Here is a 115,343-nt window from a genome sequence, read left to right as displayed (position 1 = left end):
AAGCTGATGAAGAAAGACTGATCGGACATGACGACTGTCTTGTAATTGAGGTTGGAAGCATTGGAAAGTTAGAAAGTCCCCGCTGGTGTGAGAGCGCCGGCGGGGCTTTTTGCGCCTGCGCAGAGTGCAGCCCGGTGTAGGTGACCATACAGGATAGCGGAATGCGCCTGACACATTTAATTTCGGTTTAGATAAAGTTTATGAAATTTTAACAGATGTTTCCTAGGGAAAGTTTTGAGTGCGTGTTATACTAGGACTATATTTATAAAACTCTTCGATGAGTACTGATGACAGGCGGAACGGGTATTTGAGTGCCTGTTAGCTAAAATCGAAAATGTTTTATGCACAGGAGGCAGAAATTATGGAGATCCATGAATTTTATATACCATCCAGCAGCGGTCTTGCGAATCTCCACTGTATGGAATGGATTCCAAACGGCGAGGTGAAAGCCGTCGTCCAGATCGCCCACGGAATGATGGAACATGTGGGAAGATACCGGGAGTCTGCGGAATTCCTTGCGGGACACGGGATCTATGTTCTCGGGAATGACCACTTAGGCCACGGAAAGACCGCGGCAGCGGAGGAAGACAGGGGATATTTCGGTGACCATGCGGGCGCTGTCTCCGTGATCCGTGATATGCGCCGTGTGACGGTCCATGCACAGAGAAAATATCCGGGTGTGCCGATTTTTCTTTTGGGGCACAGTATGGGGTCGTTCTTCGCGAGACGATATCTGACCGTCTACAAGGACGGAATCGACGGTGTGATCCTGCTCGGAACCGGAGCACCGAAGGACGCTGAGGTGCGGTTCGGATATATGCTGGCGGACTCTGTCTGTAAGAGGAAAGGGACGAGATACAGGAGCAAAATGCTCTACAACCTGTCCCTTGGAAACTATAACCGGAAATTCAAGCCGACAAAGACGCCTTACGACTGGCTGTCCAGGGATGAAAAGAGAGACCGCGCCTTCGGGGATGATCCGCTGACGAACTTTATTTTCACTGCGGGCGCGTACCGGGATTTCTTCGAGGTGATCTTAAAGACCGCAAAGCTCGAAAAAGCAGGCAAAATGCGCACCGACCTCCCGGTCCTGATACTCTCCGGAAGCAAAGATCCGGTGGGAGAGGAGACAAAAGGCGTGCGGAGAGTTTACGACCGCTATGATAAAGCAGGGGTAGAAGATCTCTCCATCGGCTTTTATGAGGGCGCGAGGCATGAACTTTTAAATGAACTCAACCGCGAACAGGTATCCGGGGATATTCTGGAGTGGATCGAGGAGCATGAGAAGAACAAATAATTCAAGTCGAACGTCCGTGAGACTTGGCGCGTGATTCGGGTCAGCAAAGCTGACATATTCCATATAGAATCACTGCGCATCCTCGCGGAGCGTTTATCTCAGTCGGAGACCCAACGCCCACTGAGACAAATTTGCTATTACTCACCACCTAATGAGGTGGGAGTCTTCTCGACTGAGATAAAAGCGGCAGACTGGCTGCGCTGATCTTTGGGTCAGTCTGCTATAAATTCAATATTTGTAACTATTCAGTACCTTCATAGTTACACGCAAAAATCCATTCCTGATCAGCTTCACTGATGGGATTTTTGCCTTCCAGCCTATGTTTTCTTGCGGTCAGCGCAGCAAGTGTGCAGACTTGCTGAACAGTTACCAATATTTTTCTTAAACATTCTTAAATACATCTATATTATCAACAATGGTGAAAAATTCACCTGTCAAAAATAGTTCTGAAAAATTCAGCAAAGCAAAAACATCTTAAACATGTTTGGAAAGGAGTCTTTTTGTTCAGTAAAATCAATAGCATATACCTTCGCGGCATGGAGGGAAAGAATGTGACCGTGGAGGCGGACGTCAGCGATGGACTTCCGGGGCTGATCCTCGTAGGTTACCTTGCGTCCGAGGTACGGGAAGGCGGAGACAGGGTGCGGACGGCGATCAAAAATCTCGGACTTTCCCTGCCGCCCAAAAAGATCACGATCAACCTGTCCCCGGCAGATTTTAGAAAGGAAGGGACCGGATTCGACCTCGCGATCGCCGCTGCCATTTTATCCGCCTACGGTGGATTTCGGGCGAAAGATCTCGAAGACGCTGCCTTGTTCGGAGAACTAGGGCTGGACGGGACTGTTCGGGGAATTCCTGGGGTTATGGCACTTACAGACCAGGCACGGGAAAGTGGTTTTAAACGTGTATTTTTACCTGTGGAGAATGTGAATGAAGCATCCGTTATAGGGGGAATGGAACTTTATGGGATCCGGGATCTGAGCCAGCTCCTGGAGGTGCTTTCGGGAAAGCTTCCTATGCAGGCGGAGTCAACGATAAATATGGACGAATTGCAGAATTCCATGAACCGTTACGAGGTGGACTTTTCAGAACTTTCCGGTCAGCCGCTGCTCAGAAGAGCAGCCGAGGTGGCGGCAGCTGGAAAACACAATCTTTTGATCGTTGGTCCTGCGGGAGCTGGAAAGACCATGCTGGCAAAAAGAATGCCGACGATCATGCCGGGGCTTGATATCGCAGAGAGCATCGAGATCTCAAAAATCTATAGTGTGAGCCATCTCCTGACAGCCAAAGAGCCTTTGATCCGGACACGTCCGTTCCGGGCGCCCCATCACACCGTGTCGGTTCAGGCGCTGACCGGAGGTGGGAGAAGACCGAAGCCGGGGGAGATATCTCTTGCCACCGGCGGGATTTTGTTCATTGACGAGTTTCCGGAATTCTCCAGAGCAGCCCTGGAGACGTTGCGTCAGCCTTTGGAGGAACGGGAGGTGACTGTCTCGAGAGTGGAAGCTTCCGTGACATATCCTGCGAATTTCCAGCTCGTTGCGGCCATGAACCCCTGTCCTTGCGGTCATTTCCCCGACCGTTCCCGCTGTCGCTGCACCGATGGACAAATAACCCGGTATTTACAGAAAGTATCGGGACCGATGTTAGACCGGATCGATATCTGCGTGGAGGCATCACCGATCACTTACGGAGATATCAGAAGCAGCGGAAATAACGAATCATCCCGTGAAATCCGTGCCCGTGTGGAACAGGCAAGGAAGATCCAGGGAGAACGTTTTGCAGGTGAAAATATCCGCTGCAACGGCGAAATGTCAGGACGTCATATCCGGAAGTTCTGCTGGCTCGGACGCGAAGAAGAAAAGTTTATGGAAGAAATTTTTAAAAAGCTTGCCCTTTCAGCCAGGATGCATGACCGAATCCTGAAAGTAGCACGGACAACGGCAGATCTTGCAGAAGAAGAGAAAATCCGGCTTGCGGATCTCTGTGAAGCAGTGTCTTATGTGAAGAGCCGCGATAAATTCTGGGGAAATTAAAAGGAGAATATGAAATTATGACAAGTAATACACTCACCGACCGCGAAGCTCTCTACTGCCTCTGCCACGTTCCCGGTTTCGGCGGCGTAACAATCAGAGGCCTGAAAGACACATTTGGGACCTACCTGTCTGCCTGGAGGGTAAAGCCCCAGGAACTGCAGAAATCAGGAGTCCTCACGGAGCGGCGTGCGGAGGTCTTCCAGGAGTCGAGAAAACACGAATCCGCATGGCGGAAGGAGTTTGCCGACCTGGCACAGAAGAACATCCGCGTCATCGCGGAATGCGACCCGGACTATCCGACCCGGTTTCTTCCATATAAAGATCGCCCGGCAGCCCTCTTCGTAAAAGGCAGTCTCCCGGAAAACGAGGTCCCGTCGGTGGCCATCGTGGGTGCGAGGGCCTGCACGGAGTACGGGAAGGAAGCGGCAGGCTTCTACGCCGGGGAACTCGCCAACGCCGGAGTCAACATCATCAGCGGCATGGCAGCCGGCGTGGACGGCTATGCCCACAGAGGCGCCATCGAGCGTGGAAAGCCCACCTACGCAGTCTTGGGCTGCGGGGTAAACGTCTGCTACCCACGGGAAAATTACAAAATTTTCCATGCCATGGAGGAAAACGGCGGCATCCTCTCGGAGTTCGTCCCGGGAACCCGCCCCGTCGCCATGAATTTCCCCATGCGCAACCGGATCATCAGCGCCCTCGCCGATGCGGTTATTATAATAGAAGCGAGGGAGAAGAGCGGATCCCTTATCACGGCGGACTTTGCCCTGGAGCAGGGAAAAGAAGTTTTCGCCCTTCCGGGACGGGCAAATGACCCATTAAGCGGTGGCTGCAACCGCCTGATCCAGGGCGGTGCGAACATGCTTTTAAGCCCCTCGGATGTGCTGGAATTCCTTGGGATGAAATACGAAAGAAAATTAACGATTCATAAATTTTCACAAAATAGGCTTGCCAAGAACGAAAATTTGGTGTATGCTTCGGTTGATTCACGCCCCAGATATCTGGAAGAGATCGCCGCACTCTGCGGACTCTCCGTGACAGAATGTATGGAAGCCCTTTTAAAGCTGGAGCTTGCGGGACTTGTTTTTGGAACCGGGAATCAATATTATAAAAAAGCGGAATGATTGCAGAAGGATGTGAAGAATATGGCGAACAGTCTTGTGATTGTAGAGTCTCCTGCAAAGGTTAAAACAATTAAAAAATTCCTGGGAAGCACATATGAGGTCGACGCGTCCAACGGACACGTGAGAGATCTTCCGAAGAGCCAGCTCGGAATTGATGTGGAAAATGATTATGAACCGAAATATATTACGATCCGGGGCAAGGGAGATATCCTTGCGAAGCTTCGGAAGGAAGTAAAAAAAGCAGATAAAATTTATCTCGCAACTGACCCTGACCGTGAGGGAGAAGCGATTTCCTGGCATTTGATGAAAGCGTTAAAGCTTGACGAGGTAAAAGATAAAAAAGTATACAGGATCAGCTTCAATGAGATCACGAAAAATGCGGTAAAGGCGTCCTTAAAGGCACCCCGCGATATCGATATGAACCTGGTGGACGCCCAGCAGACGAGGCGTATCCTGGACCGTATTGTTGGCTATAAGATCAGCCCGATCCTCTGGGAGAAGGTTAAGAGAGGCCTTAGCGCCGGCCGTGTCCAGTCTGCGGCCCTCCGCATGATCTGCGACAGGGAAGAGGAGATTTCCGCGTTTATCCCGGAGGAATACTGGAGCCTCGAAGCGATGTTAAAAGCTCCGGGTTCAAAGAAACCGGCAGCAGCCCATTTTCATAATGACAAAGATGGAAAAACGGAGATCAAGAGCAAGGCGGAGCTTGACGCTTTACTTGAGTCCTTAAAGGGACAGAAATTTATCGTGACAGATATCAGAAACGGGGAGCGCACGAAGAAACCGCCGCTTCCGTTTACAACGAGTACCCTGCAGCAGGAGGCGTCCAAGGCGTTGAACTTTTCTACCCAGAAGACCATGCGCCTCGCCCAGCAGCTCTATGAGGGCGTTGATGTAAAGGGCCATGGCACTGTCGGTCTCATCACCTACCTGCGTACCGATTCCACCCGTGTGGCTGAGGAAGCAGAGAAGATGGCAAGTGATTTCATCGCTGAGAACTACGGCGAGAATTACCTGTCCCAGGGTGAAAATACAAAGAAGAACAGCGGAAAGATCCAGGATGCCCACGAGGCGATCCGTCCGACAAATCTTTCCTTAACACCTGTAAAGGTAAAAGAATCCCTAGCACGAGACCAGTTCCGCCTCTACCAGCTGATCTGGAAGCGCTTCACGGCGAGCCGCATGTCCGCGGCTGTCTATGAGACAACATCCGTAAAGATCGGAGCGGGCGGAAACGAGTTTACGATGACGGCATCCAGACTGAAGTTCGACGGCTTCATGTCCGTCTATATCGAGGCGGATGAGAAAGAGGAGAAAAACCAGATCCTTTCGAAACTGGAAAAAGGTGAGGAGCTTGAGCTTGCAGATCTCGTGAGCGCCCAGCACTTTACCCAGCCGCCGGCCCATTACACAGAGGCATCCCTGGTAAAAGCCATGGAGGAACAGGGCATCGGCCGTCCGAGCACCTACGCACCGACGATCACAACGATCTTAGCCCGCCGTTACGTGGTAAAAGAGAACAAGAACATCTATGTGACCGAGATCGGTGAGGTCGTTAACCGGATCATGAAGCAGTGCTTCCCGAGCATCGTGGACATTGCCTTCACCGCGAACCTGGAGTACCTGTTAGACAGCGTCGGCGAGGGCCTGACCCCGTGGAAGACCATCGTAAGAAACTTCTACCCTGATCTTATGGAAGCGGTGGAAGAGGCCCAAAGAACCTTAGAGACTGTCCATATCGCAGACGAGGAGTCCGACGAGATTTGCGAACTTTGCGGAAGAAGGATGGTCATCAAATACGGTCCCCATGGAAAATTCCTCGCATGTCCTGGATTCCCGGAGTGCCGCAACACAAAGCCGTATTTGGAGAAGACAGGAATCCCGTGCCCGAAGTGTGGAAAAGAAGTCATCATTAAGAAGACGAAAAAGGGAAGAAAGTATTACGGCTGTGAAGCCAACCCGGACTGCGACTTCATGTCCTGGCAGAAACCATCCACTGAAAAGTGCCCGGAGTGCGGCAGCTACATGGTGGAAAAAGGAAACAAACTCGTCTGCGCCAATGAGCAGTGCGGATTTGTGATGCCGATGAAGGAAAATAAGGAAGAAAAAGAAGATTAATATAGCGAGATCAAGATCCGGCAGGGTGCCCAGAAGAGGCTCTGCCGGATATTTGCCGTAAACAAATGGTACAATTTCAATGGTTCAAACTTCCAAAACGTGATAAGAACTTGACAATTTATTTCGATTTATCTCAATTATCCGAAAAAGTCTTGAAATTCTGGAAATATCGTGTTACAATTTAATCGATCAAATATTATTCGTACGATATCAGAAAGTAAAGGAGGTTTTCGGAAATGAGTGTTGAATTATTGGATAAGACCAGAAAAATAAACAAACTGCTCCACAACAACAATTCGCACAAGGTCGTATTCAACGACATCTGTAAAGTTTTAAGCGAAATTTTGCTGTCGAACATTCTCGTGATCAGCAAGAAAGGAAAAGTCCTGGGTGTCAGCATCTGTCCTGGTGTTGATGAGATCCATGAGTTGATTGAGGACAAGGTAGGCGGCTATGTCGATAAAATGTTTAACGAACGCCTCTTAAGTGTCCTTTCCACCAAGGAAAATGTAAACCTTGCGACTCTCGGATTCGCTGAGGAGAATGTAAAGAAGTATCAGGCAATCATCGCCCCGATCGATATCGCAGGTGAGCGCCTCGGAACCTTATTTATGTACAAATCCGACGAGCAGTACGATATCGATGATATTATCCTCTGCGAGTATGGCACGACCGTTGTCGGCCTGGAGATGATGCGTTCCGTAAACGAGGAGAACGCCGAGGAGACAAGAAAAGTCCAGATCGTAAAATCTGCGATCAGCACCTTATCCTTCTCCGAGTTAGAAGCGATCACCCATATCTTCGAGGAGCTTGACGGAAACGAGGGAATCCTTGTAGCCAGCAAGATCGCTGACAGAGTCGGGATCACCCGCTCCGTGATCGTAAACGCACTTCGCAAATTCGAGAGTGCCGGGGTTATCGAGTCCCGTTCTTCCGGTATGAAGGGAACCTATATTAAGGTCTTAAACGATGTGGTATTCGATGAATTAAAAGCCTTAAAGGCAGTAAATACAAAATAAGACAGGGAGACCTGTGGAAAAGAGGCGCGGCTGGGTGAAAAGCCGCGCCTCTTTTTTTAATATGAATTGTTGTATGACATCAGATAGATCAGGCTGTATCTGGTGCATGAGGGATTTAAGGAGAGAAAAGACTATTAAAAGGTCTATCATATATAGAAGAATCCCTGCCGCCGCATGCCCGAATGACCTTGTTTTTTATGAAATCAAATGTAATGGAAAAAAATCAAAAAAAATAGAAAAAAGTGCTTGCAGTGAAAAATGACTTATGATATAGTGAAAAAGCTGATATTATGCACGTCTGCGGATTCTGCGAGTGGTGCCTGAGAAGCTCAGGTGTTCGTGGAAGTGAGATGCAGGCGGAAGAAAACAACCAAATGGAGGAAAAAAACATGAGCGTAATTTCAATGAAACAGCTTCTGGAAGCCGGCGTACATTTCGGTCACCAGACAAGAAGATGGAACCCGAAAATGGCACCGTACATCTACACAGAGAGAAACGGTATCTACATCATCGACCTTCAGAAATCTGTAGGCAAAGTTGATGAGGCTTACAAGGCAGTTGCTGATATCGCAGCTGAGGGCGGCACAATCCTTTTCGTAGGTACAAAGAAGCAGGCTCAGGACGCTATCAAGACTGAGGCAGAGCGTTGCGGAATGTACTACGTAAACGAGAGATGGCTTGGCGGTATGCTTACAAACTTCAAGACCATCCAGTCCAGAATCGCTAGATTAAAAGCAATCGAGAAGATGTCTGAGGACGGAACATTCGACGTACTTCCGAAGAAGGAAGTTATCGAGTTAAAGAAAGAGTGGGAGAAGCTTGAGAAGAACCTTGGCGGTATCAAGGAAATGAAGAAGATCCCGGACGCTATCTTTATCGTAGATCCGAAGAAGGAAAGAATCTGTGTACAGGAAGCTCACACACTTGGAATCACTCTGATCGGTATCGCTGATACAAACTGCGATCCGGAAGAACTCGACTATGTAATTCCGGGTAACGACGACGCTATCAGAGCCGTTAAGCTTATCGTTTCCAAGATGGCAGACGCTGTCATCGAGGCTAAGCAGGGCGAGGCTGAGGAAGCAGAAGCAGCTGAGGAGAACGCAGAGGCTTAAGTTGTTATAAGGAATCCAAGGAGGTGCTGTCAGTGGCAGCACCTTCTTCCGAAAAGACACGTTTTGATTCTTTAATATGATTCGGAGGAAATGAAACATGGCAGCAGTTACAGCTAAAATGGTAAAAGATTTAAGAGAAATGACAGGCGCTGGAATGATGGACTGTAAGAAAGCCCTTTCTGCTACAGACGGCGACATGGACAAAGCAGTTGAGTTCTTAAGAGAAAAAGGACTTGCAGGCGCTGAGAAGAAAGCTGGACGTATCGCAGCTGAGGGTATCGTTGACACAGCTATGGCAGCAGATGAGAAGAAAGCTGTTATCGTTGAGGTTAACTCTGAGACAGACTTCGTTGCTAAGAACGCTAAGTTCCAGGCATACGTTGCTCAGGTAGCAGCTCAGGCTCTTACAACAACAGCGACAGATATGGACGCATTTATGGACGAGAAGTGGACAGCAGATGAGAGCCTTACTGTTAAGGAAGCTCTTTCTTCTGAAATCTCCATCATCGGTGAGAACATGAGCATCCGTCGTTTCAAACAGGTTACAGAGGAGAACGGTTTCGTTTCTTCCTATATTCATGCAGGCGGCAGAATCGGTGTTCTTCTTGACGTTCAGACAGATGTTGTAAACGACGCTGTAAAAGAGATGGCAAAGAACGTTTGTATGCAGGTTGCAGCTCTTAACCCGAAGTACACAAACCGCAACGAAGTAAGCGCAGATTACATCGAGCATGAGAAATCCATCCTTATGGCTCAGATCCAGAACGATCCGAAGGAAGCTTCCAAGCCGGAGAAGGTTATCCAGGGTATGATCCAGGGTCGTATCAACAAAGAGATGAAAGAGATCTGTCTCTTAGACCAGGTTTACGTAAAAGCAGAGGACGGCAAGCAGTCCGTAGCTCAGTATGTAGCACAGGTTGCTAAAGAGAACAGCGCTAACATCGAAGTTAAGAGCTTCGTTCGTTTCGAGACTGGTGAAGGTCTTGAGAAGAAAAACGAGGACTTCGCAGCTGAGGTTGCTGCTCAGATGGGTAAATAATTCATAAAGCGAAAATGCAGCTTATATCGAATCATTCATATAAGCTGTTAAAAACAGCCGGAATCCAGTATTTCTGTGGGTTCCGGCTGTTTTAATTTGTGTGAGCTCTTGCAATTTTCCTGAATATTCGATATAATAATACAGCACTTTAAAGTTTAATGCTTTAAATTGAAAAATGAGTTTCAGGGGAGAGGAAATTGTTATGAGTGAAGAAAAGAAACTGAATATGCCTCAGTCGCTTCTGCTCCTGCTTCTGATCATTGGATCAGTCGCAGTCTGCATCCGGCTGAAGACGGGAGGACCGATGATCGGACTGTTTTTCAGCTGGATCATCATCTATCTGTTTTGTAAATGGTTAAAGATCAAATATGACCATGTTGTGAGTGGTGCCTACGACGCGATCCGTGTGGTCGTTCCGACACTATGTCTGCTTATGGCGATCGGCGTCATGATCGGTACCTGGCTCCAGAGCGGTACGATCGCCACGATCATCGCAGGCGGTCTGAAACTGATCGATCCAACCTGGCTCCTGCCGTTGACACTTGTATTCTGCGCCGTTTTAAGTCTTGTGACCGGAACATCCTACGGCTCGGTCGGAAGTGCCGGTGTCGCGATGATGGCGATTGGAAATGCGATGGGAATCAATCCTGGAATGGTGGCAGGCGCAGTCATCTGCGGTGCCATGTTCGGGGATAAGTTAAGCCCGCTCTCCGATACGACGAATCTTGCCCCGGCTGTTGCGGGCGCGAAGCTCAACGATCATGTGCGGTCCATGTTATGGACAACGCTGCCGACCTTTGTGATCAGCCTGGTCCTGTTTGTCATTCTCGGGATCAGTCAGACCTCCGGTGGTTATGAAGAGGGAAACCTTATTGTCTACACGGAGGCACTTCAGGGAGAATTTAAACTTGGTCTTGTGACATTGATCCCGGCGGCGGTTATCATTGTCCTGCTCTTATGTAAAGTCAACGCGATCGTATCCCTGGGACTGTCCTCGGTGTGCGCCGGTGCGGTTGCGTTCTTCTGCCAGGGCGCGACGCTCCAGAGCATCATCCGTGTTGCTTACAACGGCTATACGACCCAGATTGAGGAGGCTGTTCTGAAAACGATCTTAAACCGTGGCGGTATGAGCAGCATGCTGCAGTATGTGGCGATCATCTGTTTCGCGGTCGGAATGGGCGGCATGCTGGACAGATTGGGTGTTCTTGACAACATCCTGCGCGCGATCACCGGACGGATTAACAGCGATGGCGGCCTGATCTTCGCGACGCTCCTCGTCGGTTATATCACAAGCCTGATCAGCTGTTCCCAGCCGATGTCCCATGTCCTGACCGGAAACATGATGAAACCGTTGTTTAAGGAGAGAAAGATTGCCCCGGAGATTTTATCGAGAAGCCTGGAGGATGCGGGAACGCTCTCCGGACCGATGATCCCGTGGCATGGGTACTGCGTATACATGGCGGGAACGCTCGGCGTCGCTTGGTCTGCGTTCTTCCCATATCTGTTCCTGTTATATCTGACTCCGTTTTTCAGCATCTTTTACGGCTTTACCGGAATCTCGATCCGGCATGTGGAGGATGAAAACGAACAGAAGCAGGGATGAAGCGCGGAAGGGAAAAAGGAGAGAAAATCATGATGGAGACAAAACTTGTACTTCTCGGTACCGGAACGCCGAACGCGTGCCCGGATGCCAGCGGTCCGTCCTCTGCGGTCGTTGTTGGCGACCGGGCGTACCTCGTTGATTTCGGTCCGGGGGTCGTCCGCCAGGCGGCGAAGGCATACCGGAACGGGATCGACGCGCTTCGCCCGGACAGGCTGGTGACCGCGTTCTGCACACACCTGCACACGGATCACACGGCAGGATACCCGGACCTGATCTTTACCCCATGGGTCCTGGAGCGGAAAGAACCACTCCGGCTATTTGGACCGAAAGGGATCCGGGATATGACAGAGCATTTGCTAAAGGCCTACAAGGTGGATATTGATTTCCGGATCAACGGTTTTGAAAAGGCAAATGAAGTGGGATACCGGGTGGAAACACAGGAAATAACTTCCGGAGTTATCTACCGGGATGACCGTGTGACGGTCGAAGCCTTCCCGGTGAGCCATGGGACGCTTGAGAGCTATGGCTTCAAATTTACGACGCCGGACCGGGTGATCGTGATCAGTGGGGATACCGCGCCGCTTGAGATCGTTGCGGAAAAGGCAAAGGGCTGTGATATTCTTCTCCATGAAGTAGAATACACGGCAGGTCTTGCCGCGAGGGAACCGAAGTGGCAGAAATACCATCGGGAGGTTCACACCCTGAGTGTGGATCTTGCAGAGATCGCGAAGAAGGCAAGACCAAAGCTTCTCGTCACATACCACCGGATCTATCACATGGAGATCCAGGACAACACGGTGGATGTGGGAGCCGAGATGGCGAGAAGAAACGAGGCGATCCTTGAGGAGATACGGAATGCCGGTTACGAAGGTCCTGTGGTGAATGGAATGGACCTGGATGTCTTTTAGAAAACAGGCACTGACGTGCCAAAGATGCGCACTCTTTTTCGTTACAGCCCAATGTCTTAAAAACACCTGACCGCAGCATTGCCAGAAACAGTAGTAAGCAGTATAATGATATTTAATAAAAAACGAAGAGGACAGGCAAAACCACAGTTCAGGCTGGACCGGGACGGGAAAGGGCGCGCAAACCTACCGGAGGGCTGGCTTGACGATTATATGCTTCCACAGTATAATTATACGTAACAGCGTTGTCGCCGGAAGGCGGCGTGCCCGTTTAGTATCTGAAAGAGAGGAACCTGATATGCCGGATCTCTATTTTTTTCTTTGACGGTTATCAATTGTTTTGTCCTTGGGTTCATGTGTATGCTCGTCAATTTTAGTGAAGCGTTGTTTCCGAGACAGAGAAGGACTTTTCTGCTGACCTTCATCCTGATCGGCGTGATCTCAGTCCTTGAGCTGGTTACCGTGATAGTGGATGGGACTCCGGTAAGACTCCGCCCGGTCAATATCATGGCAAAGTACCCTGATCTCAGTGCTCTATTACATCTACTGCAATGAAATGTGGAACCAGCTGGATGGATTGACGGGACTCTTAAGCCAGAAGAGCTATCTGAACCGGACACTGAACCTCCAGCCGGAGGATAAGATGCTGATCGTCCTCGACCTCGACAATTTTAAGTACATCAACGATACATACGGTCATCAGGCGGGGGACCAGTGCCTGAAGGTGATCGCGGAATGTCTGAAAAAGGCGTATTCCCGCTATGGAAACTGTTACCGGATTGGCGGAGATGAGTTCTGCGTCCTGTTCAGGAAACCGGAGAAGGAAAAATACTGCAGGGAGAAATTTTACTGGATCATAGAAAAACAGAAAAAATCGCTGCATATGCTCCCAGGTGCCTCATACGGCAGTGCCCTGATCGAGGAGCAGGAGAGCATTTCCGACACAAAAGCGCGCGCGGACGCGAATATGTATGCGAATAAAAAAGCACGGAAACAGGCAAGGTGGCCGGGGCGGATGAAAAGGATGGAATACATGCAGGACCTTGTTGCGTTGAATAGAAAGAAAAGGACAGGAGGGGGCAGGCGCTCTGTAATCTTTGGAGCCGTTATGCTCCTTCTCTGCACTCCGGGTCTGGCAGGCTGTCAGAATGGGGAAACGGCGGTTTCCGAAAAGGAGCGATCAAGGCGGGCATGAACGGTCATATCGCAAAACTGACCGATGAGGCGGTCATCCGGAAGCATCTGGAACAGATCTTTTAAAAGATAGGAGCAGGAAATGGACTTATACAGAATTATCCTTGTGGATGACGAGGAGGAAGTGCGTAAGAGCATTATCCGCAAGATCGACTGGCAGGCGGTTGGATTTACCGTTGTCGGGGACGCGGAGAATGGGGAGGACGCGTTGGAGAAGATCGAAGCCTTAGAGCCGGACGTGGTCCTCACGGATATCCGGATGCCATACATGGACGGGCTGACGCTTGCGGAGAAGATCCGCCAGAGGTATCCATCGATGAAGATCGTCATTTTTTCCGGATATGATGATTTCGATTATGCGAAGCGCGCGATCAAGCTGAATGTGACGGAGTATATTTTAAAGCCCGTGAATGTGGAGGAGCTGACGGCGATCCTGAGGAGGATCCAGGAGAGCCTCGACGAGGAGATCGAGCAGAAGCGCGATGTGAGCCTTCTGCGGGAAAACTACAGACGCAGCCTGCCGATCCTGCGCGAGCAGTTCCTAAAGGATCTTGTGAGCCACCAGATGGACGGGAAAACGGTCAATGACCGCCTGGAACAGTACGATATCCCACTTGCGGGAGCGAAAAAGTGGATCTCCATTGCGGTGAAAGCGGAAATTTCCGAAGTGTCAGGGGAGCTGATCCTTCCGCTCCACGAGGAGCGGGAGCTGATCCCGATCTCTGTGATGCAGATCCTTGAGGAGAACCTGAAACCGTACTGCAGATTCTCCCTGTTCTCGTTCTCCGGGGCGGCTGACGCGGAGATCGCCGGGATCGTGGCGATCGATGAGAACAACTCCCAGACCAGCATGATCGACATCTTAAGCGATATCTGCAAGGAGATCCGGAAGATCTTGATGATCCCGGTAACGATCGGGATCGGGCACAGCCGGACGGAGCTCGGTCTGATCTGTGAGTCCTTCCGGTCAGCGCTCGATGCCTTGGGCTACTGCGCAATTGTCGGGAGCGGCAGTACGATCTACATCAACGATGTGGAGCCGGTGAACACCGGAAAGCTCCAGTTTACCGCGGAGGACGAGTCTGCCCTCATCCAGGCGGTAAAATTCGGTCCGGAGGAGAAGATAAGGTCCGTGGTATCCGGGATCATCGGAAGGATGTCTGACGCGAAGGTCCATGCGCGGCAGTACCAGACCTACATGTTCAGCACCGCGAACTGTCTGGTCCAGCTCATCCAGCAGTACGACCTGGAGATGGGAGTGCTTTTTGGGGATACCGGGATGGGGACGGACCCGTTTATGATGATCCGGCAGGTGATGAACCGGGAGAAGTTCTCAAAATGGCTTCTTGAGGCGGCACTCAGGATCAACGGGGCGATGGACCAGGAGCGTGACAATACGACGCGCCAGAGCATGGAGCGCGCGAAGCGGTATATCATGGAGAATTACCAGGATCCGGACTTGTCTGTGGAGCAGGTCTGCCGGACGCTGCACATGAGTCCCGCCTATTTTTCGACGATGTTCAAAAAAGCGACGGGGCAGACCTATATCGGTTACCTGACGGATGTGCGTCTCAATAAGGCTGTGGAGCTGTTGAATAAGACGGATGACAAGACCTATGTGATCGCGGCAAAGGTCGGCTACCAGGAACAGAATTATTTCAGCTACGTATTTAAGAAAAAATTCGGCGTTTCACCGACGAAATTCAGAGGAAGCCGGTCGTAGGGCCGGCGGGGGAGAGAGGTATGAAACCGGAAAATGAGGGCAGCTTTTTCAAACGGACCAGCATCCGCTATATGATCTTCGTCTACTTTACGGTGACAGCCCTGGCGGCGAGCATCTTTATCGGACTGTCCCTGTACAGCCGGATGTCAAAGCAGATGTCGGATACGATGCAGGAGGAGAACCAGATCCTGATCGACCAGCTGAACCGGTCTGTGGATGTGTGGCTCCGCGGAATCATGAAGCTTTCGGACACCACATACTACGGGATCGTAAAAAACACGGATCTGAGGAATGAGAGTGTCAACAAAGAGATGACGCTTCTCTACGACAACAACAAGGATAATGTCGAGAATATCGCCCTGTTTTCCAGAGACGGAGAGCTTTTGGAGGCCGTTCCCGCCACGAGACTCAAGACGGGGGTAGATCCGGCAGCGGAACCGTGGTTTGAGGCGGCGCTGAAAAAGACGGAGAATCTTCACTTCTCAGTCCCGCATGTCCAGCGGGTGTTCGACGCGGGGGAGAACCAGTACCGTTGGGTGATCTCGGCGGCGCGCGCGGTGGAGATCACGGAGGGCTCGTCCACGGAGCAGGGCGTTCTCCTCATCGACATCCGCTATGACAGCCTGGAACAGCTGTTTGACGGGATCACCCTGGGAAACGGCGGCTATGTCTATCTTCTCGGCGCGGATGGGGAGCTGATCTACCATCCGCAGTCCCAGCTGATCTACTCCGGGCTCGAGGATGAGAACCTTGAGGCGGCAGCGGAATACAGGGACGGGATCCATCGGGAGGAATATAAAGGAAAGGGGCGTGCCGTGACGGTCAAGACGGTCGGCTATACCGGCTGGAAGATCGTCGGGGCGGCGGCACTCGGCGGCGCATCCTTAAACGCGTTGAAGACAAGGATCCTGATCGTGTTTATTGTTGCCTTTGTCGTATTCATCCTCGCGGTCATCAATGCTTACATTTCCACGAGGATTACGACACCGATCGAAAAACTGGAGCGTTCTGTGAACGGGATTGAGGCGGGCAATCTGGAAACGGAAGTCTATGTGGGCGGTTCCTATGAGATCCGTCACCTCGGCACCTCCATCCGGAACATGACGACCCAGATCCGGCATCTGATGGATGACATCGTGGCGGAGCATGAATCCAAGCGGAAAAATGAATTTGATGTCTTACAGTCGCAGATCAACCCGCATTTCCTTTACAACACCCTCGATATCATCGTCTGGATGATCGAGAATGAGAAACAGGCGGACGCGGTGAAGGTCGTGACGGCGCTCGCCAGATTCTTCCGGATCAGCTTAAGCCGTGGGAAGAGCATTATTCCCGTTCGGGATGAGCTGGAACATGTGAGAAACTATCTGATGATCCAGCACATGCGGTTTAAGAACCGTTTTACTTATGAGATCGAGGCGGATGAGGATGTCATGGAGCTCGCGAGCGTGAAGCTGATCCTCCAGCCGCTCGTGGAGAATGCGGTCTATCACGGAATGGAGTTTATGGACGGTGATGGGGAGATCCGGATCCGGGTGTACCGGGACGGGGAGGATCTTTATATGAAGGTTTCCGACAACGGACTCGGGATGACGAAGGAGCAGGTGAAAGGCATGTTCACGGATAAGCCGCATGTGAAGTCCGGAAGCGGCTCCGGGATCGGGGTGCGGAACGTCAATGAGAGGATCCGGCTGTATTTTGGACAGGAATACGGTCTGTCCATCGAATCCGAGCTCGATGAGGGGACGGTCGTGACGATCCACATGCGGGCGGTGCCTTACGCTGAGACGGCAGAGAGGGAAAAGATCCATGTCAAATAGAGAAAAAATCAGCTGGTGTGCCGGCGTCCTTCTCCTTGTGGCGCTCTATCTGCTGTCGTCCACGGATCTGATCATCAAGGAGAAAAAGAGGGAGATCTGCCGGATCTCTGTTATCATAGACAACGTGAATGACAACTATTATGGGAGCTTCCGCGCGGGCATGGATATGGCGGAGAAGAAGTATCAGGCGGATGTCAATTTCATCACGCTGTACGCGGAAAATGATGAGGAACAGCAGGAAGAACTGATCGTCCGTGAAATAAAGGACGGAGCGAATGCGATCATCCTTGCGCCGGTCCGCGAGGATCTCGCGGTCATGAAGCTCGACGAGATCTCACCGGGCTGTCCGGTGATCTTTCTTGGTTCCACGGCGATCAACAGCTCGGTGGCGTGCTCCATCTCTGTGGACCGCTACGAGATGGGACGGACGCTTGGGGAGAAGATTGCGGAGAGCGAGGATCCGGCTGTGCCGGTATGCCTGTTCTCCGAGGGAATGGCGTACACGGGGAACCTTGACGCGTATGACGGGATCCGCTCTGTGCTGGACCCAGCCGGTTTTACCGTACGTCTGATCGAGAAAAAGTCAGAGGACACATACCGCAAGGCTATCGAGGAAACGGTATATCCGGAGAGCGGTGATTTTATGGCGGTCGGCATGGATGTTGGTGCCTTATCCGAGCTTGCGGATATCCTGGAGGGCAGCAGTGTGTACCGGGAGCATGTGACGGCCCTTTACGGGATCGGGAGCACGACGGCGCTCTTAAACCAGCTCGACCGGGGGATCGTCAAGGGTCTGATGGCATGGAACCGGTTCGACGAGGGGTATTTAAGTGTTGAAAAGGCGGTTCAGGCAGCTGGGGGAGAGTGGAAGGAAAAACGGATCACATTGACACCGGAGTATATCGACGGGGAGATCTTAAGGAGTGGGATTTTCGAAAAGATGCTATATCCGATGGAATAGGGGGGAGGCAGGTATGAAAAAGGGAAATGTTCTGATCCTTGCCATTGCGGCGACGGCGCTTCTCGGGGGAAGCGCCTGGCTGTACGCGAAAAAGACCGGAGGACATGAGGAAAAAAAGACGTCCCTGCGGATCGGTGTCCTGCTATACCGTGGGGATGACACATTCATCGGCACCCTCCGGAATTCCATGGAGCAGGCGGCGAAGGAATATGAAAAGGAGACCGGAGTCCGCGTGACGCTGGATGTCCGGGATGCGAAGAGAAATCAGCTCACGCAGAACAGCCAGGCAGAACGCATGATCGGTCTTGGCTGCGACGTGCTCTGCGTCAATATGGTGGACCGTTCCGCCGCGTCCGGCGTGATCGATCAGGCCATGGAGTCGGATATTCCCATTGTCTTTTTCAACCGGGAGCCGGTCGCGGAGGACATGAACCGCTGGGAGAAACTATACTATGTAGGGGCGGACGCAAAGGAGTCCGCGGTGCTGGAGGGGCAGATCCTCGTAGACGCCTACCGGAAGAATCCGTCCACCCTTGACCGGAACGGGGACGGGGTTGTTTCGTATGTCCTCCTTGAGGGGGAGACGAACCACCAGGATTCCCTGATCCGTACAGAGTGGTCCATCGAGACCCTGAAGGACGGCGGTGTTCCGATCGAGAAGATCACAGGCGGGATCGCGAACTGGGAGAGAAACCAGGCCTCGGCCCTCATGGAACAGTGGCTTTCGGATTATGGGAACAAGATCGAGCTTGTGCTCTGCAACAATGATGACATGGCTCTCGGTGCGAGCGATGCCATCGAGCGGGCGGGGATCGTCGCCGGGACGATCAAGCTTGTCGGGATCGACGGGACACCGGCCGGTCAGGAGGCGTTCCGCGAGGGAAAACTCTTTGGGACGGTTGAATCCAGCAAGGATGTCTACGCGAAGAGGATCTTCGATACAGCGGAGGAGCTCGCAATGGGAAAAGAGGTGACCCAGGAAAAATATTTCTGGTGTCCCCAGCATGTCATCGCTAACTGACATCATTTTTTACAGGCATGTGCCGACTCGCACATGCCTGTACTGTTATATTTAAGCTGATTTCTGCCATGATATGACAAAAAATTGTGGTTTTTTTACAGGAATCAAAGAATTTTAATAATTTATCATAAAAAATAGTATGGAAAAATGCACAAAGGCAGGCTATAATGAATTCATCGTTAAGGAAAAATGCCTAAACGGTCAAAATTATTTTTTGAATGGGAGGATTCAAAACATGAGAATGACAAAGAAAGTAACAGCAATGGCACTGGCTTCCATGATGGCCCTGTCTTTAGCAGGATGCGGAGGAAGCTCTTCCACAACAGCAACAACAGCAGCAGCTACTGAGGCAGCAAAAGAGACAACAGCAGCAGCTACCGAGGCAGCAAAAGAAGCTGCAACAACAGCTGCAGCCGCAGCAGCAACCACAGATGTAGCAGACAAGAAAGTCGGCATCAGCATCTACAAGTTCGATGATAACTTCATGACTCTTTACAGAACAGAGTTAGTTCGCTACTTAACAGAGGACCTTGGATTCAAGGCTGAGAACGTAGTCGTTCAGGATGGTAAGGGCGATCAGGCAGAGCAGACAAACCAGATCCAGAACTTCATCACACAGAAATATGACGTTCTGATCTTAAACCTTGTACAGGCTTCTTCCGCACCGGAGATCACAGATATGTGTAAAGAAGCTGGTATCCCGGTTGTTTACATCAACCGTGAGCCGGACGCAGCAGAAGAAGAGAGATGGGAATCTGAAGGTCTTAACGCTACATACGTAGGATGTGACGCAAGACAGTCCGGTACATACCAGGGCGAAGAGATCCTTGAGACTGCAAACAAGGGCGATATCAACGGCGATGGCAAAGTTTCCTACATCATGATCCAGGGTGACCCGGAGAACGTAGATGCTCAGTACAGAACAGAGTTCTCTGTTAAGGCTCTTACAGACGCAGGAATGGAAGTTGAGGAGCTCTTAAAACAGCGTGGTGACTGGGATCAGGCTAGGGCTCAGCAGATCGCACAGGACGCTTTAAACCAGTACGGCGACAAGATCGAAGTAATCTTCTGCAACAACGATGCAATGGCACTTGGTGCATTACAGGCAATCGAAGCAGCAGGACGTAAAGTTAACGAGGATATCTACCTTGTAGGCGTTGACGCTCTGACAGAGGCTGTTCAGAACGTAATCGACGGCAAGCAGACAGGTACTGTATTCAACAACCACTTCGCACAGGCTCAGGCAGCAAGCGATATCGCTGTTAAGTTCTTAAGCGGTGAGAAAGTTGACGCAGTCAACATGGTTAACTACGAGAAGGTTACTCAGGATAACGCTCAGGAAATCCTTGATATGTTAAAGTAATTGATACTGTAACAAATGAGAACCGGGTGTGTCTGGCACACCCGGTTCTCTGAACTTAAAACTTAAAAAAATATGCCACCCGGAGATGCGGGGGAGTGTATCTGAAAGGAGTTTTGGGATGGCAGAACAGTACAGACTCGAAATGAGAGGAGTCAAAAAAACCTTCCCAGGTGTTAAGGCACTTGACGGAGTAAATTTACGGGTTCGCCCCGGAACGGTCCACGCACTGATGGGAGAGAACGGTGCCGGAAAATCGACACTGATGAAATGTCTTTTCGGAATCTATAAAATGGATGAAGGCGAGGTCTATATCGACGGCGTCAAGACGGAGATCGCAAACCCGGATGACGCGCTGAAAAAAGGACTTGCCATGGTTCATCAGGAGCTTCAGCCGATTCCGGAGCGCTCCATCGCTGAGAATATGTATCTTGGACGGTATCCGATGAAAAACTACGGACCGGTCAAGGTCGTTGATCATGCGACGATGAACAAAGAAGCTGAGAAATGGCTTCGGGATGTCAAGATGGATTTTGACCCGAAAGCAAAACTCGGCACATTATCAATCGGACAGATGCAGTCAGTAGAGATCGCAAAAGCGGTCAGCCAGAGTGCAAACCTTGTAATTCTGGATGAGCCGACCTCCTCACTGACTGATAACGAGGTAGAAGCATTATTCCGGATCATCAGAGACCTGAAATCCAGAGGTGTTTCTATGATATATATCAGCCACAAGATGGCTGAGATCCGCCAGATCTCCGACGATATCACGATCATGCGCGACGGTACATACGTTGGAACCTGGGCGATCGAGGATATCTCCGATGAGGAGATCGTAAAACAGATGGTTGGACGTGAATTAAATAACGTCTATCCGCCGAAGGATGATTACCGGACGGATGAGACGGTCTTAAAGGTCAGCCACCTGACAAGTATTCTGCCGAATTCCTTCAAGGACTGCTCTTTTGAATTAAAGAAAGGTGAGATCCTGGGCTTTGGCGGACTGGTAGGAGCGCAGAGAACCGAGCTTATGGAAGCGATCTTTGGAATGCGCCACATTGAGAGCGGTACCGTGGAGATCCTCGGAAAAGAGACTCACATCAAGAGACCGCAGGATGCGATCAACAGCTCCGTCGGAATGATCACAGAGGATCGACGCGGAAACGGTATCTTCGGATGCCTGAGCATCGATGACAATACTGCGATCGCTTCCTACAAGAATTACACCCATATGGGTAAGATCAACAAAAAAGAAGTCGATGCGGTCGTAAAGGACAGCATTGCGAAATTAAAGATCAAGACACCGAGCGGAAAGACGCTGATCCAGTCTCTCTCCGGTGGCAACCAGCAGAAAGTAATTATCGCAAGATGGCTTGCAAACAATCCTGATATCCTGATCATGGATGAGCCGACCCGTGGTATCGACGTCGGAGCCAAATACGAGATTTATCAGATCATGATCGATCTCGTAAAACAGGGCAAATCCATCATTATGATCTCGTCGGAAATGCCGGAGTTGATCGGTATGTCCAACCGAATCATCGTAATGTGCAACGGTCACATCACCGGTGAGGTGGAAGGAGAAGACGCAACTCAGGAGAAGATCATGTCCTTTGCCACAAAATTCACTTTAAGCGGCAAGGAAAACAAGTAGATTACAGGGAGGTTCAGTCATGACAGCGAAAAAAGTAAGTGCAAAAGATTTCCTTATCAATAATGGAATCATCGTCGTTCTTTTATTACTTGCAGTATTTACTGCGATCAAGCAGCCTACATTCTTTTCACGCGGCAACTTAATCAACATCGCATTAAACGTAGCTCCGCGATTCATCATCGCCTGCGGTGTATCCGGATGCTTAATTACAAAAGGTACAGACCTTTCCGCAGGACGTATGGTTGGTCTTTCTGCCTGCTTAGCAGGTACCTTACTTCAGAAGCCGGATTACAGCGGCAAGTTCTTCCAGAACCTTCCGGATTTCGGAAATGCCTGGGGCTTATGGGTTCTCGCGGTTCTTCTGATCTGTGTGGCAATTTGCTGTATCTTTGGTTTCATCAATGGCATCGTAATTTCTTACTTACAGGTTCCGGCCTTCATCGGAACACTTGGTATGCAGCTGATCGTTTACGGTGTCTGCCTTGTTTACACAAACGCGACTCCGATCGGTGGTTATCATAACGCATACACAGCAGTAGCAAAAGGAAAACTCTTTGGCGCGATCCCGTTCCTGTTCCTGATCGCCCTTGCGGTTGGTCTTGTTATGTGGTTCATCTATAACATGACTCCTCATGGAAAATATATGTATGCGATCGGCGGCAACGAGCAGTCCGCAGAGGTTTCCGGTGTAAACACTAAGAAGACAAAGATCATCATCTACATGACAGCGGCAGCTCTTTACGCACTGGGCGGCTTCCTTGTAGGAGCAAAATCCGGTGGTTCCTCCGTTAACATGGGCCAGGGCTGGGAGCTTGAGGCCATCGCAGCCTGCACCATCGGCGGTGTATCCGTAAACGGTGGTATCGGACGTATCTCCGGTGTTCTTATCGGTGTTCTTGTATTCGAGATCTTAAAGACCTGCTTACAGTACCTTGGTGTTGATACAAACTACCAGTACATCGCACAGGGTATCGTTATCGTAGTTGCGATTGCGCTTGATATCAGAAAGTACATTGCAAAGAAGTAATAGACTGACTGTTTCGGTACAGTTAAAAAACGGGCGGAGGACGAGTTCCAACGCCCGTTTTTGCACACTCGCGCGAAGATGCAGATTGTTGGAAACGGCCGTGCGAGACGCTCGGGTGTACCGCGGCACATTTTTGCGTACATCATGTATCAGAAAGAAAATACCGATGGCTGGTTTTAGCAGCCTGCCTCATGGAAAGAAAGCCGGAGCGGTTTGATAAAACCTGCACCGGGAGAGTGGAGGTGAAGGAATGGAAGAAGAGATTGAGAAGGTCAGCGGAATCGGAACAGTGACCGAAGCCGCAGAAAAGGCTGTGGAGGCCTTTGGTGAGAAGACTTTAGAAGAACTCACTGAAGAGAATAAACGGCTGCAGGAGGAAAATGAGCGCCTGAAGAACAGATCCATAAAAGAACGGATGTACGATAAGATCAATGTGTCGGTGCGGACCATTGATATCTTTATCGGGTGCATGTGCGTATTGTTTGTGGCTGTTGTGGTGATGGGGATGCTGAAGTAAGAGAGTGAAGCGCTGACAGAGATCATGCCCGCCGCAGCCTAAACATTCAACGACAGGAAAAGATCCTGATGCCAGAAACTGAAACTATCGAAGTGGATAACAAAAAAGCTCTGGAGAACGATATGAGAAAGGTTCTCCAGGGCTTTTCTTTGTCTTGTCTGCTGATTCCCTAAAGAGGAAAATTACAGCAGGAGTCTTATTTCTTATAAAGAATTCTGATGGAATTCAGCACGCAGAGGATCGCGACACCGGTGTCGGCGAATACCGCGAGCCACATGGAGGCGATTCCCATGAGACCTAAGATCATGACAAGAGCTTTTACCGCAAGGGCGAATACCACATTCTGGTTGGAGATCGCGCCTGTGCTTCTCGCGATCTTGATGGCTTCCGAAATGGCATCCATGCTTGATGTCATGAAGACGACATCGGCGGCCTCGATGGCTGCGTCAGCGCCGCTTCCCATAGCTGCGCCTACATCAGCGCCTGCAAGTACCGGTGCGTCGTTGATTCCGTCACCGACGAACATTGCGCTTCCGTTCTCCGCGCGGAGCTTCTGCAAGATCTCGAGCTTATCAGCCGGGAGAAGCTTTGCGTATACATTGTCGATTCCGACCTCGGCGGCTACCGCCTCAGCGGCTGCCTCGCCGTCGCCGGTGAGCATAGCGGAGCGGATCCCCATGGATTTTAAGGACCTGATGGCATCCTTTGCCTCCGGCTTGATCGTATCGGCGATCTGGATCGTTCCTGCAAGCTTTCCGTTTACCGATATATAGACGGTGGTGACAGCACCGTTCTCATCGTAAGCACCGCAGTCCACGTTAAACTCGGTGAGAAGCTTTCTGTTTCCGCAGAGCACTTCGCCCTGGGAGAGCCTTGCATGGATGCCTTTGCCGGAGATCTCCTCGATCTCGGCGGGCTTTTCGATCACAAGTTTCTGATCCTTTGCAGCAGAGACGATGCTGATTCCGATCGGATGAGTAGATGCGGTCTCGCATGCTGCCGCGATCTGAAGGATTTCCTGCTCGGAAGCTGTGCCTGCCGGAAGGATCGTCTGAACCACGAAGTTTCCTTTTGTGATGGTTCCTGTCTTATCCATGACAACCGTTTTTACAGCTTTCAGGTTTTCAAGTGCGATTCCACCTTTAAAGAGGATTCCTTTCTTGGAACCTGCGCCGATCCCGGAGAAGAATGCCAGCGGAACGCTTAAAACAAGGGCACACGGGCAGCTGATTACGAGGAAGGTAAGAGCTGTGTAGATCCAGTGGGACCAGTTTCCTGTAATTAAGGACGGAATGATCGCTGTCGCAGCCGCCAGGGCAACGACGAACGGGGTGTAAACTCGTGCAAATTTCGTGATGAAGCGCTCGGCCTGCGGCTTGCTGGCTGCGGCGTTCTCCACGGAATCGAGGATTCTTGTGACCATGGACTCGGAAAGTTCCTTCTCGACTCTCATCTTTAAGAGACCGGAAGTATTGACGCAGCCGGATGTCAGCTGGCTTCCGACCTTTACCGATACCGGGACAGGTTCACCTGTGATCGGTGACGTATCGATCCGGCTCTCGCCCTCTACGACAACGCCGTCAAGCGGAATGCGGTCGCCGGGACGGATCTCTACGATATTGCCGACAACGGCGGAACCGGCCGGAACCTCGCGGACAGTACCATTTTCGTCAAGAAGAACGGTCTCCGGCCGGAGATCAACGGCTTCCATGATCTGGCTGCGGCTCTTTTCAACCGCGCGGTGTTCGAATGCTTCACCGACCCGGTAGAAAAGCATAACTCCGACCGCCTCCCCAAACTGGCCGACACAGAAAGCACCGATGGTCGCGAGGCTCATCAAAAAGTTTTCGTCCATCACGTGGCCGGTCTTCATGTTTTTCAGGGCTGTTAAGAGAACTTCCCGTCCAAGGATCAGGTAGGCGATCACAAAGCATATGGCGGAGATCTGCGGCATGGAGTGGGAGAGAAGCTCTCCGACGATGAAGAGCAAGCCTCCGGCGATCAGCTCCGGAAGATCATGGGCATGCTTGTCGTTACTGTTTGCATCTGCCGGTTTTCCTTCCTCGCGGACCTCGATGATGGTGCCTGGTTCGATCTTGTCTGCAATCTCCTGCATCTTCGGGAGCAGCTTTGTTCCTTCAGAAGAGTAGACCCGGAGCTGTCTCGTCGCGAAAGTCAAAATACAGTCATCGACTTCCGGGAGCTCCTGGATTTTTTTCTCGATCTTTGCGGAGCAGTTTGCGCAGTCGATGTTTTTCATTACATAGACGGTGCAGATCGCTTTCGGATTCTTTGGGCGGACCTCAATGACGGTGCCGGGCTCGATCTGATCAGCAATCTCCTGCATCTTCGGGAGCAGCTTTGTTCCCACGGAAGAGTAGACCCGGAGCTGTCTCGTCGCGAAAGTCAAAATACAGTCATCGACTTCCGGGAGCTCCTGGATCTTTTTCTCGATCTTTGCGGAGCAGTTCGCGCAGTCGATGTTTTTCATCACGTAGACCACACAGGTGGATTTCGGTGCCGGACCGTGGTGGTGTTCGGCGTGCTCGTGATGATGATCGTGTTCGGAGCAGCAGCCATCGTCATCGTCGTGATGATGGTGATGTTCACAGCCGCAGTGCTCTTCATGTTCGTCATCATCATGACCTTCGTGATGATGGTGTCCGCAGTCGCAGTGCTCTTCATGCTCGTCACCATGTTCCTCGTGATGGTGATGGTGCCCACAGCCGCAGTGCTCTTCATGCTCGTCATCATGCTCATCGTGATGGTGATGGTGTCCACAGCCGCAATGCTCTTCGTGCTCGTCATCATCATGCTCATCGTGATGATGGTGTCCGCAGCAGCAAACCTCTTCGTCCTCGTGGTCTGCTGACTTCTGCTTGGATTTTTCTAATTCCTCCATAGAGTAGACCTCCTCAGAATTATAATTTTTAATTATCATATTAACATATGAACCATCGTTCATATGTTAAATATAGTACAGCTCTATGGGAAATGCAAGACTGTTTTTTGATATTAGGAAAAGAATTAAGAAAATAAGGTGGGAGAGCAGAAAAAGCTGCCTGGCGATATTCCGCAGGCAGCTTTGGCTATGTACGTATAAATATTAGATTTCCTTAAACATCCGCGCCTCGATCAGATGGATTCCGTGAAGGAAACACTCGCAGACCGGAGTCTCAACGCCAAGCTCTTTTCCGAGGCGGACAACCGTTCCGGCGAACATATCGACTTCCGTGCGTTTTCCGACCTCAAGATCCTGAAGCGTTGACGGCTTATTTTCATAAGGAAGACGTCCGAGCGTGTGCTCCTGACGGTCGATCTCATTCTGACCGATATCAATGCCCAACTTATTTGCAATGCGGATCACTTCCCACATGGCCTTGTGGCGGAAGAAATTGGCGTCATCGTTCTTCTGGAATGCTCCGAAGGGAACGCCGAACATGGCGCATGTCATATTCTCGGCAACGTTGCACATGAACTTGAACCAGATTCCTTTTAACATATCTGCATCGATCTTGTAGTCGATCCCACAGAGATCAAAAAGACTCTTCACAGCGAGAACATTCCCGGAATAGTGTTCCGGATCATTCTTAAGATCGCCGAAGTGGATCAGACCCTTATGCGGATCGAACTCCGTCTTTCCGTCCTTCATGACAATGCTGATCCGCATATAGGAGTACAGCAGATGTTCGCTGCCGTAGACGGCGGCGATCTGTTTTTCGCTCTCCACACCATTTAATACGGAGAGGATGATCGTATCTTTGCCAACCTGATTTTTAATATCCCTGATCGCCTGCTCCAGGTCATATCCCTTTACCGCAATGATAACGAGATCTGCCGGATCCCCCTCGACATCAGGTGTGATGATCGGAAAACGGTAATTGATCGTATTGACTGTTACCCCTTTTCGCTCCAGACGCTCTTTTCTTGCGCCGTCTGCAAGGATCCGGAAATCAGCCCCCAGCTTTTCTGAGATACGCGGTGCGAAAAATACCCCCATCGCACCGAGACCGATCAACGTCACCTTCTTTATGTCCTTCATAACTCCCTTTTCCTCCTTAAAAGTAAAACAAGCTGCGTTCCTTCTATTGTATAGTAAGACCGTTGGGGTGTCAACGAAAACAACCTTGTCTTTAGGGATAAAAGATGATATGATGGAAAAGTATGGAGAAAAATTAACAAATATGTGTGGGGGAGAGAATACTGGATGGAAATCACAAAAGAAGATAAACGGTCGGTGATCGACCACTGTTATCTGACCTATTTTATCAGCGGAATGGTCATCCTGATCTTCGGTGTCATTCTGCCAAACCTGATCGAGGAGAGAAATTTAAGCTTTACCGCGGCCGGCGGACTGCTTTCCTTTCTGGCGATCGGAAATTTATGTTCAAGCCTGGTATATCCGGTATTCTGTGGGATGATGTCCCAGAAGACGGCGGTAGTCGTACTGGCGGTCCCCTATCCGGTGTGCCTCTTCCTGTTTACAATGGGACTTCCGGTCCCGGTGCTTTATGTGATGATCTTCCTGATCGGAATCACGAAGGGCATGATCACGATCATCAACAATCATGCGATCCGTCAGGTGACGGGAAGTTCCAATCAATATCTGAATCTGCTTCATATGTGGTATGCGGTGGGGGCTTTCCTGTCCCCATTCGTTACGATGCTCCTCATGGGAGCGGGTATGAACTGGAAGACGATCCTTCGCCTCCTTGCAGTCCTCACGGTTCTCATCGTTCTTTCCTACGCCACAATGGATTACAGAAAGATCGAAAAAGAGGTGGAGAAGAAGGCGGGAGAGGAGAACGGCGGATCGTCGATGACAAAAGAAAAATTCTGGTTTTTAAAGAACACGGGATTCCTTCTGGCGGTTGGGGCATTGTTCTTCTATATGGGCCTTGAAAACTCCGTAAACGGATGGTTTGTTACTTATTTAAAAAGTACCGGCTTTATGTCCACAAGTCTTGCGACTGTGATGGTATCCGTGACCTGGATCATGATCATGATCGGAAGGATCGTCATTGCGTCCATCTCAAAGAGCGTGCCGCCGGCAAAGATTCTGGCAGTGATCTCCGCACTCCAGTTTGTCTCGGTATTGATCCTTGTCTTCGCGGATCATACCACAATGGCAGTGGCGGCCCTGATCCTTTTAGGACTTGGAATGGCGGGGGCGTTTCCGACAACTACGGCCTTTACCGGCGATCTCATGGGAAATTCCCCACTTGGAATGTCAGTGTTTACAGGGATCGGTTCCCTCGGCGGGATCCTTACCCCGCAGGTCATTGGAGTCCTTGCGGATAAGCTTGGATTCCAGGCGGCGATCCTGTTTTTAGTGCTGGACGCATTCCTGCTGGCACTTTTTGGAGCCGGGGCTCTGAGATATGCCACTAATCAGAAAATTCAAGTCGAACGTCCGTGAGACCTGGCGCTTGATTCTGGTCAGTAAAGCTGACATATCACTGTGCATCCTCGCGGAGCATTTATCTCAGTCAGAGACCTGACTCCCGCTGAGACAAATTTACTATTACTCACCACCTAAAAGAGGTGGGAGTCTTCTCGACTGAGATAAAAAAGTCAACCGGGATGGCATAAAAACCGTCCTGAATATAAATAAGGGGTAAAAACATATGGATATTCGTTATTCCGCAAATCAAAGAGACGTAAAACGCTACACAACCGAAGAACTTCGGGATGAGTTCCTGATTCAGGATCTCTACCATCCGGATGAGGTGGTATCCGTATACTCCCACGTGGACCGCATGGTGACATTGGGATGTATGCCGGTGAAAGAACATGTCTCCATTGAAAAGGGGATCGACTGCTGGAAAAATTTCGGTACCCACTATTTCCTTGAGCGCCGCGAGATCGGAATCTTCAATATCGGAGGTGCCGGATCCATCACAGCGGACGGAATGGAGTACCGCCTTGGCTATAAAGACTGCCTGTACATCACAAAAGGCACAAAGGAAGTGATCTTTTCCAGTGACAGTGAGGAGACTCCGGCAAAATTTTACATGGTGAGTGCGCCGGCCCACACGTCCTACGAGACAAAGCTGATCACCTTGAAGGATGCCGCAAAGCGCCCGCTGGGTGATGCCAATACTTCCAATAAGAGAGTCATCAACCAGTTCATTCATCCGGATGTGCTGAAAACATGCCAGCTTTCCATGGGAATGACAGCACTGGAGCCGGGCAGTGTCTGGAACAGCATGCCGTGCCACACCCATGAGCGCCGCATGGAGATCTACATGTACTTTGAAGTCCCGGAGAATCAGGTGGTCATGCACTTTATGGGTGAACCGACTGAGACGAGACACATCGTCATGAAAAATGAAGAAGCTGTGATCAGCCCGTCCTGGAGCATCCACTGCGGAGCAGGAACCTCCAACTACACCTTTATCTGGGCTATGGGCGGAGAGAATCAGGAGTTCGACGATATGGACAACATCGCTCCGATGGATTTAAAGTAAGATATCGCAGAGGCCGATAAAAAACTGATATAAAATAGGAAAGGTAAGGATCAAAATGGATAAGAAGAACATGTTTTCTCTGGAAGGAAAGATTGCTCTCGTAACAGGAGGTGCCCACGGAATCGGCTTTGCCATCGCGGAGAGCTATGCAGAAGCAGGAGCAACGGTTGTATTTAACTGCAGCAGCGAGGCGTCCTTAGAGCGCGGACTTGCCGCATACAAAGAGAAAGGGATCGATGCTCACGGTTATGTCTGCGATGTTACGGACGAGGAAGCGGTAAAGAAAATGATCGCGGATATCGAGGAGAAGATCGGAACGGTCGATATTCTTGTAAACAATGCGGGAATGATCAAAAGAATTCCGATGCATGAGATGAGCGCGGATGAGTTCCGCAAGGTTGTCGATGTTGACCTGAATGCTCCGTTCATCATGGCAAAAGCTGTCCTTCCGGGCATGATGAAAAAGAAAGCCGGAAAGATCATCAACATCTGCTCCATGATGTCTGAACTCGGAAGAGAGACCGTATCCGCATACGCAGCGGCAAAGGGCGGTTTGAAGATGCTCACAAAGAACATCGCCTCCGAGTACGGCGAGTACAACATCCAGTGCAACGGCATCGGACCGGGCTACATCGCCACATCCCAGACAGCTCCGTTAAGAGAGCGTCAGGCTGACGGTTCCCGCCATCCGTTCGATCAGTTTATCATCGCGAAGACACCGGCAGCAAGATGGGGCACCGTGGAAGACCTCAAGGGACCGGCGGTGTTCCTCGCGTCCGAGGCTTCTGACTTTGTAAATGGACACATCCTCTATGTGGACGGAGGTATCCTCGCTTATATCGGAAAACAGCCGTAAAGGCAGAAAAAGATTTTGTCGTTACAGTTCAGCCATGCGCTGGTTTGAATGAGGAAGTGTGTTGCAAGCTTGCTTGCATAAGCACTTTTTCATCCAAATCAGCATATGGTGGAACCACCAAGCTTCTTGTTTTCATGAATATGAAAACAAGAAGATGTAATGGCTGAACTGTAACATTTCGTCATATAAAGACATAAGTACTGCTTGTCTTTATGTGACCTGAAATTAGTATATTTGATAAATTTTTTCGGGCGGCTTTGTTGACATTTTTGCAGAAAGCTGATATACTCAAATTACGATATTGTGAAAAATGCATAGAAACAGGCGCAAGACGGGTACATTTTTGAGATGTGCCCGTATGCGCTGAGGAAAATGTGGAATGCATTCCACAATACGAAATAACTAACCAACAAAAGTTTCTTAAGTGAAACGAAACGAAGGAGGTGCGGTAAGTATATGTGGACAGGCGGTATGACCTTTGCGGATTCGATCATCATTTCACTTGTTGGACTGTTAGTCGTATTCTCGGCACTTGCAGTGCTCGCAATCGCGGTTATCATTATCTCTAAGGTCATCGGTACATTATTTAAGGAGAGTGCGCCAAAGGCAGCTGCGGCAGTTGCAGCACCGGCTCCGGCTATCGATGAGGAATCCTATGCAGTGCTTCTCGCGGCAGTCAGTGAGGAAGCAAGATTGTCTGGAGAGCAGTTCCGTGTAACAAGTATCAAAGAACTGTAAAAAACAAAAAACCTAAAACGCAGAAAAAGGAAAGGATGTAGTAAATAACATGAAATACGTTGCAACATTAAACGGAAAAAAGTATGAAGTTGAGATCGAGAGAGTAGACGAGTACAGACCGCTTGACAGAGGTGCACAGGCTAGCGCACCGGCTCCGATCCTCGCAGCAGCACCGGCACCGAAGGCAGCTCCGGCACCGGCAGCAGCACCGGCACCAGCTCCAGCACCGGCACCGGCTCCAGCACCGGCAGCAGCTCCGGCAGCAGCAGGCGGACAGACAGTAGAGGCTCCGATGCCAGGTAAGATCCTTGACATCAAAGTTAAAGTTGGTGACGCAGTTGGTTATGGTCAGTGTGTAATCGTTATGGAAGCAATGAAGATGGAGACAGAGATCGTAGCTCCGGCAGCAGGAACTGTTGCATCCATCAACGTAAGCACAGGCGATTCCGTTGAGACAGGTGCAGTTCTGGTTACCTTAAACTAAGCAGGAGGTGCCACACGTGAATATACTTTCAGTTTTCGCGGAGCTGCTCGCCCAGTCAGGTTTCGCCGCAATCACCTGGCAGCAGTGCGTAATGCTCCTTGTATCCTTCGTTTTATTATATCTTGCAATCAAGAAGCAGTTTGAGCCGCTCCTTCTGCTCCCGATCGCATTCGGTATGTTCCTTGCGAACCTTCCGCTTGCAGGTCTTATGAATGAGGCAGATCACTGGTATCAGTCCGGTGTGTTAAGAATTATGTACATGGGCGTTAAGTCCAGCTTATTCCCGTGCCTGATCTTCATGGCAGTCGGCGCGATGACAGACTTCGGTCCGTTGATCGCGAACCCGGTCAGCCTTCTTCTCGGTGCAGCCGCTCAGTTCGGTATCTATGTTGCATTTACACTCGCAAATGCAACCGGACTTTTCACACCGGGTGAGTGTGCAGCGATCGGTATCATCGGCGGTGCTGATGGCCCGACCGCGATCTATATCGCAAATAACCTGGCTCCGGATCTTGTAGCTCCGATCGCCGTAGCCGCGTATTCCTACATGGCTCTGATCCCGCTGATCCAGCCGCCGATCATGAAGCTTCTTACAACAAAGAAAGAGCGTCAGATCGTTATGAAGCAGTTAAGAAAAGTCAGCAAAGTCGAGAAGGTTGTATTCCCGGTATTCGTTGTTCTGTTCTGCTCCCTGCTTCTTCCGTCCGTAGCACCGCTTCTTGGTATGCTGATGCTCGGTAACCTGTTCCGTGAGTCCGGTGTTACCGGAAGACTTTCCGATACCGCACAGAACGCACTCTGCAACATCGTTACGATCATGCTCGGCACAACCGTAGGCGCTACAGCAAACGGAGAGATCTTCCTCCGTGTCCAGACACTGGCTATCATTGCAATGGGTCTTCTTGCTTTCGCGTTTGCGACAGTCGGAGGTATCCTGCTTGGTAAAGTCCTGTGTGCGATCACAGGCGGCAAGATCAACCCACTGATCGGTTCTGCAGGTGTATCTGCCGTTCCGATGGCAGCTCGTGTATCCCAGACTGTTGGTGCTAAGGAAAATCCGACCAACTTCCTTCTGATGCACGCTATGGGTCCGAACGTGGCAGGTGTTATCGGTTCTGCAGTAGCAGCCGGTTACTTCATGCTGATGTTCAAGGCCTGATCGAACCCCTTCGAAACGGAACCAGAAGTTGAAATTCATTCCGTAACGTGGTATATTTTTACAGGAATTAAAAGCAGTTCAGGCCTGTCTGAGGAGAACAGGCAGGCCTTTTAACTGCAAATATAAATAAAGGAGGCTTTATTGTGGCTAATAAAGTTATGTCATTACACGATGCCGTAGAGAAGTATGTACATGATAACGATGTACTCTGCCTCGGCGGATTTACAACAAACCGTAAACCGTACGCTGCTGTTTACGAGATCCTTCGTCAGGGTAAAACTGGTTTTGTAGGCTGGTCCGGTCCGGCAGGCGGAGACTGGGACTCCTTAATCGGTGAGGGTCGTGTAAGAGCTTACATCAACTGCTACACAGCAAACTCTGGTTATACAAACGTTGCACGTCGTTTCCGTGCTGCAATCGAGAAAGGTGAGCTTACATATGAGGACTACTCCCAGGACGTTCTTATGTTACAGCTTCACGCAGCTTCCCTTGGTCTTCCGTACCTCCCGGTAAGAATGATGCAGGGCTCCGGTCTTGTTAAATTCTGGGGTATCAGCGAAGAGAAGAGAAAAACAATGGAAGGCGTTGACAACTTAAAGTGCGTAGATATCGAGAACCCGTTTGAGCCAGGCGAGAAGCTTCTTGCTGTTCCGGTTCCGAAGCTTGACTGCGCGATCATCCATGTACAGCAGGCATCTCCGGATGGAACCTGCATCATCGAGGGTGATGAGTTCCACGATGTTGATATCGCAATCGCTGCAAAGCGTACGATCGTTACCTGCGAGGAGATCGTAAGTGATGAATATATCCGCCGTGATCCTACAAAGACAAGAATCTTCGGCGAGTGCGTAGACGCTGTCGTTCGTACTCCGTACGGTGCATGGCCGGCACAGTGCTATGGCTACTATGATGATGATGATAAGGGACTTAAGGAGTACGATAAGGCTTCCAAGTACCTTGACGCTGAAGATGCAAAGGCACAGCTCGCAAAGGCTGCTGCAAAGGCTGAGAAGGCTGCTGCTGCGAAACCGGAAGACGAGAAGCTTGCAAAGGCTGCAGAAGTTGCAAAACAGGCTGCAGAGGATGCTGCTAACGGCACAAAGATTCCGGAGACCTTCAAGGATTACCTCCAGAAATACGTATACGGCTGCAAGGATCAGGATGATCTTCTTAATGTCCTTGGCGGCGCTCGCCTCATGAACCTTAAGAATGAGCCGCATCTTGGCTATTCTACCAGACACTAATTGAGGGAGGGAAATTCAAAAATGGCTGATTATACAAAGTATACAAAGCAGGAAATGCAGGCTTATGCCATCGCAAAAAATATTAAAGAGAACCAGATCGTTATCGTTGGTACTGGTCTTCCGTTAATCGGTGCTTCCCTTGCGAAGCGTGTGGTTTGCCCGAGCTGCCACCCGATCGTAGAGAGCGGACTTATGGACTGCTCACCGGTAGAGGTACCGCGTTCCGTAGGTGATAACCGTTTCATGGCTCACTGTGCAGTACAGTGGCCGAACATTCGTTTCGTAGGCTTCGAGGCGAATGAATGGCTTCATGACGTTGACCGTATGATCGCTTTCATCGGCGGCGCTCAGATCGACCCGTATGGTAACGTAAACTCTACATGTATCTTCGGTAAAGGCGACTATGTTCAGCCGACAACACGTTTCACAGGTTCCGGCGGAGCTAACGGTATCGCTACATTCTGTAACACAATCATCATGATGCAGCACCAGAAGAGAAGATTCATGGAGCATGTTGACTACATCACAAGCTGTGGCTGGATGGACGGCCCTGGCGGACGTGAGAGAGCAGGTCTTCCGGGCAACCGTGGACCGCAGATGGTAGTTACAGATCTTGGTATCATGAAGTTCGACGAAGAGACCAAGAGAATGTACCTTGCTTACTACTATCCATTCTCCTCTCCGGAAATGGTTCAGGAGAACACAGGTTTCGAGATCGATACCACAAGAGCTCAGCTTATGGAAGGTCCGGATCCGGAGATCATCCGCGTAATTCGTGAAGAGATCGACCCAGGTCAGGCATTCATCAAAGTTCCGAAGGAAACAAAGTAATCGAAACTGATTTAAAGTGAAATCATAAATGCCGCGGTCAGCGGCTGGCAAAATCCGCTGACCGCAGTGATCGCGTATATAAGGAGGAAGAACATGGGCTACTTTTCCATGCCGAAATATTTCCAGAACATGCCTACCGTTGGTAAGGCATTAGTTAATCCGAATGCGGAAAACGAGACAGAGATCAAAGAGATCGAGAAGCAGATCCACGACAAAGTTACTGAGATCCTTGCTGCTGGCATCACAACAGAAGAGAAGTTAAATGAGCGTGGTCAGTTATCCGCAATGCAGCGTATCAACGCTCTTGTAGATGAGGGAACATTCTGCCCGTTAAACAGCCTTTTCAACCCGAACGACAATAAGATGGGTTCCACAAACATCATCAACGGTCTCGGATGTGTAAACGGCAAATGGGTTTACATCATCGCTTCCGATAACAAGAAGATGGCTGGTACATGGGAACCGGGACAGGCAGAGAACCTGATCCGCTGCTCCGATGCTGCTAAGATGTTAAATCTTCCGTTAATCTACTTATTAAACTGCGCAGGCGTAGACTTCCCGTATCAGGATCAGGTTTACCCGAACAGACGCGGCGGCGGTACTCCGTTCTTCCGTAACGCAGAGTTAAACCAGTTAGGCATTCCGGTAATCGTAGGCATCTACGGTACAAACCCGGCCGGCGGCGGATACCACAGCATTTCCCCGACAATCCTGATCGCACACAGCCAGGCTAACATGGCAGTCGGCGGTGCTGGTATTCTTTCCGGTATGAACCCGAAGGGATATATCGACGAGGAGGCTGCTGAGCAGATCGTTGCTGCCCAGATCGAGAACAGCAAGAAGCACGTTCCGGCTCCGGGCTCCGTTCCGATCCACTATGACGAGACAGGATTCTTCCGTGAGGTTTACGAGAACGACTACGGCGTAATCGAGGGCATCAAGAAGTACATCAGCTACCTTCCGGCATACAACCTCGAGTTCTTCCGTGTTGATGATCCGCAGAGACCGTGTCTTCCGGCAGAAGATCTTTACAGCATCATTCCGATGAACGGAAAACGTCCGTATGATATCTACGACGTAATCGGCCGTCTCTTCGATGGTTCTCAGTTATATGAGTACAAGAAGGGCTATGGTCCGGAGATGGTAACAGGTCTTGCAAAGGTTAACGGACTTTTAGTTGGTGTGATCGCGAATACTCAGGGCCTTCTTATGAACTATCCGGAGTACAAGCAGAACTCCGTTGGTATCGGCGGAAAGCTGTACCGTCAGGGTCTCATCAAGATGAACGAGTTCGTAACCTTATGTGCTCGTGACCGTATTCCGCTGATCTGGTTACAGGATACAACAGGTATCGATGTAGGCGACGAAGCAGAGAAGGCTGAATTACTTGGTTTAGGTCAGTCCCTGATCTACTCCATCGAGAACTCCAAGCTTCCGTCTCTCGAAATTACTCTTCGTAAAGCAAGCGCTGCTGCTCACTATGTACTTGGTGGACCGCAGGGTAACAATACAAACGTATACTCCCTTGGTACAGCTGCATGTGAGTACTATGTAATGCCGGGTGAAACCGCTGCAAACGCTATGTACTCCAGAAAGCTTGTTAAGGCAAGCAAGGCAGGAGAAGATCTTGCTCCGATCATCAAGAAGATGAACGATATGATCCAGCTGTATCATGAAAAGTCCCGTCCGGCATACTGCGCTAAGGTTGGTATGGTAGATGAGATCGTTGACATGACAGATATCCGTCCGTACATTCAGGCATTTACAGAGGCTGCTTACCAGAATCCGAAGTCTATCTGCCCGATGCACCAGATGGTAACACCGCGTGCAATTCGCGAGTGGAATGACGCTCACAAGGCTTGATTTTGACTGAAGGATAGAGTAAAATGATATGTATCCAGGCCGGGGGAGTCTTTCTCTGGCCTGGATATACTGGTATAACAAAGCCAGTTTCATTTTACATTTTCAGTATACCCGGAGGTTATTATGAGTGCAATTTACACCCTGGGAATTGACGTTGGATCCACGGCTTCCAAATGCATTATGCTTAAGGATGGCCAGGAGATCGTAGCGAAATCCCTGATCGATGTAGGTGCAGGTACCAGCGGCCCCCAGCGTGCGATCGACGCAGTGCTGGAAAACGCAGGCATGAAAAAAGAGGATATGGCTTTTACCCTGGCAACAGGTTATGGCCGTAATTCCTTAATGAATTTTGCAGACAAACAGATGAGTGAGTTATCCTGCCACGCAAGGGGAGCTTACTTCCTGTTCCCTGACGTTCATACCGTCATTGATATCGGCGGCCAGGACGTTAAGGTCCTTCATATTGATAACGGTGCAATGACCAATTTCCAGATGAACGATAAGTGCGCTGCAGGAACCGGAAGATTTCTGGATGTTATGGCAGGCGTTCTTGAGGTTAAGGTCCAGGATCTGGGACATCTTGATTCCCTGTCCAAGAAGAGAGTGGAGATCAGCTCCACATGTACCGTGTTTGCGGAGAGTGAGGTTATCAGCCAGCTGTCGATGGGAACCGATAAGTGCGATATTATCGCGGGTATCCACCGCTCCGTGGCTCACCGTGTCACTGGACTCGCCCATAGGATCGGAGTTGTTCCGGCACTCGTTATGACTGGCGGAGTTGCTCAGAACGAGGGTGTAGTCAAGGCTCTTCAGAATGAGCTTGGTTGTGAGATCCACAGATCTCCTCTGACACAGTATAACGGTGCGCTTGGTGCAGCTTTATATGCATATCAGGCAGCAAGCCGCCGCGCATAATCATTATTAGTTTATGCAGATCTTTGGCTGTAAATAACATAAGCAGCCATGTTTGATAAGAAATGGAGGATATTTATTATGGCAAAGCAGGTTAGCCCTGGTGTTCTTGCGCTGCGTAAAGTCGTAGATGACGTTCATAAAGACGCGCGCGAAGCCAAAAAGAGAGGCGAGTTAGTTGGTTGGTCTTCTTCCAAATTCCCGTGCGAGCTCGCAGCAGCATTTGATTTAAACGTTATGTACCCGGAGAACCAGGCAGCTGGTATCGCAGCAAACCGTTATGGTGAGCTTATGTGTCAGGCAGCTGAGGATCTTGGTTACGACAACGATATCTGCGGATACGCACGTATCAGCCTTGCTTACGCAGCCGGTGTCCGTGTAGCGCGTAAGTTTGACCCGGAGACAGGTGAGTACATCATCGACCCGAGCACAGGTAAGCCGTTAAAGGACGCAGACGGAAACGTAGTGATCGATGAGGCAACAGGCAAGCCGAAAAAAGATCCGAAGACTCAGACTCCGTATCTTGAGCTTGTAAACCTTCTTGAGCTTGAAAAGCTTCCGGATGGACCGGATAAAGAGCGCCGTATTGCAGCGATCTCCCCGATCCGTCAGATGCAGATCCCGCAGCCGGATTTCGTTCTTTGCTGCAACAACATCTGTAACTGTATGACAAAGTGGTATGAGAACATCGCCCGTATGTGCAATGTTCCGCTTATCATGATCGATATCCCGTACAACAACACTGTAGAAGTTGCTGATCAGAATGTTCGCTATGTTCGTGGACAGTTTGATAAGGCAATCAAGCAGTTAGAGGAACTCACAGGCAAGAAGTTCGACGAGAAGAAGTTCGAGCATGCATGTGAGAACGCAAACCGTACAGCAAAGGCATGGTTAAAAGTCTGTGATTACTTACAGTACAAACCGGCTCCGTACAGTGGTTTCGACCTGTTCAACCATATGGCTGACGTTGTAACCGCACGTGCAAGAGTTGAGGCTGCTGCGGCATTTGAGCAGTTAGCAAAAGACCTTGACGAGACGATCGCTAAGGGCGAGACAACAACTCCGTTCCCGGAGAAATACCGTGTAATGTTCGAGGGTATTCCGTGCTGGCCGAAGCTTCCGGCACTGTTCAAACCGTTAAAGGCTAACGGCGTCAACGTAACAGCAGTTGTATACGCACCGGCATTCGGTTTCGTATATAATGGTCTGGATGAGATGGCACGTGCTTACTACAAAGCACCGAACTCTGTATGTATCGAGCAGGGTGTTGCATGGCGTGAAGGCATCTGCCGTGACAACAAGGTAGATGGCGTTCTCGTTCACTACAACAGAAGCTGTAAGCCGTGGTCCGGTTACATGGCAGAGATGCAGCGCCGCTTCACAAAGGATCTTGGTATTCCGTGCGCAGGATTCGATGGTGACCAGGCTGACCCGCGTAACTTCAATGCCGCTCAGTACGAGACACGAGTACAGGGTCTTGTAGAGGCTATGGAAGCAAACATCCAGGCAAAGGAGGCTAAATAGACCATGAGTATCAACGCATTATTTGACGAATTTAAGGTAAAAGCTGCAACTCCAAAACAGCAGCTTGCTGAATATAAAGCACAGGGCAAGAAGGTCATTGGCGTTCTCCCGTACTACGCTCCGGAAGAGCTTGTATACGCTGCAGGCATGGTTCCGATGGGAATCTGGGGCTCCAACAACAAGACGATCAGCCGTGCAAAAGAGTATTGTGCAACCTTCTACTGCACGATTGCTCAGCTCGCACTTGAGATGCTCCTTGACGGAACTATGGATCAGTTAGACGGAATCATCACACCAACAATCTGTGATACATTACGTCCGATGAGCCAGAACTTCCGTGTTGCTATGGGCGACAAGATGAAAGTTATCTTCCTTGCTCATCCGCAGAACCGTTTCGAAGAGTTCGGACTTAAGTTCTGTGAGGAGGAGTACGCAAACGTTAAGGCTGATCTCGAGGAAGTATGTGGCCACGAGATCACCAACGATGCGATCCTTGACGCAATCAAGGTTTACAACAAGAGCCGTGCAGCCCGCCGTGAGTTCGTAAAACTCGCTAACGAGCACTGCGACGTTGTAACTCCTACAAAGCGTTCTGCAGTATTAAAGGCATTCTTCTTCATGGAGAAACCGGAATATACAGCAAAACTCGAAGAGTTAAACAAAGAGCTCGCAGCTCTTCCGGTATGTGACTGGAAGGGAACAAAGGTTGTTACATCCGGTATCATCGTAGACAACCCGAAGCTTCTTGAGATCTTCGAGAATAACAACATCGCGATCGCAGCTGATGATGTTGCTCATGAGAGCCGTTCCTTCCGTACAGATGTTCCGGAGGACGAGCAGGATGCTCTCAGAGCTCTTGCAAAACAGTTTGCAAACATGGACTACGATATCCTTCTTTACGATCCGCAGTCTTCCAAGAACCGCCGTGGCGAGTTCGTAGCTGACATGGTTAAGAAGAGCGGCGCTCAGGGGCTTGTACTCTTCATGCAGCAGTTCTGCGATCCGGAGGAGATGGAGTATCCGTACCTCAAGAAAGCTCTCGACAACGCAGGTATCCCGCACATCAAGCTTGGTGTTGACCAGCAGATGAGAGACTTCGGACAGGCTGCAACTGCTATCGAGGCATTTGCGGATGTTCTTGAGATGAGAAAGTAAATAAACGTTGAATTGCACTGACCTGGTGATAGAATTGTGTTGAAAGCTTGCTTTCATGAGCAATTCTAATGCCGGGGCAGTATAAGTACGAAGTCCGAAGCTTTTTGGGCGCCGTAAGGCGGACAAGAAGATAATTCATAATGAGAAAGGGCAGGCGTTCCTGTTTCTCAGTGTTCACGCGGAGCCAGGCGAAAAACCGCCGTACCGAACATGATTTCCTTTCGGGGAGATCGTGGAGGTGCGGCGGTTTTTTTATTATATAAAAGTGATGGTTTCTTCAGGGAAAATATGTTAGAATAGACTAAAAAGAGCGACGAAACAGAATGAGATTATAGGAAAAGAGTTATCGATAGAAATTCAATCTGATCGGAATCAAAGGGGGGATTTCGGGGAGTGAAGGGAAAGAGAAACGTATGGGCGTTATTCCTTGGAATTGCAGTTGTGGCGATGAGTGCGGCGGGCTGCAGAACAGGGGAGAGCAGCGGACAGGGACCGGAGAAAGTGAGTGAGGAGAAGAGGCTTACGGTGTATACTTCCCACAAGCAGGAGGTCTATGCGCCGATCATAAAGGAGTTTGAGGAGCGGACCGGAATCTGGGTGGAAGTGGTTCCCGGGGGAACGACGGAGCTTCTGGAGCGGATCCGGGAAGAGGGGGAAAAGGGATCCTGTGACGTGATGTTCGGCGGAGGTGTGGAGAGCTATGAGGTCTTTAAGGACTGCTTCGTGTCATACGAGAGTACCCAGAGCGATCATATCGAGAGTATATACCGGACTGAGGATCATGTCTGGACTCCGTTTACGGAGCTTCCCATTGTTCTGATCTACAACAATAAGCTGGTGGACGCGGCTTCCGCCCCGCGGGGATTTGAGGATCTGTTTGACGGGAACTGGGACGGAAAGGTGTCCTTTGCGGATCCGGGAAGATCCGGCAGCAGCTGCACGATGCTGGAGACGATGATCCAGGTCCTGCCGATGCGTGAAAACGAGGTTCTGGAACAGTTTGCCAGAGTGCTCGGCCGCCGGATGGCGGCGGGGTCAGGCGCCGTGCTCGATGAGGTGTCAGAGGGAACATATCTGGTTGGTCTGACTTTGGAGGAAACTGCGAAAAAGTATATCGACCGCGGCGCGGCGATCTCGATCGTCTATCCGCGGGAGGGAACCAGCGCGGTGGCAGACGGATGCGCGGTGATCAAGGGTGCGGAGCATGAAGAAAACGCGAAGCTTTTTGTGGATTTTATCGTGAGTCCTGATGTCCAGAGACTGGCTGTCGAGAAGCTTTACAGACGGACGGTCCGCGATGATATTACCCCGGATCAGAAGGAAGAGGGATCGATCATGGACTTCGATCTTGGATGGGCAGTAAAAAACCAGAAATCCATTTTGGAAAGATGGGCGGCGCTCATGGCAGGAAACGGAGGTGGATCATGAAGAACTTTATCCAGAGATCTTTCCGGCGTGAGCTTCTTGTGAGTTTTCTCGCTGTGTCTGTTCTTCCACTGATCGTGTGCTGTGTGTTTCTGATCCAGATGTTTAAGGTGAAGGTCGGAAGAGATTTTGAGAAAAAGGATATGGAGCTTGCCGGTGCGGTAGAGCATCAGCTGATGACGCTGTTTGACGCTTACCATGACGCGGCGGAGGAACTGTGTACGGATCCGCTGGTCGCCGAGGCGCTGAAAAAAGAAAGCTTTGGAAAGAAGAATGAAGTGTATCGCAGTCTGTACGGGGCGACCGCTGCATGTCGTGAGATGGCGGGATTTCATCTCTACAATGCGGATGGCTCCTGCCTGTACTCTACGGGAAACCGTACCTACGGGCAGACGCTGCCGGTATACTGGGGGATCCTGAGAGAGGCTCATGCCCACCCGAATGATCTGATCATCCGGAGTGATCTGGAGATTGGCGGTGATGAGGTCCTGCGGTTTGCCAGAGCAGTGACCGGAAATTCGGAGGAATGTTCTGGATATTTTGTGGTCACAATGACGGCGGAGCATTTCGCGAAGGCGCTCTCCGGCACATACAGTGGCCAGGACGGAATCTGTATTCTCAATGGATTTCTGGAGACCGTGTACAGTGTAGGCACGGCATCGGGGGAGACGGTCGGAGATGTTCTGAGAAGCCGTTTTCTACAGGGGGAACCTCTGACGGAGGTCTGGAACAACAACAGTATTTACGTTTCAAAGCTGGGTGATACAGGGCTTTACAGCGTCCTGATCCGTCCCCATGTTTTTACGAGTGATACCACGAGATCCATGTATACAGTTCTTCTTTTCATGGCCGCGGGAAGCTTTCTTTTAAGTGTTGGTGTCGCGATCGGGATCAGCTCCTTTCTTTCCAAGCCGATCCATGTACTTCATGATGCCATGGATGAGGTTCAGGAGGGAAATCTGGATACCCATGTGGACATGGAACGTCAGGACGAGTTTGGGGAGCTGGCGGAAAATTTTAATATCATGACAAAGAGGATCTCCTCTTATATGGAGGAGCGGGTTCGGCGCGAAAAGGAGCTGAACGAGACCCAGATCGCCATGATGCAGTCCCAGCTAAATCCGCATTTTCTCTACAATACCCTTGATACGATGAAGTGGGTGGCGAAGGCGAACCATATTCCGGAGATCGCGACGCTGGCGGCAAAGCTTGCGAAGATCTTAAGGACCAGTATTTCAAGCGCCCAGTTTATCACGCTGCAGGAAGAGATGACACTGGTGGAAAGCTATGCAAAGATCCAGAAGATCCGGTTTAACGGAAAGTTTGATTTCCGCTATGAGATCGCTCCTGAGACGGAGGAGATCCTGGTTCCAAAGCTCATCGTTCAGCCCATCGTGGAAAATGCGGTGATCCATGGGCTGGCGGATGCGGATGAGGGGCATATTTTTGTCAGGGCATATCTGGAAAGGAAGGAGCTTGTGATCGAGGTTTCAGATGACGGATGCGGGATCAGCGATGAAGTGATCCGACGGCTCGGAAACCGGGACAAGGAACAGAAGAATGGCCACATCGGCTTTTACAATGTGGATACGATCATCCGGCTTCATTATGGAAAAGACTACGGTCTCAGGGCAGAGCGGCTGGCTGCAGGCGGAACAAAGGTAACGATAAGAATACCGGTGAATGGCTCCGGACAGCCTGCGCCCAGTATGGAGAACAGATCCTGATGACCGATGGGGAATGGAAAAAGGGAAGGGGGGAGCTGTTATGATCAAGGTGATCGTTGTAGATGATGAGCGGTTCGTCCGGATGGGCATTGTCGGTGAGACGGACTGGGCCTCGCTGGGTTGCGAGGTCGTCGGTGAGGCGGAAAACGGGTTAGACGCGCTGGAACTGGTCCATAAAAAGAATCCGGACCTGATGATCTGCGATATCCGGATGCCTAAGATGAACGGTCTTGAGATGTTAAAGAAGCTTCGGGAAGAGAAAAATCCGGTACAGGTGATCTTTCTGACCGCGTACAGCGAGTTTTCCTACGCCAGAGAGGCGTTGAAGCTTTATGCATTTGATTATCTGCTAAAGCCGTTCGAGGACGGAGAGCTGGAGAGCGCGATCCTCAGGGCGAAAGAGCGGATCGAGACAGATCGGGGGAAGCAAAGAGATACCGGTCTGAGCAGATCTGTCCCGGATAAGGCACCGGTAAAGGAGCAATATCCGGGAGCTTTGGAAGGTGACGGACCAGAGATCAATGCCGCGGTGATCCGGCTCTGTCTGCCATTCGATGAAAATACCGCGGGCCTTACCGGATACGTCCGGGACGCGGTGCTTTATATGGCATCTCATTACGGGGAAAGTACGATCAATGTGGCGAAGATCGCAGGTGCGGTGGGGATCAGCGAAGGCCACCTGAGCCACTGCTTCAAGAAAGAGACAGGATATACGGTGATGGGGTGGCTCACACGGTACCGGATGAAAAAGGCAGTGGAATTGCTTTCTGACCACCGAAACAAGGTGTACGAAGTGGCGGAAAAAGTCGGATATAAAGATATTGCGTATTTTTCTAACACATTTAAAAAAATTGCGGGTGTTGCTCCATCGGAGATACAGGAAAAATAATCTGGATCCTGAAAAAACAAGCCGTTGGAGGCCATCAATGGAAAAAGGTAAGAATTAAAATGAAAATATAGGAGGAATCAGTATGAATGTAAAGATGTTTGGGGAGATCTGCGATGCGTTTGGACCGAGCGGATTTGAGGAGGATGTAATCCGCACGGTTGCGAAGTACTGCAAAGGTCTGGAGCTGGAAAATGACGCGATGAATAACCTATATGCGCGTATGCCCGGTGAGGATCCGGAGAAACCGGTCGTGATGCTGGATGCCCATACGGATGAATGTGGATTTATGGTACAGAGCATCAGAGAAAACGGAAGCCTGGAGATCCTCATGCTCGGTGGAGTGATCCTCACGAACCTTCCGGCACACACAGTAATGATCCGGACCAGAAGTGGGAAACTTGTGCGGGGAATTATTTCTTCCAAGCCGATCCATTTTATGAATGAGGCAGAGCGGGCCTCCCAGTCGTTGAGTATTGAGACGCTGATCGTGGATGTCGGCGCGGTGAGCAGGAAAGAAGTGACAGAAGTATTCGGTATTTCCATTGGAGATCCGGCAGTCCCGGAAGTTTCATTTTCCTACGATGAGGAACGTGACCTCTGCTTTGGAAAAGCGTTTGATAACCGTGCAGGCTGTGCATGCATTATCGACACCATGACCCGTCTGTGCGGGGAGAAGGATCAGCTGGCGGTACGGGTGACCGGAGCGTTTGCGGCTCAGGAGGAAGTTGGAACAAGAGGTGCCACAGTCACATCCCAGATTGTCCGTCCGGACCTGGCGATTGTCTTTGAGGGCTCCCCGTCAGATGATTTCTATTTCAGTGCTGCCCAGACACAGGGGCACATGCGGGGCGGTGTCCAGATCCGCAGGATGGATAAGAGCTATATTTCAAATCCGGTGTTTATCGAGTACGCGGAAGAGCTTGCGAAGAAATTCGGAATTCCATTTCAGGAGACAGTCCGCCGTGGCGGAAGCACGAACGCGGGAAAGATCAGCCTGACAGCAAAGGCGGTTCCGGTTCTGGTTCTCGGCGTCCCGAGCCGGTATGTTCATACCCATTATAATTTCTGTGCGAAATCTGATCTGGAAGCGGCAGCAGATCTTGCTGTGGAAGTGATCCGGGGACTTGACGCGGAAAAGATCCGCCATATCTGCAGACAGGATATTTTAAAATAAGAAGATCCCAGGGACCCGAAAGCGGCAGTGTCCCTCAGGCAGGTGAAGACAGAACAACAGAAAAAAGCGTTCGGATCCATAGAGATGGATTCCGGACGCTTTTTTCGTAAAAATGAGGAACTAAATAGGAAAACTCAGAGGCGGAGATTTGTGGGGGTTATGCCTCTAATTTTTTCCCGGTGATCATCTCATATGCTTCCAGATATTTCGCGATAGTCTTATCGACGATCTCCTGCGGAAGTGTCCAGTCATTGCCCGGATGGGAAGTGAGCCAGTCGCGGGCGAACTGCTTGTCGAAGGACGGCTGACCGTGACCCGGCTCATAGCCTTTTGCCGGCCAGAAGCGGGAGCTGTCCGGTGTGAGCATCTCGTCACCGATCACGAGGTTGCCCTCCTCGTCAAGACCGAATTCGAATTTTGTATCGGCGATGATGATTCCCTTTGCGAGGGCGTACTCTGCACATTTTTTATATAAAGCGATAGTGCTGTCACGAAGAAGCTCCGCATACTCGCGGCCCTTTCCCGGGAAGTATTTCTCGAGATGGTCGATGCTCTGCTCGAAGGAAATATTCTCATCATGGTCGCCGATCTCAGCCTTTGTGGACGGAGTATAGATCGGCTCCGGGAGTTTATCGGATTCCTTTAAGCCTTCCGGAAGACGGATTCCGCAGACGGTACCGTCTTTTTTGTAGCTTGCCCAGCCGCTTCCTGTAATATATCCGCGGACGATGCACTCGATCGGCAGCATATGTAACTTGCGGCACATCATCGTCTTTCCCTCAAATTTTTTCTGCTGGAAGAACTCCGGCATATCCTTTGTATCAACGGAGATCATATGGTTCGGGAGAATATCCTTTGTCAGGTCAAACCAGAATTTGGACATCTGGGTCAGAACAGCACCTTTGGAGGTAACCTCATTGTGAAGGATCACGTCAAAACAGCTGATACGGTCAGTGGCAACCATAATAAGGCTGTCCCCGTTGTCATAAATTTCGCGTACTTTTCCTTCTTTGATCGGTTTTAATTCCTGCATGTCTACACCTCTTCATTATATTTTCTTATACAGCGTTTGTCGTATCATGAAAACGCTGAGCGAACTTACAGTAAAATTACCATTAAATGGCGGTTTCTGTCAATATTCAATTTGCACAATATTTACATAAGAAAAAAGAAATGTTTTGGAAATGGGTCTGTGTAAGGAATTTTACAGGTTTTTAATAAAATATATAAAAGTTGTGCTAATATTTATAAATAAGAAATACTAATAAATACGAGATCAATTATAAAAAAAGAGCGGACGGCTTTGAACTCCTGCGTCCGGAACTGACGATGGATCCTGCAGACCAGCATGATGGGTGAAAGATGTGTGCGGACGAATGATGTTCAAATGAATATACAGCAATATGCCGGTGCTTCCAATTCTGCCACAGAAAAATATATGTCGAAAATGCACAAAAATATTAGAAATATGGAATGAAAATATACAGATTCACAGGATTCCACAAACTATCGCAGTTTTGTCCACTGTTAAAATTTCCTGTGCGCTACTATAATAAAAGTACAAAATGAGTCGTGAGAGAAACAAGATGACCCAGTAAATGAAGGAGGAAAAGTTTTATGAGAAAACGTACTTTGTCATTGGCACTTGCAGTTTCCATGGCAGCGATGTCCCTCGCGGGATGCGGCGGCGGTGGCGGAACGACAGCTACGACAGCAGCAGCCGGCGGTGAGACCACAGCGGCGGCAAGCGAGGCGGCAACAGAGGCTGCGTCCACAGACGATACCAATCTTTCTGATGTTGAAAAGATCATCAAGGAAGCAGAAGGAATGTCCATGGAAGAGTTGGCGAAGAAAGCCATCGAAGAGTCCAACGGAAAGACCTTCTACGGTGTTGGTAACTCCAGCCGCGGAAAGAGTGCGCTGCCGTTATTTATCGAATATCTGCAGTCTATCGATCCGTCCTACAAAATGGAATATGAGTGGCAGCAGCCGAAGAACAACAAGATCTTTGAGCAGCTGACCGCAGACTCCTTAAAGACAGAAGGAACCTTCGCGATGACCCTGATCCAGGATGGCAACCAGATCGAGTCAAAGATGGTTCAGCCGGGAATCTTAAAGACCTACATCCCAAAAGAGTGGGCAGAGGCAAACGGAACAACACCGGACGCATATAAAGGATTCCTTCCATTACAGACATTAAACAAAGTATTTATGTATAACAGCACAGGAAGCGCTGAATATAAGAACTGCTGGGATTTCGTAGCAGAGGGCGTTCATCCGTTATACATGGATATCGATTCCGAGATCGTTGGAAAGAACTTCTTATACATGCTGACAGAAGATAAGTATGCAGGATGGTTAAAGGATGCTTACGATGCTCTCGATGACACAAAGAAGGCATACTTCAAACCGGTTATCGACGAGATGGCAACAGATGCTGAGGATCTTGGACTTGGTGAGAACGGCGCATATGCCCTCGCATGGATCAAGCTCTGGGTTGAGAACTACAATGAGCAGACAGATGATGGTCCGATCTGCAACACACTTGTTACGGATTCTGCAACAGATCAGGCCGGATTATTAGTTTATTCCAAACTTCGTTCCGTAGAAGAGTCCGCAGGCGTTTCCTTAAATAACATTAAGGTTGCCGCTTATCAGGACGGCTACAAAGGTATCGGTGGTTACGGTTACTGCCATTATCTCTTCGTTACAAACAACAGCCCGCTTCCGTGGACCGCATGCGCATTCATCCAGTACATGACATGTACAGAGGACGGATTCTCCGCATGGGGCAAAGACATGGGCGGCTACTCCGCTAACCCGGAAGTTGCAGCAGCGATCGAGGAGACTTACCAGCACAGCAAGGGCGGCTACAACGAGGCCGGCGAAGACCAGTTCCCGTGCAAGGACGACCGTGGATATGACTGGTGGACAACAGACGGCGAATTAGTTCTGGAAGATCCGGACTACTGTGCATCTGTTTCCTTTACAGTCGGCAGCTGGATCGAGCTTCTCACGAAGTACAGCGACTCTGCAAAGTAAATGAAACTGTAACTGCTCAGTGCCTTCACAGTTACATGCAAAAATCCATTCCAAATTGACTTCGTCAATGGGATTTTTGCCTACTGCGCGACGCGTTCTTACGGTCCGCGCAGTGAATGCGCAGACCTATTGAACAGTTGCATGAAACAAGATAGTTCGAGGGTGCCGTACATGTGTGCGGCGCCCTCATGTTACATATGGCATCTGCCGTGAGAGAAAAACGGCATCCATGTTTTAAATGAAAGGAGCGGACAATTCTGTGAACAGATACAATCGTGTAAAAACATATTTTTCAAAACCGCAGAACATCATCCTTCTCCTGTTCGGCATCGTACTGACGTTCTCCACTGTTGCGCCGATCATCGCCATCGTAAAAGATACGATCACGATCCATCCGGGAACCATTGACGCCCATCTCGCCGGAAAGGCGTCCGGTTACACGCTGATCAACTATGTGGACCTCTTTACAAGCCGTCTGGCGAAGACAAACCTCTGGAAGCCGTTGTGGAATACGATCCTCTTAGCAGTCTTTACCTGTACGATCTCTATCCTCTACGGCGGAACCTTTGCGTTTCTGGTAACAAGAACGAACCTGAAATTCAAAAAGTATTTAAGCTCCATCTTTATTTTCCCGTACATCATGCCGCAGTGGACGTTAGCGGTTGTATGGCAGAACGTATTTAACAGCAACGCAGTCGTTGGTACATCCAACGGACTCCTTGCATCCCTTGCCGGCATCTGCATGCCGAAATGGTGGTGTCTGGGATTATTCCCGAGCTCTGTGGTTCTGGGACTTCACTACGCGCCATTCGCTTACATCCTGATCGGCGGAATTTTCCGGAATATGGACGCAAATCTGGAAGAAGCGGCAACGATCCTCGATACACCGAAATGGAAGACGATGTTTCGCATTACGCTTCCGATGGTAAAACCGGCGATCCTCTCGACGATCCTTCTCGTATTCGGAAGCGCCATGGGAAGCTACCCGGTACCGCATTATCTTGGACTTACCACCCTTTCCACGAAGTACATTTCCTTAAACTCCAAGTACACCGGTGAGGCGAGTATTTTAGCCATCATCATGATGATCTTCGGTGTGGCGATCCTCACGATGAATCAGGTGAGCTTAAAGAGCCGGAAGAACTATACGACCGTCACCGGCAAATCCGGTCAGTTATCGAAGATGAACCTTGGAAAAGTCGGAAAATACGCGATTGCAGTTGTGATGATCGTTCTGACCTTCTTCACAAGTATCTTCCCGATCTTTTCCTTCGCCCTTGAGACGTTCCTCCCGAACCCGGGAGACTACAGCTTCCTCTACACGAAAGACTTAAGCAACCTGACCACGAAATGGTGGATCACGAAAGAGAATATCACCGAGAACGGTATGTACGGACAGCACGGTATCCTCTATAACAGTACAATCTGGCACGCGTTTGCCGGTACACTTTTAGTTGCTGTCTGCTGTGCGCTGATCGCAGGTACCATCGGTACCCTGATCGGATACGCGGTTGCGAAGAACCGCAGAAGCCGTTGGGCAAGCTATGTAAACGGCGTGGCATTCCTTCCGTATCTGATGCCCTCCATCGCTGTCGGTGCTGCATTCTTCATCCTGTTCTCCAACGAGAAGATCAACCTCTTCAATACATATACGCTGCTGATCATCGCAGGTACGATCAAGTACATTCCGTTTGCGAGCCGGAGTGCGTTAAACTCCATGCTGCAGATCAGCAATGAGATCGAGGAAGCGGCGATCATACAGGACATTCCATGGACGAAGAGAATGTTCCGGATCATTATTCCGATCCAGAAATCCGCGATCATCAGTGGATACATGCTTCCGTTTATGACATGTCTCCGTGAACTGTCACTGTTCCTGCTCTTATGTACGCAGGGCTTCATCCTCTCGACGACGCTGGACTATTTCGATGAAATGGGTCTGTACGCGTTCTCGAGCGCGATCAACCTGATCCTGATCGTTACGATCCTGATCTTTAATACGTTAGTCAATAAGCTGACAGGTGCAAGCCTTGACGATGGAATAGGAGGAAATTAATATGCCGGAAATCACATTGAGAAATATAACAAAACGCTGGGGAAAATTCTTCGGAGTCGATCATCTGGACCTCGACATCGCGGATAACTCCTTTATCACACTGCTCGGACCGTCCGGATGCGGAAAAACAACGATCCTCCGCATGATCGCGGGGCTCGAGACACCGACGACTGGTCAGATCAAGATCGGAGATAAGGTTGTGTTTGACAGTGAGGCGGGAATCAACATTCCGGCCAATAAGCGTAAGGTCGGATTCCTGTTCCAGAACTACGCGCTGTGGCCGAACATGACCGTTTACCAGAATATTTCTTTTGGTTTAAGCAATATCAAGGAAGAACTTCCGAAATACGATTTTGATGCCATGACGACGGGGGAGCTGATCCGGGCGCTGAAGAGCGGAAAGAAGATCAAAGAGTTAGTGGAAGAGTGCCGCGATAAGAGAGGTAAGCTCGACACGGATAAAGTCTATCTGAAATTTATCGACGCATTCATCCTCTCTATTTATACCGCGAAGATCCTCTACGGATACGGGATTCAGGACGCAGCAGATCCGGACGCAGCCGCAAAGGCGAAGGCGGAGGAGCTGATAAAGAAGCTTGACGGAATCAAGAAGTCCTATGAGTCAAAGGGGCAGTCCTTAAATGAGGAATATGCCATCGTATCCGGAGGAAAAGTTCTGACAGAAGACAGAAAACTCACGAAGGAAGAGATCGATAAATCCGTCCGCAGAGTTTCCAGGATCGTCAAGATCGGCATGTTCATGAACCGTTACCCGGCAGAGCTCTCCGGCGGTCAGCAGCAGCGTGTTGCCATCGCGAGAACCCTGGCACCGGAACCGGCAGTTCTCTTCATGGATGAGCCGCTGTCAAACCTTGACGCGAAGCTCCGTCTTGAGATGCGATATGAGCTGCAGAGACTTCATGTTGAGACGGGAAGTACCTTTGTGTATGTCACCCATGACCAGATGGAGGCCATGACATTGGCGACAAAGATCTGTCTGATCAACAACGGTGTGCTTCAGCAGTATGATGCCCCGCTTGATGTATATAACAGGCCGGCAAACCTTTTCGTAGCGGACTTCGTCGGAAATCCGTCCATCAACTTTGTGGAGGCAAAGGGAAAAGAACAGGCTGATGGAAGTTTCAGCTTTAGGATTCTGGATGATCTCGAAGCGACATTCCGACCGAACGAGCCTATCGATATGGCGGCATGGTTCGCAAAGAGAGATAAAGACGCGGCTGATCTGGAAGCTCAGAGGATTGAGATGCTAAAGGATAAGAAGGCCGTTGAGAAGAGCAATAAGGATGAGGTATTCAAGTACCATATCGCGAAGGTCGACGAGTCTGACTATGCGGTGGAGGAAGAGCCGGAGATCACCAACGAGGACTTCGTCCTGGCGATCCGTCCGGAGGCACTGAAGCTCTCCGGGGACGGCGCGATCGCATCCACGATCTACGGTGCAATGCCGACTGGTATGGAATCTACCGTGAAGCTCAGGATCGGAAAGTACCTGCTGACAGGCGTTATCTTCGGCGGTGTTACCTTTAAACTTGGCGAGGAGACAGGTGTTGATATCGCGGGAACGGACATTCTTCTGTTTGACAGAAAGTCTGGAAAGGCGATCACGGCTGGTAGTCTTGCGGTGAAAGGCTGAGAAGCAGTAAAGGATAAAAGGATGGATAAAGGCGGTGGAGCTGCGAATGGGCGGCTTTGCCGCCTTTTTCTCTATATAGTAATGTTGCGGAACAGGAGAAAATCTGGTAAGCTTTAGGGAGGAAAAACGAAAGGGAAAATGGTGGAATTTAAAGGAATTCTGCTTATGGGAGTGTATGATGAGAAGAAAAATAGCGGTAATTTGCGGAGCGGTCCTGTTGGCGGGCGTTCTGCTTGGCGGATGCAGCAGTGTGGCATCGGGGACCGTGCGGACGACGGCTGCGGTTGAGGTAAGTCAGGAGACGAAAACGGCTGAGCCTGCGGAGAATAGTGATACTACACAGGAGAGCGTGGACAGCAAAACAGGCGGTGAAAAACCTCATGTTGTCCTGCAGCAGAATGAGACGGAATCTTCCGAGGCGGAGACAGGATCCGCGGATCCTTATGCGGACCTCTTAAAGGACCCGGAAGTCATGGCGGCGAACAAGATCTACGTGAAAGAGACAGCGGAGACGGGAAAGACGCGGATCGTCTTTGCGGGAGATATCCTGTTCGACTCCCATTACGCGATCATGGCATCCCTCTTAAAGAGGGGGCAGGGGATCGAGGGTGGAATTTCCGCGGATCTCTTATCCATCATGCGGAGCGCCGATATCTTTATGGTAAACAACGAATTTCCGTATACGACGGGCGGAGCGCCCACGGCGGGAAAGAAATTTACGTTCCGTGCGGATCCGAAGTACGCGTCCTGGCTCTTTGACATGGGAGCGGATCTCGTGTCCCTGGCGAACAACCACGCCTATGATTACGGCGAAGTGTCCCTGACAGACACCCTGGACACCCTGGAAGCCATCGGAATGCCCTATGTGGGAGCGGGACGAAACCTGGATGAAGCGGTGAAACCGGTATCCTTTATCGCAAACGGAAGGAAGATCACCTTCGTCTCCGCAACCCAGATCGAGCGGACACTTCCGCCGGACACCAAAGGGGCAACGGAGACAACTCCGGGGGTATTCCGGTGTCTGGAGATCAATAAACTTCTGGAGGTGATCTCCGCGGCGAAGGCGGACAGCGATTTTGTCATTGTATACATCCACTGGGGGACGGAAGGAACTGATAAGCTGGATCACTGGCAGCAGGAGCAGGCGCCCCAGATCGCGGCGGCAGGAGCGGACCTGATCATCGGGGACCATCCCCATGTGCTGCAGCCCATTGGCTACCAGGGAGATGTCCCGGTGGTGTACAGTCTCGGGAACTATCTCTTCAACTCAAAGACGCTCGATTCCTGCCTCGTGGAGGCGGTGATCGGAGATGAGGGGTTGGAATCCCTGCGGTTTATTCCGGCGAAGCAGTCGAATTGCCGCGTGGCGAAGGCGGAAGGAGCGGAGAAGGAGCGGATCATCAATTACATGAGAAGCATCTCTCCGGAGGCGGTGATCGATGATGAGGGGTATATTACGAAGCAGAATGCCCAGTAATGGTACAGAACACGTACCGGACCTGTCACATTTAATATTTCCAATGCACAAAAAATTTTCCTGTTTACAGAAAAAATATCCTATGTTATAATGTGCATTAGACGTTTTCTGTACCAGTCTGCCCTTTTGAAAATGGATGGTGCGGAAAAGAAATAGAAACAGTATACGAAAAGGATGGAACTGATATGGCAACATTACTTGAAACATGGAGAAGCCTCGCTTACGGCGATGGTCTCGATGATAAAAAGAAAGAAGAACTCTGGACAAACTATTTTACGATCGAAAAAGGCATCTACGAGAAGATCCTTTCCAACCCGACAGAAGTTGTTGAGGGAACTGTAAAAGAACTTGCTGAGAAGTATGGCACAGAAGTTCTCGTTATGACTGGTTTCCTTGATGGAATCAATGAGAGCTTAAAGGGATATGAGAACCCGATCGACACAATGGCAGAGGATACCGTTGTTAAGATTGAGATCGATCCGGAAAAGCTTTACTACAATATGGTAGAAGCTAAGGCTTCCTGGCTCTATGAGCTTCCGCAGTGGTCTGAGATCCTTTCCGCTGAGACAAGAACAGAGCTTTACAAGAAGCAGAAAGCTTCCGGAACCGTACGCCGCGAAGGCCACAAGATCTACCCGAACGATCCGTGTCCGTGCGGAAGCGGAAAGAAGTACAAAAAGTGCTGCGGCCGCAACGCATAAGATGAAACGTAAGCCATTACCTATTGCGGGTAGTGGCTTTTTCATTATTGTACGCGGACTGAGGCTGATCAAGGAGATAAAATGCAGGCATATACAGGTTTTGCTGCTGTCTATGACACTTTTATGGATAATATTCCATATGAAGAATGGTGTGAATATCTGACAGGGCTTTTAAAGGAACAGGGGGTTACGGAGGGACTTCTTCTCGATCTCGGATGTGGAACGGGAAGTCTCACGGAGCTTCTCGCGGACGCTGGTTATGATATGATCGGCGTGGACAACTCCGAGGAGATGCTGGAGCTTGCCCTGGAAAAGAAGGAACAGTCCGGAAAAGATATTTTGTATCTCTGTCAGGATATGCGGGAATTTGAACTTTACGGCACGGTGGCGGCGGTGGTCTCCATCTGTGACTGTATGAATTATATTTTAGAGCTGGAGGATCTGACAGAAGTATTCCGCCTGGTTAACAATTACCTGGATCCGGGCGGAGTGTTTATCTTCGACATGAATACGGAGTACAAATACCGGGAGATCATGGGAGACAACACGATCGCGGAAGACCGGGATGACTCCAGCTTTATCTGGGACAACCAGTACGATGAGGAGGAGCAGATCAATATCTATGATCTGTCGATCTTTGTCCGTGAGGATGGGGATCTCTTCCGAAAGTACCATGAGACACATTATCAGCGGGCTTATTCCCTGGAAGAGGTGAAGAGTGCCATCCACGAAGCGGGAATGGAATTTGTTGCCGCCTACGATGCATTTACGAAGAATCCGCCGCGGGAGGACAGCGAACGTATTTATGTGATCGCGAGAGAATATGGAAAAGAAAGGAAATAGAGCATGAACGATTATATGATCCGTGCGACGGCTGCGGAAGGACAGATCCGCGCCTTTGCTGCAACGACAAGAGATATGGTGGAGAACGCAAAGAATGCCCACAACACAAGCCCGGTGGCTACGGCTGCCTTAGGACGTCTCATGACAGCAGCTGCCATGATGGGCGCTGACTTAAAAGGGGAGAAGGACCTTTTAACACTTAAAATTGAGGGAAGCGGTCCGCTGGGAGGACTTCTTGTCACAGCCAACGGCCATGGAGATGTGAAAGGATATGCGTTCAATCCGGATGTAATGCTTCCGCCGAATGCACAGGGAAAACTCGATGTCGGCGGTTCCCTGGACCTTGGCGTTTTGAGCGTTATCAAGGATATTGGCTTAAAAGAGCCGTATGTGGGGCAGACACAGCTTGTCACAGGTGAGATCGCGGAAGATCTGACCTACTATTTTGCCACATCTGAGCAGGTTCCGTCCTCCGTTGCCCTAGGTGTTCTAATGAATAAGGACAACACGGTCCGTCAGGCAGGCGGCTTTATCATCCAGCTTCTTCCGGGTGCTTCCGATGAGATCATCGACAAGCTCGAGGCGAAGCTTTCCGGAATTTCTTCCATCACAGCACTGCTGAATGCGGGAAAGACTCCGGAGGAGATCCTGACAGACATCCTCGGCGAGTTCGGACTTGAGATCTTATCAAAGATGCCGGTACAGTTCCGCTGTGACTGTGACCGCTCCAGAGTGGAGAAGGCGATCATCAGCATCGGAAAAAAAGAGATCCAGGACATGATCAACGAGGGCAGAGAGATCGAGGTCAACTGCCAGTTCTGCAATAAGCACTATAAGTTCTCTGTGGATGAGCTGGGAGATATGCTTAAGAAGGCAACGAGAGAGTAAAAAATGAATTCTGTTAAATTAAATGAAGAAGAAAAACGGCTGCTCCACAACGCCTGGCATCACTTCCTGACCATCACGCATCACAAGCTGGTGGTTATGGAAGGCTGCTTTAAGGTTGGACTTTTTAAACAGGGGCTGCTCCACGATCTGTCGAAGTATTCCTGGGAGGAATTTAAGACCGGCGTGAAGTATTACCAGGGAACGAGAAGTCCCAACGCGGCAGAGAAGGAAGAAAAGGGATATTCCTCCGCATGGCTCCATCACAAGGGGAGAAATAAGCATCACTTCGAGTACTGGACCGATGTGTCCACAGCGGAGGACCACTGGAAGATCGTCGGCGTGAAGATGCCAGTGAATTACCTGGCGGAGATGGTCATGGACCGGATCGCGGCCTCGAAGATCTACCAGGGAAGGAACTACACGGATGCGGCACCCTACACATATTTTTCCAGAAATAAGGAATATATCGTCATGCATCCGGAGACGAAGGCATGTCTGGATAAGATCCTGCTGATGTTGAAGGAAAAGGGAGAGAGAAAGACGTTTGCATATATCAGGAAGCTTCTTAAGGATGGGGATTACTAGAAATAAGCACTCGCGTCCGGTGCAGGAATGTGTCTAAGCATGTTTTCGCATTGAATGAGATTTGCAGCATAACCGCTGCCGTCTGCAGCTGACGCAGGCGGCAGGGCTGATGTGTGAAGATACTGGATTAGCGGGTTTTATTTGAGAAATGAGAAGATCTCTTTTATATACCGGTTCAGCTTTTCCACATCGGAGAAGCAGTCTTTCCGGACTTCGAAGAATCCTGTTTTATCCTTGCAGGAGGTCTTGAATTCCGGCACCCAGATATCTGCGGGCTGGGGGAGAAAGGTGCCGTCCTTCTTTGTGTAGCAGGTCTCCTTTGTCGCCTTGATCCGGGCGTCCTTGTCGACAAATTCGCCGACACTCTTGTGGATCGCGGTATCCTCGTAGATCAGATAGTAGTAATCCTTATAGTTCGGATAATAATATTTTAATGTACCTTTGTAGACCCGGATGGAAAGCTCCATCCGGTCTTTGTCTGCCCGGAAAGCGTAGGCGGGGACGGAGGCAGCCACCGGGGACGGAAGGATCGTCACCGGGTCCCCTGAGAGGGAGAGGATCAGCCGGTCTGTCTCGCCGGGAGCTTCCCGCACCGCGTCCAGGGTGAAATCCTGGGCGAAAAAGTCAGGATAGAAGAGTACGGGAAGGAGAGAAGGCATTCCCTTTAAGTCGTCCTCATTGTGGAGGAGAAGAAGATGTTTTTCTTCCTGATCGTGAGTCCTCAGATAGTCCAGGTAGACTTCGATGAGCTCGCCGCCGTTATAGAGGTCCTTGCGTCCGATCTTAAGAAAGCGCTCGATGGTCTTCTGCTTCATGTCCGGCAGACCAAGGAGCTTCTTAAAGGGCTTGATCCGGCGGAAGATATCGACGCTTTCCACGCTGTCAAAGGCGGGGGTGAGCTTTAAGGCCTTGGCGCGCTTCGTGACAAAAGGAATATCGAACATGTCCCCGTTAAAGTGGACGAGAGTGCGAAAATCCTTTATAAAGTAAAAAAATGCGGTCAGGACATCGGCCTCCGCGGCTTTCGTGTCTGCAAACCACTGGATGAAGCGGAGATGGTCTCCCTCCGGCCAGATACAGCCGATGAGATATACGGTGTTGTAGTCGGCGGAGAAGCCGGTGGTCTCGATATCAAAAAAGACAAGCTTTTCCGGATCGCCAAGGCGCTCCAACGGATAGGCGATGGTGCCAGGGAATGTTTTTTCTATAGTGATCATGTGATAGTCCTTATACTTATATTGCTGATCCGCCTGGGGTTCATAAAAATGCTGGTGACTGCTCGGAAAACTGCATATGGCAAATCATGAATGGAACAGGCGGAAGAATTTTTGCTTCCGTGTTTTCTGATTATACCCGCGAAAACATGGAAAGTCAACGAAGGAGAAGCCTGGCGGCGTTTTCCGGGAAGATATTTCAAAAAACAGCTAAATCGAAAATATGTTCGATTCTCGCGGCGGTTTCACTTGCACTTAAATGGCGGCTATGGTATGATTACGACATGCAATATGACATGGCGAAGGGAAAAGGGAGGTTCGTTCAGTGATTTCATATATACGCGGTCCCCTGGAAGAAAAGAGGGAAGATTCCGTCGTCGTTGAGGCGGGAAATATTGGATACCGGATCTTTATTCCGTCATCGGTCCTCGGGGAGCTTCCTGGGCTGGGGGAGGAAGTGAAGATTTACACGTATTTTTCCGTGCGTGAGGATGGAATGAGTCTTTTCGGATTCCTCTCAAAGCAGGATCTTGAGATGTTCCGCCAGTTGATCGGGGTGAACGGGGTCGGTCCGAAGAGTGCTCTGGGGATCCTCTCCGCGCTGAGACCGGATGTGCTGCGTCTGGCCGTACTCTCCGGTGACGCGAAGGCAATCTCGAAGGCGCCCGGCGTCGGGGCAAAGACAGCCCAGAGGATCATCCTGGATCTCAAAGATAAAATAAAAGCAGAAGACGTATTATTTGCAGGTGCAGATCTGGAGGAGAGCCCGAAAACGGATCTCTCTGGAATGGCGGAAGCTGGAAAAGAGGCTGTGGAAGCGCTTACGGCCCTCGGTTATTCCGCGTCCGAGGCGCAGACCGCAGTGAAGAAGGTTGCGATCACAGAAGGTATGACTTCCGAGGACGTGCTGAAGGGCGCGTTAAAGCATCTGGCATTCTTATAGGATGAAACCTTGAAAAATGGCAGCAGGAGATCTGGCTGTCTGATAGAAGATATAGATAGGAAATGTTATGAGCCGAAAAATCATTACGACCGAAGAAACTGAGGAAGACAAAAAAATAGAGGGGACCCTGCGCCCGCAGTATTTAAAGGATTATATCGGTCAGGAGAAGATAAAGTCCACGCTGAAGGTCTTTATCGATGCGGCAAAGAGCCGCGGGGAGGCGTTGGATCATGTGCTTTTTTACGGCCCGCCGGGCCTTGGAAAGACAACGCTCTGCGGAATCATCGCGAACGAGATGGGGGTGAACTTAAAGGTGACCTCCGGGCCGGCGATCGAGAAGCCGGGAGAGATGGCTGCGATCTTAAACAATCTCCAGGAGGGAGATGTCCTGTTTGTGGATGAGATCCACAGGTTGAACCGCCAGGTGGAGGAAGTCCTGTATCCGGCGATGGAAGATTTTGCCATCGATATCATGCTTGGAAAGGATTCATCCGCCCGCTCGATCCGACTGGATCTTCCGAAATTTACACTTGTGGGAGCAACAACGAGAGTGGGACTTTTAACAGCTCCGCTCCGGGACCGTTTTGGTGTGATCCAGAGGCTGGAATTTTATACACCGGAGGAACTCTGCGTGATCGTAAAACGCTCCGCAAAGGTCCTGGGCGTTGAGATCGACGAGGAAGGAGCTTTTGAGATCGCAAGAAGGTCCAGGGGAACGCCGAGACTGGCAAACCGCCTCTTAAAGAGAGTGAGGGACTTTGCACAGGTAAAATACGACGGTGTGATCACGAGACATGTGGCGGATTTTGCCCTGGATATCCTGGATGTGGACAAGCTTGGTCTCGACAATAATGACCGGACCCTGCTTCTCACCCTGATCCAGAAATTTTCCGGTGGTCCGGTGGGACTTGAGACGCTGGCGGCGTCTATCGGAGAGGATTCCGGGACACTGGAAGACGTGTATGAGCCGTATTTATTGATGAACGGACTTATTATGCGCACGCCGAGAGGAAGAATGGCGACGGATTTGGCCTACAAGCACCTTGGGCTGGATGCGGCGAAATAGAAAAAAACATTTGCTGCAGTATACAGGCAGGAATTTTCTGAATTGAAAAATCTGTACGATAGAGAAAAAATGACAATTTTTATATAGATGATAACTGTCCGGCGGATCTGTGGATCGATCGTGTGGAGCCGTGAGGGAGTACAGGCTGGAAAACAGGCGGACGGTTATGCAAAAGAAGTGAGGAATTAGAAATGGATGAGAAGAACTATACGGAAGTGCTGATCAATGGAAATGTCTACACGCTGGGAGGAGCGGAGGATCCGGAGTACCTGCAGAAGGTGGCTGCCTATATTAATGAGAAGATCGCCGTTTTAAAGGCACAGCCGGGATTTACGAGACAGAATAAGGATTACCAGGAAGTCATGATCTATTTGAACCTGGCGGACGATTATTTTAAGACACTTCAGGAGGCGATGATGCTGCGCAGCCAGAAGGATGAGATGGAGAAGGAGATCTACAGCTTAAAGCATGAGCTGATCGGTCTTCAGATGAAGCAGGAATCCGCGGAGAAGAAGGCGGAATAAAGGAGAGAATATGAAAAACAGAACGGTTGAGATACTCGCACCGGCCGGTTCCTACGAGAGTATGGTGGCGGCGGTGAACGCGGGAGCGGACGCGGTCTATATCGGCGGAAGCCGGTTCGGTGCCCGTGCCTACGCGAACAACCTGGATGAGGAGACGATGGTGAAAGCCATCAACTTCATGCATCTTCACGGATGCAGGATTTATATGACGGTCAACACGCTCGTGAAGGAAAAAGAGATGTCAGATCTGTATTCCTATCTGAAACCGTACTATGAGGCGGGACTGGATGCCGTTTTAGTTCAGGATATGGGAGCGCTCACCTACATCCGGAAACATTTCCCGGATCTTCCGGTCCACATCAGCACCCAGATGACGGTGACAGGGAAATACAGCGCGAGAGACCTGAAAGCCCTTGGCGCTGTCCGTGTGGTTCCGGCGAGAGAACTTTCCTTAAAGGAGATCCGTGAGATCTATGATGATACGGGTCTGGAGGTGGAGACCTTCGTTCACGGTGCCCTCTGTTACTGCTATTCCGGCCAGTGCCTGTTTTCCAGCCTGATCGGCGGACGGAGCGGAAACCGGGGCCGGTGCGCACAGACCTGCCGTCTGCCTTTTGACGCAGAGCAGAACGGAAAATATGTCAATAAAAAGAATGAAAAATATATCTTAAGCTTAAAGGATCTCTGTACCCTGGATCTGATCCCGGATATCCTGGAAGCGGGTGTCTGTTCCTTAAAGATCGAGGGACGCATGAAGAGTCCGCGCTACACGGCAGGAGTTGTAAGTATCTACCGGAAATACGTGGACCTCTACTTGAAGGAGGGGCGTGCCGGATACCATGTGGAGAAGGCAGACAGGGATGCCCTGCTGGCTCTTTTCGACCGGGGCGGACAGTCCCAGGGCTATTACCACACCCACAACGGACGGGACATGGTGGTCTTAAAGGAAAAGCCGGAGTACCGCGACGTGGACCAGGAACTTTTCGACTATCTGGACCGCACGTATGTGAATGTGGAAAAGAAGATCCCTGTGACGGGAAGCGCGTACATCGCGGTCGGAAAACCGGGATATTGCTCCGTGTCGGATACGGCGGGAAATACAGCCTGGGAGGAATCCCAGCCCGCCGAGGAGGCAAAGAATGCCCCGATGGACACGGAGCGCATCAGAAAACAGCTCTCAAAGACTGGTGATTCCATGTTTACGTTCACGGACCTTACCGTGGAGTGTGAGGGAAATGTGTTTATGCCGGTGCAGGCATTAAATAAGATGCGCCGCGAGGTCCTGGAGAAGCTTCAGGACGAGATCCTTTCCGGATACCGGAGAAACAGTTCTGTTCCACCGACAAAGGAAGAAGAGAGAGCGCCTGAAAAGGCTGATTTGGAAGAAAGACCGGAATTTACTGTCTTTGTCCAGACGAAACAGCAGTTTGAGATGGTTCTCGGGAAATTTAAGATGTACCGGAAGCTGTCCGAAAGATCATACGGAATTTATCTTGCGGCGGAGAGCTTTGACGCCCAGGAGTGGAAGAAGCTTGCGGACCGCTGTCATGAGGCGGGAGTCCGGTGTTATCTTATGATGCCGAGGATCTTCCGGAAAGAGGCGGAACAGTACTTCAGAAAGCAGATGGAGCTTTTAACGAGTGCCGGTTTTGACGCGCTTGGTATCGGTTCCATGGAAGAACCGGGATTCCTCCGGGAAGCAGGAATTGAACTTCCTATGTACTTCGACCAGGGAATGTATTCCTGGAACCACCTTGCGGGAGCGGCGATGGAGCGGTATGGGGCAGACCGATTGACGATCCCTGTGGAGTTAAACGAGAGAGAGATCCGGGATTCTGGTGTTCAGGGAGAGATGATCGTATACGGGTATCTTCCGATGATGATCTCCGCCCAGTGTATCAGAAAAACAACGCTTGGATGTTCCGGAAAGTCGGAAATCATGTGGTTAAAGGACCGCAAGGACATGCGGTTCCCGGTGGTAAACCAGTGTCGTTTCTGTTACAATACGATCTACAATTCTGCGCCGCTTTCCCTTTTAGGACTCTCCGAACAGGTCACAGGACTTAAGCCGAATGCGGTCCGCCTGAACTTCACGGTGGAGGAACCAGCTGCGGCGGGCGAGATCCTGGACGCGTTCTTTGAGGAATACGGAATGAGTGAAAAAGCGGCGGAGCCGCCAGTTTTAAGGAATCAGTTTACGCGCGGACACTTTAAGCGCGGAGTGGAGTAGGTGATAATTATTGACTAATCTGATCATACAGATATCCAGATACTTGATGATCCTTCTGATCGCCATGGATACCTATTACAATTTCCGCTTCTTTTCCATGCGGGATGAGGAGGGAAAAAACCGCGTCTGCGGACGCCAGCTTGTGTGCATGTTTATGCTGCACTTTCTGGCGAATATCCTGATCTGGCTGAACACGGAATCTGTGACGATGTTAGCCTTTTACGGTGCGCAGGTGGTATTTTTCCTGCTGTACATTTACCTTACGAGACTGTTTTACAGGAACAGTTCCAGACTGCTCGTCAACAATATGTGTACGCTTTTGGCGACGGGATTTATTATCCTCACAAGGCTGAACCCTGACCGGGCTATGAGACAGTTCGTGATCGTGGCGGCGGCAGCGGTGATCACCTGGATCATCCCGTTTATCATCGACCGGGTATGGCAGCTTGTGACGTTCCCATGGGTCTATGGAATACTCGGGCTGGTACTTTTGGGAGTGGTCTGCGTCATCGGAAATACTTCCTACGGCGCACAGCTTTCCCTCTCCTTCGGTGGATTTACAGTACAGCCGTCTGAGTTTGTGAAGATCAGTTTTGTGTTCTTCGTGGCAGCCATGTTCTACCAGTCCACGGACAGGGAGACGATCATAAAGACCACCGTCGTGGCGGCACTTCATGTGTTGGTGCTTGTGCTTTCAAAGGACCTTGGAAGCGCATTGATCTTTTTCGTCGCCTACATGACGATGCTTTTTGTTGCCACATCCAGCTATCTCTGGTTCGGCGCCGGCATTGCGGGCGGATCCCTGGCGGCGGTTGCGGCTTACTATCTGTTCCCACATGTGAGACGGCGTGTGGAGGCCTGGGCGGATCCCTGGTCTGATATCGCAAACAAGGGCTACCAGGTGGCACAGGCGCTGTTTGCCATCGGAACAGGCGGATGGTTCGGAATGGGTCTTTACCGGGGCATGCCGGAGAAGATCCCGGTTGTGGACAAGGATTTCGTTTTCGCGGCGATCTCCGAGGAGATGGGGGCACTCTATGCGCTCTGCGTCCTGTTTTTATGCCTTGGCTGTTATATGCAGTTTATGCTGATCGCGATGAAGATGCAGGCGATGTTCTATAAACTGATCGCGTTTGGACTTGGAAGTGTTTATATTACCCAGGTATTTCTGACTATCGGCGGGGTGACGAAGTTTATCCCGTCCACCGGTGTGACGCTGCCCCTTGTGAGCTACGGCGGCAGCTCCATCGTCTCGACCTTTATCATATTCCAGGTCATCCAGGGACTTTATGTCTTAAAACGCGGGGAAGAAGAGGAGGAGGAGAATTCCAGTGAAGAAGAGTAAACCGAATCCGAAGGCAAACCGGAATATCCTCTGGTTTGTGTATGCAGCAATATTTTTATTTCTCGCAATGGGAATCTATGTGGGATATTTTCTCGTGGTAAAGAGCGATACGGTGATCGATAATCCGTATAACGCCAGAGCCACTATTTTCCAGGACCGGGTCACCCGCGGCAAGATCCTGGCGGATGACGGGACTGTGCTTGCAAAGACCGTTACGGCGACGGATTCCAACGGTACCGAGGTGCGGGAATACCCATACGGCAGCCTGTTTGCCCATGCGGTAGGATATTCGACGGTGGGAAAGACAGGAATCGAATCCCTGGCAAACTTTGACCTTTTGAGATCTCACACGAACCTCATCGAGCAGACCGCCGATGAGATCATGGGAAGAAAGAGCATTGGGGACAACGTGGTGACGACCCTGAATGTAAATCTGCAGCAGATCGCATCGGATGCTTTCGGAAAGAACCGGGGCGCGGTCATCGCCATCGAGCCGGATACCGGAAAGATCCTCTGCATGGTTTCAAAGCCGTCCTTCGACCCGAATAAGGTGGCGGCAAACTGGAATGATCTCGTAAACGGGGACAGTACGGAGGCGAGACTGTTAAACCGCGCGACTCAGGGACTCTACCCGCCGGGATCCACCTTTAAAATCGTCACAGCCCTGGAGTATATGAGAGAACATCCGAGCGCGTACAATGACTATCACTATGACTGCAGTGGAATTTTTTCATTCGAGAACAACAAGATCCAGTGCTATCACAAGAAGGCACACGGATCCCAGGATTTCACCCAGGCATTTGCAAATTCCTGCAACGGAGCGTTCGCGAACCTCGGCACAGAGCTTGAGCTGACGAGCTACCGGAACCTTGCAGAGCAGCTTTTATTCAACAGAAGCCTGCCTCTCGATATTCCGTACAATAAGAGTACCTTCTCCATGCAGCCGGATGCGGAGACATGGGAAGTGCTTCAGACAAGTATCGGACAGGGACAGACATTGATGTCCCCGATGCACAATCTTCTGATCACCGCGGCGATCGCAAACGGCGGAATCTTAATGAAACCGTATCTGATGGATCATGTGGAAAATTCCGGCGGTGATGTGATCCGGAAGTTTTCCCCGTCTGTGGCAGGAGAGCTGATGGTCCCGAACGAGGCGGATGCCTTAAAGAACCTGATGGTACAGGTGGTCAATGTGGGAACGGGATCCGCACTGAAACGGGATTCCTACCAGGTGGCAGGGAAGACAGGATCCGCAGAATTCGACAAGGGAAAAGAGACTCACGCATGGTTTGTCGGTTTCGCACCGGCGGATGATCCGAAGATCGCGGTATGCGTTATCGTGGAGGAAGGCGGCTCCGGCGGGCATACGGCAGCACCGATCGCGGCGAAATTGTTTGATGCATGGCTTCAGTAGAGTGCTTTTTGGAAATATGCCTGTAAGATACGGGACGTGTCTGAGGAACTGAAAAAGTGCTGTATGCGGAGAAAATTACGTTACAGTTCAGCCATGCGCTGGTTTGAATGAGAAAGTGTGTTGCAAGCTTGCTTGCATAAGCACTTTTTCATCCAAATCAGCATATGGTGGAACCACCAAGCTTCTTGTTTTCATGAATATGAAAACAAGAAGATGTAATGGCTGAACTGTAACAAAATTACTGTAAAAAAAAGAAATCTGTATTGAATAAAAGAAAAATGATATTTTCTTTTATTACGGGCAGTGTTAAAATGATAACGAGGACAGGATCCGGGGAAAAGGATCCGAAATAATAACCGTATCTCAGAACGGCAAAATTCATGGGAGGGTTCATCATGAGAATTTTAGTAACCGGCGGCGCAGGATATATCGGAAGCCATACATGCCTGGCACTTCTGGAACAGGGACATGAGGTCGTTGTCTTTGATAATCTTTACAATGCGTCGGAAGAAGCATTAAACCGTGTAAAGAAGCTCACAGGAAAGGATCTGACATTCTACAAGGCAGATATGCTGGATCGTGATGCGATGGAAAAGATCTTTGATGCGGAGAAGATCGACGCAGTGATCCACTTTGCTGGATTAAAGGCTGTTGGCGAATCAGTCGCAAAGCCGTGGGAATACTACCACAACAATATTACCGGTACATTGATCCTTCTCGATGTGATGAGAAAACATGGCGTGAAGAAGATCATCTTCAGCTCCTCCGCTACCGTTTACGGAGATCCGGCTTTCGTTCCGATCACAGAGGAGTGCCCGAAGGGACAGTGCACAAACCCGTACGGACAGACAAAGAGTATGCTGGAGCAGATCCTTACCGATATGCAGAAGGCAGACCCGGAGTGGAATGTGATCCTGCTCCGTTACTTCAATCCGGTGGGAGCTCATGAGAGCGGTCTGATCGGAGAGGATCCGGAGGGAATCCCGAACAACCTGACACCGTACATCACCCAGGTTGCCATCGGAAAGTTGAAAGAGGTGGGCGTATTCGGAAACGATTACGATACACCGGACGGAACGGGTGTCCGCGACTATATCCATGTGATGGATCTTGCGGAAGGCCATGTAAAGGCATTAAAGAAATTTGATGATAAGCCGGCGGTATATATCTATAATCTCGGAACAGGTCACGGATACAGCGTTCTTGACGTGATCCACGCTTTTTCCAAGGCGGTTGGAAAAGAGATCCCGTATGTGATCAAACCGCGCCGTGCAGGCGATATCGCGACATGCTATTCCGATGCTACAAAGGCAAAGGTGGAGCTTGGCTGGGAGGCAAAGAGAAACCTCGACGATATGTGCCGTGACGCATGGAACTGGCAGTCCAAGAATCCGAATGGTTATCGTTCATAAAAAATGAATGACTGAACTTTGGTCATAGACAGGAAACTCCGGCGGATGTATGGTCTGCCGGAGTTTTTCTGTTTCGGCGTAAGGTGTGGACCGCAGTGAAATATATGATCGGCCTTCTGAAGATATCTTATGGTTACTTTTCATGGGTAGGAATTTTCTGAACTGAAAATTCCGTACAATACAGTGGGGGTAGTGGATTTTGCCGATTCGGAATGCGAAGCATCGGCAAAATCCTGTTACAGTGCGCGGGCATGGAGTGCCCGTGTACTGTAACACATTATGGAAATTTCTGCGAGTGAAAACGTGGTTGCAAACACGGGTAAAAAGAAGTATACTAAACTCAGTAAAAAACACACCTGCGGAATCTGCTTTCGGGCGGAATCCCTTGAATGCCTGTCAGGAGGAATTGCAATGATAGAAGCAACGAGCTGCGGCGGTGTGGTTATATTTCGCGGCAAGATCCTGGTTCTCTATAAGAACTACAGAAACAAGTACGAAGGCTGGGTCTTACCGAAAGGAACTGTGGAAGCAGGAGAAGAGTTTAAAGAAACGGCTCTCAGAGAGGTGAAGGAGGAGACCGGGGTCCAGGCCCAGATCATTAAGTACATCGGAAAGAGCCAGTATTCATTTAACACGCCGCAGGATACGGTGGAAAAGGAAGTCCACTGGTATTTAATGATGGCGGACAGTTATTACAGTAAACCACAGCGCGAAGAATACTTCGTAGATTCCGGATATTACAAATATTATGAGGCGTACCACCTTCTGAAATTCTCAAATGAGAAGCAGATTCTGGAGAAAGCCTATCACGAATATCTGGATCTGAAACGGTGTAATCTGTGGGGCAGTAAGAAATACTTCTAGGCCCCGTAAACGGAGGAAAACCCCTTAAAACAGGGGTTTTTCCTGTATATTGACTTAAGGAGCGAGACTATGAAGATCATCGACGCACATCTTCACTTTGTGCCGGAAAATCCCTACTTCCAGGAGATCGCGGTGCGGGCGGAACATAAAAATACAGAGGAAGACTTAAGGGCGGTCTATCAGAAATACAATATTGAGGGAGGAGTCGTCATGGGAAACCGGGGCGTGGACCCGGTGGATCATTCCTACCCGGAATTCCTAAGGTACTGTGTGGGGATCGACCGTGATTTTCTCGTGAGCGAGGACAAAAAGAAGAGCCTGGATCAGGTGGAGGAGAACTTAAAGCGGGATACCTGTGTCGGAATCAAACTCTATCCCGGATACAACAAGATGTATGTGACGGATGAGGTGTACGAGCCGCTCTATGATCTCGCAAAGGCGTACAAAAAGCCTGTGGCGATCCACATGGGCCAGACAGCTGGTTCCCGCGCCTACTTAAAATACAGTCATCCGCTGACCTTGGACGAGGCGGCAGTCCGTCATCCGGATGTAAACTTTGTCATGTGCCATTTCGGCAATCCGTGGCTCCTGGACGCGGCGGCTGTCGTGGAGAAAAATGAGAACGTGATGACGGATCTCTCCGGCCTTCTGGAGGGGAAGATCGATTTCCCGAAGCTTTTAGAGCAGCAGAGAGGATATTTTGATGCCTTAAAGACCTGGATCTCCTACTGCAGCCAGTATGAAAAGTTCATGTTCGGAACAGACTGGCCGTTAGCCAACTACGGAGACTACATCGAAGTCGTAAAATGGCTGATTCCTGAGGAGGAGTGGGGGAAGGTCTTTTATGAAAATGCGAAAAGAATCTACGGATTATAAGAAAATGGACTGCCTGATCAGGGCAGTCCGTTTTCTTTTATCGACATGATCTTTTCTTTATAAAACAGCAAAAACCAGTTGATCTCCGCCCCCACAAACAGGATGCAGATCGAGACATAAAGCCACAGCATAAAAAGGATCACCGCAGTCAAACTTCCGTACGTGACAGCGTATGTGCCGAAATACCGGAAGTAAACGGAAAATGCCAGGGAAGTGAGTGCCCATCCGGCGGCGGAAAACATGGCTCCCGGGATCTGGCCGCAGATCGAGAGCCTCCGGTGCGGAAGTGCCGTGTAGATGGCGGTGAAAAAGATCATCAGCATGATAAACATCACAAGTCCGCGTCCCAGGGAGATCATCCCGGAGAGATAGGACAGGGCCGGGAACCATTTTAACAGCATCTCCTGCAGGAAGCTTCCGAATACGAGGAGCGCAAGGCTCGTCACACACATCAGGGAGAATGCCAGGGTATAAACGCTGCAGAGGGCCCTGCGAAGGATATAATTTCGCGGCGATGTGACGCCGAATACCCGGTTTAAGCCCTTTTCGATCCCGAGCATTCCCTTTGCCGCGGACCAGACCGCCGCAAGAGCAGTCACAGAGATCAGCGCTGCCGGGGAATCGGAGTGCAGGCTGTCCAGGAGATAGATCAAAAGCCCCTGGAACCGGCCCGGGATCGCAGGCAGCAGAAAACGCAGAAGATCTGCCTCATGGATCATGGGGGCCACCTGGATCAGGGCCAGAAGCACCATAAAAAACGGGAACGCCGCCATGATGATGAAAAATGAGGCCTGTGCGGCATAAACGGACATTTCGTCCATGGAATATTTCAAATAGACCTGTCGTCCGAAGAGTAGCAGGCGAAGCATAAGATCCTGACCTTTCCATAACCGCGAAGGAGGTATCCTGTCGGTCATGCCCTTTCTTTCTATATCAGAGAGGTCAAAAGACTTTTTGACCTCAACATCATAAAATATTAACATGAAGAGAGAAAAATAACAAGAGTGGTAAAAAAACAGCATGCGGCAGAATCCACTGCCACGTTACTGTTCACGCTTTGCGCAAACAGTAACTGATTTTGCCGATGCTTCGCATTCCGAATCGGCAAAATCCACTACCACCACTGTATTGTACGGAATTTTCAGTTCAGAAAATTCCTACCCGTGTACAGTAACACTGCCACCACTGTATTGAGAAAAAATAGAAGATCATGCCGAAATACCGAAAAAATCCGGGATTTCCGTCGATAAAAACCTGAAAAGACATGACACAAAGCCGTTCTAATTTACGTTCTAATTACATACAGATATACGGTAAAAGCCGTATAGCGGAAAAAACAATCAAAAAGGAGAAAATACTATGACAGAAAAAGGAATGGAAAACAACAAAGTAACCGTAATTGGAACGATCGTTTCAGGATTCACATTCAGCCATGCCGTGTTTGGGGAGGGCTTTTATCTTGTGGATCTTCTCGTGAACCGTTTGAGTGAGCAGGCGGACATTATTCCGCTTATGATATCAGAGCGTCTGATCGATGTGACGAAGGATTACCAGGGCTGCACCATGGAGGCCTCCGGTCAGTTCCGGTCCTACAACCGCCACGAGGGGACGAAGAACCGTCTGGTATTGTCCGTGTTTGTCAGAGAGGTCCGCTTTATGGAGGAGTTCACGGACTACACGAAAACGAACCAGATCTTTCTGGACGGATATATCTGTAAAGAACCGGTCTACCGGAAGACGCCATTAGGAAGGGAGATTGCAGACCTTTTAGTGGCAGTGAACCGCCCGTATGGCAAGTCAGACTATATCCCATGCATCGCCTGGGGCCGCAATGCCAGATACGCCTCAGGATTTGGCGTCGGAACAAGGATCCTCATCTGGGGCCGTGTCCAGAGCAGGGAGTACACGAAAAAGGTCAGCGAGACGGAGTGCGAGAAGCGTGTGGCCTATGAAGTCTCCGTCAGTAAGCTTGAATGTGCGGATCATGCGGAGTCGTAGAAATACATATTAAAGACATCAGGGAGGGCAACTTTGACAGACAGGCAAATCTCTTGCAAACAGGATAGAGATGTGATAATATAGCATAATAGAAGCCTTAAAAAGCTTCAGCTAACGGTATACACAAAGTGAGGGAATGATCATGGCAAGTGACAGAGTCCGTGTGATCTGCGGACCGGGATACGGAAAATCCGCATCGGCATTGGGATACGCGATGATGGGCGTTTTCCGCGGAAAAAGGGTCATTATGGTACAGTTCTTGAAAGGTATGCTGGGAGAAGGAGCGGCAGACGTCCTGAAGCGTCTCGAGCCGGATCTCAAATTCTTCCGTTTTGAGCACTCCAAAGAGCGGTTTGAGGACCTTCCGGAAGATCAGAAGCACGAGGAACTGATGAACATGCGAAACGGCTTCAATTTCGCAAGAAAGGTGATGACGACCGGTGAGTGCGATGTCCTGATCCTGGATGAGATTCTTGGAATCGTGGATCAGGGAATTATCTCGAAGGAAGAATTCCAGAGTTTTCTTGAGTCAAGAGATGAGGAGACTGAGCTGGTCATGACCGGGCGCGTGTGTCCGGAAGGTATTGAAGAATATGTAACCGATATTTCACGGATGGAAAACATTGACGTTGACAATCATCAGGAATGATGATACCATAAATGATAAGTAGAGGTTGCGCCTGACATGAGTAGACCGGCAGATAATGGGAAATGGCTGCCGGAGAAAAGGGGATGGCGCCGAAGAGACAGGAAGTGAATCCCTAAGGCTCCCGTTTCTGGGCATGCGGCGAAGAACCGTATGACTGTCATCTTTAGAAAAAAGATGGAGGGCTGCTTAATCTGAAAGATCCGGGAGCTGACATCTTATTTGATTTCAGCTCCTTTTTTTGTGAAACAGGATTCTTTGTTCCGCAAAAGAGCGCAATCTATCTTAGACATTTAATTTTTACATAATAAAGAGGAGGACGCATGATGGCTATTTTTGAAGGAGCCGGCGTAGCACTTGTAACGCCATTTAAGGAAAATGGAACGGTAAATTATGAAGTACTGGAAAGCCTGATCGAGGAACAGATCGCGGCTGGAACAGACTGTATCGTAGCAATGGGAACAACAGGCGAGTCCGCGACAACATCTGAGGAGGAGCACATTCAGGTGATCCGCTTCGTATGTGAGGTCGTAAACGGAAGAATCCCGGTGGTTGCCGGAACAGGTTCCAACTGCACACAGACAGCAGTTGAGCTTTCTGTTGAGGCCGAAGAGGCAGGAGCAGACGGCGTTCTCTTAGTTTCCCCGTACTATAATAAAGCGACCCAGAACGGTTTAAAGGCCCACTTCACAAAGATCGCCAACTCCATCAAGATCCCGGCGATCCTCTACAACGTACCGAGCCGTACAGGCGTGAATATCGCACCAGAGACCATCGTTGATCTCTGCAGGCATGTGGAGAATATTGTGGGTGTCAAGGAAGCGAGTGGAAACTTCTCCGCAGCAGCGAAGATCCTTCAGCTCTCCGGCGGCTATGTGGATGTATACTCCGGAAACGATGACCAGGTCGTTCCGATGTTGGCTCTCGGCGGAAAGGGCGTGATCTCCGTTCTCTCCAACGTGGCTCCGAAGCAGACACATGACATGTGCGCAGAGTTCTTCAAGGGCAATATCGAGGCCAGCAGACGCATTCAGTTAAAGGCAATGCCGCTGATCGAGGCCCTGTTCTCCGAAGTAAATCCGATTCCGGTAAAAGCTGCGCTTAACTTAATGGGCAAGAACGTAGGCGAGCCGAGACTTCCGCTTACAGTGATGGAGCCGCAGCACCAGGAAGTATTAAAGAAAGCAATGCAGGATTTCGGTATCCTGTAATAAAATACGAGGAGAAAAACATGATCAGAGCAATTATGAATGGCTGCCACGGCGTGATGGGTCATGTGATCACGGACATTATTTCCAAGGATGACGCGATCGAGATCGTTGCAGGCGTGGATATGAACACAGAAAACTATGCCGGATACCCGGTATTTAAGTCCCTCGACGAATGCCCGGAGGCAGATGTCATCATCGATTTTTCCACCGCAAAGGCGGTTGACGGACTGTTGGACTACTGCGAGACGAAGAAAGTTCCTGTGGTTTTATGCACCACAGGACTTTCCGAGGACCAGTTAAACCATGTGAAAGAGGCGAGCAAGGTGGACGCAGTCCTTCGCTCCGCAAATATGTCCATCGGAATCAACCTTCTCATGAAGACATTGAAAGAGGTCGCTCCGGTCCTTGCGGCAGCAGGATTTGACATCGAGATCTTAGAGAAGCACCACAACCGCAAGATCGACGCCCCGAGTGGAACCGCCATCGCCCTTGCTGATGCCATCAATGAGAGCCTCGACAACAGCTATCATTATAAATATGACCGTTCCTCCGAGCGTGTCGCAAGAGATCCAAAGGAGATCGGAATCCAGGCAATGCGCGGCGGCACCATCGTCGGTGAGCATGATATTATGTTCGCGGGCCGCGACGAGGTCATCACCTTCACACACACCGCTTATTCCCGCGAGATTTTCGCAAAGGGAGCTGTGGAGGCTGCAAAATTCCTCGCAGGAAAGCCGGCAGGACTTTACGATATGGCTGATGTGGTCGGTTGATAGAGGTTAAAGTTTTATACATTTTTTTCCAAAATACTTCTCCTTTCTATGGCACATAATAGCCGTAGAAAGGAGATTATTTTTATGGGAAAAATCAGATGGATCAGAGCATGCGCGCTTCTCATTATGACCGCGGCATTCATCACAGCCTGCGGAAGAGGGAACGGAAATAATATGACCACAGCCCCGGATACGGGGAGCGCGGGAGCGGGAACCACAATGGAGAGACAGACAAACGGCACAAACCAGAGCACGAACGCGCCGTCCCAGACAGCCGGAGAGAGTGGCGGTGTGCTCCGGGATATGGTGGATGACGTGGGTGACGGCATCCACAACCTGACGGACGATGTCACCGGCATGTCAGAAACTACCGCGGCGGGAGCGAACGGCACTGCTGGGGAGACCACCAAGGCAAACTAAATATCCGGACCGGAATCCAGGACTGCCGGGGAATGAAACTCAACACGGCAGAAAGAGCCGGAAAGACAGGACAGCGGGGAAATGATCTGCAGGACGGGTATGAAGATCATTTCCCTGTTTCTTTTGCATCGTGATTTTGCCGATGCTTCGCACTCCAAATCACCAAAATCCACTGCTATCACTGTATTGTACGGAATTTTCAGTTTAGAAAATTCCTACCCGTCACAGCAACTAAAATGTAACGATAACAAGTTTTCCTGTTGTGAAAATATGCGAAAACAGATATAATAAGAGTACATCTTGAAAAAACTTATCAAAAGTCGTGGAAAAGTATCAGCCTGAATTTTGAAAGGAGTGAACGCCATCCGCTATCTGTACCATCCATACCATCCGTGGAGACACGGGTACCGAAGGGAAAAGATAAGAAGAGCTGCTGTAAAGACAGCGAGGATCCTTTTACTGCTGGAACTCCTCTGGCTCGCGTATTCCTGTGCGTGCTCCAGGATGACAGAGAAGACATACCTGGTGCCGGATATTGAAACAGGGATTCCAGATGGGACCGTCTCTGAGACGGAGGGGGAAATTTATGGTATAGGGATCGAAAAAGGGGCCGGAAATTTGTTCTGGTTTCACAAAGAAGTCCACAGGACTCCTTGAGAGAGGAACTTCTTCTTGATTTTCCATAGGGTATGTATTATAATTTCTACTGAAACACTGCTGTTTTATCGCAAAAACTTATAAATCAGAGGATGAAAAGCATTTATGGAGAAATCACTTACTTTAGACTGGGGAACAGACGAGCTGCATGAGGAGTGCGGCGTTTTCGGAATGTACGATCTGGACGGAAATGATGTTGCATCAACCATTTATTACGGATTGTTCGCATTACAGCACCGCGGACAGGAAAGCTGCGGAATCGCGGTGAGCGATACATACGGACCGAAAGGTGTTGTCAATGCCTGTAAGGGGATGGGACTCTGCAACGAAGTATTCACGTCAGAGAAGCTGGAAAAATTAAAAGGAAACATCGGTGTCGGCCATGTCCGGTATTCGACTGCCGGAAGCAGCACCATCGAGAATACACAGCCGCTCGTTTTAAATTATGTGAAGGGAACGCTGGCACTGGCACACAACGGAAACCTTGTCAATGCGCCGGAGCTTCGCAGAGAACTCGCTTACGACGGAGCGATTTTCCAGACCACGATCGACTCTGAGGTCATCGCCTACCACATCGCGAGAGAGCGCTGTAAGGTGGGAACCGCTGAGGAAGCCGTGGCAAACGCTATGAAGAAGATCAAGGGCGCCTATTCCCTTGTGATCAGCAGCCCGAGAAAACTCATCGGTGCCCGCGATCCGCAGGGATTCAAGCCGCTCTGTATCGGAAAGCGTGATAATGCCTATATCCTGACCTCCGAGACATGCGCGCTTGACACGATCGGTGCTACCTTCGTCCGCGATGTGCTTCCGGGCGAGATCGTGACGATTAATAAGGATGGCATCAAGTCCAATCTCATGATGCATGACCCGAAAAAAGAGGCGAGATGTATTTTTGAATATATTTACTTTGCAAGACCGGACAGCGTCTTTGACGGCGTCGGAGTTTACCACTCCAGAATCTACGCAGGCCGCTGCCTCGCAAAGGATTCACCGGTGGACGCGGACATCGTTGTGGGTGTTCCGGAGTCCGGAAATGCAGCAGCCCTTGGATATTCCATGGAATCCGGCATCCCTTACGCGATGGCCTTTGTAAAGAACTCCTATGTGGGAAGAACCTTTATTAAGCCGGGCCAGAGCAGCCGTGAGTCTGCAGTCCGTATTAAATTAAACGTATTGAAAGAGGCCGTGGAAGGAAAGCGCGTCGTTATGATCGACGACTCCATCGTCCGCGGAACCACCAGCAACCTGATCGTGGATATGCTGCGTGAGGCAGGAGCAAAGGAAGTACATATGAGAATTTCCGCACCGCCGTTCCTCTATCCGTGCTATTTCGGAACCGATATCCCGTCCAGCGAGCAGCTCATCGCCCACAAACGTACCGTGGATGAGATCTGCAAGGTGATCGGAGCAGATTCGTTAGCGTACTTAAAGATGGAGCGCTTAAGTGAAATGGCAAACGGACTTCCGATCTGTACGGCCTGCTTCTCCGGAGAGTATCCGGTGGATCCGCCGGAAGAAGATATCCGCGGAAGTTATGAAAAATAATCAGGGAAATTCAACGTTCCACAAAGCTCCGCAGTTGGCGGAGAATTCGTGAAAATATATTGAATTAGAAAAACATTGAATTAGAAAAGAGGATTTTGTCATGAACGACAGATACCAGAGCCCGCTCTCTGAGCGATATGCAAGCAAGGAAATGCAGTATATTTTCTCTCCGGAGAAGAAATTCCGCACATGGAGAAAATTATGGATCGCATTAGCCGAGACAGAAAAAGAACTCGGTCTTCCGATCACAGATGAGCAGATCGAAGAGTTAAAGGCACATGCTGAGGATATCAACTTTGAGGAGGCGAAGGCGAGAGAGAAGCTTGTCCGCCACGATGTGATGTCCCACGTATACGCTTACGGACTCCAGTGCCCGAAGGCAAAAGGAATCATCCACCTCGGTGCCACATCCTGCTACGTTGGAGACAACACCGACCTCATCCTGATGACGGAGGCATTAAAGCTGGTCAGAAAAAAACTCATCAATGTGATGAAAGAGCTTTCTGATTTCGCTGATAAGTATAAAGAGCTCCCGACACTGGCATTCACACATTTCCAGCCGGCCCAGCCGACAACCGTAGGAAAGCGTGCGACCTTATGGTTACAGGAACTCTGCCTTGACCTTGAGGATCTTGACCATGTGATCGGTTCCATGAAATTACTCGGTTCCAAGGGAACTACAGGTACTCAGGCAAGCTTCTTAGAGCTCTTTGACGGGGATCATGAGAAGTGCCGCGAGGCAGACAGACGGATCGCCGCAAAGATGGGATTTTCCCAGTGCTACCCGGTATCCGGTCAGACATATTCCAGAAAGATCGACAGCCGTGTGCTTTCCGTTCTTGCCGGAATCGCCCAGAGCGCCCATAAGTTCTCCAACGACATCCGTCTTCTCCAGCACTTAAAAGAAGTGGAAGAGCCGTTTGAGAAGAACCAGATCGGTTCCTCCGCTATGGCATATAAGAGAAACCCGATGAGAAGTGAGCGTATCGCGTCCTTGGCGAACTATGTGATGTCTGATATGATGAACCCGATGCTTGTTGCCTCCACCCAGTGGTTCGAGCGTACTCTGGATGACTCCGCGAACAAGCGTCTCTCCGTTCCGGAAGGATTCCTTGCGATCGACGGTATTCTGGATCTCTACTTAAATGTTGTGGATGGTCTTGTGGTATATCCGAAGGTGATTGAGAAGCATTTAATGGCCGAGCTTCCGTTTATGGCTACTGAGAACATCATGATGGATGCGGTAAAGGCCGGCGGAGACAGACAAGAGCTTCACGAGCGTATCCGCGAGCTTTCCATGGAAGCAGGAAAGAATGTGAAGGTAGAAGGAAAGGACAACAACCTCTTAGAGCTTATCGCGGCAGATCCGTCCTTCAATTTAAGCCTTGATGAGTTAAAGAAGACGATGGATCCGAAGAAGTACGTCGGACGCGCACCGAAGCAGGTAGATGAGTTCCTGGATGAGGTTGTCCGCCCGATCTTAAAAGAAAACGCGGATCTTCTCGGAGTGAAAGCGGAGATCAACGTATAATGGATCATGCGAGCAGCATCAGCACGGAATATTATAAAGTATTTTACTATGTAGGGCGCCTCGGCAGCATTACCGCTGCAGCAGAGGCGCTCTGCATTTCCCAGCCTGCGGCGAGTCAGGCGATCAAGCAGCTGGAAAAAGCGCTGAACACAAAGCTTTTTCTTCGGACCCAGAAGGGTGTGCGGCTCACCACAGAGGGAAAGCTTCTGTATCCATATGTGGAGCGCGGGATGGAAAACCTCATGGACGGTGAGGAGATGTTAAAACGTCTTGTGGATATGGACATGGGAGAGGTGAGGATCGGTGCCAGCGATATGACACTGCAGTTTTACCTGCTCCCGTACCTTGAGACTTTCCATGAGCGCTACCCGAATATCAAGGTCATGGTGTCAAACGCGCCGACACCGGAGACCATCGAGTCCCTGTACGAGGGAAAAATCGATTTCGGTGTGGTGAGCACGCCTTTTGACGCGAGACCGGAGGTGGAATCCTTCGAGGTGAAGAAGATCCGGAATACCTTTGTGGCTGGAAATAAGTTTTGGACATTAAAGGGAAAGAGAATGGAGTACAGGGAGCTGGAACATCTGCCATGTATCTTCCTGGAAAAGGATACGAGTACCAGAAAGTTCATGGACCGTTTTTTGGAACAGAGGGGGATCATTCTGGAACCGGAGTTTGAGCTGGCCACCAGCGATATGATCGTCCAGTTCGCGATCCGGAACATGGGGATCGGCTGCGTGATGGAAGAGTTCGCAAAGGAGAAGATCGAGAGCGGGGAGCTCTTCGAGCTCGCCTTCCGGGAGATGATGCCGGAGCGGGAGATCTGCGTCGTGACGGATAAGAAGGTGCCGATTTCCCCGGCAGGGGAGAGGTTCTTAGAGGTCTTAAGGGAACGAAAAGTATAGGATAAAATGTTTTCCGTCTGCAGTTCGTGCCCTGTATGAATTGCAGTGCATAATTAGTTACTTTTCATGGGTAGGAATTTTCTGAACTGAAAATTCCGTAAGATACTGTTATGGCTGCGGATTTTGCCGATTCGGAATGCGAAGCATCGGCAAAATCCTGTTACAGTACGCGGGCATGGAGTGCCCGTGTGCTGTAACCATAATTAGACATTATGGACTTCATAATAAATATTGTCTTTACTTATGGATAATTTTGTTGTAAACTATGGGAGTGTCATGAGTATGACACGTACAACCGCGTAAGACGCCGGGATGCGGAACGCGCATTCCGTTTAAACGTCCAAAGGAGGATATTAGAACATGGTTAGAGCAATCGTAGGCGCCAACTGGGGCGATGAGGGAAAAGGTAAGATCACAGATATGCTTGCAAAGGAATCCGACATTATTGTCCGTTTCCAGGGCGGCAGCAACGCTGGTCACACAATTATCAACAATTACGGAAAATTTGCCCTTCATCTTCTTCCGTCAGGTGTATTCTATAATCATACAACAAGCATCATCGGAAACGGCGTGGCATTAAACATCCCGTTCCTTGTTAAAGAATTAAACGACCTGACAAGCCAGGGCGTTCCGATGCCGAAGATCCTCGTGTCCGACAGAGCACAGATCTTAATGCCGTACCACATTTTATTTGATACTTATGAGGAAGCGCGTCTGGCAGGTAAGTCTTTCGGCTCCACAAAGTCCGGAATTGCTCCGTTCTATTCTGATAAATACGCAAAGATCGGTTTCCAGGTCAACGAGTTATTCGGTGATGAGAAGGAACTGATGGATAAGATCGAAAACGTCTGCACACTGAAAAATGTGATGTTAGAGCATTTATATCATCAGCCGGCTCTTGATCCGAAGGAGATCTTCAATACACTTATGGAGTATAAGGAGATGGTCGCTCCGTATGTATGCGACACATCCAAATACCTTCGCGATGCGATCAAGGCAGGAAAGAATGTCCTTTTAGAGGGTCAGCTCGGTTCCTTAAAGGATCCGGATCACGGTATCTACCCGATGGTTACATCTTCTTCCACACTGGCAGCTTACGGCGCGATCGGCGCAGGCATCCCGCCGTACGAGATCAAGAACATCACAACAGTCGTTAAGGCTTACTCCAGCGCAGTCGGCGCAGGTGCGTTCGTCAGCGAGATCTTCGGTGAAGAGGCAGACGAGTTAAGACGCCGCGGCGGTGACGGCGGTGAGTTCGGTGCGACGACAGGCCGTCCGAGAAGAATGGGATGGTTCGATGCAGTCGCATCAAGATATGGCGTACAGATCCAGGGATCCACAGAGGTTGCCCTCACGGTTCTCGACGTTTTAGGATATCTTGACGAGCTTCATATCTGCGTAGGCTATGAGATCGATGGAAAGGTAACAAAAGACTTCCCGACAACTCCGGAGCTTGAGAAAGCAAAACCGGTATACAAGACTCTTCCGGGCTGGAAGTGCGAGATCCGTGGAATCAAGAACTATGAGGATCTTCCGGAGAACTGCAAGAAATATATCGAGACGATCGAGGAGGAGATCGGAGTGCCGATCACGATGGTTTCCAATGGTCCGGGAAGAGACGAGATCATTATGAGAAAGTAATTTGAAGATGCAGGATGCAGAAGCGGGGAAAGTTCCCTGTGGAGCAGATGTTACTTTTCATGGGTAGGAATTTTCTGAACTGAAAATTCCGTACAATACAGTGGTGGTAGTGGATTTTGCCGATTCGGAATGCGAAGCATCGGCAAAATCCTGTTACAGTGCGCGGGCATGGAGTGCCCGTGTACTGTAACGAGCGGATGACGTGTTCGGAACCCCCAATTTCTTTCCCTTGCCTTTTCTATTAGTACCACGTATAATAGAAATTAGCGGTTTTATAACAAAAACTGATAAAACAAATTGGAGGGAAACAAATGAGTCTCGAAAAATTTTTCCATCTCAAGGAAAACAACACAACTGTTAAGACCGAGATCATGGCAGGTGTGACATCGTTTATGACGATGGCGTACATCCTGGCGGTAAACCCGAACATTCTGGCGGCAGCCGGAATGGACCACGGAGCGGTCTTCACAGCGACAGCGGTGGCATCCTTTATCGGAACACTCTGTATGGCACTGTTCGCGAACTACCCGTTCGCTCTGGCACCTGGAATGGGTCTGAACGCTTACTTTGCATACACGGTCGTTCTCGGTATGGGCTATTCCTGGGAAGTTGCTCTTGCGGCAGTTCTCACAGAAGGTATCATCTTTATCATCCTGTCCTGCTTCAACATCAGGGAAGCGATTTTCAACGCGATCCCGTTTAACTTAAAGAAAGCGGTCAGCGTTGGAATCGGTCTCTTCATCACATTCCTTGGTCTTCAGAATGCGAAGATCGTGATTGGTGGAGCAACGCTTGTAGGTCTGTTCTCTGTTGACGGCTACAACAAAACTCTCGCTGACGGTCTCACAGCGTCCATGAGCGACGCGGGGATCACCGTACTCCTTGCGATCTTTGGTGTTCTGATCACTGGAATCCTGATCGTAAAGAATGTCAAAGGAAATATTCTCTGGGGTATCCTGATCACCTGGATCCTCGGAATCATCTGCCAGTTTGCGGGCATTTACATCCCGAATCCGGATCTCGGCTTCTACAACCTGCTCCCGGATTTTTCCAACGGAATTTCCATCCCGAGCCTGGCGCCGATCATGTTCAAGTTCAGTTTAAAGGGTGTTCCGGTACTGGAATTCATCATTATCGTATTCGCGTTCCTGTTCGTTGACCTTTTCGACACACTTGGAACCCTGATCGGTGTGTCCGCGAAGGCGGATATGCTGGATTCCGAGGGAAGACTCCCGCGGATCAAGGGCGCGCTCCTTGCAGATGCGGTCGGTACGACCTGCGGTGCCTGCCTCGGTACATCCACAGTTACAACATTCGTGGAGAGTGCTTCCGGCGTGACAGAGGGCGGTAGAACCGGTCTTACATCCTTAACGACCGGTATCCTGTTCCTGCTATCATTGTTCCTATCCCCGATCTTCCTTGCAATCCCGTCCTTTGCGACGGCTCCGGCCCTGATCGTTGTAGGCTTCTACATGATCGGCTCCGTATCGGAGATCGATTTCAAGGATCCGGCAGAAGGAATCCCGGCATTCCTCTGCATCATCGCGATGCCGTTCTTCTACAGCATCTCCGAGGGAATCTCCATGGGAGTTATCGCCTATGTTGTCATGAACCTCTTTGCCGGAAAGAAGGAGAAGATCACTCCGGTCATGTATATCCTGGCGGTGCTCTTCATCCTCAAGTATATTTTAATGTAAATATGTAAATGCCAAAGACTGCCGGATGCATAGTATGGTAATGTCAGAGATGACTGCCGCTGTGCATCCGGCTTTTTTGATTGTATTCCACAGAGAATAGGAGTTGTCGGGCAGATTGCCGGATTTTTGTGTGAAAACATCCGGAGTTGACGGAGACATCAGACAAATCTGGCTGCTTTTCTGTAACAAATGACAAAATTTGTCATAAAACTATCAAAAAGATGGTGATAATTGTCGATTGACGCTTGAATTTGAATGTGGTATAAATGTAGAATCGTAAAAATATAAAGGATTTGACATCAAAGGGTTTAACAAAAAAGGAGTTAAGGAATCATGATGAAACAGAAAAAAGTAAAATTTGTGTCCGCAGACGAGGCGAAGGAGTTTGTCAGCATCGCAAGCGGCTGCGATTTTGATGTAAATGTATTTTATAACCGTATGATCATCGACGCGAAGTCTCTTCTCGGAGTACTGAGCCTTGATCTGACAAAGATCCTCACCGTTGAATATGACGGCGAGAATGCGCCGTTCGAAGCTTTTCTTGAGAGAAAGAATCCGATGCACGCGGTAGCGTAAAAATATACATAAAGATAAAGAAAGAGGCAGCGGCTGTATGAAAAGTACGGCAGGCTGTCTTTTTTGCGTCCGGCGGGCGGCACAAAGCGTGAAAATTCCGGCAGCACGGGAAAATAGCACGGAAAGCTTCTGACAGATGACCTGCCATATGTTCTGTGAACACACGGCATTACTTTACAGGAAATTGTAAAAATGTTATACTTGCGGGAGCGATATGTGCGGCATATAGCAGGATTCAGGAAAAAGAGGAACATATGTGGGGTGGTGAGCGGTGGTCGATCAGCATATCCACAGGAAAGGAGCGTCTCATGAGCGAAGAAAACAGGAAAGCGATCCGGATCTCGGTCCGGAACCTGGTGGAATTCGTGCTGCGCTCCGGGGATATCGACAACCGCTGTTCCGGAAACGCCCAGAAGGATGCCATGCTGGCGGGAGGAAGGATCCACAGGAAGATCCAGAAGCGGATGGGAGCCGGCTACCGGGCGGAGGTCCCCTTAAAGCATGAGGTCCAGGACGAGGAGCAGGAGATCACGCTTCTCGTGGAGGGACGCGCCGATGGAATCTTCGCGGAAAACGGGATCCCGGTGATCGACGAGATCAAAGGCATGTACACGGACATTTCAAGGCTGGAGGAGCCCATCGAGGTCCATCTCGCCCAGGCCATGTGCTACGGATATTTTTACTGCTGCGACAAAGATCTCGACGGGATCCGTCTGCAGATGACCTACTGTAACCTTGAAACAGAGGAAATAAAAAGATTCCAGACCGACCGCTCGAGAGAAGAGCTGGAGACATGGTTTTCCGGCGTGGTTCACGAATACTTTAAGTGGGCGAGGTACCTCTACCACCATGAGCTGACCCGTGACGCCTCCATCGGGCACCTGGAATTCCCGTTCCCTTACCGGGCGGGACAGCGTGACCTTGTAGTATCCGTCTACCGGACCGTCAGCCGGAAAAAACGCCTGTTTATCCAGGCTCCCACGGGAATCGGAAAGACGCTCTCCACTGTATTCCCGGCGGTCCGTGCCATCGGGGAAGGAAAGGGAGACAAGCTCTTTTACCTCACCGCAAAGACCGTGACGAGGACCGTGGCGGAGGAGGCGTTTCGGATCTTAAGGGATCACGGTCTGATCTTCACCTCGGTGACAATAACGGCAAAGGAAAAATTCTGTCCCATGGACGAGTGCGAGTGCAACCCGGACGCGTGCCCATACGCGAAAGGCCACTTTGACCGGGTCAATGAGGCGGTATTCGATATTCTCCACCTGGAACAGGAGATGACAAGAGAGAAGATCCTGCAGTACGCGGAAAAGTACCGGGTATGCCCATTTGAATACTGTCTGGACATCTCCAGCTGGACCGACGGGATCATCTGCGATTACAACTATGTGTTTGACCCGAATGTGCGCTTGAAACGCTACTTCGCGGACGGACAGAAAGGTGATTATCTGTTCCTCGTGGATGAGGCCCACAATCTGGTCTCCCGCGCGAGGGAGATGTACAGCGCCGAATTAAAAAAAGAAGATCTCCTCACCGTAAAGCGCCTCGTAAAGCAGAAAGCGCCCCGACTGGAGAAAAATCTGGAAAAATGCAGCCAGGTGATGCTGGGAATGAAGCGGGAGTGCGAGACATGGCAGCTGCTCTCCGATGTGACATCCCTAGCGGCAGCTGCGATGGCGGTGTTCTCCGATATGGAGACATTCTTGGAAGATTTTCCGGAGTTTGAGGGCAGGGATACAGTTCTGGACTTTTACTTTGGTCTCAGGGATTTCTTAAACGTGTACGAGCTTTTGGATGACCATTACCGGATCTACGCGGAGAACGTGGGAGTCACTTCCTTTAAAGTAAGGCTCTTCTGCGTGGACCCGTCGGCGAACCTCTCCCTCTGCATGTCCCAGGGAAACAGCACGATCCTGTTTTCGGCAACCATGCTGCCGATCCGGTATTACAAGACACTGCTCTCCGGAAACGAGGACGACTACGCGATCTATGCGAACTCGCCCTTCGAGGAAGAAAAACGTCTTCTCATGGTTGCGACGGACGTCAGCAGCCGCTACTCCAGGCGCAGCGAGAGCGAATACCGGAAGGTGGCGGAGTATATCAGGGAGGTGGTCCTCTCTAAGAGCGGCAACTACATGATATTCTTCCCGTCCTACCAGTATATGGAACAGGTGGAATATGCCGTGGAGGACATGGACTTCCCAGCGGATCTCCTGGTCCAGGGACAGGGCATGAAGGAACAGGAACGCCAGGAATTCTTAGAAGAATTTGAAAAGCCCAGAGATCACTCCCTTGCGGCATTCTGCGTCATGGGAGGTGTGTTCTCGGAGGGGATCGACCTGAAGAAAGAGCGGCTCATCGGTGCCGTGATCGTCGGAACGGGACTCCCGATGGTCTGCGTGGAACAGGAGGTTCTCAGGGGATATTTTGAGGAAAAAGAAGAGGAGGGATTCGATTTTGCCTACCAGTATCCGGGAATGAACAAGGTCCTGCAGGCGGCGGGCCGTGTGATCCGGACAACGGAGGACGAAGGGATCATATTGCTTCTCGATGACAGGTTCCTGAAAAAAGAATATCTGGAACTGTTCCCAAGAGAATGGGAGCATTTCCAGATGGTAAACAGAAAGAACGTTGGTCAGTGCCTTTCGGATTTCTGGGAGTCACGGGGCAGGTAGATGGATATCCGGGCAGTCGTTTGCCGGGACGGCGCAGGAAATATGCAGGCCTGGTGAAGGGCTGCTGCAGGTCTTACAACATATCCATGAACTGCTTCGCGGCCTGGGAGACCGGAAGGTTTTCGTTATGGACCACAACAAGCTGGCGGACGGGAAGTGTCTCGGAGAGTTTTAAGATAAAGAGCTGCTTTTCGTCCTTGGGGATACAGAAATCCGGCACGAAGGCGATTCCGAGGCCGATGCGGGCCAGGTCGATCAGAAGGTCGTTGCTGCTGAGCTCGATCTCCGGGACCAGATCGAGATGGGACTTCTGGAACATGGAGTGTAAGAACTCACTTGTGGTGCTCTTGCGGTCCAGCATCATGATCGGGTAATCGAGAAGCTCGGCGAGGGTGAAGGTCTTGTCCCGCAACGGAAAATGGTCAGCACTCGCAACGAAGACATCGCGGAATTCCCGGATCGCCCGGACACTGTGGGTGTTTAAGAGACCGGAATTTGGATAGTTGGTGATAATGAAGTCCACCTGTCCATTCTCTAAAATGCGGGCACAGTCGATCGAGGTGGAGTTCGTTACTTTAATATGAACGTTCGGGTAGAGTTTATGGAACTTATTTAAATATGGGACAAGGAAATAGCGGCAGATCGTGTCGCTGGCGGCGATCCTGAGCTGGCCGCCGTTCAGGGTGTTGGCCTCTAAGAGCTGGGTCTCGCCTTTATGGATCAGGTTCATTGCAGGTTCGATGTGTTTAAATAAGATCTCGCCTTCCGGGGTGAGCTGGACCCGCTTCGTGCTTCGGATAAAGAGCGTCTGGCCCAGCTTTTTTTCCAGAACCTTCACAGACTGGCTGACGGCTGACTGGGAAATATAGAGGCATTTCGATGCCTCGGAAAAGCTCAGAGTTTTTGCAACGAAATAAAATACTTTATATAATTCATAGTTAATATCCATTATTAGTCCTCCTAATGAAACAAGGCTATTTTATCACAGGAACCGGGATTTGAAAAGAGGAAAAAACGAGAAAGTGTGGTTTTGTCTGGAAGCCGGGTGGAAAATATGGTATGATTACGGAAAGGCGGCGGGGCCGGAAGAAGAAATCCGTCGTGCGAAAAATAAGAAAAACAGGTGCAAAGGAGAAGAAAAAAAGCTTTGCGAAGAGAGAATAACTGTGAAAGCTGAAGCAGTAATCAAGAAAAATCAGAGAGGTTTATAGAGGCTATGGCAGAAAAAATGAGATATGAGAACGAAATAGAGAACGCGAAGGTTGACGACGAGTTCAACAACTCCGAGGAGGATTTAAGCGCGGAGGACATCTACCGCGTATATATGGAGGAGATCGCGGCGATCCCGCCATGCAGCGAGGCGGAGAACGCGAAGCTTCTCGGCGAGATCCGGAACGGAAACAAGGCGGCGAGAGAGCGCCTCATCGAGGGCAACTTAAAGAACGCTCTGTTCTTCGTTCAGGATTACATCAACAAAGGTGTTCCGATGGCGGACCTGATCCAGGAAGCCAGTCTGGAGCTCATGATGCTGGCAGATGAAGGGTTCGAGGGTAGTTTTGAAAAACTTCTGGAGAGCCGGATCCGTGTCCGTATGGAGGAGATCATCAACGATCAGAAGAAGGAAGCGGATATCGAGGAGGAGATGTTAGCCCGCGTCAATGTGCTTCAGGAGGTATCGAAATCCATGGCGGAGGAGCTTGGACGCGAGGCAAAGCTTTCCGAGCTTGCGGAGCGCATGAAGATGACCGAGGACGAGGTCCGGGAGATCATGAAGGTGACCATGGACGCGCTGAGCATGAGCAAGATCAACCAGAGCTTACAGAGTTAAAATCAACATATAAGTATAAATAATAAAAATAATTAAATATATTAACTTTACTAATCACACTGACCTGTGCTATGATTAAGGCAAAATGAAAACCATCTGACAAAGCCGTTTTCCAGGAGGAGAGACTATGAGCGTAAAGCGCGTATTTGTTGAGAAGAAACCGGAATATGCAATCAAGGCGAGAGAGCTTCGCGAGGAGATCGAGAGCTATCTTGACATTACAGGGGTAACGGGCGTCCGTGTGTTAGTCCGCTACGATATCGAAAATATTTCTGAGGACGTATATAAAGAGGCACTCGGAACGATTTTTTCCGAGCCGCCGGTAGACGATGTGTTTGAGGAGACATTCCCGCACAGTGCGGATGATGTGGTATTCTCCGTTGAGTATCTGCCGGGACAGTTTGACCAGAGAGCCGATTCCGCAGAGCAGTGTGTAAAGCTATTAAACGAGAACGAGGAGCCGGTGATCCGCTCCGCAATGACCTACGTGATCTCCGGAAAGCTTTCCGCAGAGGAGACCGCAGCGATCAAGTCCTTCTGTATCAACCCGGTGGACTCCAGAGAGGCATCCGAGGAGATCCCGGAGACACTTGTGACTGTATTTGATGTGCCGGAGGACGTTGCGGTCTTCGACGGCTTCAAGGACATGGACGAGGCTGCATTAAAGAAACTCTACAGTTCCTTAAACCTCGCAATGACCTTCAAAGACTTCCTTCACATCCAGAACTATTATAAGAACGAAGAGCACAGAGATCCGTCTGTGACAGAGATCCGCGTGCTTGATACATACTGGTCCGATCACTGCCGCCACACCACATTCTCCACAGAACTCAAGAATGTGACATTCACAGAGGGCGACTACAAGAAACCGATCGAGGATACCTACAACCAGTACCTTGCTGACCACAAGGAGATCTACAAAGGACGCGACGACAAGTTCGTATGTCTCATGGACCTTGCGATCATGGGTATGAAGAAACTCCGCAAAGAGGGCAAGTTAGAGGATCTTGAGGTATCCGACGAGATCAACGCCTGCTCCATCGTCGTTCCGGTGGAGATCGACGGAAAGACCGAGGAGTGGCTCGTAAACTTCAAGAACGAGACCCATAACCACCCGACAGAGATCGAACCCTTCGGCGGCGCAGCAACCTGTCTTGGCGGCGCGATCCGTGACCCGCTTTCCGGACGTACCTATGTATACCAGGCAATGCGCATCACAGGTGCCGCTGACCCGACAAAGCCGTTAAATCAGACATTAAAGGGCAAGCTTCCGCAGAGAAAGATCGTTACAGAGGCTGCCCATGGATACAGCTCCTACGGAAACCAGATCGGTCTTGCGACCGGTTATGTAAAAGAACTCTACCATCCGGGCTATGTTGCGAAGAGAATGGAGATCGGTGCCGTTATGGCGGCAGCTCCGAGAAAGAACGTGATCCGTGAGACATCCGATCCGGGTGATGTGATCATCCTTCTCGGTGGACGTACCGGCCGTGACGGAATCGGCGGTGCGACAGGTTCCTCCAAGGTACACACAGAGGCATCCATCGAGGTCTGCGGCGCTGAGGTCCAGAAAGGTAACGCCCCGACCGAGAGAAAGATCCAGAGAATGTTCCGCCGTCCGGAAGTTTCCAAACTGATCAAAAAGTGCAACGACTTTGGCGCAGGCGGAGTTTCCGTAGCGATCGGTGAGCTCGCTGACGGACTTCTGATTGATCTCGATAAAGTACCGAAAAAGTACGCAGGTCTTGACGGAACAGAGCTTGCGATCTCTGAGTCCCAGGAGAGAATGGCAGTTGTCGTTGATCCGAAAGATGTTGACACATTCTTAGGATACGCCAAAGAGGAGAACCTTGAGGCTGTCACAGTCGCAACAGTCACAGAGAGCCCGAGACTCGTCCTCACATGGCGGGGAAAGACCATCGTTGACTTAAGCCGTGCATTCCTCGACACAAACGGCGCTCATCAGGAGACAGACGTTACCCTGGAGGTTCCGAACCATGAGGGAACACCGTTTGAAAAGAAAGAAGTAGGAGACGTTAAGGAAAAATGGCTGAAGATGCTCGGTTCCTTAAATGTCTGCTCCCAGAAAGGTCTCGTGGAGATGTTCGACTCCTCCATCGGCGCGTCTACCGTTATGATGCCGTACGGTGGAAAATATCAGCAGACTGAGATCCAGACCATGGTTGCAAAGCTTCCGGTTCTCGAAGGAAAGTGCGATGCTGTGACCATGATGAGCTACGGCTTTGATCCGTATCTTTCCAGCTGGAGCCCGTATCACGGCGCGATCTACGCAGTCCTCACATCTGTCGCTAAGATCGCAGCAGCAGGCGGCGACTACAGGAAGATCCGTTTCACATTCCAGGAGTACTTCCGCAGAATGAGCAGCGAGCCGACAAGATGGAGCCAGCCGTTCGCAGCACTCCTCGGTGCCTACAACGCGCAGCTGGGCTTCGGACTTCCGTCCATCGGCGGCAAGGACAGCATGTCTGGTACCTTCGATGAGGAGAGCGGAAAAGAGATCGACGTTCCGCCGACTCTGGTTTCCTTCGCGGTTGACGTTGCAAGCGCGAAGAACATGATCTCCCCGGAATTCAAGAAGGCCGGAAATAAGATCGTTGTATTTGAAATTAAAAAAGATTCCTATGATCTTCCGGATTATGCCCAGATCATGGCTGGATATGATAAACTCCATGAGGACATCAAGGCAGGCCGCGTGATCTCCGCGTACGCCGCAGAGGCAAACGGAATCGCAGAGGCAGTCAGCAAGATGGCCTTCGGAAACCACCTCGGTGTCAAGATCGAGCATGACGTGGATCCGAGAGACTTCTTTGCACCGGCATGGGGCAATATCGTCTGCGAGGTTCCGGCTGATAAGGTCGGCGAGCTTCAGATGAGCTACCGTGTCATCGGTGAGGTTACCGACAAGGCGGTCTTTGAGTACGGCAATGTCTCCATCACTCTCGATGAGGCATTAAAGACATGGGACGCGGCTCTCGAGGATGTATTCCCGACAGAGAGCGATGTCAGGAAAGAAGAAGTTAAGAACGAAGTATTTAAGGCAGAGAACGTTGTGATCTGCAATCATAAGATCGGTACTCCGACTGTATTTATTCCGGTATTCCCGGGAACAAACTGCGAGTACGACAGCACAAAGGCATTTGAACGTGCGGGTGCAAAGGTCATCACAAAGGTATTCAAGAACATGAGCGCCGAGGACATCCGCGATTCCGTAGAAGTCTACAGAAAGAGCATCGAGCAGTCCCAGATCGTCATGTTCCCGGGCGGCTTCTCCGCAGGCGATGAGCCGGAAGGTTCCGCGAAGTTCTTCGCTACCGCGTTCCGCAACGAGGTATTAAAGGACGAGATCATGAAGCTCTTAAATGAGCGTGACGGATTAATGCTCGGTATCTGTAACGGTTTCCAGGCTCTCATCAAGCTTGGTCTTGTGCCGGAAGGAAAGATCGTAGAGCAGAAGCCGGATTCCCCGACCTTAACCTACAACACCATCGGACGCCACGTTTCCAAGATGGTTAACTTAAAGGTTGTTTCCAACAAGTCCCCGTGGCTTGCAGGCGCAGAGCTCGGTAGTATTTACACGAACCCGGTATCCCACGGCGAGGGACGTTTCGTGGCTCCGAAGGAGTGGATCGACAAGCTCTTCGCAAACGGACAGGTTGCGACCCAGTACGTTGACCTTAACGGTGTTCCGACCATGGACGAATACTGGAACCCGAACGGCTCCTTCATGGCGATCGAAGGTATCACAAGCCCGGATGGACGTGTCTACGGTAAGATGGGCCATGCTGAGAGACGCGGCGACTATGTTGCAAAGAACATCACAGGCGAGCAGGATCTGAAGCTGTTTGAGAGTGGTGTGAAGTACTTTAAGTAATTGAATATTTGGAAGAAATAAGAGAATGCCCCAGGGAGAGAAAATTCCCCTGGGGCGTTCTGCGCTGCTGTGCATTCGGAAGAAGCTGCCGATTACCATGAACCTGAAAGAGACTGTTGACAGGAGGTTCTGTGTGAGGTGCTGCTTTGCCGCGGTACCTCAGTTAGTTGACAGAAACTCCGAAGCGTACTAAACTGGACGTATCCGCGGCTGGCGGACAGTGACGGCCGCATATTATAGTTTTGGAGGGTATTTGACATGGCATGCACAACGATTCTTGTAGGAAAAAACGCGTCTTATGACGGTTCAACGATGATCGCGAGAAATGATGATTCCGGTTCCGGACACTTTACGGCGAAAAAATTTGTGGTGATCCACCCGGAGGAGCAGCTGAAGGTTTATAAGTCTGTTCTCTCTCATGCTGAGATCGATCTTCCGGGAGATCCGATGAAGTTTACGGCAGTTCCGAACGCCATTAAGGGAAAGGGAATCTGGGCGGCCAGCGGCGTTAATGAAAAGAATGTCGGCATGACAGCTACGGAAACGATCACATCCAACGCTCGTGTTCTCGGAGCAGACCCGCTTGTAAAGTTACAGCCGGCGGAGGACGGAAAAGAGGAGATCGTCGGTGGAATCGGTGAGGAAGACCTTGTGTACATCACGCTTCCGTATATCAGCAGCGCGAGAGAAGGTGTGATCCGCCTCGGAAGTCTTTTGGAGAAGTACGGGACTTACGAGATGAACGGTATCGCGTTCCAGGACGTCAACGAGATCTGGTGGCTTGAGACCATCGGCGGACATCACTGGATCGCAAAGCGTGTTCCGGATGACCGTTACGTGGTGATGCCGAACCAGTTCGGTATCGATGATTTTGACTTAAACGACGCGTTCTCCGAGCAGAATGAACATATGTGTTCTTCCGACTTAAGAGAGTTTATCGCTGAGAACCACCTGGACCTCTCCTTAAACGGAGGAAATGGAAGCAATTTTGATGCCCGCGCGGCATTTGGAAGCCACAGCGATTCCGACCATATCTACAATACACCAAGAGCATGGTTCATGGAGCGCTACTTTAATCCGAAGACAAAGAAGTGGGACGGACCGGACGCGGACTACAGACCGGAATCCGACGATATCCCGTGGAGCATGGTTCCGGAGAAGAAGATCACGGTGGAGGATGTCAAGTATGCTCTTTCCTCCCATTTCCAGGGAACCCCTTACGATCCGTACGCAAGGAGCGGTGACGGGCTCCAGAAGGGCAAATACCGCGCTATCGGCATCAACCGCAATGATTTCCTTGCTCTGATCCAGATGCGCCCGGGTGCCCCGGCAAACTGTCAGGCGGTCCAGTGGCTGGCTTTCGCGTCAAACGCGTTCAACACCCTGGTTCCGTTCTACGCGGCTGTGGACGAGACACCGGAGTACCTTGCGAACACCACGAAGGAAGTCTCTACAGAGAACTTCTACTGGTCCGCGAGAATGATCGCGGCTATGGCGGACGCGTCCTTCGCAAAATCCGCGATCCACATCGAGCGCTACCAGAACGCTGTGGAGGCGAAGGGGCATGCGCTGCTCAACAAGTATGATAAAGAGGCGGCGAAGGTTACGGATCCGGCGGAGAGCAGAAGACTTTTAGAAGAAGCGAACCGCGAGATCGCGAAGATGTTGAAAGAGGAGACAGGAAATACCCTGGATCATGTGCTCTTTGAGCTCAGCAATTCCATGAAGAATGCGTTTTCAAGATCTGACGCGTAAAAATGTCAGAAAGTGCCTGTCGGAATCATTGGAAAGCTTGGAAACCATGAATGATGGCAGCAGGAATGAATAAAGATGAATAAAGAAAGACCTCCCAGGAGACAGAATCTAAGTTTATGGTTCTGTATTCCTGTAGGAGGTCTTTTAAGCTCATTAGAAATCCTTAAAGGAAACTTATGCGGTTATAAAAAGCTGCTGCCGTTGCGGCCCGCCGCGGCAGGGAAAAAGGTTTCTGCCATTATTTCTTCTTATGATACAGATATCGCGGAATTCCGTCCACCATAACTGGTGACACGTCACCCTGGATCAGCGGGCGGACATAGCTGATAAACTCGTCGGTGACGTAGGTACCGTCCTCGGTGATCCATTCCCTCGGGACCACTTTTTCCACATTGGAGACCTTGTGGACATTTCTAAGGTCTGTGGTGGACTGGTACGGGTCATCGGAGAGACGTTTGATGATGACCATCTCACCGGTATCGCCCTCGTCGGCTGCCTTCACGGCGGCACCGCCGACCTGGAAAGCTTCCAGAATGTCGATTCGGGATGCCAGATGGGAGGCCGCTCTCTGCATGGAGCTAAGCTCTATGGTTCTCGTCTTGCAGCCAATCTCCTGAGCCAGACGGCGGGCAAGATAGTTCGCGGTGCCTGTGAGCTGCTTGTGGCCGAAGGCGTCAACGAAATCCACACCGTCGGTGAGCTCGCACACATAACGTCCGTCCGCCAGTCGGATGCCTTCGGAGACGGCGACCACAACGAAAGTCTTTTCTGCCAGGAGTTCCTTAATGCGGACAAGGAAATTGTCGATATCGAAGGGAAGTTCCGGAACGTAGATCAGGTCCGGTCCATCGCAGTCCTCGCCTTTTGAGAGCGCCGCGGCACCAACGAGCCATCCGGCGTTTCGTCCCATGATCTCGACGATGGTGACAAGACCCTTATCGTAGATCAGCGCCTGGCTGTCCTGGATGATCTCTTTCACTGATGTTCCGATGTATTTCGCCGCGCTGCCGTATCCCGGTGTGTGGTCGGTCAGGGCGAGATCGTTGTCGATAGTCTTCGGAACGCCTAAAAATTTGGTTGGATGACCCCTTAAGATCGCGTAGTCGGACAGCTTTTTGATTGTATCCATGGAATCGTTTCCGCCGATATAGATAAAGCACTCGATCTCAAGCTTATCGAGAATAGAAAAGATTTTATCGTATGTAGCGATGTCCTCATGGATCTCCGGGAGCTTATAGCGGCATGATCCGAGATAGGCAGCAGGTGTGCGTTTTAAAAGTTCTACGTCCAGATCCGTCTGGATATGTTCGGAAAGATCGATATAATCTTCGTTTAAGAGACCCTGAATGCCGTGACGCATGCCGTATACTTTTTTTGCTCCGCGGTCGATAGCGGTGCGGTAAACGCCCGCGAGACTGGAATTGATAGCGGCAGTCGGGCCACCGGACTGTCCAACGATAATGTTGCCTTTCATGTAGCATCCCTCCAGGTATTGTAATTATATGATAACTGTCCGTCAGACCAGCGTTTTGAGTTTTTTCGCTGATCGAAGACACGGAAACACGGAGCAGTTACAATAAAATCATTATATCAGTTTTATGATGCAAAAACAAGTAAAAGGCAGAATATTTAGAAAAAAGATGACAAATTTGAAATATATGCGCATCTCGAACAAATATGACAGGATTTTGACGATTGAGTGATTAGGAGTGTGAAGTACTGGAAAAACCGGTGGCTATCTGGCTGGGCGTGAACGGCAGCACTCCGGAAGAGCCATAATTTCTGTCAACGAAAAGATACTTTACATTTATATGAAGAATATGTTAAGATAAACCGGTATGTGTAGAAAAACAGCGATAAATACGAGGTTTTGACATGGAAGAAAAAGAGGTACAGGGAGCACCGGTACACAAGCGGCGTGTCCGTTACAGCGGGACACATCCGAAACGGTTTGAGGAAAAGTATAAAGAACAGAATCCGGAGAAATATGCTGACACGGTCGAGAAGGTCATCAAAAAAGGCAGCACTCCGGCAGGCATGCACATCTCGATCTGTGTGAACGAGATCCTGGATTTCCTGGATATCAGGCCGGGAATGCAGGGGCTTGACGCTACATTGGGTTACGGCGGGCACACAACGGAGATGTTGAAGAAACTCGAGGGACAGGGACACATGTACGGCCTTGACGTGGATCCCATCGAGATCGTGAAGACGAAGGCACGGTTAAAGGAGCGCGGATTTGACGAGGACATCCTTACGGTGAAGCAGATGAACTTCGCGGATATCGATAAGCTTGTCCCGGAGACCGGACTTTTTGATTTCGTTCTGGCGGATCTCGGTGTGTCCTCCATGCAGATCGATAACCCGGAACGCGGATTTACCTACAAGGCGGACGGTCCGTTAGACCTGAGACTGAATCCGGAAAAGGGGATCTCCGCGGCGGAGCGGTTAAAGCAGATGGATATGGAAGAAATCGCCGGAATGTTTGTGGAAAATTCCGACGAGCCGTATGCGGAGGAGATCGCGAGGGAAATTGCGAAGAGAAATAGAAAGCGCCAGTATATTGAGACGACGACAGGACTTAAGGAAGTCATTGAGACAACACTTTCCTTCATTCCGGAAAAAGAGCGGAAGGAAGCGGTGAAGAAGTCCTGCCAGAGATGTTTCCAGGCACTCCGGATCGATGTAAACCAGGAATTTGAGGTTTTGGAAAGTTTCCTTACAAAGCTTCCGGGTATCCTGGCACCGGGCGGAAGAGCGGCGATCCTGACGTTCCATTCCGGCGAGGACCGTCTCGTAAAGTATTACTTCAAAGAAGGCAAAAAAGATGGACTTTACAGTGACGTGGCAAACGATGTGATCCGCCCGTCCGCGGAGGAATGTCAGAGAAATCCGAGGGCGAGATCCACGAAGATGCGCTGGGCGATCCGTGAGGGAGAGAATTCCCATAGAAATTAATGTAATAGAAGATAAAAGTCCAGCAGGCACACGTTTGGGCGGCTATGCACTTGGAAAACTATCGACAGCAGTTCTTTTAAATTGCTATGGATCCGGAAGCAGCTGCCGGTGGCAAGCCCTGCGGATGAGATTTTGCTGAACAAGTTTCTGACAGACAGATTTAGAAAGTGAAATAAACGTATATGGACGAAAAGTTTGAAGAAAGAACAGGGGAGTATGAAGAGAGGGAAGACCACAGACTGAAACATGCAGGCGCTATCGCATTATTTTTATTATCGCCGGTGTTCTCCTATGTCATGTTCGAGTTCGTGACCGGAAACTTTGTGATGGTACTTCCGAAGAACGCGGTGCTCAACATTGTATGGATGTTCGCGCTGTACCTTCTGGTATTCGGAATCTCCGGCAGCACCCGGATTTCCGTTCCGGTCTCTTCTGTGATCCTCTATGCGATCTCCCTGGCGGAGGCGTTTGTCGTTTCCTTCAGAAGCCGTCCGATCATGATGGGCGATGTTCTGGCGGTGAAGACCGCGATGACGGTTGCAGGAAGCTACGATTACACCCCGACATTTATGATGATCATCTGCGGTGTTCTCCTGATCATATGGAACGCGCTGGCGCAGTTTGTGTTTGTGCGGGTAAAAGGAAAAAAGAAAAGAGCAGTGGTATTCAGCGTTTCTGCTGGTGCGGTTGCTGCGTTTATCGCCTGCTTTTATAACTTTATGATCTCAGGCCTGTCTCTGGAGGTAAACCTTTGGGATCCGACGACCTCCTACGCAGAGAATGGCTATATCCTGTCCTCCGCAATCTCGATCAAATATCTGGTAAAGAAAGCGCCGGGAGGTTACTCCCAGGCGAAGATCCAGGAAATCTGCGACAAATATGTGGACAGTGAGAAGGAGCGGAATGGGGAGACTGCTGCAGTGGTGGCGTCCGGGGACGCGGTCCAGCCGACGAATATTATCTGTATCATGAACGAGAGTCTTTCCGATCTGGCGGTGGACGGAGATTTTACGACAAATATCGATTATCTCCCGTTTCTCCACAGCCTGACGGAGAACACCGTAAAAGGAAAGCTCTGCATGCCGGTATTTGGCGCCATGACCAGCAACTCTGAGTTTGAATTTCTGATCGGTGACTCTATGTATCTGATGCCGAGAGGAAGTGTGGCTTATCAGTTCTATGTAAATCCGGGCGTCCGCTCCATGGTCAGCACGGTGAGGGATCAGGGATACACACCGGTTGCCATGCACCCGTACCCGGCTGAGAACTGGAACCGCCGCATCTGCTACAACAACATGGGCTTCAGCGATTTCATGGATATCAGCGCCTACGAAAGCCGGGATGAACTTCGAAATTATATCAGTGACCTGAGCGATTTTAAGGTCATCACCGAGTATATCGAGCAGAAGGCAAATCCGGATGACAAGCTGTTCCTCTTTAATGTGACCATGCAGAACCACGGCGGCTATACGATCCCATACGCGAATTTTGACCAGGAAGTATGGCTCACCGGGGACATGGAAGGAAAGTATCCGGAGGCAGACATGTATCTGTCCCTCGTGAAGAAATCTGATGAAGCTTTTGAGTGGCTTGTAAATTATTTCTCCCAGTGCGACCAGCCGACGATGATCGTCATGTTCGGCGACCATCAGCCGGGAATCGAGGACGAGTTCTTCGATGAGGCTATGGGCGTGGAGAGTGCGAAGGTTCCGAATGAGCAGAAAATGGTCTGGTACGAGACCCCGTTTGTGATCTGGACCAACTACGACCAGCCTTCGGAGGACATGGGACGGTTAGGTGCAATTTACCTTTCCTCCTATGTATTAAAGCGCGCGAACCTGTCACTCACCCCGTACAACGAATTTCTCTTACAGCTTTCCGAAAAGCTTCCGATCATCCATCACCTTGGAATCTGGGAATCCGACGGAACCTACCACAGCTGGGAGGACGCGGAGAGCGGGGACTACGATTGGAAGGAACAGCTGGTGGAGTATGAGAATCTTGTATACAACCACAGCCTGGATTCGAAGACCGTGAATGAGATGTTTTCGATCGCACCGTAAATGAATATTATATAGAGATGGGCAGCCTGGAGACAGGCTGCCTGTTTTGCGTAATAGCTCGCGCGGGAATGTGCCAAGGCACATTCATTTTTGAAAGTTCCGCTAAAGTAAAACTTTATGCAAAATAAAAAGAGAAGAGGGCAGCAGGAACAACTGCAGATGCCTGTCTCCGGAGAGCAGGCGAAGAGCCAGTATGAGAAGAACGGCACTGTCAGGGATGAGAGTATTTTTTGTATTGAAATAAAATGTCAAAAAAGTGACAAAGAGGATTGACAAGATGGTTAGTTGGTGCTAATCTTTGTTAGTAGAAACTAACAGGTGAAAGAAGATACCCCATGGGGAATGAAAAACTGTAGTTTCTGAAAATTAAGAGGAGGCGTGATCCGTCATGATAAATGGTATTATTATCGTCGCATTGATCGTAGTCGCGATCTTCGCGGTGAAAGGTTCGATCCGCCAGTTCACCTATGGCTGCTGCGGAACGAAAGATGTAGAAAAGAAGATCAAAGTGCAGGATAAAAATGCTTCAGACTATCCGTACTACGCAGTCATCGGAGTGGACGGCATGAAATGCAAACACTGCAAGCTCCATGTGGAGAATGCGTTCAATGAGAAGGATGGCAACTGGGCTGAGGTAAACCTCGAGAAGAAGGAAGCCGATGTCCGCATGAAGACAAAACTGACAGACCGTGAGATCCGTGACATCGTGAGCAAGGCCGGCTATGTGCTCCGCAATATCGAGTGGAAGCGGGCGTAAACGAAAAAACGGTTTCGGTTGAAACTCCAAATGCCTGGCTCTCTGCAGGGCAGGAACACACTTTTTAGGAATGAGAGGGATGCCGGATGTGGCAGAAGAAAGACATCGTTAATGAGTTCCAGAGACTTGGGAAGCGTATTACAAAGCAGAGAATGGTCATCCTTGATGTGATCTTAGAACAGAACTGGACCGACTGCAAGGAAGTCTACTATGAGGCGGTACAGAGAGATTCCACCGTGGGCCTTTCCACAGTCTACCGCACGATCCGCATGCTGGAGGAGATGGGCGTCTTAAAGCGCGTTTACCAGTATGTATTTACGGATGAAACAGGAGTGCGCGCAGACGGGGAAAACGAGGTTATCGCCCCGGAGTTCCACGGAAAGAACGGTCTCAGACAGACCGAAAAAGAGAAAGAAAAATGCTGTTCCTTCAGTGCGTCATAAACGCGGAGAAAACAGCAGGTCATAGAGTTAGGAATGACTGTAAATTATCAGAAAATGACAAAATTTTTCAACATAAAATATTATGATTGACTAACTTGGGGGCGAAGAGTTACCATGTGGAAAATGCTTGAAAGCCTTCCGGTTTTCGACGTTCTGCCAAGTAAAACGCAAGGGAGTGAAAACCGATGAAACACCATAAATTCTGGGCGTGGGCAACTGTTTTCTGCTTTGCTATGGTGATGTATACCGGATATAAGCATAAGTGATCCGGCAGCTAAAAGCCAGGTCAGCAGGCTTTAAACAGGACAGATCATTTACTATTAAATTATATTTTTTACTTACAGGAGGAATTTAAAATGTTCGATGTTAAGAAATGCTTGAAATTAAAAAATGTTGCAGTATTCGCAGGCGGTGTTCTTTTCGGGACAGCTGGTGTCAAGGTTCTCGGAAGCCAGGACGCTAAGAAGTTATACATCAACTGCCTCGCAGCAGGTCTCCGCGCAAAAGAGTGCGTTATGACAACAGCTTCCAACATCCAGGCAAACGCTGAGGATGTTCTTGCAGAGGCTAAGGAGATCAACAGAGCACGTGCTGAAGAAGCATTCGGTGAGGAAGAGGAAGCAGCAGAAGACTTCACAGAGACAACAGAAAAAGCAGAGGACGCTGAATAATCATTATGAAATCAGGAATCAGATTTACGGTAAAACATGATATCAAGGGCCGTATCCGAATCCATCTCACCAGAGGCCGCCTGTCAGTCAGACAGGCGGACCTCTTTTCCTTTTATCTCGCATCCCTTCCGCAGGTAACGGCAGCAAAGGTATATGAGAGAATCGGAGATGCGGCGATCACGTACACAGGCTCAAAGGAAGATCTCATTGCTGAGATCTTAAGGTTCTCCTTTGACGATGAAGAGTTAAACGAGATCGTGCCTGTGACAAGCACGAGAGAGTTAAATCAGGAGTTCCAGGAAAAGCTCGTGACAAAGTGTCTTACAAGATGCCTTACAAAGATCTTCCTTCCGGCTCCGGTCCGTGCGGTATGGACAGCGATCCAGTCTGTTCCGTTCGTTATTAAAGGCATCAGAAAGCTTGCGGGAAGAAAGCTTGAGGTCGAGGTCCTCGATGCGACGGCGATCACGGTGTCCATGCTGCGGTGCGACTTCAACACAGCAGGATCCGTTATGTTCCTTCTCGGAATCGGTGAGCTTCTGGAAGACTGGACCCACAAGAAGTCTGTCAGCGATCTTGCGGGCAGCATGTCCTTAAATATCGAGAGAGTATGGCAGAAGACAGAGGACGGGGAAGTCCTTGTCCCGATCTCTGATATTAAGGAAGGAGATCTCGTCTCCGTCCGCGTCGGCAGCGTGATCCCGCTTGACGGCATTGTAGATTCCGGCGAGGCGATGGTAAACCAGGCATCAATGACCGGTGAGTCTGAGCCGGTCCGCAAGGAGAACGGCATGTACGTCTATGCCGGAACCGCGGTCGAGGAAGGAAACCTCATCGTCCGCGTCAAGAAAGCAGCTGGATCCACAAGATTCGAGCGCATTGTGAAGATGATCGAGGAGTCCGAGAAGTTAAAGTCTTCCTTAGAGACAAAGGCATCCGGACTTGCGGACGCTCTCGTTCCGTGGAGTCTCGGCGGAACCATTGTTACTTACCTTCTCACAAGAAATGTGACAAAGGCGATCTCGATCCTTATGGTTGACTTCTCCTGTGCGTTGAAGCTCGCAATGCCGCTTTCCGTACTCTCTGCTATGAGAGAGGCAAGCAGTTACAAGATGACTGTCAAAGGCGGCTCCTTCATGGAAGCAGTCGCTGAGGCGGACACCATCGTATTCGATAAGACAGGCACCCTCACAAAGGCACAGCCGGTGGTTGCAGACGTTGTGACCTTCGAGGGACGCGACCAGGCTGAGATGTTAAGGATCGCTGCCTGCTTAGAGGAGCACTTCCCGCACTCCATGGCGAACGCGGTTGTTGCGGCCTCCAGAGAGCGCGGACTTGTCCACGAGGAGATGCACTCTAAGGTTGACTATATCGTTGCACACGGAATTGCATCCCATATCGGCGAGGACAAAGTCGTGATCGGTAGCTACCACTTTGTATTCGAGGACGAGCAGTGTGTAGTCCCGGAGGGCGAAGAAGAGAAATTTGAAGCCCTTCCGGCAGAGTACTCCCACCTGTATCTCGCGATCGCGGGAAGACTGGCGGCTGTGATCTGCATCGAGGATCCGCTCCGTCCGGAAGCTCCGGAAGTTATGAAGGAGCTCAGGAAGCTTGGTATCAAGAAGATCGTCATGATGACAGGAGACAGCGAGAGAACGGCCCGCGCCATCGCCGCAAGAGTCGGCGTGGACGAGCATCACTCCGAGGTCCTTCCGGAGGATAAGGCGAACTTCGTTGAAGCAGAGAAGAACGCAGGCCATAAGGTTATCATGGTGGGAGACGGAATCAACGATTCTCCGGCACTCTCCGCGGCAAACGTCGGCATCGCGATCAGCGAGGGCGCTGAGATCGCAAGAGAGATCGCGGACATCACAATCTCTGAGGACGCGATGTTCCAGCTTGTGACTTTAAAAGCAATCAGCAATGCGCTGATGCGGCGTGTTCACAGAAATTACCGCTTTGTCATCAGCTTCAACTTTGGTCTCATCATCTTAGGCGTGATGGGCGTGCTTGCCCCGGCGACATCTGCCCTGCTTCACAACACATCCACTCTGTGCATCAGCATGCACAGCATGACGAACCTGTTGAAGGACGAGGAGAAGAAGCACTAATATAGGTAGAATTGTAACTATGAATGAATGCACTGAATAGTTACGATGAATTATATGCCCGCGGCATGGAGCGATCCGGCCGCGGGTGTTTTTTTCTCTGCACGGAGGCGATATGGAATACTTGGCGGTGCGGCTGCCTGCATTTTGTGGTTCACAAGAGGCGGATTTCATGCTATACTAATGCAGACATGTGGCAGAAGCCTGTCATCTGTTTTTTCAAAAACGACAAAGGAAGGCATAAATATGAACTATATGATCTGTATTCCTTCACCGAGACTCGTCTCGAGGGAATACTGTGAAAGGATCCACAACATTCTGGCCAGAATGTCGGATCAGTACCGGGTCAATATCGTTCCGGAGCCGGTTAAGATGCGCCAGGGATCCTGCCCGGACTACTATAAGAAATACCGGATCTACAAAGATATCAAGGAACGCGACGGAAACGGGGAGGCGTACCTGACCTCCGAGGAAGAGAATATGATCCTCAGCGTGTGCAGAAATCCGGAGGAAGCGGAGCTTATGAAGAGCTGCACCTACGCATACCGGTATCCGACGACACTGGTGCTCAAGAGCTTCCGGGAAGATAAGAAGAAGTAGGACAAGGAAACATTTATAAGCGGTGCTGCCGGTCTGAAACTGTTGGCAAACAGACAAAAGTGTGTTATACTTATCCTAAATCTGCAGGGGGGTTGTGGTCTGCCCTGTGGAAAGGAAAAAAGAGATCTGTGGCGGCTGGAACGAAACAGTCACAGAAGATTACGAGGAGATCAGAGAAAATGAAAAACAGAAGAGTTTTTTTAAAGCTCAGCGGAGAGGCCCTTGCAGGTCCGAAAAAGACTGGCTTTGACGAAGATACGGTAAAGGAAGTTGCAAGACAGGTCAAGGCATCTGTTGATGCAGGTGTACAGGTCGGCGTTGTGATCGGCGGCGGAAATTTCTGGCGCGGACGCACAAGCGATGCCATCGACCGCCCGAAGGCCGACCAGATCGGAATGCTTGCGACTGTCATGAACTGTATTTATGTATCCGAGATCTTCCGGACCGCGGGAATGAAGACGCAGATCCTGACCCCGTTTGAGTGCGGAAATATGACAAAACTGTTCTCCAAGGACCGTGCAAACAAGTACTTTGAGCACGGAATGGTCGTATTTTTTGCCGGTGGAATCGGACAGCCGTATTTCTCTACAGACACGACGATCACTCTGATGGCGATCGAAATGGATGCGGACTGCATTCTCCTCGCAAAGTCCATCGACGGCGTATACGACAGTGATCCGAAGGTAAATCCGAATGCGAAAAAGTATGACGAGATCTCGATCCGGGAAGTGATCGACAAGCAGCTCGGTGTCGTTGACCTGACTGCTTCTATTATGTGTATGGAACACAAAATGCCGATGGCAGTATTCTCCTTGAACGAAAAGGATGGAATCGCGAACGCCATGCAGGGAAAAATTAACGGTACGATCGTTACCGTCTGATAACAGGAGGAAACCATGAGCGAAGAATTAAAAGTATATGAAGAGAAAATGGAAAAATCCATCGATGCCCTCTTAAACGAGTACGCATCCATCCGCGCAGGACGTGCGAACCCGCATGTACTTGACAAGATCAAAGTGGATTACTACGGAACACCGACACCGATCCAGCAGGTCGGAAATATCTCCGTTCCGGAGGCAAGAATGATCCTGATCCAGCCGTGGGAGAAGAGTCTGATCCGCCCGATCGAGAAGGCGATCCAGACCTCCGAGCTTGGAATCAACCCGAGCAACGACGGTTCCGTGATCCGTCTCGTATTCCCGGAGCTCACCGAGGAGAGACGTAAAGAGCTTGCAAAGGATGTTAAGAAAAAAGGCGATGGCGCTAAGGTAGCGATCCGCAATATCCGCCGCGACGCGAATGAAGCGTTCAAGAAGATGGAGAAGAACGATGAGATCTCTGAGGACGATTTAAAAGAGCTTACCGAGAAAGTCCAGAAGCTTACCGACAAGTCCATCGAGAAGATCGACAAGGCCGTTGAGAACAAGACAAAGGAAATTCTTACCGTTTAATCGGAGTTTCCTACTACACAAAACAGACAGGGGGCAGGGGAAGTTTTCCTGTCCCCGTTTGTTTGCGCGGGCAACGAGTCAAGGCCTGTGCTTGCACGAGGTTTTGACGTTGCTAAGCGCCAGTGGCGCTTGTCCAGCAACGACCGGAACAGAGTGTAGAAGACGCGGCAACTTGAGAAATGCTTACGTTTCTCATAGTCTGCGCGGGCAACGAGCCAAAAGATAAAGGGAGAACAATCATGGAAGAGAATTTAAAGATTCCCGCCCACGTGGCGCTGATCTTAGACGGAAATGGAAGATGGGCGAAGAAGCGCGGACTTCCGAGACAGCTTGGACATAAAAAGGGCTGTGAGACACTGGAGCAGGTCGTTGAGGACGCAGCACGGCTTGGAATCCGGTATCTGACAGTTTACGGATTTTCCACAGAGAACTGGAAACGCCCGGAGGAGGAAGTCGGTGCGCTGATGCAGTTATTCCGTTTCTACGCGAAGAGGCTTCTCGCAATGGCTGAAAAGAACAACATCCGTGTCCGCATGATCGGCGAGAGAGGCCGTTTTGCGTCGGATATCGTAGATGCGATCAATGTCCTGGAAGAAAAGACAAAAAAAAATACAGGAATGACCTTTGTGATCGCCGTAAACTACGGAAGCCGCGATGAGATCACGAGAGCAGTGAGAAAGATCATGACGGATGTGGAGGAAGGGAAGATCGCGCCGGAGGATATGACGGAGGAAGTTTTCGCGTCCTACCTGGACACGGCAGGAATCCCGGATCCGGATCTCATGATCCGCACCAGCGGGGAGTTTCGCCTCTCTAACTACCTGTTATGGCAGCTCGCGTACTCAGAACTCTACGTGACAGAATGCCTGTGGCCGGATTTCAATAAGGAAGAATTATTGAACGCGATCCGCCAGTATAATAAGAGAGAACGCCGGTTCGGAGGAGTTACGGCGGTAAAAACGGAGTAAGAGGTGATCTTATGTTTACGACAAGACTGATCAGCGGAATCGTCCTTGTGATCATTGCGGCGTTTCTGCTTGTTGAAGGCAGTACAGTCCTTTATTTCGGCTCCATGGCGATCTCCTTGATCGGACTTTATGAGCTTTACCGGGTCATGAAGATCGAGAGATCGGCACCGGGGTTTGTGGGCTATGCGGCTGTCGTTGCTTATTACTGGATCATGGGAAACAGGGAGCAGTACGTGACGTTCCTCGCTATCATTTCCCTCATGATCTTAATGACGATCTACGTGGTGACGTTCCCGAAGTACGGGACGGAGCAGATCACGGTGGCGTTCTTTGGAATCTTCTATGTGGGGATCATGTTCTCCTACCTCTATCAGGTGCGGGAGATGCCGGACGGAAAATATCTCGTATGGCTGATCCTTTTAAGCTCCTGGGGCTGTGATACCTTCGCCTACTGCGCGGGAAAGCTTTTTGGAAAGCATAAGATGACCCCGAAGCTGAGCCCGAAAAAGACCGTGGAGGGTGCCATCGGAGGTGTCGTGGGCGCGGCAGTCTTAGGATTCCTCTACGGAACCTTCTTTAAGAACAATATGATCCAGGTGATAAATCCGGGCGTGATCTCGGGAGCTGCCTGCGCCATCGCGGCGGTAATCTCCATGGTGGGAGATCTGGCGGCTTCCGCCATCAAGAGAAACCATGACATCAAGGATTACGGAAATCTGATCCCTGGCCATGGCGGAATCTTAGACCGGTTTGACAGTATGATCTTTACCGCCCCGGCGATTTATTTCGCCATCATGTTTATGGGCATCCGGTAGGAAAGGACAAAGAGATGAAACGAATTGCTATTCTGGGTTCCACAGGTTCCATCGGAACCCAGACTTTGGATGTAGTCCGTGCAAACGGAGATATTGAAGTTGTGGGAATCGCGGCGGGAAGAAACATCGATGCACTGGAAAGCCAGATTCGTGAATTCTCCCCGAAGATCTGCGGTGTCTGGGACGAGGAGAAGGCAAAAGAGCTGGCTGTCCGTGTGGCAGATACAGGCACGAAGATCGTCTCCGGCATGGAAGGACTTTTGGAGATTGCGGTCATGGAAGGATATGAGATCCTCGTGACGGCAGTGGTGGGCATGATCGGCATCCGCCCGACGATGGCAGCTATTGAGGCAGGAAAGGACATTGCCCTGGCAAACAAGGAGACTCTTGTCACTGCGGGGCATCTCATCATCCCACTCGTGAAGGAGAAAAAGGTCCGTCTTCTTCCGGTGGACAGTGAGCACAGCGCGATTTTCCAGTGTTTAAACGGGGAACACGGGAATAAGATTGAAAAGATCCTATTAACGGCATCCGGTGGTCCGTTCCGCGGATGGACGAGAGAGCAGATGAAGAATGTCCAGGTGGAGGACGCCTTAAAGCATCCGAACTGGTCCATGGGAGCGAAGATCACCATCGACAGTTCCACCATGGTCAACAAAGGTCTCGAGGTCATGGAGGCGAAATGGCTTTTTGATGTGGGAATGGACGATGTCCAGGTGGTCGTGCAGCCGAAGAGTGTGATCCACTCTATGGTACAGTTTGAGGACGGCGCTGTGATGGCGCAGCTTGGAACGCCGGATATGAAGCTTCCGATCCAGTATGCCCTCTATTACCCGGAGCGCAGACCAATGAAGGGAGATCGTCTCGACTTCTGGTCCATGAAGGAAATCATATTCGACAAGCCGGATTACGAGAATTTCCGCGGTCTGGCCCTCGCGAGAGATGCCGGAAAAGCTGGAGGTTCCGTGCCGGTAGTGTTTAACGCGGCGAACGAGTTTGCGGTTGCGAAGTTCCTCGGAAAGAAGATCAGCTATCTGGAGATCACGGATATGATCAAGGCTGCGATGGAACATCATAAGAAGATCGCCCATCCGTCATTGGATGAGGTGCTTGACGCGGAAGCGGAGACTTACGAGTTCCTGAAGAAGCAGTGGAATTTCTAAAGCTGTATAATGATTGAAAAACGCTGTTTTACACATCAAAGGTATGTGCAAAGATTGAATGATATTTTGCAACTGTTCAGTAGGTCTGCGCACTTGCTGCGCTGACCGTAAGAAAACTTGAGCTGGAAAGAAAAAATCCCATCAGCGAAGCTGATCTGGAATGGATTTTTGCATGTAACTATGAAGGTACTGAATAGTTATGATGTTTTAATGAAAGCAGGTGAATATTAAAGTTGGATCTTGGGTATCTGGCAGCGGTGGTTGTCCTTGGCGGAATCATCCTGTTTCATGAATTTGGACATTATCTCCTGGCGCGGTTAAACGGGATTGCCGTGGTGGAGTTCTCGGTGGGATTCGGACCGAGACTTCTCTCATGGGTGAGCAAAAAGACCGGAATCCGGTATTCCTTAAAGCTTCTGCCCCTCGGCGGCTCCTGTGCGATGCTTGGAGAATTCGGGGAAGATGAGGATGAAAAGGAAGAAGTCCCGGATTTGAAGGGAGTTTCCTTCTTTGATAAGGGACCATTGGCGAAGATGGCGGTGATCGCCGCAGGACCGATCTTCAACTTTATCCTGGCGTTTGTTTTTTCCCTGGTGATCTTATCCTGGGCCGGAATCGATCCTGCAGTCATCGCCGGAACCTCCGAGGGAATGCCTGCGGAGACGGCTGGACTGAAAGAGGGCGATGTGATCACAAAGCTTGATGGCAGAAAGATCCATCTTTCCAGGGAGATCTCCATGTACCTGATGACGGCCGGACAGGATCCCGTGCAGGTGGAGTATAGACGATATGATGAAACATCATCGTCGTGGACAACAGAACACACGGTGATCCAGCCGGAGTTTAAGGACGGCAGGTATTACCTCGGCGTCATTCTTCAGGGACACCGGGATGCCCCGGAGTCTTTGGTGCAGGTTCTGCAGTACAGCGTCTACGAGGTGCGGTACTGGATCCTCACGGTGATCGACAGCCTGAAGATGATCGCCGGGGGCAAGGTCTCCACAAACGATATCGCAGGACCTGTCCGCATTGTCACGATCATCGATCAGACTGTGGAAGAGAACACCCAGTACGGATTCGTGGCGGTGGTGATGAACCTCTTAAATCTTATGGTCATGTTTTCGGCGAACCTGGGCGTTATGAACCTGCTCCCGTTTCCGGCGCTTGACGGCGGACGGCTGGTATTCTTACTCTGGGAACTCATCACGAGACAGCCGGTGAGCCAGAGAGTGGAGAGTGCGGTGAATATGGCCGGGATGGCGCTGCTCATGACATTTATGGTGTTTGTTGTATTTAATGATTTGAGAATGATATTTTAGCAGGAGTGAAATTTCGTTTTTTGAAGTGGGAGAGAGATGTATGTATAGAGATCATACAAAGGAAATTCAGATTGGGGACAGAAAGATCGGCGGGGGAAATCCGGTTCTGATCCAGTCCATGTGCAACACGAAGACGGAGAATGTGGCGGCAACGATAGAGCAGATCCACCGCCTGGAGGACGCCGGATGTGACATTATCCGTGTGGCGGTTCCGACCATGGAAGCGGCTGCTGCAATCCGCGAGATCAAGAAGCAGATCCATATTCCGCTGGTTGCCGACATTCACTTTGACTACCGCCTGGCTATCGCAGCTATCGAGAGCGGAGCGGATAAGATCCGCATCAACCCGGGCAACATCGGGGCGAGAGAGCGGGTGAAGGCTGTCGTCGACAAGGCGAAAGAGTACGGGATCCCGATCCGCGTGGGAGTAAACAGTGGCTCTCTGGAGAAAGACCTCCTCGCAAAATACGGCGGTGTGACGGCGGAAGCTCTCGTTGAGAGCGCATTGAAGGAAGTGGCCGTTGTGGAGGAGCTGGGATACGATAATCTTGTGATCAGCATCAAGTCCTCCGACGTTTTAATGTGTGTGGCAGCCCACGAGCTTATCGCAAAGAAGACGAATTATCCGCTTCATGTGGGGATCACAGAGTCCGGAACACTGCTTTCCGGAAATATCAAGTCCTCCGTGGGTCTTGGAATCATTCTCCATGAGGGGATTGGCGATACGATCCGTGTCTCCTTAACCGGAGATCCGGTGGAGGAAGTAAAGAGCGCGAGACTGATCCTGAAAACGTTAGGGCTCAGGAAGGGCGGCGTGGAAGTTGTTTCCTGTCCGACCTGCGGAAGGACCCAGATCGACCTCATTCACCTGGCAAATCAGGTAGAGGATATGGTATCCGGCATGGATCTTGATGTGAAGGTAGCCGTTATGGGCTGCGTGGTCAACGGACCTGGCGAGGCGAGAAGTGCGGATATCGGAATCGCCGGTGGAATCGGCGAAGGTCTCCTGATCAAAAAGGGAGAGATCATCAAAAAGGTACCGGAACATGAACTTCTTTCCGTTCTTCGGGAAGAGCTTTTGAAGATGCAGGAGATGCAGAAATAAGTATGGAAAAACCATTCCTTGAAGTTTTCCCGGGGCTTAATATTGCTGATGAACTGAAAGAGCTTTTGAAGCTTGTTGTGGTGGAAAAGGTCACCATGACAAAGGACAGAAGCTCTATTCGTGTTTATATCAGGAGTCCCCGGCTGATCCATAAAAAGAATATTTATGCCTTAGAGGACGGGATCGCGAAGCAGCTGTTCCCGGGGAGACCGATCACGATCAAGATCTTAGAGAAATACCGCCTCTCGGCACAGTATACCCCGGAGAAGCTCTACGATGTCTACCGGGACAGTATCCTCATGGAGTTAAAGAACTACGGCATGATCGAGTATAATATTCTCCGCCGGGCGGACACGAAGTTCGTTACCGATGACAAGATGGTCATGACCATCGAGGACAATCTGATCTACAGGGAGCGGTCTAAGGAAGTCGGACGGGTACTGGAAAAGATCTTCACGGAGCGCTGCGGGCTTGCGGCTGAGGTAGAATTTTTATATAAAGAGAGTGAAAAGAAAGACCCGATGGACCAGCCGGTATTCATGAAGCCGGGAGGAGAACTCGTTGTAGGTGTACAGAGTGAGGAGAATTACTTAGAAGGTGCAGCGGAGAGTGCCCCCTGGGATGAAAGAACGTCAAACGGCGGATTTAACGGGACATTCGGGGATGGAAATGGAAACGTGGATGTTCAGATGGCAGCTCAAAGTGCGGCCGGTTCTGGAGCTTCCGGCGCCAGATCCGGCGCGGATCCGGGAAAGGCAGCCAGTGGAAAGAGCGGTTCCGGCACAAAGACATCGGCCGGTTTTGGAGCTGCAAAGCAGAAGACGGACGCGGTTGGAAAGGGCGGCGGAAACCAGACTGGAAAGTCCGCGGGTAGCGGACAGAACGGGAACGGCGGCGGATTCACGAAGAAGACCTTCGGAGAGAAGGGAAAGGGCGGATTCTCCGGCGGTTTCCGGAAAGGCTCCGACGGAAGGATCCCGTACCGAAAGTCGGAGAACCCGGATGTTCTTTTCGGGCGCGATTTTGAGGGCGATGCGGTGAATATCCATGACATCGATGGTGAGATCGGCGAGGTCGTGATCCGCGGTAAAGTGATCCGGGCGGAGAAGCGGGAACTCCGGAGCGGAAACAAGCTCATGATCTTCGATCTTACAGACTTTACAGACAGTATTACTGTAAAGATGTTCTTAAGAGAGGGTCAGGAGGAGGACGCCACTGCGGCTATCAAGGAAGGAAACTTCATCAAGATCAAGGGAATCACCACCATTGATAAGTTCGACGGCGAGCTGACTATCGGTTCCATCGTGGGCATTAAGAAGAGCGAGGACTTTACCTCCAAGCGTGTGGATAATGCCCCGGTGAAGCGAGTGGAGCTCCACTGCCATACGAAGATGAGCGATATGGATGGCGTTTCCGAGGTAAAGGACCTGGTAAAGCGGGCGAAGAAGTGGGGAATGCCGGCCCTGGCGATCACAGACCACGGCTGTGTCCAGGCGTTCCCGGACGCGAACCATGCCCTTGACAAAGGGGATACTTTTAAGGTCCTCTACGGTGTCGAGGGATATCTGGTGGACGACATGAAGGAGATGGTCGTCAATTCCAGAAATCAGAGTCTCGATGGGGACTATGTGGTGTTCGATATCGAGACCACGGGATTCTCGCCGACAAAGAATAAGATCATCGAGATTGGTGCCGTGAAGGTGAGAAATGGCGAGATCATCGACAGGATGGATGAGTTTGTGAATCCGGAGGTTCCGATCCCCTTCGATATCGAGCGTCTGACAGGGATCAACGATGCCATGGTCATGGGGGCGGATACGGTGGACAAGGTGCTGCCGAGATTCCTGGAGTTTGTGGGGGATGCGGCACTGGTTGCCCACAACGCGTCCTTCGATGTGAGCTTTATCTCCCACAATGCGGGTCTTTTGGGACTGCCCTTTGATCCGACAGTCCTCGATACGGTGACTCTGGCGAGAGCACTTCTTCCGAACCTGAACCGGTTTAAGCTGGATACGGTAGCGAAGGCACTGGGTGTTTCCCTGGAGAACCATCACCGGGCCGTGGACGATGCGGAGGCAACTGCTGGAATTTTCCTGAAATTCGTGGAAATGTTAAAAAAACAGCACGATATGACGAATCTCGACCAGCTGGAGGAGTTCAGCCACGTGAGCGATGAGACGATCATGAAGATGCCGACGTACCATGTCATCATTCTCGCAAAGAATGACCTGGGACGCGTGAATCTGTATCGTCTTGTCTCATGGTCCCACCTTAAATATTTCTCGAGAAGACCGAGAATTCCGAAGAGCGTGCTGAACCAGTACAGGGAGGGCCTGATCATTGGATCAGCCTGCGAGGCGGGGGAGCTTTATCAGGCGATCCTGCGGGGCGTGCCGGATGCGGAGCTTGCGAAGATCGTGAAGTTCTACGATTATCTGGAGATCCAGCCTCTTGGAAACGACATGTTTATGCTGAGGGATGAGAAGAGCACGGTGAAAACAGTGGATGACCTGATGGACATCAACCGGAAGATCGTTTCCCTCGGCGAACAGTTTAACAAGCCGGTGTGCGCGACCTGCGATGTGCATTTTATGGATCCGGATGACGCGATCTACCGGAAGATCCTGATGGCAGGAATGGGATTTAAGGATGCAGATGACCAGGCTCCGTTGTTCTTGCGGACAACGGAAGAGATGCTCTCAGAGTTTGAGTATCTGGGAAGTGACAAGTGTTATGAGGTCGTTGTCACGAATACGAGAATGATCGCGGACATGTGTGAGCCGATCGCGCCGGTGCGGCCGGATAAGTGTCCGCCGGTCATCGACAAGTCTGATGAGACGCTGCGAAACATCTGTTACAACCGCGCCCACGAGATGTACGGCGAGAATCTACCGAAGATCGTTGTAGACCGTCTGGAGCGGGAACTGCATTCCATTATCTCCAACGGATTCGCGGTTATGTACATTATCGCGCAGAAGCTTGTGTGGAAGTCCAACGAGGACGGATATCTGGTTGGTTCCCGAGGATCCGTAGGTTCGTCCTTCGTTGCCACCATGTCCGGTATCACGGAGGTCAACCCGTTAAGCCCACATTATTATTGCCCAAACTGTCATTATTATGATTTTGACTCGGAGGAGGTAAAAAAGTACGGCGGTATGGCGGGATGTGATATGCCGGATAAGGTGTGTCCAGAGTGCGGACATCCGATGGTGAAGGACGGGTTTGACATTCCGTTCGAGACGTTCCTTGGATTCAAGGGAGATAAGGAGCCGGATATCGACTTAAACTTCTCCGGTGAATACCAGAGCCGCGCCCATGATTACACGGAGGTTATCTTCGGTAAAGGACAGACGTTCCGTGCGGGTACCATCGGTACTCTGGCAGATAAGACGGCCTACGGCTATGTGAAGAATTATTTTGAGGAGCATGGAGAACGGAAGAGAAACTGTGAGATCAACCGGATCGTTCAGGGGTGTGTCGGCGTACGGCGTACAACGGGACAGCATCCGGGAGGTATCGTTGTTCTGCCGCTCGGCGAGATGATCTATTCGTTTACCCCGGTACAGCATCCGGCGAACGATATGACCACGAAGACGATCACGACCCATTTCGATTACCATTCCATCGACCACAACCTGTTGAAACTCGATATTCTCGGACACGATGATCCGACGATGATCCGTATGCTGCAGGATCTCACAGGACTCGATCCGGTCAAGGATATCCCGCTTGACTCCAGGGAGGTCATGAGCCTGTTCCAGAGTACGGATGCGCTGGGGATCAAGCCGGAGGATATCGGCGGCTGTAAGCTTGGAGCACTCGGCGTTCCGGAGTTTGGTACGGATTTCGCAATGCAGATGCTTATTGATACGAAGCCGAAGTATTTTTCGGACCTTGTGCGTATTGCGGGTCTTGCCCATGGTACCGATGTGTGGCTGGGAAATGCCCAGACGCTTATCCAGGAGGGAAAGGCAACGATTCAGACGGCGATCTGTACGCGTGATGATATTATGATCTATCTGATCCAGCAGGGGCTTGAGGAAGGTCTTGCGTTTACGATCATGGAGGCGGTTCGTAAGGGCAAAGGCTTAAAGCCTGAGTGGGAAGAGGAGATGACGAAGCATGGGGTGCCGGACTGGTATATTTGGTCATGTAAGAAGATTAAATATATGTTCCCGAAGGCTCATGCAGCGGCGTATGTTATGATGGCATGGCGTATTGCTTATTGTAAGGTGTTTTATCCGTTGGCGTATTATGCGGCGTTTTTTAGTATTCGTGCAAGTGCGTTTTCTTATGAGATCATGTGTTTGGGGCGTGAGAAATTGGAATATCACTTGGCGGATTATAAGAAGAGGGCGGATACACTTTCGAAGAAGGAGCAGGATACGCTGAGGGATATGAGGATCGTGCAGGAGATGTATGCGCGGGGGTTTGATTTTCTGCCGCTGGATATTTATACGGCGAAGGCCAGACATTTTCAGGTTGTGGGAGACAAGTTGATGCCTTCCATTAACAGTATTGATGGTCTGGGAGAGAAGGCTGCGGACTCGATCGAGGAGGCGGCGAAGGATGGGAAGTTCCTGTCTAAAGAGGATTTCAGGAACAGGACGAAGGTCAGTAAGACGATCTGTGATCTGATGGAGGAACTGGGGATCCTGAAGGGACTTCCGGAGTCGAATCAGTTGTCGCTGTTTGATTTCTAAATTTCATAGTGGCTGGGGGGGACGCGCCGGTGAGACTCCGGGCGCGAACGCTTAGTGGGATTCCGGGAGGGTTCCTCTAAGCTCCCAGAAAAATGCTAAGGGCGGAGGTCCGGGGACACAACTCGCAACTTGCGTTGCTCAGATAAGTGTCCCCGGGCCTCCAACGCATTTTCCTGCGAGCCAAGAGGAAGCCAGCTCCCTCCACCCAGGCGGTCTGTGCCCGGAGTTTCACCGGCGCTGTGTGTTGGCGGGAGTGAGGGGGGAGGGGAAAGGGAAGGCTGTGGAGGGAGAAAAAGTGTTGGCGGAAGCCAGACGATGCGCGGGGCCCTTTGGGCGCCGCGGCATCGCGAGGTTGTTGTGGCGGTGTGAGGACGTTGAGGGATCGTGAGGATGTGGGCAGTGTGAGGACGTTGGGGGATCGTGAAGCATCTGAGGTTTTTATTCCTCTTGGAGGAGGCTGTCCAGGTATTGCTGGGTGGTCATGAGTTCGGTGTGGAGAGGGGACAGGTAGGAAAGGATATTTTCGGCTTCTTTTCGTGAGGTCGCATTGAGCCCTGCTACGGCATCGGTGAGGTAGATGACTTTGCATCCGGCATCGATGGCGGAGAGGGCGGTGGAGAGTACGCAGCATTCTGCTACTACGCCGGAGATCACGACGCGGGAGGCGTGTTTTGCGAGTTCACGTACTTGCGGGATGACGAAGGAGGAGTAGACGCTTTTTGTGTATACAGGGTATTTTTTTGTGTAGGGCAGAAACTCGGACATCATTTCGTTGAGCCAGGGGTCTGCGTTTACGGCGGCGTTGACTTTGTTGTATTCTTTCCATACGCCTTCCGGGTGTTTTGTGGCGAGGTACTGGGTGAAGATCACCTGGGAAAGGGCGCGGCTGTTTAGAAGGCGGAGAATGGAGTCGGATGCTTTTTCGACTTCTTCGCAGGCCCATTCCTGACCTTTAGTGTAGACATTCTGCATGTCAATGACAAGTAATAAATCCTGATTTGTTTTTGCTGTTTGATCCATAAAGAGATTCCTCCTGATTCTTGGCGGCCTGGTGATAGAACCGTGTATCTAAAGTTTAGTATAGTTTTGATGAGGAGAATTTACAAGCGAAACGAATGTTACTTTATTAACAATCTTGCTTGAAATCAGGCGTTTTCATTGACTTTACACAAAATCAATGCTATCTTTATTTGGAATTGTTGTTAAATTGTAACTATTTGGGTTCAGTAGGTCTGCGCATTTACTGCGCTGACCGTAAGAAAACATAGGCGGGTAGGCAAAAATCCCATTGCCGCAGGCAATTTTTCACTTTATAGGAAAGACCGCCTGCGGCGCTCTCTTGAATTGA

At 50.3% G+C, this 115,343-nt stretch carries 92 protein-coding genes and 1 riboswitch (1 of these 93 running past the window's edge); of the genes, 84 read left to right on the top strand and 8 right to left on the bottom strand.

Annotated elements, in window-relative coordinates; genetic code table 11:
- From argF to DW826_RS05415, 19 genes are all read left to right on the top strand, one after another.
- Nucleotides 1-21: the final stretch of an ornithine carbamoyltransferase gene (gene argF / locus DW826_RS05505; RefSeq protein WP_117552249.1), read on the top strand. The gene continues 891 nt to the left of window position 1, outside the view; the window shows 21 of its 912 coding nt (coding positions 892-912); the start codon falls outside the window, past its left edge; it ends in the stop codon at nt 19-21.
- 340 nt (nt 22-361) lie between these two features.
- On the top strand, nt 362-1,297 hold the full coding sequence (locus DW826_RS05500) for an alpha/beta hydrolase (protein ID WP_181967996.1): 936 nt from the start codon (nt 362-364) through the stop codon (nt 1,295-1,297).
- A gap of 500 nt (nt 1,298-1,797) precedes the next feature.
- On the top strand, nt 1,798-3,333 hold the full coding sequence (locus tag DW826_RS05495; protein WP_147327127.1) for a YifB family Mg chelatase-like AAA ATPase: 1,536 nt from the start codon (nt 1,798-1,800) through the stop codon (nt 3,331-3,333).
- A gap of 17 nt (nt 3,334-3,350) precedes the next feature.
- Nucleotides 3,351-4,457 carry a DNA-processing protein DprA gene (gene dprA / locus DW826_RS05490; protein WP_117552247.1) on the top strand — a complete coding sequence of 369 codons (1,107 nt, stop codon included), beginning with the start codon at nt 3,351-3,353 and terminating at the stop codon, nt 4,455-4,457.
- Nucleotides 4,458-4,478: 21 nt separating this feature from the next.
- Nucleotides 4,479-6,575, top strand: a complete 2,097-nt coding sequence (topA, locus tag DW826_RS05485) for a type I DNA topoisomerase (protein ID WP_117552270.1) — start codon at nt 4,479-4,481, stop codon at nt 6,573-6,575.
- A gap of 236 nt (nt 6,576-6,811) precedes the next feature.
- Nucleotides 6,812-7,594: a GTP-sensing pleiotropic transcriptional regulator CodY gene (codY, locus tag DW826_RS05480; RefSeq protein ID WP_015554182.1), complete on the top strand. Its 783-nt coding sequence runs from the start codon at nt 6,812-6,814 to the stop codon at nt 7,592-7,594.
- Between the two features lie 389 nt (nt 7,595-7,983).
- Nucleotides 7,984-8,709, top strand: a complete 726-nt coding sequence (rpsB, locus tag DW826_RS05475) for a 30S ribosomal protein S2 (RefSeq protein WP_021904111.1) — start codon at nt 7,984-7,986, stop codon at nt 8,707-8,709.
- A 97-nt stretch (nt 8,710-8,806) separates the two neighbouring features.
- Nucleotides 8,807-9,748 (top strand): translation elongation factor Ts, encoded by a 942-nt coding sequence (tsf, locus tag DW826_RS05470; protein WP_117469399.1) that lies wholly within the window; start codon nt 8,807-8,809, stop codon nt 9,746-9,748.
- Nucleotides 9,749-9,950: 202 nt separating this feature from the next.
- Nucleotides 9,951-11,351 carry a Na+/H+ antiporter NhaC gene (gene nhaC / locus DW826_RS05465; RefSeq protein ID WP_117552246.1) on the top strand — a complete coding sequence of 467 codons (1,401 nt, stop codon included), beginning with the start codon at nt 9,951-9,953 and terminating at the stop codon, nt 11,349-11,351.
- A 29-nt stretch (nt 11,352-11,380) separates the two neighbouring features.
- Nucleotides 11,381-12,259 carry an MBL fold metallo-hydrolase gene (locus DW826_RS05460; protein WP_117552269.1) on the top strand — a complete coding sequence of 293 codons (879 nt, stop codon included), beginning with the start codon at nt 11,381-11,383 and terminating at the stop codon, nt 12,257-12,259.
- 526 nt (nt 12,260-12,785) lie between these two features.
- Nucleotides 12,786-13,451 (top strand): GGDEF domain-containing protein, encoded by a 666-nt coding sequence (locus tag DW826_RS05455; RefSeq protein WP_242992090.1) that lies wholly within the window; start codon nt 12,786-12,788, stop codon nt 13,449-13,451.
- Nucleotides 13,452-13,532: 81 nt separating this feature from the next.
- Nucleotides 13,533-15,173, top strand: coding sequence for a response regulator (locus tag DW826_RS05450; RefSeq protein WP_117471736.1), 1,641 nt, complete (start codon nt 13,533-13,535; stop codon nt 15,171-15,173).
- Nucleotides 15,174-15,193: 20 nt separating this feature from the next.
- A complete protein-coding gene (locus DW826_RS05445; RefSeq protein ID WP_117552245.1) occupies nt 15,194-16,993 on the top strand; it encodes a sensor histidine kinase in 1,800 nt (599 codons plus the stop codon).
- Nucleotides 16,983-17,954 carry a substrate-binding domain-containing protein gene (locus tag DW826_RS05440; RefSeq protein ID WP_117469405.1) on the top strand — a complete coding sequence of 324 codons (972 nt, stop codon included), beginning with the start codon at nt 16,983-16,985 and terminating at the stop codon, nt 17,952-17,954. Before DW826_RS05445 ends, DW826_RS05440 begins: the two co-directional genes overlap by 11 nt.
- A gap of 13 nt (nt 17,955-17,967) precedes the next feature.
- Entirely contained in the window at nt 17,968-18,975 is a 1,008-nt protein-coding gene (locus tag DW826_RS05435) for a galactose ABC transporter substrate-binding protein (RefSeq protein ID WP_117552244.1), read from the top strand.
- 235 nt (nt 18,976-19,210) lie between these two features.
- Complete coding sequence (locus DW826_RS05430) at nt 19,211-20,338, top strand: galactose ABC transporter substrate-binding protein (protein ID WP_117469407.1); 1,128 nt, start codon at nt 19,211-19,213, stop codon at nt 20,336-20,338.
- A gap of 118 nt (nt 20,339-20,456) precedes the next feature.
- A complete protein-coding gene (locus tag DW826_RS05425) occupies nt 20,457-21,989 on the top strand; it encodes a sugar ABC transporter ATP-binding protein (RefSeq protein WP_117469408.1) in 1,533 nt (510 codons plus the stop codon).
- 19 nt (nt 21,990-22,008) lie between these two features.
- Nucleotides 22,009-23,016 (top strand): beta-methylgalactoside transporter, encoded by a 1,008-nt coding sequence (locus DW826_RS05420; protein ID WP_117469409.1) that lies wholly within the window; start codon nt 22,009-22,011, stop codon nt 23,014-23,016.
- A gap of 250 nt (nt 23,017-23,266) precedes the next feature.
- The gene (locus tag DW826_RS05415) at nt 23,267-23,533 is read left to right on the top strand and encodes a hypothetical protein (RefSeq protein WP_242992091.1); all 267 of its coding nucleotides are present in this window, start codon (nt 23,267-23,269) and stop codon (nt 23,531-23,533) included.
- Nucleotides 23,534-23,729: 196 nt separating this feature from the next.
- On the opposite strand, the gene DW826_RS05410 is transcribed toward DW826_RS05415, so the two are convergent.
- Both DW826_RS05410 and DW826_RS05405 read right to left on the bottom strand, forming a co-directional pair.
- Nucleotides 23,730-26,435 (bottom strand): heavy metal translocating P-type ATPase, encoded by a 2,706-nt coding sequence (locus DW826_RS05410; protein ID WP_117552243.1) that lies wholly within the window; start codon nt 26,433-26,435, stop codon nt 23,730-23,732.
- Between the two features lie 204 nt (nt 26,436-26,639).
- Nucleotides 26,640-27,575, bottom strand: coding sequence for a ketopantoate reductase family protein (locus DW826_RS05405; RefSeq protein WP_015554201.1), 936 nt, complete (start codon nt 27,573-27,575; stop codon nt 26,640-26,642).
- A gap of 165 nt (nt 27,576-27,740) precedes the next feature.
- Here DW826_RS05405 and DW826_RS05400 point away from each other — a divergent pair, with 165 nt between their 5' ends.
- From DW826_RS05400 to DW826_RS05325, 16 genes are all read left to right on the top strand, one after another.
- Nucleotides 27,741-28,952, top strand: a complete 1,212-nt coding sequence (locus DW826_RS05400) for an MFS transporter (RefSeq protein WP_117483244.1) — start codon at nt 27,741-27,743, stop codon at nt 28,950-28,952.
- Nucleotides 28,953-29,160: 208 nt separating this feature from the next.
- Nucleotides 29,161-30,003: a 5-dehydro-4-deoxy-D-glucuronate isomerase gene (gene kduI, locus DW826_RS05395; RefSeq protein WP_117483243.1), complete on the top strand. Its 843-nt coding sequence runs from the start codon at nt 29,161-29,163 to the stop codon at nt 30,001-30,003.
- Between the two features lie 55 nt (nt 30,004-30,058).
- Nucleotides 30,059-30,859 (top strand): gluconate 5-dehydrogenase, encoded by an 801-nt coding sequence (locus DW826_RS05390; protein ID WP_015554204.1) that lies wholly within the window; start codon nt 30,059-30,061, stop codon nt 30,857-30,859.
- A gap of 456 nt (nt 30,860-31,315) precedes the next feature.
- Nucleotides 31,316-31,597, top strand: a complete 282-nt coding sequence (locus tag DW826_RS05385; RefSeq protein WP_015554205.1) for an OadG family protein — start codon at nt 31,316-31,318, stop codon at nt 31,595-31,597.
- A 49-nt stretch (nt 31,598-31,646) separates the two neighbouring features.
- Nucleotides 31,647-32,081: an acetyl-CoA carboxylase biotin carboxyl carrier protein subunit gene (locus DW826_RS05380; RefSeq protein WP_117469413.1), complete on the top strand. Its 435-nt coding sequence runs from the start codon at nt 31,647-31,649 to the stop codon at nt 32,079-32,081.
- Nucleotides 32,082-32,097: 16 nt separating this feature from the next.
- Complete coding sequence (locus DW826_RS05375; RefSeq protein WP_117469414.1) at nt 32,098-33,240, top strand: sodium ion-translocating decarboxylase subunit beta; 1,143 nt, start codon at nt 32,098-32,100, stop codon at nt 33,238-33,240.
- A gap of 143 nt (nt 33,241-33,383) precedes the next feature.
- Nucleotides 33,384-34,484, top strand: coding sequence for a CoA-transferase (locus DW826_RS05370; protein WP_345941818.1), 1,101 nt, complete (start codon nt 33,384-33,386; stop codon nt 34,482-34,484).
- 21 nt (nt 34,485-34,505) lie between these two features.
- Nucleotides 34,506-35,315 carry a glutaconate CoA-transferase subunit B gene (gene gctB / locus DW826_RS05365; protein ID WP_015554207.1) on the top strand — a complete coding sequence of 270 codons (810 nt, stop codon included), beginning with the start codon at nt 34,506-34,508 and terminating at the stop codon, nt 35,313-35,315.
- Nucleotides 35,316-35,408: 93 nt separating this feature from the next.
- Nucleotides 35,409-37,178, top strand: a complete 1,770-nt coding sequence (locus tag DW826_RS05360; protein ID WP_015554209.1) for a carboxyl transferase domain-containing protein — start codon at nt 35,409-35,411, stop codon at nt 37,176-37,178.
- 123 nt (nt 37,179-37,301) lie between these two features.
- The gene (gene hgdC, locus DW826_RS05355; protein ID WP_015554210.1) at nt 37,302-38,093 is read left to right on the top strand and encodes a (R)-2-hydroxyglutaryl-CoA dehydratase activase HgdC; all 792 of its coding nucleotides are present in this window, start codon (nt 37,302-37,304) and stop codon (nt 38,091-38,093) included.
- Between the two features lie 78 nt (nt 38,094-38,171).
- On the top strand, nt 38,172-39,614 hold the full coding sequence (hgdA, locus tag DW826_RS05350) for a (R)-2-hydroxyglutaryl-CoA dehydratase subunit alpha (RefSeq protein WP_015554211.1): 1,443 nt from the start codon (nt 38,172-38,174) through the stop codon (nt 39,612-39,614).
- 3 nt (nt 39,615-39,617) lie between these two features.
- Nucleotides 39,618-40,769, top strand: a complete 1,152-nt coding sequence (hgdB, locus tag DW826_RS05345; protein ID WP_015554212.1) for a (R)-2-hydroxyglutaryl-CoA dehydratase subunit beta — start codon at nt 39,618-39,620, stop codon at nt 40,767-40,769.
- A gap of 393 nt (nt 40,770-41,162) precedes the next feature.
- Complete coding sequence (locus DW826_RS05340; RefSeq protein WP_117552242.1) at nt 41,163-42,197, top strand: ABC transporter substrate-binding protein; 1,035 nt, start codon at nt 41,163-41,165, stop codon at nt 42,195-42,197.
- A complete protein-coding gene (locus tag DW826_RS05335; RefSeq protein ID WP_117552241.1) occupies nt 42,194-43,921 on the top strand; it encodes a sensor histidine kinase in 1,728 nt (575 codons plus the stop codon). Before DW826_RS05340 ends, DW826_RS05335 begins: the two co-directional genes overlap by 4 nt.
- A gap of 40 nt (nt 43,922-43,961) precedes the next feature.
- The gene (locus tag DW826_RS05330; RefSeq protein WP_117552240.1) at nt 43,962-44,810 is read left to right on the top strand and encodes a response regulator; all 849 of its coding nucleotides are present in this window, start codon (nt 43,962-43,964) and stop codon (nt 44,808-44,810) included.
- 82 nt (nt 44,811-44,892) lie between these two features.
- Nucleotides 44,893-45,984 (top strand): M20/M25/M40 family metallo-hydrolase, encoded by a 1,092-nt coding sequence (locus DW826_RS05325; RefSeq protein ID WP_117469422.1) that lies wholly within the window; start codon nt 44,893-44,895, stop codon nt 45,982-45,984.
- Between the two features lie 157 nt (nt 45,985-46,141).
- Here the strand turns inward: DW826_RS05325 and DW826_RS05320 are convergent, their stop codons facing one another.
- Nucleotides 46,142-47,017: a phosphoribosylaminoimidazolesuccinocarboxamide synthase gene (locus tag DW826_RS05320; protein WP_015554215.1), complete on the bottom strand. Its 876-nt coding sequence runs from the start codon at nt 47,015-47,017 to the stop codon at nt 46,142-46,144.
- A gap of 584 nt (nt 47,018-47,601) precedes the next feature.
- On the opposite strand from DW826_RS05320, the gene DW826_RS05315 reads away from it, so the two are divergent.
- From DW826_RS05315 to DW826_RS05280, 8 genes are all read left to right on the top strand, one after another.
- Complete coding sequence (locus DW826_RS05315; protein ID WP_117552239.1) at nt 47,602-49,026, top strand: hypothetical protein; 1,425 nt, start codon at nt 47,602-47,604, stop codon at nt 49,024-49,026.
- A 259-nt stretch (nt 49,027-49,285) separates the two neighbouring features.
- Nucleotides 49,286-51,082 (top strand): iron ABC transporter permease, encoded by a 1,797-nt coding sequence (locus tag DW826_RS05310; protein WP_242994046.1) that lies wholly within the window; start codon nt 49,286-49,288, stop codon nt 51,080-51,082.
- A gap of 1 nt (nt 51,083) precedes the next feature.
- Nucleotides 51,084-52,736, top strand: coding sequence for an ABC transporter ATP-binding protein (locus DW826_RS05305; RefSeq protein ID WP_117552238.1), 1,653 nt, complete (start codon nt 51,084-51,086; stop codon nt 52,734-52,736).
- A gap of 178 nt (nt 52,737-52,914) precedes the next feature.
- Nucleotides 52,915-54,213, top strand: coding sequence for a CapA family protein (locus DW826_RS05300; RefSeq protein ID WP_117552237.1), 1,299 nt, complete (start codon nt 52,915-52,917; stop codon nt 54,211-54,213).
- Nucleotides 54,214-54,398: 185 nt separating this feature from the next.
- Nucleotides 54,399-54,914 carry an SEC-C metal-binding domain-containing protein gene (locus DW826_RS05295; RefSeq protein WP_117469428.1) on the top strand — a complete coding sequence of 172 codons (516 nt, stop codon included), beginning with the start codon at nt 54,399-54,401 and terminating at the stop codon, nt 54,912-54,914.
- 81 nt (nt 54,915-54,995) lie between these two features.
- Entirely contained in the window at nt 54,996-55,757 is a 762-nt protein-coding gene (locus DW826_RS05290; RefSeq protein ID WP_117552236.1) for a class I SAM-dependent methyltransferase, read from the top strand.
- A gap of 3 nt (nt 55,758-55,760) precedes the next feature.
- Complete coding sequence (gene hslO, locus DW826_RS05285; RefSeq protein WP_117552235.1) at nt 55,761-56,645, top strand: Hsp33 family molecular chaperone HslO; 885 nt, start codon at nt 55,761-55,763, stop codon at nt 56,643-56,645.
- A 3-nt stretch (nt 56,646-56,648) separates the two neighbouring features.
- On the top strand, nt 56,649-57,230 hold the full coding sequence (locus DW826_RS05280; RefSeq protein WP_117552234.1) for a DUF5662 family protein: 582 nt from the start codon (nt 56,649-56,651) through the stop codon (nt 57,228-57,230).
- A gap of 137 nt (nt 57,231-57,367) precedes the next feature.
- Here DW826_RS05280 and DW826_RS05275 read toward each other — a convergent pair whose 3' ends face one another.
- A complete protein-coding gene (locus DW826_RS05275) occupies nt 57,368-58,447 on the bottom strand; it encodes a ribonuclease H-like domain-containing protein (RefSeq protein WP_117552233.1) in 1,080 nt (359 codons plus the stop codon).
- A gap of 322 nt (nt 58,448-58,769) precedes the next feature.
- Between DW826_RS05275 and ruvA the strand changes: the two genes are divergently transcribed.
- From ruvA to DW826_RS05225, 9 genes are all read left to right on the top strand, one after another.
- A complete protein-coding gene (gene ruvA, locus DW826_RS05265; RefSeq protein WP_117552231.1) occupies nt 58,770-59,387 on the top strand; it encodes a Holliday junction branch migration protein RuvA in 618 nt (205 codons plus the stop codon).
- A 67-nt stretch (nt 59,388-59,454) separates the two neighbouring features.
- The gene (gene ruvB / locus DW826_RS05260; protein WP_117469434.1) at nt 59,455-60,453 is read left to right on the top strand and encodes a Holliday junction branch migration DNA helicase RuvB; all 999 of its coding nucleotides are present in this window, start codon (nt 59,455-59,457) and stop codon (nt 60,451-60,453) included.
- A gap of 191 nt (nt 60,454-60,644) precedes the next feature.
- Nucleotides 60,645-60,977: a cell division protein ZapA gene (locus DW826_RS05255; RefSeq protein ID WP_015554226.1), complete on the top strand. Its 333-nt coding sequence runs from the start codon at nt 60,645-60,647 to the stop codon at nt 60,975-60,977.
- A gap of 10 nt (nt 60,978-60,987) precedes the next feature.
- A complete protein-coding gene (locus tag DW826_RS05250) occupies nt 60,988-63,207 on the top strand; it encodes a U32 family peptidase (protein WP_117552230.1) in 2,220 nt (739 codons plus the stop codon).
- A 10-nt stretch (nt 63,208-63,217) separates the two neighbouring features.
- On the top strand, nt 63,218-64,552 hold the full coding sequence (locus DW826_RS05245) for an FtsW/RodA/SpoVE family cell cycle protein (protein WP_117469436.1): 1,335 nt from the start codon (nt 63,218-63,220) through the stop codon (nt 64,550-64,552).
- On the top strand, nt 64,539-65,969 hold the full coding sequence (locus DW826_RS05240; protein WP_242990508.1) for a penicillin-binding transpeptidase domain-containing protein: 1,431 nt from the start codon (nt 64,539-64,541) through the stop codon (nt 65,967-65,969). The genes DW826_RS05245 and DW826_RS05240 overlap by 14 nt, the downstream gene beginning before the upstream one ends.
- A 395-nt stretch (nt 65,970-66,364) precedes the next feature.
- Nucleotides 66,365-67,381, top strand: coding sequence for a UDP-glucose 4-epimerase GalE (gene galE / locus DW826_RS05235; protein ID WP_015554230.1), 1,017 nt, complete (start codon nt 66,365-66,367; stop codon nt 67,379-67,381).
- Between the two features lie 411 nt (nt 67,382-67,792).
- On the top strand, nt 67,793-68,245 hold the full coding sequence (locus DW826_RS05230; protein WP_117469623.1) for an NUDIX hydrolase: 453 nt from the start codon (nt 67,793-67,795) through the stop codon (nt 68,243-68,245).
- A gap of 69 nt (nt 68,246-68,314) precedes the next feature.
- A complete protein-coding gene (locus tag DW826_RS05225) occupies nt 68,315-69,121 on the top strand; it encodes an amidohydrolase family protein (protein ID WP_015554232.1) in 807 nt (268 codons plus the stop codon).
- Nucleotides 69,122-69,138: 17 nt separating this feature from the next.
- On the opposite strand, the gene DW826_RS05220 is transcribed toward DW826_RS05225, so the two are convergent.
- Entirely contained in the window at nt 69,139-69,990 is an 852-nt protein-coding gene (locus DW826_RS05220; RefSeq protein ID WP_117504033.1) for a YihY/virulence factor BrkB family protein, read from the bottom strand.
- Nucleotides 69,991-70,480: 490 nt separating this feature from the next.
- Between DW826_RS05220 and DW826_RS05215 the strand changes: the two genes are divergently transcribed.
- The 13 genes from DW826_RS05215 (at nt 70,481) to DW826_RS05150 (ending at nt 85,396) form a co-directional block, all read left to right on the top strand.
- Complete coding sequence (locus DW826_RS05215; RefSeq protein ID WP_015554233.1) at nt 70,481-71,119, top strand: single-stranded DNA-binding protein; 639 nt, start codon at nt 70,481-70,483, stop codon at nt 71,117-71,119.
- Between the two features lie 142 nt (nt 71,120-71,261).
- Nucleotides 71,262-71,768, top strand: a complete 507-nt coding sequence (locus tag DW826_RS05210) for a cob(I)yrinic acid a,c-diamide adenosyltransferase (RefSeq protein WP_015554234.1) — start codon at nt 71,262-71,264, stop codon at nt 71,766-71,768.
- Between the two features lie 11 nt (nt 71,769-71,779).
- Nucleotides 71,780-71,961, top strand: a riboswitch (Lysine riboswitch).
- Nucleotides 71,962-72,091: 130 nt separating this feature from the next.
- Nucleotides 72,092-72,976 carry a 4-hydroxy-tetrahydrodipicolinate synthase gene (gene dapA, locus DW826_RS05205; RefSeq protein ID WP_015554235.1) on the top strand — a complete coding sequence of 295 codons (885 nt, stop codon included), beginning with the start codon at nt 72,092-72,094 and terminating at the stop codon, nt 72,974-72,976.
- A 20-nt stretch (nt 72,977-72,996) separates the two neighbouring features.
- A complete protein-coding gene (gene dapB / locus DW826_RS05200; protein ID WP_015554236.1) occupies nt 72,997-73,749 on the top strand; it encodes a 4-hydroxy-tetrahydrodipicolinate reductase in 753 nt (250 codons plus the stop codon).
- Nucleotides 73,750-73,833: 84 nt separating this feature from the next.
- Nucleotides 73,834-74,169, top strand: coding sequence for a hypothetical protein (locus DW826_RS05195; RefSeq protein WP_117552229.1), 336 nt, complete (start codon nt 73,834-73,836; stop codon nt 74,167-74,169).
- Nucleotides 74,170-74,514: 345 nt separating this feature from the next.
- Nucleotides 74,515-74,826, top strand: a complete 312-nt coding sequence (locus tag DW826_RS05185; RefSeq protein ID WP_117483222.1) for a hypothetical protein — start codon at nt 74,515-74,517, stop codon at nt 74,824-74,826.
- Nucleotides 74,827-74,931: 105 nt separating this feature from the next.
- Nucleotides 74,932-76,371: an amidophosphoribosyltransferase gene (gene purF, locus DW826_RS05180; protein WP_117469441.1), complete on the top strand. Its 1,440-nt coding sequence runs from the start codon at nt 74,932-74,934 to the stop codon at nt 76,369-76,371.
- Nucleotides 76,372-76,471: 100 nt separating this feature from the next.
- Nucleotides 76,472-77,902, top strand: coding sequence for an adenylosuccinate lyase (purB, locus tag DW826_RS05175; protein WP_117469442.1), 1,431 nt, complete (start codon nt 76,472-76,474; stop codon nt 77,900-77,902).
- Nucleotides 77,902-78,807, top strand: a complete 906-nt coding sequence (locus DW826_RS05170; RefSeq protein ID WP_117504039.1) for a LysR family transcriptional regulator — start codon at nt 77,902-77,904, stop codon at nt 78,805-78,807. The genes purB and DW826_RS05170 overlap by 1 nt, the downstream gene beginning before the upstream one ends.
- A gap of 360 nt (nt 78,808-79,167) precedes the next feature.
- Nucleotides 79,168-80,448 carry an adenylosuccinate synthase gene (locus DW826_RS05165; RefSeq protein WP_021904264.1) on the top strand — a complete coding sequence of 427 codons (1,281 nt, stop codon included), beginning with the start codon at nt 79,168-79,170 and terminating at the stop codon, nt 80,446-80,448.
- Nucleotides 80,449-80,759: 311 nt separating this feature from the next.
- Entirely contained in the window at nt 80,760-82,145 is a 1,386-nt protein-coding gene (locus tag DW826_RS05160) for an NCS2 family permease (protein ID WP_117552228.1), read from the top strand.
- A gap of 333 nt (nt 82,146-82,478) precedes the next feature.
- Complete coding sequence (locus DW826_RS05155; RefSeq protein WP_015554244.1) at nt 82,479-82,721, top strand: HPr family phosphocarrier protein; 243 nt, start codon at nt 82,479-82,481, stop codon at nt 82,719-82,721.
- Nucleotides 82,722-82,975: 254 nt separating this feature from the next.
- Complete coding sequence (locus DW826_RS05150; protein WP_347472281.1) at nt 82,976-85,396, top strand: ATP-dependent DNA helicase; 2,421 nt, start codon at nt 82,976-82,978, stop codon at nt 85,394-85,396.
- A 73-nt stretch (nt 85,397-85,469) separates the two neighbouring features.
- Here the strand turns inward: DW826_RS05150 and DW826_RS05145 are convergent, their stop codons facing one another.
- A complete protein-coding gene (locus tag DW826_RS05145; protein WP_117552227.1) occupies nt 85,470-86,345 on the bottom strand; it encodes a LysR family transcriptional regulator in 876 nt (291 codons plus the stop codon).
- Between the two features lie 49 nt (nt 86,346-86,394).
- Here DW826_RS05145 and DW826_RS05140 point away from each other — a divergent pair, with 49 nt between their 5' ends.
- The 4 genes from DW826_RS05140 (at nt 86,395) to DW826_RS05125 (ending at nt 92,871) form a co-directional block, all read left to right on the top strand.
- Nucleotides 86,395-86,607, top strand: a complete 213-nt coding sequence (locus DW826_RS05140) for a hypothetical protein (protein WP_117552226.1) — start codon at nt 86,395-86,397, stop codon at nt 86,605-86,607.
- 5 nt (nt 86,608-86,612) lie between these two features.
- On the top strand, nt 86,613-87,224 hold the full coding sequence (locus tag DW826_RS05135) for a sigma-70 domain-containing protein (RefSeq protein WP_015554247.1): 612 nt from the start codon (nt 86,613-86,615) through the stop codon (nt 87,222-87,224).
- A gap of 127 nt (nt 87,225-87,351) precedes the next feature.
- Entirely contained in the window at nt 87,352-91,116 is a 3,765-nt protein-coding gene (locus tag DW826_RS05130; protein WP_117552225.1) for a phosphoribosylformylglycinamidine synthase, read from the top strand.
- A gap of 258 nt (nt 91,117-91,374) precedes the next feature.
- Nucleotides 91,375-92,871, top strand: a complete 1,497-nt coding sequence (locus tag DW826_RS05125) for a C69 family dipeptidase (protein WP_117552224.1) — start codon at nt 91,375-91,377, stop codon at nt 92,869-92,871.
- A gap of 238 nt (nt 92,872-93,109) precedes the next feature.
- On the opposite strand, the gene DW826_RS05120 is transcribed toward DW826_RS05125, so the two are convergent.
- On the bottom strand, nt 93,110-94,345 hold the full coding sequence (locus DW826_RS05120) for a 6-phosphofructokinase (protein WP_015554249.1): 1,236 nt from the start codon (nt 94,343-94,345) through the stop codon (nt 93,110-93,112).
- 401 nt (nt 94,346-94,746) lie between these two features.
- Between DW826_RS05120 and rsmH the strand changes: the two genes are divergently transcribed.
- The 15 genes from rsmH to DW826_RS05045 all read left to right on the top strand — a co-directional run bounded on the left by rsmH (nt 94,747) and on the right by DW826_RS05045 (nt 113,995).
- Nucleotides 94,747-95,829 carry a 16S rRNA (cytosine(1402)-N(4))-methyltransferase RsmH gene (rsmH, locus tag DW826_RS05115; protein ID WP_015554250.1) on the top strand — a complete coding sequence of 361 codons (1,083 nt, stop codon included), beginning with the start codon at nt 94,747-94,749 and terminating at the stop codon, nt 95,827-95,829.
- A gap of 182 nt (nt 95,830-96,011) precedes the next feature.
- The gene (locus tag DW826_RS05110) at nt 96,012-97,892 is read left to right on the top strand and encodes an LTA synthase family protein (RefSeq protein WP_117552223.1); all 1,881 of its coding nucleotides are present in this window, start codon (nt 96,012-96,014) and stop codon (nt 97,890-97,892) included.
- Nucleotides 97,893-98,280: 388 nt separating this feature from the next.
- Nucleotides 98,281-98,649, top strand: coding sequence for a heavy metal-associated domain-containing protein (locus tag DW826_RS05105; RefSeq protein ID WP_117552222.1), 369 nt, complete (start codon nt 98,281-98,283; stop codon nt 98,647-98,649).
- Between the two features lie 86 nt (nt 98,650-98,735).
- A complete protein-coding gene (locus tag DW826_RS18945; protein ID WP_117483212.1) occupies nt 98,736-99,092 on the top strand; it encodes a transcriptional repressor in 357 nt (118 codons plus the stop codon).
- A gap of 356 nt (nt 99,093-99,448) precedes the next feature.
- Entirely contained in the window at nt 99,449-99,763 is a 315-nt protein-coding gene (locus tag DW826_RS05095; RefSeq protein ID WP_117483211.1) for a DUF6110 family protein, read from the top strand.
- Between the two features lie 5 nt (nt 99,764-99,768).
- Nucleotides 99,769-101,874, top strand: coding sequence for a heavy metal translocating P-type ATPase (locus tag DW826_RS05090; protein ID WP_343220174.1), 2,106 nt, complete (start codon nt 99,769-99,771; stop codon nt 101,872-101,874).
- 243 nt (nt 101,875-102,117) lie between these two features.
- Entirely contained in the window at nt 102,118-102,471 is a 354-nt protein-coding gene (locus DW826_RS05085) for a hypothetical protein (protein ID WP_117514429.1), read from the top strand.
- Nucleotides 102,472-102,650: 179 nt separating this feature from the next.
- Nucleotides 102,651-103,352, top strand: a complete 702-nt coding sequence (pyrH, locus tag DW826_RS05080; protein ID WP_117552221.1) for a UMP kinase — start codon at nt 102,651-102,653, stop codon at nt 103,350-103,352.
- Nucleotides 103,353-103,367: 15 nt separating this feature from the next.
- Nucleotides 103,368-103,922, top strand: coding sequence for a ribosome recycling factor (gene frr / locus DW826_RS05075; protein WP_021904275.1), 555 nt, complete (start codon nt 103,368-103,370; stop codon nt 103,920-103,922).
- A 239-nt stretch (nt 103,923-104,161) separates the two neighbouring features.
- Nucleotides 104,162-104,890: an isoprenyl transferase gene (locus tag DW826_RS05070; protein WP_117552220.1), complete on the top strand. Its 729-nt coding sequence runs from the start codon at nt 104,162-104,164 to the stop codon at nt 104,888-104,890.
- Nucleotides 104,891-104,901: 11 nt separating this feature from the next.
- On the top strand, nt 104,902-105,705 hold the full coding sequence (locus tag DW826_RS05065; RefSeq protein ID WP_015554261.1) for a phosphatidate cytidylyltransferase: 804 nt from the start codon (nt 104,902-104,904) through the stop codon (nt 105,703-105,705).
- Nucleotides 105,706-105,719: 14 nt separating this feature from the next.
- Entirely contained in the window at nt 105,720-106,868 is a 1,149-nt protein-coding gene (locus DW826_RS05060; RefSeq protein ID WP_117552219.1) for a 1-deoxy-D-xylulose-5-phosphate reductoisomerase, read from the top strand.
- A gap of 233 nt (nt 106,869-107,101) precedes the next feature.
- Entirely contained in the window at nt 107,102-108,187 is a 1,086-nt protein-coding gene (locus DW826_RS05055; RefSeq protein ID WP_242994045.1) for a M50 family metallopeptidase, read from the top strand.
- A 40-nt stretch (nt 108,188-108,227) separates the two neighbouring features.
- Entirely contained in the window at nt 108,228-109,292 is a 1,065-nt protein-coding gene (gene ispG / locus DW826_RS05050; protein ID WP_117483207.1) for a flavodoxin-dependent (E)-4-hydroxy-3-methylbut-2-enyl-diphosphate synthase, read from the top strand.
- A 2-nt stretch (nt 109,293-109,294) separates the two neighbouring features.
- Nucleotides 109,295-113,995 carry a PolC-type DNA polymerase III gene (locus DW826_RS05045; RefSeq protein WP_117552218.1) on the top strand — a complete coding sequence of 1,567 codons (4,701 nt, stop codon included), beginning with the start codon at nt 109,295-109,297 and terminating at the stop codon, nt 113,993-113,995.
- Nucleotides 113,996-114,433: 438 nt separating this feature from the next.
- Here the strand turns inward: DW826_RS05045 and DW826_RS05040 are convergent, their stop codons facing one another.
- A complete protein-coding gene (locus tag DW826_RS05040) occupies nt 114,434-115,015 on the bottom strand; it encodes a cysteine hydrolase (protein ID WP_117552217.1) in 582 nt (193 codons plus the stop codon).
- Between the last annotated feature and the right edge of the window lie 328 nt (nt 115,016-115,343).

The sequence above is a fragment of the Clostridium sp. AM34-11AC genome (genome assembly GCF_003435375.1).
GTDB classification, from domain to species: domain Bacteria; phylum Bacillota; class Clostridia; order Lachnospirales; family Lachnospiraceae; genus Pilosibacter; species Pilosibacter fragilis.
The sequence above is the reverse complement of the archived record's forward strand: the minus strand, read 5'-3'. Positions and strand labels throughout refer to the sequence as shown.

Bases quoted from the DNA above. Each gene is read 5' to 3' on its own strand.
- DW826_RS05160 (WP_117552228.1), top strand. From the start codon at position 80,760: ATGAGTCTCGAAAAATTTTTCCATCTCAAGGAAAACAACACAACTGTT.
- hgdA (WP_015554211.1), top strand. From the start codon at position 38,172: ATGGCAAAGCAGGTTAGCCCTGGTGTTCTTGCGCTGCGTAAAGTCGTA.
- dprA (WP_117552247.1), top strand. From the start codon at position 3,351: ATGACAAGTAATACACTCACCGACCGCGAAGCTCTCTACTGCCTCTGC.
- rpsB (WP_021904111.1), top strand. From the start codon at position 7,984: ATGAGCGTAATTTCAATGAAACAGCTTCTGGAAGCCGGCGTACATTTC.
- topA (WP_117552270.1), top strand. From the start codon at position 4,479: ATGGCGAACAGTCTTGTGATTGTAGAGTCTCCTGCAAAGGTTAAAACA.
- DW826_RS18945 (WP_117483212.1), top strand. From the start codon at position 98,736: ATGTGGCAGAAGAAAGACATCGTTAATGAGTTCCAGAGACTTGGGAAG.
- galE (WP_015554230.1), top strand. From the start codon at position 66,365: ATGAGAATTTTAGTAACCGGCGGCGCAGGATATATCGGAAGCCATACA.
- DW826_RS05085 (WP_117514429.1), top strand. From the start codon at position 102,118: ATGAACTATATGATCTGTATTCCTTCACCGAGACTCGTCTCGAGGGAA.
- DW826_RS05325 (WP_117469422.1), top strand. From the start codon at position 44,893: ATGAATGTAAAGATGTTTGGGGAGATCTGCGATGCGTTTGGACCGAGC.
- pyrH (WP_117552221.1), top strand. From the start codon at position 102,651: ATGAAAAACAGAAGAGTTTTTTTAAAGCTCAGCGGAGAGGCCCTTGCA.
- DW826_RS05135 (WP_015554247.1), top strand. From the start codon at position 86,613: ATGGCAGAAAAAATGAGATATGAGAACGAAATAGAGAACGCGAAGGTT.
- DW826_RS05090 (WP_343220174.1), top strand. From the start codon at position 99,769: ATGAAATCAGGAATCAGATTTACGGTAAAACATGATATCAAGGGCCGT.
- DW826_RS05380 (WP_117469413.1), top strand. From the start codon at position 31,647: ATGAAATACGTTGCAACATTAAACGGAAAAAAGTATGAAGTTGAGATC.
- DW826_RS05120 (WP_015554249.1), bottom strand. From the start codon at position 94,345: ATGAAAGGCAACATTATCGTTGGACAGTCCGGTGGCCCGACTGCCGCT.
- frr (WP_021904275.1), top strand. From the start codon at position 103,368: ATGAGCGAAGAATTAAAAGTATATGAAGAGAAAATGGAAAAATCCATC.
- ruvB (WP_117469434.1), top strand. From the start codon at position 59,455: ATGAGCCGAAAAATCATTACGACCGAAGAAACTGAGGAAGACAAAAAA.
- DW826_RS05405 (WP_015554201.1), bottom strand. From the start codon at position 27,575: ATGAAGGACATAAAGAAGGTGACGTTGATCGGTCTCGGTGCGATGGGG.
- DW826_RS05045 (WP_117552218.1), top strand. From the start codon at position 109,295: ATGGAAAAACCATTCCTTGAAGTTTTCCCGGGGCTTAATATTGCTGAT.
- DW826_RS05450 (WP_117471736.1), top strand. From the start codon at position 13,533: ATGGACTTATACAGAATTATCCTTGTGGATGACGAGGAGGAAGTGCGT.
- DW826_RS05500 (WP_181967996.1), top strand. From the start codon at position 362: ATGGAGATCCATGAATTTTATATACCATCCAGCAGCGGTCTTGCGAAT.
- DW826_RS05250 (WP_117552230.1), top strand. From the start codon at position 60,988: ATGAAAAACAGAACGGTTGAGATACTCGCACCGGCCGGTTCCTACGAG.
- DW826_RS05070 (WP_117552220.1), top strand. From the start codon at position 104,162: ATGGAAGAGAATTTAAAGATTCCCGCCCACGTGGCGCTGATCTTAGAC.
- DW826_RS05230 (WP_117469623.1), top strand. From the start codon at position 67,793: ATGATAGAAGCAACGAGCTGCGGCGGTGTGGTTATATTTCGCGGCAAG.
- DW826_RS05400 (WP_117483244.1), top strand. From the start codon at position 27,741: ATGGAAATCACAAAAGAAGATAAACGGTCGGTGATCGACCACTGTTAT.
- hgdB (WP_015554212.1), top strand. From the start codon at position 39,618: ATGAGTATCAACGCATTATTTGACGAATTTAAGGTAAAAGCTGCAACT.
- DW826_RS05440 (WP_117469405.1), top strand. From the start codon at position 16,983: ATGTCAAATAGAGAAAAAATCAGCTGGTGTGCCGGCGTCCTTCTCCTT.
- DW826_RS05165 (WP_021904264.1), top strand. From the start codon at position 79,168: ATGGTTAGAGCAATCGTAGGCGCCAACTGGGGCGATGAGGGAAAAGGT.
- DW826_RS05150 (WP_347472281.1), top strand. From the start codon at position 82,976: ATGTGGGGTGGTGAGCGGTGGTCGATCAGCATATCCACAGGAAAGGAG.
- DW826_RS05125 (WP_117552224.1), top strand. From the start codon at position 91,375: ATGGCATGCACAACGATTCTTGTAGGAAAAAACGCGTCTTATGACGGT.
- DW826_RS05415 (WP_242992091.1), top strand. From the start codon at position 23,267: ATGGAAGAAGAGATTGAGAAGGTCAGCGGAATCGGAACAGTGACCGAA.
- DW826_RS05385 (WP_015554205.1), top strand. From the start codon at position 31,316: ATGTGGACAGGCGGTATGACCTTTGCGGATTCGATCATCATTTCACTT.
- DW826_RS05435 (WP_117552244.1), top strand. From the start codon at position 17,968: ATGAAAAAGGGAAATGTTCTGATCCTTGCCATTGCGGCGACGGCGCTT.
- DW826_RS05295 (WP_117469428.1), top strand. From the start codon at position 54,399: ATGGCAACATTACTTGAAACATGGAGAAGCCTCGCTTACGGCGATGGT.
- DW826_RS05305 (WP_117552238.1), top strand. From the start codon at position 51,084: ATGCCGGAAATCACATTGAGAAATATAACAAAACGCTGGGGAAAATTC.
- tsf (WP_117469399.1), top strand. From the start codon at position 8,807: ATGGCAGCAGTTACAGCTAAAATGGTAAAAGATTTAAGAGAAATGACA.
- DW826_RS05145 (WP_117552227.1), bottom strand. From the start codon at position 86,345: ATGGATATTAACTATGAATTATATAAAGTATTTTATTTCGTTGCAAAA.
- DW826_RS05330 (WP_117552240.1), top strand. From the start codon at position 43,962: ATGATCAAGGTGATCGTTGTAGATGATGAGCGGTTCGTCCGGATGGGC.
- DW826_RS05225 (WP_015554232.1), top strand. From the start codon at position 68,315: ATGAAGATCATCGACGCACATCTTCACTTTGTGCCGGAAAATCCCTAC.
- DW826_RS05290 (WP_117552236.1), top strand. From the start codon at position 54,996: ATGCAGGCATATACAGGTTTTGCTGCTGTCTATGACACTTTTATGGAT.
- DW826_RS05060 (WP_117552219.1), top strand. From the start codon at position 105,720: ATGAAACGAATTGCTATTCTGGGTTCCACAGGTTCCATCGGAACCCAG.
- DW826_RS05335 (WP_117552241.1), top strand. From the start codon at position 42,194: ATGAAGAACTTTATCCAGAGATCTTTCCGGCGTGAGCTTCTTGTGAGT.
- rsmH (WP_015554250.1), top strand. From the start codon at position 94,747: ATGGAAGAAAAAGAGGTACAGGGAGCACCGGTACACAAGCGGCGTGTC.
- kduI (WP_117483243.1), top strand. From the start codon at position 29,161: ATGGATATTCGTTATTCCGCAAATCAAAGAGACGTAAAACGCTACACA.
- codY (WP_015554182.1), top strand. From the start codon at position 6,812: ATGAGTGTTGAATTATTGGATAAGACCAGAAAAATAAACAAACTGCTC.
- DW826_RS05315 (WP_117552239.1), top strand. From the start codon at position 47,602: ATGAGAAAACGTACTTTGTCATTGGCACTTGCAGTTTCCATGGCAGCG.
- DW826_RS05300 (WP_117552237.1), top strand. From the start codon at position 52,915: ATGAGAAGAAAAATAGCGGTAATTTGCGGAGCGGTCCTGTTGGCGGGC.
- DW826_RS05210 (WP_015554234.1), top strand. From the start codon at position 71,262: ATGGCAAGTGACAGAGTCCGTGTGATCTGCGGACCGGGATACGGAAAA.
- dapA (WP_015554235.1), top strand. From the start codon at position 72,092: ATGGCTATTTTTGAAGGAGCCGGCGTAGCACTTGTAACGCCATTTAAG.
- DW826_RS05215 (WP_015554233.1), top strand. From the start codon at position 70,481: ATGACAGAAAAAGGAATGGAAAACAACAAAGTAACCGTAATTGGAACG.
- DW826_RS05460 (WP_117552269.1), top strand. From the start codon at position 11,381: ATGATGGAGACAAAACTTGTACTTCTCGGTACCGGAACGCCGAACGCG.
- dapB (WP_015554236.1), top strand. From the start codon at position 72,997: ATGATCAGAGCAATTATGAATGGCTGCCACGGCGTGATGGGTCATGTG.
- DW826_RS05360 (WP_015554209.1), top strand. From the start codon at position 35,409: ATGGGCTACTTTTCCATGCCGAAATATTTCCAGAACATGCCTACCGTT.
- DW826_RS05410 (WP_117552243.1), bottom strand. From the start codon at position 26,435: ATGGAGGAATTAGAAAAATCCAAGCAGAAGTCAGCAGACCACGAGGAC.
- DW826_RS05065 (WP_015554261.1), top strand. From the start codon at position 104,902: ATGTTTACGACAAGACTGATCAGCGGAATCGTCCTTGTGATCATTGCG.
- DW826_RS05280 (WP_117552234.1), top strand. From the start codon at position 56,649: ATGAATTCTGTTAAATTAAATGAAGAAGAAAAACGGCTGCTCCACAAC.
- purF (WP_117469441.1), top strand. From the start codon at position 74,932: ATGGAGAAATCACTTACTTTAGACTGGGGAACAGACGAGCTGCATGAG.
- DW826_RS05155 (WP_015554244.1), top strand. From the start codon at position 82,479: ATGATGAAACAGAAAAAAGTAAAATTTGTGTCCGCAGACGAGGCGAAG.
- DW826_RS05170 (WP_117504039.1), top strand. From the start codon at position 77,902: ATGGATCATGCGAGCAGCATCAGCACGGAATATTATAAAGTATTTTAC.
- hslO (WP_117552235.1), top strand. From the start codon at position 55,761: ATGAACGATTATATGATCCGTGCGACGGCTGCGGAAGGACAGATCCGC.
- DW826_RS05110 (WP_117552223.1), top strand. From the start codon at position 96,012: ATGGACGAAAAGTTTGAAGAAAGAACAGGGGAGTATGAAGAGAGGGAA.
- DW826_RS05220 (WP_117504033.1), bottom strand. From the start codon at position 69,990: ATGCTTCGCCTGCTACTCTTCGGACGACAGGTCTATTTGAAATATTCC.
- DW826_RS05445 (WP_117552245.1), top strand. From the start codon at position 15,194: ATGAAACCGGAAAATGAGGGCAGCTTTTTCAAACGGACCAGCATCCGC.
- DW826_RS05095 (WP_117483211.1), top strand. From the start codon at position 99,449: ATGTTCGATGTTAAGAAATGCTTGAAATTAAAAAATGTTGCAGTATTC.
- DW826_RS05195 (WP_117552229.1), top strand. From the start codon at position 73,834: ATGGGAAAAATCAGATGGATCAGAGCATGCGCGCTTCTCATTATGACC.
- DW826_RS05275 (WP_117552233.1), bottom strand. From the start codon at position 58,447: ATGATCACTATAGAAAAAACATTCCCTGGCACCATCGCCTATCCGTTG.
- DW826_RS05390 (WP_015554204.1), top strand. From the start codon at position 30,059: ATGGATAAGAAGAACATGTTTTCTCTGGAAGGAAAGATTGCTCTCGTA.
- DW826_RS05425 (WP_117469408.1), top strand. From the start codon at position 20,457: ATGGCAGAACAGTACAGACTCGAAATGAGAGGAGTCAAAAAAACCTTC.
- nhaC (WP_117552246.1), top strand. From the start codon at position 9,951: ATGAGTGAAGAAAAGAAACTGAATATGCCTCAGTCGCTTCTGCTCCTG.
- DW826_RS05130 (WP_117552225.1), top strand. From the start codon at position 87,352: ATGAGCGTAAAGCGCGTATTTGTTGAGAAGAAACCGGAATATGCAATC.
- gctB (WP_015554207.1), top strand. From the start codon at position 34,506: ATGGCTGATTATACAAAGTATACAAAGCAGGAAATGCAGGCTTATGCC.
- DW826_RS05105 (WP_117552222.1), top strand. From the start codon at position 98,281: ATGATAAATGGTATTATTATCGTCGCATTGATCGTAGTCGCGATCTTC.
- DW826_RS05430 (WP_117469407.1), top strand. From the start codon at position 19,211: ATGAGAATGACAAAGAAAGTAACAGCAATGGCACTGGCTTCCATGATG.
- DW826_RS05420 (WP_117469409.1), top strand. From the start codon at position 22,009: ATGACAGCGAAAAAAGTAAGTGCAAAAGATTTCCTTATCAATAATGGA.
- purB (WP_117469442.1), top strand. From the start codon at position 76,472: ATGAACGACAGATACCAGAGCCCGCTCTCTGAGCGATATGCAAGCAAG.
- ispG (WP_117483207.1), top strand. From the start codon at position 108,228: ATGTATAGAGATCATACAAAGGAAATTCAGATTGGGGACAGAAAGATC.
- DW826_RS05040 (WP_117552217.1), bottom strand. From the start codon at position 115,015: ATGGATCAAACAGCAAAAACAAATCAGGATTTATTACTTGTCATTGAC.
- DW826_RS05255 (WP_015554226.1), top strand. From the start codon at position 60,645: ATGGATGAGAAGAACTATACGGAAGTGCTGATCAATGGAAATGTCTAC.
- hgdC (WP_015554210.1), top strand. From the start codon at position 37,302: ATGAGTGCAATTTACACCCTGGGAATTGACGTTGGATCCACGGCTTCC.
- DW826_RS05320 (WP_015554215.1), bottom strand. From the start codon at position 47,017: ATGCAGGAATTAAAACCGATCAAAGAAGGAAAAGTACGCGAAATTTAT.